This window comes from Burkholderia sp. WP9, from assembly GCF_900104795.1.
GTDB lineage: Bacteria > Pseudomonadota > Gammaproteobacteria > Burkholderiales > Burkholderiaceae > Paraburkholderia.
In genome coordinates this window covers 457,520-570,496 of sequence record NZ_FNTG01000002.1, presented here as the reverse complement: position 1 = coordinate 570,496, position 112,977 = coordinate 457,520, and the positions used below count along the sequence as shown (strand labels likewise).

Below are 112,977 nucleotides of genomic sequence, written 5' to 3'. Positions count from 1 at the left end.
CTGGTTAAGCTCGACGGCGAACTGATTCGCGCGACGAGCCACGGCACCGAGCAGCCGATTCTGCCGAAGCTGGTGTCGCTGCTGCATCAGGCGGGCATGCTGGTGGTTGTCGAAGGCGTGGAGACCACCGAGGAACTGATTCTCGCCGTGGAATCGAATGTGGATTTCGCGCAGGGTTATCTGCTGGGCCGGCCGGCTGCGGAAATTGCGCGGCCGGAGTCGGTGCATCGGCGCATCGACGAGGCTTTCAATGTCATCGCGCATGGCCGCGCGCATCAGCATGCGTTGTTCGAATCCGAAGTGGAGCCTTACCGGGCCGCCTTGAGCGTCGCCGCCGACGCGTTGCTGGCCGGCGTGGCCATGGAAGAAGCGTTCGCCTCGCTGGCCAGGTTCGACCGGTGCATCAGCTGTTTCATTCTCGACGACTCGGGCAGGCAGGTCGGTCTGGAAGTGCCGGGGCCAGCCTCGCGCAGTGACGGCGCCTCGCTGCACCCCGTGGCGAATCCGCGCGATGCACGCTGGGACCATCGCCCGTATTTCCGCAATGCGGTGCTGTTGCCGGGCGTGGCGGTTGCGAGTAATCCTTATCTTTCGCTCGCGAGCGGCAGGCCGTGTATCGCGGTGACGCTGGCGTTGCAGTTCGCTGCCGGGCGCTCCGTGATCGGCGTGGAGCTGGATTGGTCGGCGCTGGGGTTGCCGTGGCCTGCGAGGGAGTAGCGCGTATTCTCCCGCCGCGGGCCAGCGCGTTTGCGACCCGCGGATTCGCTCAATACCCGCCCTTTGGCGATGCCGGCGTCGCCGTCGTCTTTTTATACGACGCCGCCAGATCCGCCGCGGCGCGGCTCAGCAAACCCGTGTCGGTGCCAACGGCGACGAAGGTGGCGCCCGCGGCGAGATAATCGGCGGCAATCGCCGGATCGGGGGCGAGCACGCCTGCCGCCTTGCCCGCGTTTCGCGCGATATGGATGCCGTGGCGAATCGCTTCGCGCACGCTGGCATCGCCGGGCTGGCCCAGCAGCCCCATCGACGCGCTCAGGTCCGCCGGACCAAAGAACACGCCGTCGATACCATCCACGGCCGCAATCGCCGGCAAATTCTCCATGCCCCGCACGGTTTCCACCTGCACCAGCACGCACAATTCGTCTGCCGCAGTGTTCAGGTAATCCGGTATCCGGTTCCAGCGCGATGCGCGCGCCAACGCACTGCCCACGCCGCGAATGCCTTGCGGTGGATAGCGGGTGGCCGCGACTGCTTCGGTGGCCTGCCCGGCCGTGTCGATCATCGGCAGCAGGAGCGTTTGGGCGCCGATGTCGAGCAACTGCTTGATCAACGCCGTGTCGCTGCGCACCGGACGCACCACCGGATGGGAGGCATACGCGGCCACCGCCTGCAATTGGGCCAGCGTGCTGCGCACGTCGTTCGGCGCATGCTCGTTGTCGATCAGCAGCCAGTCGAAACCGGCGGTGGCCAGCAGCTCGGTGACGTAGGCGTCTGCGAGCGCGGCCCACAGGCCGAATTGCGGTTTGCCTTCGGCGAGGGCGCGCTTGAAAGGGTTTTGCGGTGTGGGCATGTCGTTACCAACTCAAACGAAACTCGAACGAAACACAAACGAACTCAAATGAAGTTCAGGCCGATTCCGCCCAACGGGCCGTAGTCGACGTGAAACGTGTCGCCCGCGCGCGCGGCGATCGGGCTGGTGAACGAACCGCTCAGGATCACGTCGTTTGCGTTGAGCATTTCGTCGTATGGGGCAATCTTGTTGGCGAGCCACGCCACGCCGGTGGCCGGATGATTCAAAACCGCGGCCGCCAATCCGCTTTCTTCCACCGCGCCGTTCCTGTAAAGCAACGCGCCGACCCAACGCAGATCGACATCCATTGGACGCACGGGGCGGCCGCCCAACACGATGCCCGCATTCGCCGCGAAGTCCGAGATCGTGTCGTAGACCTTGCGCGGCGCTTTGGTGTCGCGGTCGAACTGTTCGATGCGCGCGTCGATGATCTCGACGGCCGGCGTTACGTAAGCGGTCGCGTCCAGCACATCGAACAGCGTCACACCAGGGCCCTTCAACGGCTTGCTCAATACGAACGCCAGTTCCACTTCCACGCGCGGCGCGATGAAGCGGTCCGCGCGAATATCCTGGCCATTCTCGATGAACATGCTGTCGAGCAGCGGCGCGTAGTCCGGTTCGTCGATCTGCGAGGAACGCTGCATGGCGCGTGAAGTGAGGCCGATTTTGCGGCCTTTGATCACGTGGCCTTCCGCGAGTTTGAGTTTCACCCACTCGCGCTGGATCGCGTAACCGTCCTGCACCGTCATCTGCGGATAAGCGGCGGAGAAGTGACGCAGTTGAGTACGCGTTTTCTCGGCGTAGTCGAGTTGCGCCGCGAGGTCGCGGATAGTCTGTTCGTCTAGCATGGTGGAGTCTCGATGAGCCGCTATTCAGCCTTCAGGCGTGCGTGCAGGTTGTTGTGTTTCCACGTACCGGCTTCGCTGAACTCATTGATCTCCAGCGACAGCGCGAGGCCGTGCTGTTCGAATTCAGCGGCGAAGTGCTGTTTGATGAGCGCGAACAAAGCGTCGCCGGTGGCCTTTTTCACGGCTTCGGAGCGGCCCGCGCCGATCTTCAGGTTCGCATGCAGGAAGGCCGCGTCGGCGCGCCCGTCGGCGATGCAGTACTGCTCGCAGCGCAAGGCGCGCACGCGGATGCCGCCGAGCGGATAGACCCGCTGTTCGTTCTCGCGCTGCGTGTCGAGGCTATGCGCGAGCGCGTTGCACAGTTGGCCGATGCTTGCGTGATCGGCGAGATTGGCGCTGTATTCGAGTGTGAGATGCGGCATGGCGGGCTCCTTCTTTGCAACTCAGGCGGGTAGCGGCGTAACCGGGAAGATCGCGTTGATCTGGCCAGTGCCCGAACTGCCGAAGTACGGCGTGACGACTTCCACTTTGCCGTCGTAGCGATCCCAGCCGAGCGCGCCGAGCAGCATGGCGGTGTCGTGCATGCCGCCTTCGCCCCAGCATTTCTCGTTGTAGAGCGGCAACATCTCGCAGAAGGTCTTCCAGTCGCCGGCTTCCCACAACTCGACCACCTTGCGGTCCATCAGTTCGAGAAACGGATTCCACACCTTGTGCATGAACTGCTCGGCCGTACCGTTGTTGGCGAAGTGGTGGCTGAGCGACCCGCTTGCCAGAATCGCGACGGTGCCGTCGTAACGCTCCTCGATCGCCTTGCGCACCGCGAGACCGAAACGCGCGCTCGTGGCGAGGTCGTGCCACACGCACCAGCCCGCTACCGATACGGCCTTGAAATGCTGATCCGCATTCATGTAGCGCATCGGCACCAGCGTGCCGTATTCGAGTCCGAGTGTGGTTTCGCTATGCGCGCGGCTCTTCACGCCCATTTCATTGGCGACTTCTACGATCAGATTGCCGAGTTCGACGTTGCCCGGGCACGCATACGGCATGTTCTTGATGAAATGCGGCAGTTCATTGCTCGTGTACACGCCCTCGAACTTCGGCGCGCAATTGATGTGGTATTCGCTGTTCACCAGCCAATGCACGTCGAACACGACGAAGGTATCCACACCCAGTTCGCGGCAACGCCGGCCGATTTCATGATGGCCGTCGATCGCAGGCTGCCGGCAGCCCTTATGGGGACCGTCGAGTTCGGACAGATATAACGACGGGACGTGCGTCACTTTTGCTGCCAATGCGAGCTTGCCCATCAAACCCCCCAGCGCGGAATGTGATGCGAGCCGAGCGATACGCAGACGTTCTTCGGTTCGAGGAACACTTCGTAGCTCCAGGTGCCGCCTTCGCGACCCACGCCGGATGCCTTGGTGCCGCCGAACGGCTGGCGCAGATCACGCACGTTCTGGCTATTGACAAAGCACATGCCGGCTTCGACAGCGGCTGCGACGCGCAGCGCGCGGCCCGTGTTCTCGGTCCAGATGTAGCTCGACAGGCCGTAGGAGATGTCGTTGGCGAGCTTGATCGCGTCGGCTTCGTCGTCGAATGGAATCAGGCAGGCGACCGGGCCGAAGATTTCTTCCTGCGCGATGCGCATGCGGTTGTCGACATCGACGAACACGGTGGGTTGCACGAAATTGCCTTTGCGCATCGCGTCGGGCAACTCAGGCATGGCTAGGCCGCCGCAGGCGAGCGTCGCGCCTTCTTTCGGACCCAGTTCGATATAGCTGCGCACCTTCGCCAGATGGCCCTGGCTGATCATGGGGCCGACAATGGTGCTCTCGGATAGCGGATCGCCCACGGTCAAACGCTTCGCCCGCTCGATGAAACGCTCGGCAAAACGTGCATAGATGGAGCGCTGCACGAGAATGCGCGAACCCGCCGTGCAGCGTTCGCCGTTGTTCGAGAAGATCATGAACACGGCGGCGTCCAGCGCGCGCTCGAAATCGGCGTCGTCGAAAATCACGAACGGCGACTTGCCGCCGAGTTCCATGGAGAACTTTTTCAGCCCCGCGGTTTGCACGATGCGGTTGCCGGTCGCCGTCGATCCGGTGAACGACACGGCATGCACGTCCGGATGCGCCACGAGCGGCTCGCCGGTTTCCTTGCCGAAGCCGTGCACTACGTTCAGCACGCCGGCCGGAATGCCGGCTTCGAGTGCGAGGTTGCCGAGCATCGAGGCCGTGAGCGGCGACAGTTCGCTCATCTTCAACACCGCCGTATTGCCGAACGCGAGGCAGGGCGCGACTTTCCATGTCGCGGTCATGAACGGCACGTTCCACGGCGAGATCAGCGCGCAGACGCCGACCGGATGAAACAGCGTGTAGTTCAGATGCGTATCGGTCGGATACGTATGGCCGTCCACGCGCGTGCACATCTCGGCGAAGTAGCTGAAGTTGTCTGCGGCGCGTGGCACGAGTTGCTTGCGCGTCTGCGAGATGGTCTGGCCGGTGTCTTTGGTTTCCGTTTCCGAGATCTCCGGCACATGCTTCGCGATCAGTTCTCCGAGCTTGCGGACCAGCTTCGCGCGTTCCGCGGCGGGCTTGCCGGCCCATGCGGGAAACGCGCTCTTCGCGGCGCGCACGGCGGCGTCGATTTCTTCCGCACCGCCTCGGGCCACCTCTGCGAGCACGTCTTGCGTGGCCGGGTTGACGGTCTCGAAGTAGTCTTTTGCGGCGCTGGCTTTACCGTCGATCAGGTGTTCGATTCGCATTGGCTTGTCCCATGTAAAGCATGTCGATCATGCGCGGTTGAAGTCCGCGTCGGATGCGATCGTATTGACGAGACGGCCAAGGCCGTCGATTTCGCAGGCCACTTCGTCGCCCGCATTGACGTTGACAATGCCTTCCGGCGTGCCGGTCAGGATCACGTCGCCGGGCGCGAGGGTCATGAAGCTGCTCAGGTATTCGATCAGCGCCGGAATATCGGTGACGAGATCGCGCGTGTTGCCGTGTTGCTGGCGCGTGCCGTTCACGAACGTGCGCAACTCCAGTTGCGTGACGTCCTCGACATCCGCGGCGTCGACGAACCAGGGGCCCAGCACCGTGCCGCCGTCGCGATTTTTCACGCGCAGGTTGGGGCGGTAGTAGTTTTCCAGGTAGTCGCGAATTGCGTAGTCGTTGGCGATCATGTAGCCGGCCACATGCTGCATGGCGTGCTCGCGCGTGACGTTGCTCGCGGTTTGCCCGATGACGACAGCGAGTTCGCACTCGTAGTGCATGAAGGTGACGTCTGCAGGGCGGCGCGTCGTGCCGCGATGACCGAGCACCGTGCCCGGTCCCTTGAGAAACACGAGCGGCTCCTCCTGTTTGCTGAACTGCAACTCCTTTGCATGCTCGGCGTAGTTCAAACCGAGCGCGAAGATCGTGCCGACTTCGATCGGCGCAAGCCAGACCACTTCATCCTCGCGACGCACACGGCCATCGGCGAGACGCACGCCATGAGCATCAGGATAAGCTTCGTGAATCGCGCCTGCATACGCAACGCGGCCGCGCATCATGGCTGTTCTCCCCGTTGTGCTTCGGCGGCGACGAACGACACCGTGAGCGGCGGCATTGCGCCGATCGACATGGTGGCCGTGTTGCCGATATGCGCGACAGGCGAGCCGTGCGGCACGCCGAGCGTGATGACGTCGCCCGCGCTGAGTGTCATGAAGTCGGTCACGTCCGCGAGTAATTGCGCCACGTTGCGCACCGACGACGCAGTGTTCGCACTGAAACTCGCGCCATGGTTAAGCGAAACGTTGATCGGCAGCGCGTCGGGCGCCGGTATATGACGCGCTGCAACCACGGCCGGTCCGACGACGCAGAAGCCGTCGCGCGCCCGGAATCGCACCGACGGCCGGTACACGCTCATATGCGGCACGCTGAGATCGGCGACCAGCGTGTAGCCGGCAATGTAGTGCCATGCCTGTTCCGCACTAACGCGTGTTGCAGTGCGGCCGATCACGACGCCGAGCGACGCGCCGACTTCCACGCCCAACGCATTGTCCGGCACGACGACATGCGCGCGATGCCCGGCAAGCGTGTTGCGCGGCTTCAGATAGAGTACCGGCGCTTTGGGCGGCGCTTTATAGGGGGCGGCGTGCATCGCATCGCCCAAGGCCGCGAGCGCGGCACGGTCGTTGAGCAAGGTTGCGTAGACAGCGCCGCCAACCGGCGCGCGGCACGCCATGCCGCGTGCGAGCAGCGCGGCCGCGGCGCTTGCATCCACATCGCGGGGCAGCGCCTCGCCTTCGGGATGCAGCAGGTGATCGGCAAGTGCAAACATATTCGACCTGTCTCTTGGCAAAAACACTAACATGTTAGTAGTATTGCGCTTGATATGATCCACGGTCAATAGCCTGTCGGCTGATCGCGGGTTTTCCCTTAAGTTTCGACGGCTGTTCTTTATCCTCTTTCACTATGTCCGCTTCCGCCTCGACCCGAGTGCTGCACCGCAACCTGCCAATGTTGCTGCTGCGCGCCAGAGAAAAAATGATGGAGCGTTTTCGCCCATTGATTACCGCGCATGGATTGACCGAACAGCAGTGGCGCGTGATTCGCGCGCTGAATGAACACGGTCCGATGGAACCGCGCCACATTTCCGATATCTGCACGATTTCGAGCCCAAGCATGGCCGGCGTGCTCGCGCGCATGGAGAGCATGGAACTGGTGACCAAGGAGCGCTTCGCGGAAGATCAGCGGCGCGTGCTGGTCTCGCTGACGGATACGAGCCGGGAACTGGTGCGCGTGATTTCCAGGGATCTCGAGGCGCATTACCGCGAGCTGGAGCGCAAGGTGGGACCGGAGATCGTCGAGCGCGTGTATCGCGCCGTGGACGATCTGCTGGCCGGTCTGGAGGAAGAGGAGGAGTGAAGTAGCGGTTCAGCGGCTCAGCGGCTCGGCGGGCGAGCCGCGTGCGGGTTTTACCAGCCCTGAAAGCGTCTCCATTCCACGCTGTCGCCGTCCGGTGTAACCGCGTGGTACTCGGGATACTGCGCGCCGGTCGCACACGCGTGATTCGGCAGGATGCGCAGTTTCATGCCGATCGGAAAGCGTTGCGTGATGTCGCCTGCGGCGTGAGGGTTGTCTCCAGTCGGGGAAAGAATGCCGTGTTCCTGATTGGCGCCGCTGATCAGATAGCCGGGCAGCGGCGTGCCGTTCAAGAGACACGGCTGGCCGTAACCGAAATCGTGCGATTGCTTCGACGTGCCGCGATCGCGGCTCATCGCCATCCAGCCCGCGTCGAGAATGGCCCAGCCCTTGTCCTCCTGATGACCGATCACGGTGGCGAGCACGCTGAGCGCGATGTCGTCGAGCGCGCACACGCCGACGTTGTGCATGACCAGATCGAACAGTACGTACACGCCGGCGCGCACTTCCGTGACGCCTTCCAGTTTTTCGGCGGCAAGCGCGGTCGGCGTCGAGCCGACACTGACCGCCGGGCATGCAATGCCGGCCTCGCGCAGCCGTTGCGAGGCGCGCACGCAGCCCGCGCGCTCCTGTTCCGCCAGTGCCGCTAGCGCCTCGGGCGTGTCGAGTTCGTAGCTGGAGCCGGCATGGGTCATCACGCCGCCTACCTTGACGCCGTTCTCATGGAGAATGCGGCCAACCTCAAGCAAGCTGTCCTGTTCCGGCGTGATGCCTGAGCGGTGCCCGTCCGTGTCCACTTCGATCCAGACCTCGAAGGTTTCGCCGTGCTGGTCGCCGAAGGCGGCAATGGCGGCAGCCGCGGTCGGGTTGTCCACCACGAGCTTCAGATCGCACCCCTGGCGGCGCAGCGCGAGCGCTCGCGGCAACTTGGAAGGCGCCATGCTGATGGCGTAAAGAATGTCGCTGACACCCGCGGCAAAGAAGGCCTCCGCCTCCTTCAAGGTTGAAACGGTGATGCCGCGCGCACCCGCGGCGATCTGCGCACGGACCACGTCGATGCATTTGGTGGTCTTCACGTGCGGACGAAACGCAACGCCGAGCGTGTTCATATGCCCCTGCATCCGCGCGATGTTCTTCTGCATCCGCGCAATGTCGATCAACGCGGCTGGGGTTTCGATCTGGTCGAGTTTCATGCTTTCACCGGGAAAATGGAGTCATGCAAGGTCATGCTGGTTCGCGCCGAAGCGCGCGAGCCACGGGACGAGCGAGTCGAGCGTCGGCGCTTCGATCTCGGGCGGCTGCGCACCGCTGACGAGCGGCAGGCCGACGCGGTTGTGCCAGTACGTGCGCAAGCCGACGGCGGCCGTGCCGAACATGTCGTAGCTGGAACCGGCTACGAATGCGGCTTCGTGCGCCGCTACGCCCAGTTTTTTGAGCGCGAGGCGGTAGGGCAGCGGGTCGGGTTTATACATGCCGGCTTCTTCGGCGGTGACGATGGCGTCCCAGCGAACCGGCAACAGGTTGGCGGCTTGCGTGCCGAGGCGCGCGGAACAGTTGGTGACGATGGCCAGCTTGCAGTGCGGCTCAAGCGTTTGCAACGCGTCGAGGGCGCCGCTCCACGGCGTAAGCGTCAGCCAGTCCGCCTCGAGCGCGAGCGCGGCGGATTCGGGCAGGCCGACTTGTGCGGCGGCTTCGCGCACCAGTTGTTCATACGCAATGTAGCGGCCGCAGCCGTAGGTCAGGCGCAGATACGCGGCACGCCATGCGCGGCCCGCCTGTTCGGAGCCGGCGGCGCGATTCCATGAGCTCCATGAGTCGAGCAGGGCGGTCAGGAGGTCGAACAGGACCGCTTTGGGATAGGCGGCGGGCGCGGAAGCGAGAGTCATGATCTAACCGGCAAGAAACGGTGAGCTGATTATAAAGTTTGATCCGCGTGACGACGTTCAAATGGGCTAACTCATAGATTCAGTCAGACTGAATGCTTCATGCGTGACTTCGCTCGATCGGAGCGCGACACTCATCGCCGCCAGGGCGGCTGCGGCCTGAACCTGCTCTGCAAATACTGCATGAAATGGCGGGTGCGCGCCGGCAGCCCCGTTCGCTGATGCGTGAGCGCGATGACGTCGGCGGCGGGCGCTTTCCATTCCGGCAGCAAACGGATGAGCCTGCCCTTGGCAAGGTCGTCGGCCACGTCCCATTCGGAACGCAGGATCACGCCGCGGCCTTCGCATGCCCATTGGCGGATCACGTCGCCGTCGTTGCAACTCAGGTGGGCGGATACGCGCACGCTGCGACGCGTGCGGCCTTTGCTGAACTGCCACAGCGAGACGTCTTCGTTATTCTCGCGCAGCACGATGCAGGGCAGTTTGCTCAAATCGTCCGGAGAGTCCGGCGTGCCCATTCGCTTGATCAATGCCGGCGCGGCGCAGACGAAACGCGCATTCGGCGCAATCGTGTAGCCGACCAGGTTCGACACCGGCAACTCGCCGATATGCACGACGATATCGAAACGGTCGGTTGTCTCGGTCAACGGGCGGTCGGAGAGCGTGAGCGCAATGTCGACATCCGGATGTTGCTGTTGAAACTCGGCAATCGCGGGTGCGAGGTGCCGCCGCCCGAACCCCAGCGGCGCGTTGATTCTCAGCGTGCCGACGAGCCCGCCGCGGCGCATCTGCAAATCCTCGAACAGCGCGTCGAATTGCTGGACGAGCTCGGCGCCGCGTTCGCACAGCAACGTGCCTTCTTCCGTGAATTGCAGGCGGCGCGCGGAGCGGTTCACCAGTTGCGCGCCCAGTTTCTTTTCGAGTTGCTGAAGGCGCTGGGTGACCGCGGAGGGCGACAACCCCAGCTTTCGCGCCGCGGCGATCAGGCTGCCGTTTTCGCGCAGTGTCAACAGGAAGCGGATATCGGCCGAGTCGTTCATGGCAGCAACGTTTGAGTTCGCAAATCTGGCAGCTTAAAGTGTTTGAATGCGCGCTTCCAGTTGGACTTGCGCATGCGCCGAAGAAGGCAGCCTGGTTTGCAAGGTAAAGTGACGCTTCTGTCACCCAGTAGGCGGCACGAGCCGCTAAAGTGCGCGTTTGCGCCGATTTCCGGTTACTTTCATTTGAAGAGAAGTCCAAATGCCGTTGTCCAATGGGCCGTCGAATGGCCTGTCAAACGATGCCGCGCAGAACAGCGCCTTGAAACAGGCGGTGTTTCTGCACACGGGCTGGCGTAGTGCGGGAACGTGGGTCTGGTCGCGTCTGCGCGAACTCGAGACCGTGACTGCCTTCTATGAACCGCTCAGCAATGTGCTCGCGGATCTGAGCCTCGCCGACGTTTCCGCGTCGCGTCCCACGCTGACCTCCGGGCACCCGCCGCTCGCCGCGCCGTACTTTGAAGAATACCGGCCATTTTTGCAGGAGAGTACTCGCGGTGTGGCCGGATACCGGAGAGGCTTCAGTCTCGATCGCTTTGCAAGCGAGCCGGACGCGGCGTTTGCCCCGATGCAAGCCTATTTGCGCAATCTGTGCGAGCGCACCACCGAACAGGGCCGTGTGCCGGTTTTCAAGTTTTGCCGTTCGTCAGGCCGTCTGCCCTGGCTGAAGCAGGCTTTTCCGCGGGCCATGCACGTGGGCGTGTTGCGCAATCCGGCGTCGCAGTTCGCATCGGGATGGTTACTCAGCCGGCAATGGAGCAATGCGTTTTTCGTGGCTGCGCCGTTTCGTGTGCTGGGGCTGAATCAGACGGATCCGCTGGTAAAGCAGGCTATCGAAATCTGCGGCGTGAGTTTGCCGCCTGCCGCGCCCACGTCGGAAGACGCTTATGCAGCGGCGTGCGAGCACTATGCGCGCACGGCGGAAGGCAATAACGCGTATCGGGCATTCGTCGCGTTGTGGATTCTTTGTGCGTTGCGCATGGCAGACGGGGTCGATCTGCTGCTCGACATCGACCGGCTTGGGGCCTCGCGCGACTACGCGCTGGAATTGAGCGCGGGGTTCGAAACGCAAAGCGCTTTGTCGCCCGACTTCGGCAACGCACGCGACCTGGTTGAAGAGACGCGTCGCAGCGTCGCACGCATGAACGGAATCGACGGACGGTCCATGCGCACGGTGCATTCCGCCGCGCTCAAATTTCTCAAGGCGCATGCCGGGGCAAACGCCGCCTTCGTGGAAGTGATCCGCGAGAAGATGGTGCTCGCCAACGAGTTGACCGACGCATGGCGCTAAGCATTCGCCGCGCGCGGTGACGGGCACTGAACGCGGCGAGGCGAACTCGCCGCCTGCCGCCTAGGCCGCCGCCGAAACGGCCGCGCGCAAACCCAGCAGGTAACTGTCGACCCCAAAGCCGCAAATCTGCCCTTTGACGATTTCCGCAAAGACGGATTGATGCCTGAACGCTTCGCGCGCGTGGATGTTCGACATGTGGACTTCCACCACCGGCACCGTCAAAATCGCCAGCGCATCACGAATGCCGTAGCTGTAATGCGTCCATGCGCCGGCGTTGATCATGACGCCGTCGGCGTTGTCCGTGAAGGCCCGATGGATGCGCTCGCACATGGCCGCCTCGCTGTTGGTCTGAAAGCTCTCGACCTGGACGCCCAGTTCCTTACCCAATGCCTGCAAGCTGCTATCGATTTCGGCCAGTGTCACCGTGCCGTATTGCACGGGGTCACGCTTGCCGAACATGTTGTGATTGATGCCGTGGAGCATCACGAACGTTTTCATGGGGCTTCCCTCGCGTGACGGAATTAGTGGTGTGGGCGGCGCGACGTCAATGGGCCGCGGCGACTGCGGGCGTCGTATCGATCGCGAGGCCCGTGTCGGCCGCTGCGGCGATCGCCTCGGTAATGCGCAGGTTCTGCAGGCCGTCGCTGGCGCTGACGAGCGGAACTGCTTCTCTTCGAATGACACGCCCGAAATGGTCGAGTTGAAGCTTGAGCGGATCGTCGCGGGTCATGTCGGCGACGCCGGTTTCGAAGGGTTTCCACCACGAACGATCCGCGGCTTCCCGATAGGTCTTCAGCCGCATGGTGGGCACGGCGAGCGAGCCGAAAGTGCCCGCGATCACATAGCAGTCTTCATCCGGATACGAAGGGTAAGCCTTGTTTTCCTGCGAGGTCTGCTCCCAACTGCGAGCGCTTGCCGCCGTGTCCGACAGCATGAAGCTGCCGAGCGCGCCGCTCGCGAAGCGCAGGTTGATCGCCACCGTGTCTTCGACTGGAAAGCCGCGTGTCGCGTGCGAGGAAAACGCCTGCACGGCGACGATGTCGCCGCATAGCATTCGCAGGTTGTGCACCTCGTGGATCATGTTGAGCAGAATCGGCCCACCGCCCGGCTGGCGCCGCCATGGTGCGTCGGAGAAGTACTGGTCCGGTTTGAAAAAGACCGCGCTGCCCATCACCGCCACCAGTTTGCCGAGCCGGCCTTCGTCGATCAGTTGCCTTGCGCGGGCCATGATCGGACTGTGCGCGCGATGATGCCCGATCAGCAACGGCACGCCGCAGCGCTCGACCTCGCGGACCAGCGCCTCGGCGGCGTCGACCGTGGGCGCTATCGGCTTTTCTAGGAGCGTCGGCACGCCGGCCGCGAGGCAGGTCAAGGCGTGCTCTACGTGCAACTGGTTCGGTGTGGCCAGAATCACGCCGTCTGGACGATCCCGTTCGAGCAGTTCCTCGAGCGTCCGGTAAAGCGGAACGCCGGCCTGGACGGCGAGCGCTTGCGCCGCCGACGACGGATCGACGATCGCCGACAGCGTGCATGTGTCGCTCTGCTGGGCGACAGCCATGTGCGCGCGGCCGATGTAACCCGCGCCCGCTACGGCGATCCGGATCCGGTTCATGGGCGAATTCCTCCGAGGGTCGGGAGCGCGCGATTACGCGAGTGCTTTCTTCGCTTCAGCCATGGTCTCGGCGCGCATGCGCTCATAGCTGAGCTTGTCGATCGGCACCGCATTGGGCTCGCCCAGATCGCTCAGCTTGACGCGGTAGTTCTCGCGTGCGCTCCATGCGGTCACCGCTGCAATGATGGTGATGCCGAAGGTGATCGCGCCGATGATGAGCGGCACGTTATGCGATCCGGGCGGCGCGACATAGGCAAACAGCGCGGGCAGCAGGGCGGTGATCGTCGTGCCGATGTTCTGGCCGATGGCCATGGCGGAGACCCGTGAGCGGGTCGGGAACAGTTCCGGATAGAAGCTCGGAAAGGTGGCGTTATACCCCTGATAGATGATGCCCCACATGAGGATCGACATGACCATGGCGAGCGGCACGTTGCGGATGCTGATCGCGTAGAGGTAGCCGAACGAGAGCAGACCCGCGCCGAGCGCGCCGACGATGATCGGCAGGCGCCGGCCGATCCGGTCGGACAGATTGCCCACATAGGGAATCACCAGCACGGCGACGATGTTGCCGATCACCGGAATCCACAGATAGACGCTCTTGGAAAAACCGATGCCGTACGAAGCCTGCACCGCGTAGGCCGCGCCGAAGATCGTGGCAACGACCGGGATCACGTTCATCAGCGAGCAGCCGACCACGCGCAGCATATCGCCCCAGTTGTAGCGGAAGGCTTCGACAATCGGCGATTTGGGCACGTTGCCGCTCTCGTCTTCCTTGGCGAAGGCGGGCGTTTCGTGGACCTCGCGGCGAATGATGTAGCCGGCAATCAGCACCACCGCGCTCAACAGGAAGGGAATACGCCAGCCCCACGAATTGAACGAGCTTTCTTCCATGTAGTACGCGAGCGGCAGGAATACCGCGGCGGCGAGAATCTGGCCCGCCTGCACGCCTTGCAGCGTAAAGCTCGCGTAATAGCCGCGCCGTCCGAATGGTGCGTGTTCGAGAATCATCGAGCTCGCGCCCGAGATTTCACCGGCGACCGCGAAGCCCTGAATCAGGCGAAACACCACCAGCAGGGCGGGGGCGAGCAGCCCCACCTGGTGGTACGTGGGCAGGAAGCCGACCGCCATCGTCGAGAAGCCCATCAGGAACATGCAGACGAGCAGGACGTTCTTGCGGCCGTGGGTGTCGCCCCAATGCCCAAGCACCAGCGCACCGATCGGCCGCGCGACGTAACCGACCCCATACGTGGCGAGCGAAGCCACGATCGCGATCTTCGGATTGCCCGAGGGAAAGAACAGTTGCGGAAAGATCAGCGCCGCCGCCTGCGCGTAGATGAAGAAATCGTAGTACTCGAGCGCCGAGCCGATCCAGCCGCTGGCGGTTGCCTTGCGAGCCTGCGAGCGGTGCTCGTGGCCTCCCGCCGATGTATTCGTTTCCATGTCGTCTCCTGAACAGAAATGTTTAATCAGCTTCTACGGCTGGATTCATTTGCGCCCTGAAAGTGAAACTATGCAAGCCAGGATTTCCCGGGGCACGGTCTGCGCGCGGTGCTCGAATGCTGCGATGCAGCGGGTGAATCCGCGCTCATAGGGTTAACCAGTGCCTGGTTGTCCGGAGTATTTGTCAGACCCACCTGGCTTGCCCGATCGGCCCGTTGAAGCTAGGGTAATGTGCTTCTGTACCGACACAATGCGGCCAAATGGAAAATCAGAATGCGCTCACAGCCAGCAATGAATCTTTCCTGCGCGACCTCCAGTTGTTCTGCAACATTGCCCGCCGGGGCAGCTTCGTGGCGGCATCGACTGACATGGGGCTGTCGCCCTCCCATGTGAGCAAGCGCCTTGCCATGCTGGAAGCAAGCCTCGGTGTGAAGCTCTTTCAGCGCACCACGCGCCGCGTCAGCATGACGAGCGACGGCGAAGCCGCTTTGCAGTGGGCGCAGAAAATACTCGAGGACGTGCAGGGCATGGCCGACGCGTTCGCCGACCGGCGCACCGAGTTGCGTGGTTTGCTGCGCATCAGCACGAGCTTGAGGCTCGGCCGCAAACACGTTTCGCCGATTCTGGCCATGTTGCGCAAGCGTCATCCGAACCTCGAGATCTGGCTGGAATTGCTGGACCGGCGCGCGGACCTCGTCGGCGAGAACTTCGATATCGACATTCGGGTGGGCGCAGTGCAGGAGCCTCACCTGATTGCGCACAAGATCGTGGAGAGTGCGCGAATACTCTGCGCATCGCCCGAATATCTGGAACGGCGCGGCGCGCCGGTCGAACTGGCCGAGCTGGCGCAGCACGATTGCCTCCTGTTTCGCGGGCGCGACGACCGCTTCGGCGTGTGGCGCCTGAGTGGACCGGACGGCGAAAAGAGCGTGAAGGTGACGGGCAGCGTTGCGTCCAACCTCAGCGATATCGTGGTGCAGTGGGCGAGGGATGGCTTCGGCGTGGTGATGGTATCGATCTGGGATGTCGCCGAGAGCCTGCGTGCAGGCGAACTGGTGCGTGTGTTGCCTGACTACATGCAATCCGCCGACGTATGGGCGGTGACGGCGGAGCGGTTGTCGTCGTCGGCGAAGGTCCAGGTGTGCATCGAGTTCCTCAGGGAGCAGCTGACGAGTGGGCCGCATGCGCTGGTGACGCGCGGCGTGGGCGGGTTTTGACCGGATTGGTCGTGACGCCGCGCGAGGGTGGGCGAGATCCACGTTCCAATACAGTTGTCACACAGAAAACAATACAGTGAGGCGCGGTTTTATTTGGCTGTATCGGGAGTATGACCGGCACCGTCGATACAGTTGGCAAGTCTCAATGGAGCCTGCCGGCGAGCGGATGGCCGCTCAGGGTGGTGCGACGTAGCCCGATTTTTTGCCTATGACCCGGCGCTGGCATGCCGCGGTTGATCCCGAACACGAGGTAAGACATGAATGCAGTGAATGAACAAGCAAAGCTGTCGGTGCAGCAGTTGGGCCATTACATCGGCGGTGCGCCGGCCGCGCCGGCCAGCGGCCGTTTCAAGGACGTGTTCAATCCCGCCACCGGCAAGGTGACCGGCTCGGTCGCCCTCGCGTCGGTCGAGGAAGTGGATGCGGCGGTCCAGGCCGCCAAGGCCGCTTTTCCCGCTTGGAGCGAGACCGCGCCGCTCAAGCGCGCGCGCATTCTGTTCAAGTTCAAGGAACTGCTCAACCAGCATCACGACGAACTGGCCATGCTGATTACACGCGAACACGGCAAGGTGTTCACGGACGCGCAGGGCGAAGTGGTGCGCGGCATCGAAGTGGTCGAGTTCGCGTGCGGCATTCCGAACCTGCTCAAGACCGATTTCACCGACCAGATCGGCGGCGGCATCGACAACTGGAATCTGCGTCAGGCCCTCGGTGTGGTCGCCGGCATCACGCCGTTCAATTTCCCGGTCATGGTGCCGATGTGGATGTTCCCGGTCGCGCTCGCCTGCGGCAACACGTTCGTGCTGAAACCCTCGGAGCGTGATCCGTCGGCGTCGCTGCGGATTGCCGAATTGCTGAAGGAAGCCGGTTTGCCCGACGGCGTGTTCAACGTCGTCAACGGCGACAAGGTGGCGGTGGATGCGCTGATCGATCACCCGGACGTGGCGGCGCTGTCGTTCGTGGGCTCCACGCCGATCGCCGAATACATTCACACGGAAGCGTCGAAGCGCGGCAAGCGCGTGCAGGCGCTCGGCGGCGCGAAGAATCATCTGGTGGTCATGCCCGACGCCGATCTCGACCAGGCGGTCGACGCGCTGATCGGCGCGGCCTACGGATCGGCAGGCGAGCGCTGCATGGCGATCTCGGTCGCGGTGGCGGTCGGCAACGTGGCCGACAAGCTGATCGAAAAGCTGGTGCCGCGCGTCAAATCGCTCGTCATCAAGAACGGCGAAAATCTCGACGCCGAAATGGGTCCGCTGGTTACCGCCGAACATAAGGCCAAGGTGGCCGGTTATATCGCCTCGGGCGAAGCGGAAGGCGCGAAGCTGATCGTCGACGGCCGCGCGCACGCGGTGGCGAGCGAAGACGGCTTCTTTATCGGCGGCACGCTGTTCGACCACGTCGGCACGGAAATGAAGATCTACAAGGAAGAGATCTTCGGCCCGGTGCTGGCGGTGGTGCGTGTACCCGATTTCGCGAGCGCCGTTGAGTTGATCGTAAGCGGTAATTTCGGCTCATCTGGAACATGCGGGTGAGAGGGAACAAGATTGCGTCCGCAGCTTACACATTGCGGACGCAACTTATGACTGACCTACAAACTGACTTTGACTTCCTGCCCCTGCGGGTGATCGGCAAATCGGCCGACGGCAAGAACCGGTACGACCGTGAGGGCAAGCGCAAGCTGATCGAGGCGTGCCAAAAGCCTGGGGCCTCCGTGGCCGGGCTGGCGCTGAAGGCTGGAGTGAACGCCAACCAGCTTCGCAAATGGATTAGCCTGGCGCGCCAAAAGACACGTCCCCGACGTGCACGGCAGTCGGCGCCAGCCATGGCACCGGCATTCGTTCCTGTTCTGGAAGTGGTTGGTGCTGAGGCGATGCACTTGCCATCCAGGCCGGCGCTGCCCGACGCTGAGCCAGTTGCGGCACGGCGCGAGCCGATGCGGGCCTCACAACGCCCGCCGTTGCCTTCACGGCTGGTGGCGCAATTGCCCAACGGGGTAAGTCTTGAACTTGAATGTGCGCAACAGGACACGGCACTGCTCAGGGCGATGATCGACGCATTGAGGAGTCGCTGATGCTGCGCTTCGCCGATGACCTGCACGTCTACCTGTACCGCGAGCCGATCGATTTCCGTTGCGGCATCAACACCCTTGCCGCCCTGGTTGAGGAATCGATGCAGTTGGACCCGCTCGCCCGTGCCGTCTATGCATTCCACAACCGCAAATGCGATCGCATCAAGCTTCTGCTGTACGAGCGCACCGGTTTCTGGCTGCTGCTGCGTCGGCTCGAGGAAGACCGTTTCGTGTGGCCCCGGCGGAATCAGGAGGTGATCGAACTGACAACGCAGCAGCTTCACTGGTTGCTCGACGGCATCGACATCGACGGCATCGACATCGACGCGCTTCGTCGTCATCCCGTGCGCCATTACCAGCACGTCAGCTAGCCCGATGCGTTGCACGTAAACAACGGCAGGCGCGCCATTTACGAATTGACGTAAACCCACGGCGCACTGCGTTTCGCTATCCTGGAGTGCATGAAGAATGCACCCGACCTCAAACGCGTACCCAGGGCGGTCCAGGGCTATATCCACGCTCTCCAGGCACGTGTAGCCGGCGACGCGAAACATATCGGCGAACTGAACCAGCGCGTCGAGCAACTCGAGGAGCAGCTCCGCCTGCTGCAGGCCGAGCGTTTCGCACCGAAAAGCGAAAAACGCAAAGATCGCGTGTTCGACGAAGCCGAGCAGATTGCACGGACCGAACCGGGCGACGAAGACGATGACGGTGTCCAGCCTGAGCTGCCCGACACCGGATTGCCACCGGCCAGCCAGCCTGAACGACGCAAGGCCGGACGCAAGCCATTGCCGGCGTACCTGACGCGTGAACCAGTCGAATACGACCTGCCGGAGGACCAGCGCGGCTGCCCCTGTTGCGGCAATCAGCTGCATCGCATCGGCGAGGACGTCAGCGAACAGTTGCACGTCGAGGTCAAGTGGACAGTCCGCAAGAACGTGCGTTCCAAGTGGGCGTGCCGGCACTGCGAGCGGCACGCCGAACATACCCCGGTCGTGCTTGCGCCGATGCCGGTTCAGCCGATCCCGGGCAGCCATGCGGACGCATCGGTGATCGCGACGGTCGCGAGCGCGAAGTACGTCGACGGCATGCCGCTGTACCGGATGCAGGAGGCACTCGCGCGCTGGCAGATCCCGGTGAGTCGCGGCACGCTCGCCCACTGGATCATTCGCCCCAGCGAACTGCACTACAGCCGCCTGTATGATGCGCTGCATAAAACGTTGCTGTTGCAGCCGCTGATCCACGGCGATGAAACGACGGTTCAGGTACTCAAGGAACCCGGCAGATCCGCGCAGAGCAAGAGTTACATGTGGTGCTACCGCAGCGCCCAGGACTGCGCCGAGCCCGTGGTGCTGTTCGAGTACCAGCCGGGGCGTGGCCAGGAGCATCCGAAGAAGTTCCTCGGCGACTACAGCGGCATGCTGATGAGCGACGGCTACAGCGCCTGGCGCACCTTGAAAAAGGCAAAGCACTTCGGCTGCATGGCTCACGCCCGCAGGCTGTTCGTCAAGGCGGACAAGGCCGCCGCGAAAAAGACGGACTCCGGCAAGCAGAAGATGCCGAACGCTCGCGTGGCGAAGGCGCTTGAGTACTTCCAGGCCCTGTACCGTGTCGAGGCGCTGGCCAAAGGCGATCTGCCTACTGGCCTGACGCGAGCCGACTACACGTACGACCTGCGGCAAAAGCACAGTGTGCCGCTGCTTGAGTCCTTCAAGGCATGGCTCGATGAACTGGCGCCGAAGGTGGCGCCCCAGAGCCTGCTCGGCAAGGCGATTGCCTACACGCGCAACCAATGGGAATATCTCAGCCGCTACGTCACTGACGGTTGCGCCGCAATCGATAACAACGTGATCGAGCGCGATATCAGGCCGTTTGCTACTTCAAGAAAATCGTGGCTGTTCAGCGACACAGTTGATGGCGCAAAGGCCAGCGCCACGATCTACAGCCTGGTCCTCACATGCCGGGCCTGCGGCGTCGAGCCGTACGACTATCTGCTGCATGTACTCACGGAGCTGCCGCAGCGTGCGCCGGATGCCGACGTGACCGACCTGCTGCCGTTCAATTATGCGCGGCAACAACAGGCCAAGGCACAGACCGGCTGACGCACCGAACGCGCGCCGGTCATCATGACTGCGCGCGCTCCCATCACCCCGATGCAGACATCGCCGGTTGATTTTAACCGCCGAGGTGCGGCTACGCTCGGCCGTCACTTGCAAATGATTCTCGATTCGGCGTGCTAAATTCACCGCTTACAGTTGATCAACGCGCACGAGTTCGGCAACGGCGTGTCGCTCTTCACGTCGGATGGCGGTGTGGCGCGTGCGTTCGGCCGGCAGATTCAGGTAGGCATGGTGGGCATCAACGTGCCGATTCCGGTGCCGATGGCATGGCATTCGTTCGGCGGCTGGAAGCGTTCGCTGTTCGGCGACCATCACGCCTATGGTGAAGAGGGCGTGCGCTTCTATACGCGCTACAAGAGCATCATGCAACGCTGGCCGGACAGCATCGCCAAGGGGGCTGAATTCACGATGCCGGTGGCGAAGTAAGTCTTCTGGCGAGTCTGCCGGAATGAGAAAGCCGCGCCTGGTCAGGCGCGGCTTTTTTGCATCAGGCCTTCACAACGGCTTGTTAAACGCCCGAAGACGAATCTTCTTCCACTTCGCTCAACACGGCGTTCTGCACGGCGACCGCGGGGCTCACATACGCGGGCGCCTGGCGTGGATCGTCGACGCTATAGCGCAACCGCCCGCCCTCGACATACACACGCAACTGGCGGTACTTCACCAGATAGAGCAAGCCGACCACCGCCGCCGCGAATCCCGATGCCGCGCCCACGCCGAGCGCCCAGCGCGGGCCGAAACGGTCGGCGACCCAACCGACCACCGGCGCGCCGAGCGGCGTGCCACCCAACGCGATGGCCAGCAGAATCGCGATGACCCGGCCGCGCATGGCGGGCTCGGTGGAGAGTTGCACGAGACTGTTGGTCGAGGTCGTGAAGGTTTGCGTCGATACGCCGATCACGATCAGCACAAGGCCGAACAACACATAGTTCGGCATGAGCGAGGCCACGGTACAGCCCACGCCAAACACGCCCGCCGCGCCGAGCAGCAGCGCCATGCGCGGTTTCGCCCGGCGCGCGGCAAGCAGCGCGCCGGTCACGGAGCCGATCGCCATGGTCGAACTCAATACGCCGTATTCGCCGGCACCCGCATGAAAGGCGGTGACCGACATCGTCGAGATGAAGATCGGGAAATTCAGGCCGAACGTGCCGATCAGGAACAGCATCAGCAAAGCGGCCTTCAGGTCGGGACGCTTCCACACGTATTTGAAGCCTTCCACGAAACTGCCGCGTGAGCGCACCGCGCGCGGCTTCAGATGTAGTTCGCTCACCCGCAGCATGCGCAGCGAACCGAGTACCGCGACGAATGACAGCGCGTTGATGAGAAACACCCAGCCGGTGCCCACGGAAGCAATCAGCAGCCCCGCGATGGCAGGGCCGATCATGCGCGCCGCGTTGAACGAGGTGGAGTTCAGCGCGACCGCGTTCGACAGATCGTGTTCGCCGACCAGATCCGACACGAAGGTCTGCCGTGCCGGCGAATCGAACGCGGTGACGCAGCCGAGCAGCCCCGCGAAGACATAGACCTGCCACAGTTGTACGAGCCCGGTGACGGTGAGGATGCCGAGGCCCAGCGCGAGAGACCCCATGGCCGCCTGGGTCGCGAACAGCAGCTTTCGACGATCGAAGTGATCGGCGGCATAACCGGTCAGCGGCAACAGCAGCATTTGCGGGCCGAATTGCAGCGACATGACGATACCCACGGCGGTCGCGTTGTGCTGCGTGAGTTCCGTGAGGACGAGCCAATCCTGCGCCGTGCGTTGCATCCACGTGCCGACGTTGGAGACGATCGCACCGCTTGCCCAGACCCGGTAGTTGAAATTGCTCAGCGAACGGAAAGTGCCATTCACCGGGCTGTTCCCTGATGAAGGATGCGGGCGGCGTTCACGCTACGGCGCGGGTTCGAACTCAAGTTCATGCGTGCGATTGTTCGAGCAGATCGAGCACGTCTTGCGTCGTGCCGGTTTCGCCGACGCGCGGGAAGATGCGCGTGATGCTGTTGGCATGAGCGTCCGCATGGAGGTCGGTCATGGCGTCGACGACGAGCGTGACGTTCAGGCCAATTTCGTGTGCGTAGCGCGCGGTGGATTCGACGCCGATGCTGGTCGCCACGCCCACGAGTACCACCTGCGTGACGCCTTGCTCGCGCAGGTACGCTTCGAGATCGGTGTTCGTGAACGCGCCCCAGGTGCGCTTGGTGACCCGATGATCCGACGGCTGCGCGTTCAGTTCGGGCACCAGTTCGGCGAAATCCGCGGGGAACTCGCCCGTGTTGCGCGCCTGTTCCGCGCGGCCCGGCGCGCCGCCGGCCACGTTGACGAGCACCACGGGCAGGCCGTGGCGGCGAAATGCCTGCGCAAGGGCGGCCGCGCGTTCGACGACTGCGCCGGTGGGGTGCGCGGTGGGTAGCGCGACGATGCCGCGCTGCAAATCGATGACGATCAGTGCGGTCTTTGCATCCAGCGTGGTGATTGGCATGAAGGGCTCCTGGAGTTACGAGTCGATGAGGCGTTTGAGCAACTCGACGCCGACAGCGAGTTGTTGTTGCTCGGCCGCCGAGAAGCGTGTCTGGATGGTGCGAAACAGCCAGTCTTCGCGCGCCGCGCGGCTGGCCTTGATCTTCTTGCGGAACGCGGGTGTGAGGGAGAGAACCGTTTGCCGGCCGTCGTTCGGATCAGGCGCGCCGCTGACCAGCCCGGCTGCTTTAAGCACCGACAGCGTCTCGCCCATGGACTGCGGACGCATGCCATGAGCACGCGCCAGCGCGGTGACCGTTGCCGGACCTTCGCGCTCCAGCAAGCCGAGAACCTGCACCTGCGAAGGGGTGAAATCGCCCACGTGCGACTCTTCGCGCAAGCGGCGGCGCAGTTTGCCGGCCAGCACGCGTAAGTTTTCCGCCATGCTGTGCACGGCTTCGGAATCGATTAGTGGATCTTGCTGGGTCATGCTGCGATAGATATGAAGGCTACCTGTGAAGGTTACCTTCGTATCTGTCTGGCGTCAAGTTGAGCTAGTCGATCTGCTTGGCTGTTAGCCGATGCGCGCCGGGTGATCGGGTGTTCGGTGTCATGAAGGGGCGCTCACTTGCCCACTGCCCGGCGGCGATGTCAATATCGGGGCAAGTTGTCCAGAACGACCACCCTCACCAACCTGAGTGACGTCTCATGCAACACGCTCCTGCCATCACTTTCCGGTTCGCCGGGCAGCACGACGCGAACGCGATCCGCACCATTGAATTCGAAGCGGGGCAGCGCTTTTTCAGCGTCGATATGGCGGGGATCGCGGATGCGCCGCCTATGGATCTCGAACTCGTCGCCCGCAAGATAGCGGCACGGGAGATCATCGTCGCCGTCGGTGCCGACGCAACGTGCGTGGGTTTCGTGATGTTCGAGCCGCAACCCACGCGCATCTACGTGCAGGAACTCGACGTGCTCACCTCGCACGCCGGGCAGCGTATCGGCGCGGCGCTGATCGAGCAGGTCGCGCAACTCGCGCGTGCGCAACGACTCCCGCAACTCATCCTGTCGACGTTTCGCGAAGTGCCGTGGAATGCGCCGTACTATCGCCGGGTCGGGTTTCGCGATATCGAAGAAGCCGAACTCGACGCGGCGCTGATCGAACGGCGCGATGCGCACATTGCGCGAGGACTCGATGAATCGAAGCGCGTTTTCATGCTGCGTGATCTTGCCTGACGAGTCGTATGGCCGCGCTATGTTCGCGCATAAAAAGAGCGCGGCGGATGTGACCGGAACAGCTCATTCCTGTCGCACCTGCCGCGCCTTTTTTTCAACATACTGCCTTACATTGGACGCTTTGAACCAGCCGTCCGACCTCCGCCGACTCAGCCTATAGCTTCGCCTTTTTCAGCTTGTTTTTCTGACGCTTATTCCACGGTTTCCAGCGCCGGGTAATCCACGTAGCCGGTTTCGCCGCGTGCGTAGTACGTCGCCGGATTCGGCTTGTTCAGCGGCGCATTCGTGGCGAAGCGGCGCACCAGATCCGGATTCGCAATGAACAGCTGACCCCACGCCACCGCGTCTGCCTCGCCGGCGTCGAGCACCTGTTGCGCGGTTTCCTTGGTGAACTTTTCGTTCGCGATATAGGGGCCGCCGAATGCTTTCTTCAGTTGCGGGCCGAGACGGTCGTCGCCGAGCGCTTCACGTGCGGCAATGAACGCGATCTTGCGCTTGCCGAGTTCGCGGGCCACATAACCGAAGGTGCCGGCCGGATCCGAATCGCCCATGGTGTGCGCGTCGCGGCGCGGCGCGAGGTGCACGCCGACACGATTCGCACCCCACACGCCGATGCAGGCGTCGGTGACTTCGAGCAGCAGGCGGGCGCGGTTTTCGACCGGGCCGCCGTAAGCGTCGGTACGCTTGTTGGTGCTGTCCTGCAGGAACTGGTCAAGCAGATAGCCGTTCGCGCCGTGCACTTCGACGCCGTCGAAGCCGGCTGCCTTGGCGTTCTCCGCGCCTTTGCGGAATGCTTCGACCACGCCGGCGATTTCATCGAGTTCCAGTGCGCGCGGCGTCACATAGGCACGCTCCGGACGCACCAGGCTCACGTTGCCCTGGGCGGCGATCGCGCTCGGCGCGACCGGCAGTTCGCCGTTCAGGAACAGCGGGTCGGAAATGCGGCCCACGTGCCACAGTTGCAGAAAGATCTTGCCGCCGGCGGCATGCACGGCGCTCGTGACGAGCTTCCAGCCTTCAACCTGCTCCTGCGACCAGATGCCCGGCGTGTCGGCATAGCCCACGCCTTGCGGTGTGACGGAAGTCGCTTCGCTGATGATCAGGCCGGCCGTTGCGCGCTCGGCATAGTACTTCGCCATCAGCGCGTTCGGCACGCGGATTTCTTCGGCGCGTTGGCGCGTGAGCGGCGCCATGATGATGCGGTTCGACAGCGTGATATCGCCAATTTGCAGCGGATCGAAAAGAGTCGGCATATGAGTTCACCTTTGACGGCGGGCATGTGGCCCGAGCGTGACAAAAATACTGCGTGATGAAAGAAGTGCGGAAAGGAGTGCGGCGATGCGGATCCGGCGCCTAGAGCCTCGTGTTCATGTGCTCGAGGAACGCCTGGATGACCGGCTCGTTGCGTTTGAAAAACACCCATTGACCGACTCGCTTCGACGTGACGAGCCCCGCGCGTTGCAAAGCCGCGAGGTGCGCCGACACGGTGGACTGCGACAGGCCGCAGGCCGCGTCGATCTTGCCGGCGCATACGCCGTGATCGAGCGGCAGTTCCTGGTCGGCGAAATGCGCGTACGGCTCGCGCAGCCAGCCGAGAATCTCCCGGCGAACCGGGTTGGCAAGCGCTTTGTGAATCGCGTCGATATCGAGCGTCATTGGGGTGGGTTTCATGGTCTTCAACAACAGGCAGGCGCGGCGCCGGCTAGTGCGCAAACGCCTGCATCGTTACGTGACGAATTATATATCGTGTTTTTACGATATGCATGAAGACACTACAGGCTATGGGGTGATAGGTGCGCCCATACGTGCCGCACTCCAGCAGCGCTTCACGGCGTGACAGCGTTGGACCGTCGCGGCTATATGCGAGAACGCTATTTGATCAGGATGCCTGCGCTTTATCCGTGCGGGCCTCCCTACATAAACAAGTCACTGCGCGCGGCGTCCATGATCATCGCGACAGCCGGATGGCTGATTCGGCGCTCGATCGAAATTGCAAAGAATTCTTCGACGATCGAGTTGATCTGCCCGACCATCTTCAGATTGTGCTCCGCCTGTAGCTGACGCTCCAGCACGGTGGGTGCGAAAAGCAGGCCGCGGCCTTCACGACCGAACGCCATGGTCATCGCTCCGTCGTCGAACTCGCCGACGATGCGCGGCGAAATGGCATGCGAAGCGAGCCAGTGATCCAGCTTGCGGCGCACTGCGGATTCCGTGCCCGGCAGCAACACCGGCAACTGACTGAGCGACAGCGGAAAGCGCTTGCTGCCGCTTTGAATCAGCGCCTCTGCGCCAAAACAGCTGAGCGTCGAGCGGCCGAGCGGGTGATTGAACGCCTTGATGTTGACGTCGGCGGGAATGGGGGCGTCCGCGATGATCAGATCGAGACGGTGTACGGCCAGTTGGGCAAGCAGCGCGTGCAGTTTGCCTTCGTGACAGATCATACGCAGCGACGTGGAGGCGCTCAGCGCCGGTTCCAGCAGCCGGTAGGCGATCGCCTTGGGTACCGAATCCGCGATGCCGACGCGAAACCGTGTTTGCGCGCCGGATTCGCTCTCGCGCCGCACGGCGCTCTCGAGTTCCGAGCCCAACGAGAATATTTCGTCCGCGTAGTCGAGCGCAAGACGGCCCGCGTCGGTCAGTTCGATCGTTCGCCCGTTTTTCCTGAACAGCTTCTTATCCAGCGCTTCTTCGAGCAGCTTGATCTGCCCGCTGAGCGTTTGCGGCGAGATGTGCAACTGCTCCCCGGCGCGGACGATGCCACCCGCGTGCGCCGCGACCCAGAAGTAATGCAGATGCTTGAAGTTCACGCGTCCTCCGCCAAATTCATGACATTACGGTTTATTCGAAGTATTCGCATTAAAAATACGCATTTTTCGCTCAATCATGTTCAGTTACATTGAGGCCTCGTACTTAGGCGCCAGCGGGCGGCTAACGACAACTCACAGAGGTGACATATGGCATCGGTTGCGCAGCTCCTTCGCTCAAAAGCGTCACAGACAGTGTGGTCGACTCAGGCATCCGCTTCGGTTTACGACGCAATAGCGGTGATGGCTCACCGGAAGGTGGGCGCGCTGATCGTCGCACACCACGGTCGTATCGCCGGCATCGTGACAGAGCGTGACTACGCAAGAAAAATCGTTCTGATGGACCGCTCGTCGCGGCATACACCTGTGCGCGACATCATGTCGACGACTGTGCGCTACGTCAGTCCGGACCAGACAACCGAAGAATGCATGGCGCTCATGACGGCGGACCGGATCCGCTATCTGCCTGTCATTGCCGCAGCGCAGGTGATCGGCATGGTGTCGATCGGTGACCTCATCCAGAACCTGATTGTCGAGCAGGAACAGACCATCCAGCAGCTCGAGCACTATATCCACGGCAACAGCCTTCAGGCTGCCCAAAGTGGATTGCAGGCGCGACGGGCTGCGAGTTTGACCAGTCAATAATATTACTGTTCGTAATGTTTTTGCGCTGCCCGAGTGGCGCGCCATGCGGGCAGTTCCCTGACTTACCGAAAGAGGCTTCATATGTACACGCAGATCATCAATCGTCTTCGAAGTGCTGCCGGCGCGGTGACGCGCGGAACAGCGGCGCTCGGTCTGGCCGGACTTCTTGCTCTTGGAGCCGTGGCCTCGAACGACGCCGAGGCGAAGCGCGTCGGCGGCAGCCAAAGCATTGGGCGACAGTCGCAGGCGGCGTCGCCGTCCGGCCAGGGGCAACGCAGCCAGCAGGCGCAACCCGCGCAGCAGGCAGGGCAGACACCAGCGGCCACCGGTGCCGGCCGCTGGATGGGCCCGCTCGCTGGTCTCGCCGCCGGCCTGGGCATTGCGGCGTTGCTCTCATCGTTTGGTCTGGCTGAAGGGCTGGCGCAAATGCTCTCGAATGCTTTGTTGATCGGCCTGGTGGTGCTTGCCGGCGTGATGCTGTTCCGCTTTATCGCCAATCGGCGTCGACCGAATCTGGCTTATTCAGGGAACCGGCAGCAATCGAACAACTCACCGTTTCTGAATCAGGTTGGACAATCGCGGCCTGACACGAACTTGCGCGACTGGCAACGAGCCGCGATGGGATCGACTGGCGCGGCGGGTAGCGTGAACGCACGGGAGCCCGCGCTCGCGGACCAGGCTGCATTGCTGGTAACGGCGAAGGCTATGTTCATGCGTCTTCAGGGCGCGTGGGACCGCAATGAGCAAGGCGATCTGTTCGAACTGACCACGCCGGAGATGTTCATGCGGCTCAAACAGGACCTGGAGGCACGGGGTCACGAGCCGAGCCGTACGGACGTGACGCAACTCGAAGCCGAAGTGCTGGGCACGGAAGACACCGTTAATGAAACGCTCGTCAGCGTCCGCTTTTACGGTCAGATGCGGGAAGACGACGCACAGACCGCCCAGCCGTTCCAGGAGATCTGGAACATCGTCAGGAGCACACAGGGCGACCAGGCATGGCGACTGGCGGGCATCCAGCAGATGGACCGCTAAAGGAACACAGTTGGAACGCGGTTGAAACCGGCAGCGGCTTGCTGCCGGTTATTCCCTATCTACGCCTCATTCTTGTCAGCCGATACTCACGCGGCCGGACACTGTCAAAGAAGCCCACATCGAAGCCCTGGTTGCGTGATGTCTGGACAATGAATGTCTGGAGCGCTGCCGACAGGCGAACTGTGCGAGCCACAGACTCATTTTCGGAATGAAGCCAGGTGAACACGCAGGCGTTGACCTGCGTCAATTGGCTGGCGTCTGGGTGAAATAGCCTGAGGTCAGTTATCCGCTGCCGCGATGCGGCGCGCTCGGCGATCTGACTGTCGGATACCCGGAGGTGGATGATGATCGATGCTGCATTCGCTAGACCACGCCGGTAAAAACCCTGCACGACATTCGAGGTTGCCGGAAATTACCTCGTTTACGCCTAAAACCGGAGACACGAAAAATGGAAGAAGATCTTGTTCAAAGGATAGAGTCGAATCCCAAGTACCGACAACTGGTGGCAACGCGTTCATCGTACGGTTGGCTCCTGGCGGCCATGATGATGGTCGTCTACTACGGCTACATCCTGCTGGTTGCATTTGGCAAGAATCTGCTTTCCGCCAGGATTGGCTCGGGCGTGATGACCTGGGGCATCCCGATCGGGCTGTTCGTGATCGTTTTTACTGTGGCCATTACGGGCATCTACGTTCGGCGCGCCAACCGGGAATTCGATGACCTCACCGCTCAAATTCGCAGTGAGGTGCTGTGATGACTAAATTCCAACGTGGTTTGTGCGCATTGACGCTGTGTGCCGTGGCCGGCACGGTCTGGGCTGCAGGGGGTGACCTCGGCCAGTTGCAGAAGCAGCCGACCAACTGGACAGCGATATCGATGTTCGCTGTTTTTGTTGTGTTCACGCTGTTCATCACGAAGTGGGCCGCGAGCAAGACAAAATCGGCTGCAGAGTTCTACACGGCGGGTGGCGGAATTACGGGCTTCCAGAACGGGCTTGCCATCGCCGGTGACTATATGTCCGCTGCGTCGTTTCTCGGCATTTCGGCGGCGGTCTATTTGAATGGCTACGACGGACTGATCTATTCGATCGGCTTTCTGGTCGGATGGCCGGTCATTACCTTTCTGATGGCGGAGCGCCTGCGTAATCTTGGCCGCTTCACTTTCGCCGACGTTGCCGCATATCGTTTCCAACAGACGCCAATCCGCGTGTTCGCGGCATCCGGTACGCTGGTTGTGGTGGCGTTTTACCTGATCGCGCAGATGGTCGGCGCAGGCCAGTTGATCAAGCTGCTGTTCGGTCTGGAATACTGGGTCGCGGTCGTGATCGTCGGCAGTTTGATGATGGTCTATGTTCTGTTCGGTGGCATGACGGCGACCACATGGGTTCAGATCATCAAAGCGGGCTTGCTGCTGGCGGGCGCGAGCTTCATGGCGTTCATGGTGCTGGCGCAGTTTCACTTCAATCCGGAAGCGCTGTTCGCCAAGGCGGTGGAGGTTCATGCGAAGAAGGACGCAATCATGGGTCCGGGCGCCTTTATCAAGGATCCGATTTCAGCGATCTCCTTCGGCATGGCGCTGATGTTCGGCACAGCAGGCCTGCCGCATATTCTGATGCGCTTCTTCACCGTGCCGAGCGCCAAGGAGGCGCGCAAGTCCGTGTTCTGGGCAACCACATGGATCGCCTACTTCTACCTGCTGACATTCATCATCGGCTTCGGCGCCATCGTTCTCGTCAGCACCAATCCGGTGTACAAGGATGCGCTCGGCGGGCTGCTGGGCGGCAACAACATGGCAGCCATCCATCTTGCGAACGCAGTGGGCGGCAACGTGTTCCTCGGCTTCATCTCCGCCGTGGCCTTCGCAACGATCCTCGCCGTTGTCGCCGGACTGACGCTATCCGGCGCTTCGGCGGTATCGCACGATCTCTACGCGACGGTGTTCAAGAAGGGCAAGGCCGCCAGCGAAAAGGAACTCGCTGTTTCGCGGATCACGACGGTAGCGCTGGGCATCGTGGCGGTGATCCTTGGCATTGCGTTCGAGAAGCAGAACATCGCCTTCATGGTCTCGCTGGCCTTTGCGATCGCGGCATCGGCAACGTTTCCGGTGCTGTTCATGTCGGTGTTGTGGAAGGATTGCACGACACGCGGTGCTACCATCGGTGGCTTTCTCGGGCTGGTGACAGCGGTTGGGCTGACGCTCGTCTCCAAGTCGGTGTGGGTGGATGTGCTCGGTCACAAGGATGCGATTTTCCCCTACACGTCGCCCGCTCTGTTTTCCATGACCGCGGGTTTTGTGGGGATCTGGCTGTTCTCGATTCTGGACAGGAGCGAGCGCGCACGCATCGACCGTGCGGGGTATCCGGCCCAGAAAGTCCGTTCGGAAACCGGTATCGGTGCGTCGGGCGCATCCGGCCATTGACCTGGGCGGACGCGGCACGAGAAGCCTCGAAACCATCCGGAGCTTCTCGTAACGCAACCGGGCGTTCATGGCGCGCAGCCGTCGTGACGCTATTGTTCAGGTACCCGCAATATCGCCGCTGCTGAAAGATGGTTCGCAAATCCTTTTGCGGGAGATGCCCATGTCGCATCGCACCCTTGCCGGCCAGCGCCTGATCGCTTTGTTCGTGCTGGGCTGGCTGGTGTTCAACTATCCTTTGCTGGCGTTGTTCAACGACACGCGAACCTGGTTGGGCCTTCCGCTCCTGTACGGATATCTGTTCGCCGCGTGGGCGCTTTTCATCGTTTTGCTTGCCGTCATCGTCGAACAGGGGGCTTCGCGTAAAACATCCACGCGGGCCGTCGGATCCGAACCGGCATCGAAGGACTGAGATGCTGGACGGCTGGGTCATTGCACTGGCGTCGCTCGTCTATCTGGGTGTGCTGTTTGCAATCGCGTTTTATGGCGACCGGCGCGCGGATGCGGGCACGAGCATCATCAACAGCCCCTACGTCTACGCGCTGTCTCTCGCGGTCTACGCGAGTTCCTGGACGTACTATGGCAGCGTTGGTCGCGCGGCCAGAAGCGGCGTCGGCTTCATGCCGATTTATCTCGGCCCCACCCTGGTGGCGGCGCTGTGGTGGACCGTGTTGCGCAAGATGATCCGCATCAGCAAGAACAATCACATCACGTCGATTGCGGATTTCATGGCTTCGCGCTACGGCAAGAGCGCGCTGCTCGGCGGGCTCGTCACGCTGGTCGCGGTGGTCGGACTCGTGCCTTACATCGCGCTGCAACTGAAGGCCGTATCCGCCAGCGTCGCCGTCCTGACGCATGCCACCGGCATTGCCAGCGGGCGTGCCGAAGCAGGGCCCTGGTGGTCGGATCCAAGCCTATACATCGCGCTCCTTCTGGCGACGTTCACCATTGTGTTCGGAACGCGCCACCTCGATGCTTCCGAACGCCACGAAGGCATGGTCGCCGCGATCGCCTTCGAGTCTCTCGTGAAGCTCGTCGCGTTTCTAGCCGTAGGGGCGTTCGTCACGTTCGGAATCTACGATGGCTTTGGAGATCTGTTTGCGCGTGCGCAGGCGGTCCCCGCATTGAACGCCTTGCTGACGCTGCATGGCGGAGAGGCAGGCGCAGGCGGTGCGGCGTTTGGCAGTTGGGCGTCACTGATCGTGTTGTCGATGCTGTCGATCATGCTGCTGCCCCGCCAGTTCCAGATTGCCGTAGTGGAGAACATGGACGAAAACCACGTCGCGAAAGCCGTCTGGGTGCTGCCGCTGTATCTCCTCGCGATCAACGTCTTCGTGTTGCCGATTGCGTTCGGCGGAACGATGCATTTTCCCGGCGGTGCCGTGGACCCGGACATGTTCGTGCTGGCGCTGCCCATGCGTGCGCATCAACTGGCGCTCACGCTTTTCGTGTTCATCGGCGGGTTGTCGGCTGCGACCGGCATGGTGATCGTCGAAAGCATCGCGCTCAGCACGATGGTCTGCAATGACATTGTGATGCCTGTGCTGTTACGCCTGCAATCACTGCAATCCGAGCGGCGCGCGAACTTCCCCGGACTGCTGCTCACGATCAGGCGCGCCGCGATCGTGCTGCTGATGATGCTTGGCTATGCCTATTTCCGGCTTGCCGGCGAAGCGTACGCGCTGGTCTCGATCGGCTTGATTTCGTTTGCGGCGGTAGCGCAGTTCGCGCCTGCGATGCTCGGGGCGATCTACTGGAAAAACGGCACCCGGCCCGGCGCGCTGACCGGCTTGAGCGCGGGATTCCTGCTATGGGCCTACACGCTCTTGCTACCTTCGTTTGCCGAATCCGGCTGGTTGCCGCGTGGCTTTCTCGCGCACGGACCGCTCGGCATCGAGTGGCTCAGGCCGCGGCAACTGTTCGGTCTGCAGGGACTGGACGAAGTCTCGCATGCGCTTTTCTGGAGCATGCTGGCGAACGTCGCGGGCTTTGTCGGCGTGTCGCTCGCAAGCGGGCAGAGCGTGTTGGAAAAGACCCAGGCTGCCTTGTTCGTCGACGCCTATGCGCACACCGGCGACGTGCTCCGCCCGGACATCTGGCGCGGCAGCGCCTCGACCGAAGCGGTGCTTGAGCTGTTGCGGCGATTCCTCGGTTCAGCTGCTGCCGACGACGCATACGCGCGCTTCCACTACGAACGTGGTGGCACGAACTCGCCCACCGCGGACGCCGACCTCGTGCGCTTCGCGGAGAGGCAACTTGCCGGGGCGATCGGCGCGGCGTCGGCGCGGGCGATGATAGCGACGGTCGTCGACGAGGAGCCGCTCGGGTTGAACGAAGTGATGGCGATACTGGATGAAACCTCTCAGGTAGTCGCCTACAGCCACCAGCTCGAGCAGAAGTCGCGCGAGCTGGAGAGTGCATCGGCGGAACTCAAGGCAGCCAACGCGCGGCTCAGCGAGCTCGACCGTATGAAGGACGATTTCATTTCGACGGTCACCCACGAATTGCGCACACCGCTCACGTCGATCCGCGCGTTCTCGGAAATCCTGCGCGAGCATCCCGATCTGCCGGCCGCGAAGCGCGGCGAATACCTCGATATCGTGATCAAGGAGAGCGAGCGGCTCACCCGGCTCATCAACAATGTGCTCGACCTCGCCAAGATGGAATCGGGCAGCGCGCAATGGCATGCCGAGCCGCTCGACCTGAAGCAGGTCATCGAAGACGCGGTGAACGCTACCCGCCAGATGTTCGCCGAACAACGCATCGAGCTCGAACTGGACCTGCCGGCCGCGGTGCCGCAGGTATTGGGCGATCATGACCGTCTGATGCAGGTGATGCTCAATCTGCTGTCGAATGCGGCGAAGTTCTGCGACCGTGCCGGCGGGCGCGTCGCGGTGCGGCTCGTCCGGGTGGGTGCAGCGCTACGCGTCGAGGTGCGCGACAACGGTCCCGGCGTGCGTGCGCAGGATAGGGAACTCATCTTCGAGAAGTTCCGGCAGGGAGGCGACACGATCAGCGGCAAGCCGCAGGGCACCGGCCTCGGACTGCCGATCAGCCGGGAAATCGTCCGCCATTTCGGTGGTACGCTGAGGCTGGAAAGTGCGCCGGGAGAGCCGGGAGAAGGAGAGGGCGCCGTGTTCGTGTTCACGCTACCTCTCGCGAGCGCGAAGGAGACAACGTCATGACCTATAAAGTCCTCATCGTCGACGACGAACCGAACATCGTCATCTCGCTGGAATTCCTGATGACCGAGTGTGGCTACGATGTGGCGATTGCGCGGGACGGCGCGCAAGCCCTTGAGCAGATGGCCGCGTTCCAACCCGACCTCGTGCTGCTCGATGTCATGCTGCCGTTGCGCAACGGCTTCGAGGTCTGTCAGACGATTCGCGAAAACAGCGCATGGAATCGAACGAAGGTGGTGATGTTGTCGGCGAAGAGCCGCGACCTTGAGGTGAGCAAGGGCCTCGCGCTCGGTGCCGACGCGTACATCACCAAGCCGTTCTCCACGAGGGAACTGGTCGAGCAGGTGCGCTCGCTGCTCGCGCGACATGACCGAAGCGACGAATGATCGTCACGATGATCGCCAGACGTCGGTTTGGCATTGCACTGGCACTGCTGTTCGCAGTGCAGGTGCTTATTGGCGCCGCGATTCTTGCGTCTCTCGCGCTCGACGTCCCCAACGCGCAGCGCGCATGGTTGCGCGAGATGCTGCTGCAACGGGCCGCGGTCTGGATCGCCCTCTCAACGCTGCTGCTGTTCGCACTGGGCTTCGGCCTGAAAGCGCTGTTCGACGCCTATATCACACCGGTCGCGCGACTGGCTGAAGACGCCGTGCTGCTCGCGGCCAACCCTGGGCACCGCATCACGGTGCGGGGCGCGCGCGACGTGCGCGTTCTGGTCGAGAAGCTGAACGCGCTTGCCGCCGCACATCAAACGCTGCACAACGACGTACAGGAAAAAATCGAACTCGCGAACCGTGCGCTCGCCGAAGAAAAGAACCGGCTCGCTGCGCTCATGGCGGAACTCGCGCTGAGCGTACTGGTGTGCAATATCGACGGGCGTATCCTGCTTTTCAACACTCGCGCGAGGCAGTTGCTGCGAACCGGCCATCAGGGCGTCTCGGCCATCGGGCTTGGGCGCTCGGTTTTCGGCGTGATCGAGAGCGGTCTCGTCCTGCACGCGCTGGAACAAATCCAGCACCAGTTGCAGGACCCACGCGACGACATGGCGCCACCCGTATGCGCCTTCGTTGCCACGCTCGCGGACGGGCAAATCGTGCGCGCGCACATGGCGCCCGTGTTCGATAGCGCCCGCGCACTCAATGGCTTCGTGCTCACGCTGGAAGACATTACGCGCCACGTCGAGGCGGATAACCGGCGCGACGCACTGGTGCAGTCGCTGACGCAAGACACGCGGGCAACGCTCGCGAATATCCGCGCGGCGGTCGAGACCATCCAGACCTTTCCGGACATGAGCGGCGCGAAGCGGACTCAGTTTACCGCCATCATCGGCGACGAATCGATGCGCCTCGCCGCTCAGATCGAGCGCGCGGTGCAACAGGGCAGCAACGCTACGGACAGCCGTCGGGAACTCGAAGACATGCGTGGCACCGACCTGATCGCTTTACTGCTGCGGCGCATCGGGAGCGCATCACTGCGCGTCACGGCCGGCGACACCATTGACGCCACCTTGTGGCTCAGGGTCGACAGTTACGCATTGACGCAGGCGCTCGCCTATCTATCGCGGCGGCTCGCGGCTGACGCGGGCGTGACCGAACTGCGCTTCGATTTGCAGCGCGCCGATCGGCTGGCGCATCTGGATCTCGTCTGGAGCGGCGCGCCGTTGGCCGCGGACACGTTAAGGGCGTGGGAGCACGCACCGCTTCCGGTCAGTGCTGGGGGCCTGGCGCTTACGCTGAATTCGGTGATCGCGCGCCACGGCGGCGAATCGGTATATCGTTGCGAGCCGGCCGAGGGCAGGGCGCGCTACCGCGTGATGCTGCACGCCGCCGAGCCCCGGAGTGCGCTCGATATTGCACCGCCGCCGACAGGCCGGCCCGAATTCTACGATTTCGATCTTTTTCATCAGCCGGGACAGAGCGCCGAGATCGATCAGTGCCTGCTCTCGCAACTCAGCTATACGGTGTTCGACACCGAGACCACCGGGCTCGATCCCGCCGCGGGCGACGAAATCATCTCTATCGGCGCCTTGCGAATCGTCAATGGACGATTGCTCCAGCAGGAAACGTTCGACCGGCTGATCGAGCCGAGAGGCTCGCTGAGCGCCGAATCGACCAGTATTCACGGCCTGACTCACGCAATGCTCAATGGACAGCCGCGGGTCGAAGCAGTGCTGCCGCAGTTCCACGATTTTGCGGCGGACACCGTGCTCGTCGCGCACAACGCCGCGTTCGACATGCGATTTCTGCAAATGCTCGAAGCTACGACCGGCGTGGCGTTCAGGCAGCCGGTCCTCGATACGCTGCTCCTGTCGCAGGTGATCCACCCTCATCAGCCTGGGCACTCGCTCGAGGCGATCGCCGCGCGCCTCGGCGTGCCGGTGATCGGCCGGCACACCGCGCTCGGCGACGCCATCGTCACCGGCGAGGTGTTCCTGCGGATGATCCCCTTGCTGGCGGAGAAAGGCATAGTCACGCTAAAAGATGCCCGCGATGCCGCGCAGCAGACCCTTTACGCGCGAATCCGCTACTGAGGAGTGCACACCCGATGGATGATTCCGCCACCTCCGGGCCCGATGCTGTTTTCGACCCGCAAACCGTCGCGGGTCGCGCGCTCGCGCACGACCTGCGACACGCTCATCGCAGCATAGCCGACGCGAACGATGCCGCGTCTTTGCAACTGGCCGCTGCGACGGTGCGCAGGCTCGTGCATTGCGCGGTGGGCGAGGCGGCTCCGGCACCGCTCACCGGACTTTTCTCCACGCTGAACGACCAGATCACGCGCCGCGCAATCGAGTTGACCTGCGCCGGGACACGCATGCAGGAAGCGCGCTGGTGCTGGATCGCGCTGGGCAGCGAAGGGCGTCAGGAACAGACGCTGTCGAGCGACCAGGACAACGGCATCATTTTCGCTGGCAGCGGTGGCGCCACGGCCCTGCGCAAACAACTGTTGCCGCTTGCGCTGCGCATCAATGAAGCGCTCGATGCCTGCGGCTTTCCCTTGTGCACCGGGCAGATCATGGCGAGCAATCCGCAGTGGTGTCTCGACCTGCACGAATGGCGGGAGCGCTTCGCGACATGGATCAGCGAGGGCGACCCGCAGGCGCTCCTCAACGCGAGCATTTTCTTCGACCTGCGCCCCCTCTATGGCGCCTTCGATCTGGCCGAGGCGCTCGCCGACTGGCTCGAAGAGATCGCGCCAGACAATCCGCGCTTTCTTTACCAGATGACGGAGAACGCATTGCGGCGCAAGGCGCCGCTCGGCGTGGTGCGTGATTTCGTGGTCGAGAAGGGGGGCGAATTCGCCGGCACGCTCGATCTTAAACTGCACGCCGCGACGCTGTTCGTCGACGCGGCCCGGATCTACGGCCTCGCCCTTGGCGCTCGCACGAGCAATACGGCGGATCGCTTTCGACGGGCTGGAGAGGCGCAACGCCTGGATCAGCGCGATGTGGATTCGTGGATACAGGCGTTTTATTTCATCCAGAAGCTTCGGCTGGAAAATCAGCAGCGCTGTTATGAGCGTGGCTTGCCTATGCACAATCACGTCAATCCAGACGAACTGGGCCCGCTGACACGGCACGCTCTGCTCGACACGCTTCGCCAGGCGCGTGCCCTACAAAAGCGCCTCGCGTTGGACTACCTCGACACGGGTCGAGGGCTTTGAGCAAACCCAGCGAATTGACGCGCAGATAGAACGCAATCCGGCGCGTCCCGAGCACATCATCACCGAGTCGGGCGTGGAATACCGGCTGGTCGGCGTGCGTTGACTTTCACGGGATTTTTATGCGGTCTGCTGCAATCGTTTCGCGCTCTTTACGAGGTCCTCCGTATAGTGAGTGACTGGTTTTTCGACGTGGAAAAACCGCGAAATTGGCAGGGGTTCATATGGCATTCAAACAAACCAAGGGCGGCGTGACTGTCGAGGCTTGCGTGTTTCCCGCTCCGGGTCACATGTTCAAAGGCGCCTTGCGCGTAACGACCATCCGGCACGACAAACAAATACAGCAGATCACCGGGCGCGGCTGCGGACGGCCGATGCCCAGTTCCGCGCAAGCGCTGGAATTGGCCGAACTCGAAGCGCGCCGCGTGCTCGGCGTCTGACAAGCCATGACACCGTCAAGACAGGCCATGATGTTCAGGGGGCTGTGCAAGCTCATCGCCATCGTTTTCGTCACCAACCAGGTTCTCACGACGCTTTTCACGTACGCCACCCAGCAACTCGACGCCGCGCTGCCGTCCGACTCCATGTGGATTTTCAGCTGTCTGACCTGCGGGCTGGTGACGCTGTGGCTACAGTCCGACGCGCGACGTGCTTTCGGTTTCGCGCGGGAAAAGGGTTTCGTGAAGAAGGGCGCCGACGGCAAGCAGGATCTGCAGATCGCCGCGGACTGCCCGAAACGCTGGCTCGTGATCCTGCATGTCGAACTCAATCCGGCGGCGATCCAGGCATAACGGCGGACTGGCCGTATCTCGGCGGGCCGCGTAAAAAGGCTGATACTTTTTACGCGGCGTTAATGCGGCGTTGGCTAAGCTCGAGTTACACACTGATCGACCCCCAGGATTTCTCGATGATACGAATGCTGATTCCCGTCCTCGACCATAGCGGCGCCGTCGAGGCTGCGCGCTACGCCGCGTTCATGTTCCTCGAGCGTGGCGTCACGGAGGTCGAGCTGCTGGAAGTCCTCGAACCGGTCGGGGAGGGGCGGGCGGCAGCCTTCCACTCGCGTAGCTCCCTGTTGCGTCACGAGAAGCAGGTCATGCTGAAAGCGTTGATCGACGCCCGCACGATTCTCGAAGAAGCCGGTGTGCCCTACCGCTGGAAACGCGTCTTCGGCCACCGCACGAAAGCGGTTGCGGATTACGCGGCCACGACCCGGCCCGACGTGATGGTGATCGACGCGAGCCATATGGGCTTCTTTCGCAGGCTGGCCGTGCTCGCGTCGCTGTCGAGGCGCACGGTCACGCCGGTCACGATGGTTCATTGAATGGCAACAAAACCGGCCTAGTGCGACACCTGCTGTTGTCCCGGTTTCCGAGGGTCGGCAAGCTCACTGTCGGACCATCCGCCGCCCAGATCGCCGATCAACGACGCCGCGTCGAGCAGCCGTGTTTGCTGCACGTTCAATGCGGTCTGCTGAAGGTTCAACTGCGTGGCCTGCGCGGTCGCGACGGTTGTAAAGTCCACCGTGCCCGCCTGGTATTCATTGCGCGCGATCTCGGTGCCGCGCGTCGCGTCGCGTACCGCGCGCTCCAGCACCTCGGCTTGCTGCGCGAGGATACGCAAGCCGGCGAGGTCGTTCTCCACGCCCTGGAACGCCGTCAACACCGTGCCGCGATAATTGGCCAGCGCCGCGTCGTAAGACGCTTTGGCCGCGTCGACCTGCGCGCTGCGTTGCCCACCGTCGAACAGCGTCTCGCTCGCCTGGCCGCCCAACGACCAGACATAGTTGGCGATATGCAGCAGGCCGTTCAACGGCGACTGCGTGAAACCATCCAGCGCGGATAGCGAAATCGTCGGGTAATAGGCGGCGACGGCCACCCCGATCGCGGCGTTCTGTGCCGCCATTTGCCGCTCGGCGGCGGCAATGTCGGGCCGGCGCTCCAGGAGCGTGGATGGCACGCTGACCGGAATGGACGGCAGCGTCGGCAGCGTGGTGTTCGTGGGCACGTCCAGTTCTTCCGGATTCCTGCCGACCAGCACGGCGATCGCATGAACGTATTGAGCGCGCGCGACACCCAGCGCAATCAGACTCGATTGGGCCGACTCCAGTTGCGTTTGCGCGCTCACCAGATCGGAGGGCGGCACGGTGCCGGCCCTGTCCTGCTCCGCGACCACGCGCAACGATTGCTCGAACGCCTCGACGGTGTGCTTGAGCAAGTCGATATTGACATCCGTCACGCGCAGATCGATCACCGCGTTGGCGAGCGCGATCTGTTCGGAAAGTGTCGCGTTGGCGAGCGTTGCCTGGCTTGCCTGCGCGGTCGCGGCGCTTTCCTCGATATTGCGGCGCACGAGGCCCCATAGGTCGGGCGCCCAACTCGCGTTGGCTTCGAGCGAGCCGGCGTTGTTGATGCGCTGGAAGCTGCTCGCGCCCGCTCGGCCCAGCAGACTGCTGCTCAGATTGCCCGTCGAAGAACGTTCGCGGGTCGCGGATCCGGTAATGCCGATGGTGGGGAACAGGGCGCTGCGCGCGAGCCGCACTTCGGCCAGCGCCTGCTGGTAGTTCGCATAGCTCTGGCGCACGGTCTGGTTCGACACCGACACGAGCGGTTCGAGTTCGTTGATGAGCGGGTCGTTGAAGGCGGTCCACCAGTCTCCCTTCGGGCGTTCGGCGGCAGGCTGCGCCTCGGTCCAGCCGGGCAGTTCTTTCCACGCGGCGGGCGTCGCGACGGGCGGCCGATGGTAATCCGGGCCGACCATGCAGCCGCCCGTCAACACGGTCGATAACGCCAGTAATGCGCCGGCGAGTCTGGTGGGGGAGATCGTCTTCATCATGCGCTCGTATCTGGTGCTTCTCCGCGGCGATTCCATGGCAGGCGCGCCGACCATTTCGCGAGTCGCGCGCGTAGCCGGTCGAGGTACAGGTAGATCACCGGCGTCGTGTACAACGTGAACACCTGGCTCACGAGCAGGCCGCCCATGACCGTCACCCCGAGCGGCTGGCGCAACGACGCACCTTGGCCGATGCCGATCGCAAGCGGCACCGCGCCCAGCACGGCGGCCGCGGTCGTCATCATGATCGGGCGCAGCCGCACTACGGCGGCCTGGTGAATCGCATCGCGCGCATTCATGCCTTCATGGCGTTGCAGCTGGATCGCGACGTCGACCATCATGATGCCGTTTTTCTTGACGATGCCGATCAGAAGGATGATGCCGATCATCGCGATCACCGAAAACGGCGTGCCGAAAATCAGCAGCGCGAGTGTCGCACCGATGCCGGCCGACGGCAGCGTCGACAGGATCGTGAGCGGGTGAACCGTATTCTCGTACAGTACTCCGAGCACGAGGTAGACCACCACCAGTGCGGCGAGAATCAGCAGCGGGACGGCGCCCATGGACTGCGCGTAGGCCTGCGCGGCGCCCGCGAACGCGCCGTGCACCGACGCGGGCATGCCGATGTCGCGCTCGGCCTGCGCAATGAGCTGGCCGGCTTCGCTCAAGGATCCGCCAGCCGGCAGATTGAACGAGATGGTGCCGGCCACGAGGCCGCTCTGGTGATTCACCTGGGTGGCGGTGTGGCTGTTCGAGAAGGTCATCATGGCGGCGAGCGGGACCATGGTTTCGGCCGCGGTGCTGTCGGCGCTGCCGCTGGAATTGCCGCCCTTGCTGTTAGAGATGCTGTTGGTCTGCTGGTTCGCTTCGGCGTCGGCGTTCTGCGAGTTGGTATTGGCACTGGCGCTTGACGCGCTGCTGACGGCCGTCGACTGCTGCATGGCTTTGACGGTGGCGCGGGACATCTGCGTTTGCTGCGTGCCGTTCGCGTTGCCGGCGGCCGTGCTGAGGAAGATCTGGTTGAGCGCCTGCGGATACTGCCAGTAGGCCGGCGCGACCTCCATCACCACGAAGTACTGGTTCAGCGCGTTGTAGATGGTGGACACGGTGCGCTGGCCGAAGGCGTCGTACAACACGTTGTCGATCTGATTCGGCTGGAAGCCGTAACGCGCGGCGCTCGCGCGGCTGAAGTTCACGTAGGTCTGCAAGCCGTTCTGCTGGAGGTCCGAGTTCACGTCTTCCAGTTTCCCGCGATATTTGCCGAGTTCGGTGACGAGTTTAGGCACCCACGTGAAGAGCGCGTTCGCATCGTCGCTGGTCAGGGTGTACTGATATTCGGCCGCGGCCTGGCGCCCGCCGATCTGCAGATCCTGCTGCGCCTGCAGGAAAAGCCGCGCGCCCGACACGGCATTGAGCCTGGGGCGCAGCCGGTTGACCACTTCCGTCGCCGACAGATGGCGTTGCGCGAGCGGCTTGAGTTCGATGAAGACGTTGGCCGTGTTCAGCGCGCGCCCGCCGGTGAAGCCCGCCACCGATGCCACCGCAGGGTCCTGCTTCACGATCGCCTGCAATTGCGCGAGCTTCTTTTCCATGGCGTTGAACGACACGCTCTGATCGGCAATGATCTGGCCGATCAGGATGCCGGTGTCCTGTTCCGGAAAGAACGTCCCGGATAGCAGCCGGACCAGGAACACGTTGAGCACGAGCAGGCCGATCAACAGCAGGACGACCGCGAGCGCATGATCGAGCGCCGCCGCGAGCGAGCGGGCGTAGGCGTTCTTGAAGCGCTCGAACTGCGCCTCGGCCCAGCGCGCCCAGCGCGCCTCTACATGCATCGTGCGGTCGCGGCTGAGCAGGTAGGCGCACATGACCGGCGTGATGGTCAGCGAAATCAGCAGCGAGAGCAGGATCGCAATCGAGAGCGTGACGGCGAACTCATGAAACAGCAGCCCGACAATGCCGGGCATCAACAGGATCGGCAGAAACACCGCGATCAGCGAGAGGCTCATCGAGATCACCGTGAAGCCGACCTCGGCGCTGCCGCGCAGCGCGGCTTCCTTTGGATCGAGCCCGGCTTCGAGGTGACGCACGATGTTCTCCAGCACCACCACGGCGTCGTCGACCACGAAGCCGGTGCCGATCGTCAACGCCATTAGCGAGAGGTTGTCGATGCTATAGCCGAGCAGATACATCGGTCCGAACGAGCCGACGATCGACAGCGGCAGCGCGACCGCCGGAATCAGCGTGGCGCGCGGCGACAGCAGGAACACGAAGACCACGCCCACTACCAGCAGCACGGCGATGAACAGCGTGCGCTCGGTGTCGGCCACCGAGGCCCGCACCGACTCCGAGCGGTCGATGGCGACGTTCACGTGGATCGCGCTCGGCAACGCGGCTTCGATGATCGGCAGGCGCGACTGGATCTGCTGGACCGTCTGCACCACGTTGCTGCCCGGCGTCGGATAGACGATCACGAGCACGGCCGACTTGCCGTTGTAGAGCCCGGCGTTGCGGATGTTCTCATTCGAATCGCGCACCTGAGCGACGTCGCGCAGCAGGACGGGCGCGCCGTCGCGATACGCGATCACCACGTCGCGATAGGGCGCGGCCTTGCTGATCTGGTCGTTCGACGTGACCACATAGCGCTGCTCGCCCTGGTCGATATGGCCTTTCGCGCTATTCGCGTTGGCCGCGCCGATCGCGGCGCGCACGTCTTCCAGGCCGATGCCGTAGCTGTTCAGCTTGCCGGGTTCCAGTTCGACGCGCACCGAGGGCAATGCGCCGCCACCGAGCGTGATCTGCCCGACGCCATCCACCTGCGATAGCTGCTGCTGGATCACCGAATCGGCGGAGTCATAGAGCTGGGCTTTGGTGAGCGTGTCCGAAGTCAGTGCGAGCACCATGATCGGTGCGCCGGCCGGATTGTACTGGCGGTACGTGGGATTGCTGCGCAGCGTGGTGGGCAGGTCGGCGCGCGCGGCCTGAATGGCGGCCTGCACGTCGCGCGCCGCGCCGTTGATATCGCGGTTCAGACCGAACACGACGATGATCATCGACGAGCCCACGTAACTGATCGAGGTGAGCTGGTTCACGTCGGCGATGGTGGCAAGGCGCCGCTCCAGCGGCTCGGCGACCGTGGCGGCCATGATCTCGGGACTCGCGCCCGCCATGTTCGCCTGCAGTGCGATCACCGGGAACGCAATGTTCGGCAGCGGCGCGACCGGCAGGCGGAAATAGGCGAGCGCGCCGGATATCAGGATCGCGACCGCCAGCAGCGCGGTCGCCACCGGGCGCCGGATGAAGAGCGCCGAGAGGTTCACTGCGTATTCTCCGGCGGCGCGGCCGCGCCTTCGCTGGCCGCGCGGCGCCGGCTGTTCACGCGCTGCGCGAGGCGGTCGAAGAACAGATAGATCACCGGCGTCGTGAACAGCGTCAGCACCTGGCTGAGCATGAGCCCACCGATGATCGCGAGGCCGAGCGGCCGGCGCAGTTCGGAGCCGGTGCCGGTGCCGAGCAGCATGGGCAGCGCGCCGAGCATGGCCGCGAGCGTGGTCATCAGGATCGGCCGGAAGCGCAGCAGCGACGCTTCGAAAATCGCTTCATGCGCCGGCTTGCCATGCACGCGCTCCGCTTCGAGCGCGAAGTCCACCATCATGATCGCGTTCTTCTTGACGATGCCGATCAGCAGCACGATCCCGATGATGCCGATCACGTCGAGATCGTTGCCCGCGATCATCAACGCGAGCAGGGCGCCGATGCCGGCCGACGGCAGCGTCGAGAGAATCGTCACCGGGTGGATATAGCTTTCGTACAGCACGCCGAGCACGATATACACGGCGACGAGCGCGGCGATCAGCAGATACACCTCGCTCGTGAGGGAATCTTCGAATGCCTGCGCCGCGCCCTGAAAAGACGACGTGATCGACGGCGGCAGGTTCACCGCGCGCTCGGCGTCGCGGATCTGCGCGACCGCGGCGCTCAGCGACGCGTCCTGCGCGAGGTTGAACGAGATCGTCACCGCCGGGAACTGGGCGAGATGGCTGATCATCAGCGGCGATTGCGTGATGCTGATCTTCGCGATGCCCGACAGCGGCACCTGGCCGCTGCTGCTCGTCTGGCTCGGCAGATACAGGTTGCCGATCGACTGCACGGTGGGCAGCGTTTCGGGCTTCGCCACGAGAATCACGCGATATTGGTTGGACTGCTGAAAGATGGTCGAGACGATGCGCTGGCCGAGCGCGTCGTACAGTGCGTTGTCGATCGTGGCCGCGGTGATGCCATAGCGCGCGGCGAGTTGCCGGTTCACTTCGACGTTCACGCTCAGACCGTTGGTGTTCAGGTCGCTCGTGACGTCCGTGATCGCGGGAATCTGCTTCATGCGCGCGATCAGCGCGGGCACGTACTGATTGAAGGCCTGCTGGTTCGGCCCGCGCAGCACGAAGTTGTACTGGTTGCGCGAGATCGAGGTGTCGAGCGTCAGGTCCTGTTCCGGTTGCAGATACAGCCGAATGCCGGGCACCTCGGCGACTTCCTGCTGGATCCGGCGGCCGATTTCCGCGGCGCTCGCGGAGCGGTCGTCGCGCGGGCGCAGATTGATCAGGAAGCGGCCGTTGTTGAGCGTCGGATTGGTCCCGTCGATGCCGACATAGGAGGTGAGCGACACCACGTCGGGGTCCTTCAGGATCGCATCGGCGAGAGCGCTCTGACGCCGGACCATCGACGTGTACGACACCGAGTTGTCGGCCACGCTGATGCCCTGGATCACGCCCACGTCCTGCACCGGGAACAGGCCCTTCGGAATCACGATGTACAGGATCGCAGTGAGCGCGACGGTGACGAGTGCGACCACCAGCGTGAGCGTCTGGTGATCGAGCACCCAGCGCAGGCCGCGTTCGTACGCCGCGAGCGTCTTGTCGAATAGGCCTTCGCTGAACCGCTCGAAGCGGCTTGGGTGGCGCTGCGCCTGCGCGCGCAGGAGGCGCGCGCATAGCATCGGCACGACGGTCAGCGAGACCACCGCCGAAATCACGATCGTCACCGCCAGTGTGATCGCGAATTCGCTGAACAGCCGGCCGATCACGCCGCCCATGAACAGCAGCGGGATCAGCACCGCGATCAGCGAGACCGTCAGCGAGAGAATCGTGAAGCCGATCTGTCCGGCGCCTTCGAGCGCGGCTTCGAGCGGCGTCTTGCCTTCCTCCAGATAGCGCACGATGTTCTCGATCATCACGATCGAATCGTCGACGACGAAACCGGTCGCGATGATCAGCGCCATCAGCGAGAGGTTGTCGATCGAATAGTTGAGCTGGTACATCACGGCGAGCGTGCCGATCAGCGACACCGGCACGGAGATGCTCGGAATGATCGTGGCGGGCACGTTGCGCAGGAACACGAAAATCACCAGCACGACCAGCACCACGGCGAGCACCAGTTCGAACGCGGCGTCCGAGACCGACGAGCGGATCACGCCCGTGGTGTTCGCCACCACCGTGACTTGCAGGCCGGCGGGCAGCGTCGATTCGAGCGCCGGCAACTGCTTCATGATCTGGTTCACCGTAGCGATCACGTTCGCGCCCGGCTGGCGCTGCACGTTCAGCACGATGGCCGGCGTGCGGTTGTACCACGCTCCACGCTCGACGTCCTGCGCGGCCTGGCTCACGCGCGCAACATCGCGCAGATACACCGGCGCGCCGTTCTGATAGGCGATCACGGTGGCCAGGTAGTCTTGCGGGTCGACGATCTGATCGTTCGCGTTGATCGTGTAGTCGAGTTCCGGTCCGTCGAAATTCCCTTTTGGCTGGCTCACATTGACGTTGGCGAGCAAGGTGCGCAGATCGTCGAGATTCAGGCCGTAGGCGGCGAGCTTCTGCGGGTCCGCTTCGACGCGCACGGCCGGCACGTTGCCGCCGGCGGTCGTGACGAGACCGACGCCGGAGACTTCGGAGATCTTCGTGGCAAGACGATTGTTGGCGGTGTCCTGCAACTGCGTCAGCGACATGGACTTCGACGTGACCGCGAGCGTGAGGATCGGCTGATCGGCCGGGTTGACCTTCGCGTAGGTGGGCGGCGCGGGCAGCCCGGTCGGCAAAAAACTGTTGGCGGCGTTGATGGCCTGCTGCACGTTCTGTTCGGCAATGTCGAGACTCAGCGAGAGATCGAATTGCAGCGTGATTACCGACGCGCCTTCCGAACTGTACGAGACCATCTGCTGCAAGCCCGGAATCTCGCCGAGCTGCACTTCGAGCGGCGCCGTGACAGTGGTCGCCATCACGTTCGGGCTGGCGCCCGGGTAGAAGGTCTGGACCTGGATGGTCGGATAGTCGACGTCGGGCAGCGAGGAAACCGGCAGGAAGCGCACCGCGACCAGGCCGACGAGCACGAGCGCGACCATCAGCAGCGACGTCGCCACGGGCCGGAGGATGAACAGGCGGGAGAAGTTCATCGGCGGGTCGGCGGACTACGAAGCCATGGACGCCGCGCCGGGCGCTGCCGCCGCCGGCGTGCCGCTCGCGGCGGACGCGGGCGCCGCAGCCGGCGTCGCGCCTGAAGCGGCTGGCGGGCCCGAAGCGGCTAGCGGGCCCGAAGCCGGCGTTGCGCCTGAAGCGCCCGAAGCACCCGCAGCCGTCCGGGCCGCGGATGCCTTGATCTTCACGCCGTCGCTCAAGCGGTCCATGCCATCGGTCACGACCACGTTGCCGGCTGCGAGCCCTGACGTAATCACCGTGTGCTGGCCATCGCCCGGTCCGAGCGTGACCTTGCGCACCGATACCGTGTTGTCGGCGTTGACCAGATACACGTAGTCGCCCGGCGCGCCGTTCTGCACCGCGGGCGTCGGCACCAGCACCACGTCTTGCAGCGTGTCGACCAGCAGCTTGACGTTGACGAACTCGTTGGGGAACAGCGCCTCATCGTCATTGGCGAACGACGCGCGCAGCGTGACCGTGCCGGTCGCCGTCGCCATCTGGTTGTTGATCGCGTACAGCGTGCCGGTCGCGAGCTGACGGGAGTTGTCGCTGCTGAACACCGTGACGGGGAGCTGCGCGCCTGCGTTGGTGCGGCGCAGCACCTTGTCGAGCGCGGTTTGCGGCACGGTGAACTGGACCGTGGTCGGCTTCATCGTCGTGATGACGGCAATGCCCGGCTGGCTCGACGCGGTGACGTAGTTGCCCGGATCGACGAGGCGCAGTCCGACCCGGCCCGACACCGGCGCGGTGATATGGCAGTAGATCAGGTCGAGCGCGAATTGGGCGATGTTGGCTTCGTCGGCCTTGATCGCCGCTTCGTCCTGCTGGACGAGAAACTTCTGATCCGCATAGGTCTGCTCGGCGATCGACTTGCGCTCGTTCAGTTGCGTATAGCGCGCGAGATCGGCACGCGCCTGGGCGAGCGCCGCCTTGTCCTTGGCGAGTTGCGCCTCGGCCTGGCGCTTGCTGATTTCGTATTGGCGCGGATCGATTTGCGCGAGGAACTGACCTTTCTGCACGTCCTGCCCTTCGCGGTAACCGACGGCGGTCAAGTAGCCGCTCAGTTGCGGCAAGACGGTGACGGTGGCAACGGGCGTGACCGTGCCCAGCTCGCTCAGGATTTCCGGCATCGATCCGGTGGTTGCGGCGGCGACCGTCACGACCTGGGGCGCAACAGTGGGTTTGGGCGCCTTCGAGCGCAGCAGATGGAAGGCCACCAGTGCGATCAGCGCCAGCAGCACGACCGCGAGTACGAGGCGGCCTCTTCGGGGACGCCTCGCCTGGATTGACGGCGCTTCGCTCATGACGGCCTCCCGCGGGACTCGTGGCACCCGGCGAACACCGCCCATGGACGGCCAGGCCAATTGCTGTCGAAGCGCGTCATACGAACTCCCAGGATGGGTATCGCCGTTGCCGGCGACAGGAATCCAGACAATCAGTAGCAGAGTCTATCCGACTGTGGAGCTATTTCTCGCGGCATCGCCTGGACGGGGGTTTTGGTTTGTTACGGTAAGTCGACGAGACCCAGGTGTGACGGGGCCGTTCCTGAAGCGTCATGCAAGAAGGGCCAAGGAAGGATTAAGGGGATAAGGGCCCCGCATGGACGGAAAAGTTACCCACAGAAAATGTTCATATCCTTGTGGACAAGTCCTGGCCAAGCGGGCTAACTGATTGAGCCCAGAGCGATTTCTTCGGCATGACAGGGAATGCGCTTACTCCACCGGCGAGGCGAGCAGCGACACCGGCACGCCATGGCAACTCACCCTGCCGACGATCGCCGCGCCGAGACTCGCACTGGATTTGGCGTGCGCGTCCAACGACGTGATCCCTCTGTCGACCCGCAGAATGTTGATGGGCCATGACGGCCGGGACAGCCGCTCGTGCGCGAAAGCGCCGACCCACAACGGTGTGGCGGACGTGCCGTTCTCCACGGCGTAACCACTGGGCCAGAAGCGCAGCACGTCACGTTCGTCGCGCGTGTTGCCCGGACGCATGAAGACCACCGAGGACGGCACGCCATTGTTCAGCTTCGGCAAGACCGGCAGCGACACGGCCGCCACATTGGGCGAGGCGAGCGAGAGCAGGCTGTGCGCCGACACGTCCGTGCCCTCCACCCAACCGTGGGCGCGCAACTGCCCGCGGATCGAATCGAGGTTCGAGGCCCACTGCAGTGTGAGCGGCTCCATGCTGTCGCCGCCCATATCCGAGCGGTAACACGGCAGACGTTTCCACACGGAGAGCGTCCACTGCGCCTGGGTGACCAGCACGGGCGGCGGCCGCAACGCCGTATCCGGCGGCGGCGCGGGCATGGCCACGCCGAGTTGCACGCCCACGCTGACCAGCATGACCAGCAGCACGACCACCGGCATGAAGGTGCGCTCGGGCGGTGTTTCCGGGTGCCGCCACATTGCGGTCAACGCAACGATCGCGACCCAGATGTAGGCGAGCGCTGCGCCGCCGATCGCATCGGATACCCAATATTTGCCGAAGTACAGTCCCGCGAGCGCGACCACGATCACGACGATCGCGCTCGCGGCCGCCACCATGACGCCTTCGAGCATGCCGACCCGGCGCGCCAGCAGGAACGCGAGGAAGCCGTACACGATAACGGTCGCGGCGACGTGATCGCTCGGAAAGACATACGCGCCGACCATCAGATCATTCGGCGGCGCGCGGTGCATCGCGAACTGCAGCGCGAAGATCAGCAATTGGGAAAACACTACGGCCGCGAGCCAGTAGCCCATGGTGCGCCAGCGCCGTTCCAGCAGCATCCAGATCACGACCGTCACGATCAGCGCCGCGAGCGTGATGCTGCTGCCGAGCGTCGAGAGTCCCGCGAGAACGGTGTCGCTCCAGGGCGTGCGTACCGATTGCAGGAAGTGATAGACCGAGAGGTCTACTTGCGTGAGCGGATCGCCGCTGAGAACGTCTTCCAGCACGCCGAAGAACAGTGCGCCGGACACGATTACGACCAGCGACGTCAGCAGGATGCTGCTGGCGTCCGGTGTCGCCGGGTCGAGCATCTTGCGCGCGAAACGGCCGAACGGCCCGGGGTGCCGGCAAGCCCAGGCGCCCACCTGAAGCCCGGCCGCGTTCGACCATGCATTGGCATGCGAGAGCAGCACACGCGCGGCGCGAAAGCTCAGCCAGACGATACCCGCCAGCAACGCAATGATCACCACGAGCCGGAACGACACCGCGCCGGCCAGCAGCACCGAAGCGCCGAAGATCATGCCGGGGAGGATGTGAGCGGGTGCCCAGATTAGCGCCGAGAGCACGTTCATGCCGTAGAAAAGCAGTGGCGGCATGCGCAGCATGCCCGCCACCACCGGCACGATCGCCCGCAACGGGCCGATGAAGCGCGCCAGCACGACGCTCTTCGCGCCATGTTTGCGAAAGAAGCGGTGGCCAGCCTCGAGCACTTCGGGATGTTTGCGGAACGGCCAGAACTGGACGATCCGGTCTTTATAGCGGCTGCCGAGCCAGAAGCTCATGCCGTCGCCGGCGATGGCTCCCGCGATGGCCCACACGAAAACCCAGCCGAGGCTGAGCGACCCGGTGCCCGCCAGCGCCCCGGCGAGAAACATCGCGGTGCTGCCCGGAATGAAGGTGCCGATAACGGCGACGGCCTCCAGAAACGCCGCAAGGAAGATGACCGTGAGTGTCCAGCCCGGGTGGCCGGCCAGCAGATGCAGGAGGTGAACGTAAGCGTGCTCCATCGTGTGCGATCAGCCGTTTCTGGCATAACGATTGATCATAACGCGCACGGCGGCCGTCTTATTCCTTTTTAGAAACCGGCCTCCAGTGAAGCAGGCCAGGGTTCGCGAAGCGCGCAGTCAATCGCTCGATCTGGCGCCGCGAACGTGAAGGCGTGTGGCGATCCGCATGGCGGTTGCGTTTGGCAGCGCGAGTCGGACGTTCAGATTTCGTCGCTGAATTCGTCGAGGAAACGTTGCAGGCGGGCATGGCGGATGCCGGCCAGACGCGCGCCCGTGGCCGTCTGAAAACCCTCGGACAGTTTCAGCAGCTTGGTATGGAAATGGTCCAGCGTGAAGCGCGTGTCATCCAGCGGGCGCTGTGTTGCGTGCGGATCGGCTGGGTCGTACAAGGCGCGGCCCATCCGCCCGGCGACGTAGAAGCAGCGCGCCACGCCCAGCACGCCGATCGCGTCGAGCCGGTCGGCGTCTTGCAGCGTTTTCGCTTCAAGCGTGGTCGGCATGATGGCTGCCGAAAAACTGTGCGCTTCGATGGCGTGCGCGGTCGCCTGAACCTGCGCTTGTGCCCAGCCGAGCGACGTCAGCACGCGCGCCGCTTTTTCCGCCGATAGTCGCGAGGCCTGCGCGCGCAGCGGCGAATTCTTTTCGACCGCTACGCAGTCGTGTAGCAGCGTGGCGGCGAACAGGACCTGCGCATCGCCGCCTTCTTCCGCGTGGATCGACGCTGCGTTTTTCCAGACGCGTTGCAGATGCGAGGTGTCGTGCGAGCCGTCGCCGTTGTCGTCGCCCGCATGCGGCAGCAGGGTTCGGGCCAGTTCCTGGAACGGGGCGAACGGGGCGAAGGGGTCGAACGAGGCGGGTGTTATCGAAGGCATCGAAGCGGTCTGCGAAGAAAACCGTCGATTATCGCGTATCGTCCGTCGCGCCCCGATTTTCACTTCTGAACGAAGCGGGCTCGGCGTCGTCATACTGTTCGAGTGGTCCGCCATGCTGACACCGCGGCCGCGCAAATCGACGATGTAACGGAGTGGCCATGAAGACAGTATGGGGCGGTATCGTAGCGTCGGCGCTTATGATCGGCTGCACCGCGACGGCTTACGCGCAGCTTGTCGCTCGACCGGCCAACGCGGGCGGCTTCGGCTTGAATGGCGTGCAGTCCAACGGGCTCAACAACACGGGCGGCGCGGCGGCGACGGGGCTGGGGGCGGGCGCCGGCACGAGCGGGGCGCCGGCCGTGGGAAGGACAAGCGGCGCGGGGGCAGGCCACGCACTCAGCAACATGCGGGCAAACGGCACGAACCTGAACGAAAGCCCGGACCCACGTGCGCCGCCTCTCGCCGGAAGGCCATTACCGCCAAGTTCGCCGAATTAGTCAGCAAGCGGCGCGCGGCCGTCGCGTGATGCCCGCGTATAAAATGCACGCCTCTGCGACCGGATCCGATTCAAATCAAAGGGAGGTTGGCATGGCGTACGGCGAGCACAAATACAAGGTGTCGGTGCAGTGGACCGGCAATCGCGGAAGCGGCACGTCGGGCTACCGTGACTACGGGCGCGATCATGTGATTGCCGCTGGCGACAAACCCGAGCTTCCCGGGTCATCGGACGCGGCCTTTCTCGGCGACGCCAAACGCTGGAATCCGGAGGATCTGCTGGTCGCCTCGGCGAGCGCCTGCCATCAACTCTGGTATCTGCATCTATGCGCGGACGCCGGCATCGCCGTCACCGCGTATCGCGACCATGCCGAAGGCACCATGCTCGACGATCCGAAGCAGGGCCGTTTTTCACAAATCGTTCTGCGCCCGCACGTCGTGATTCGGGCGGGCGGCGATACCGAACTCGCCGCGCACTTGCATCACGTCGCGCACGAGAAGTGCTATATCGCGAACTCGGTCAATTTTCCGATTCTCTGCGAGCCGGTCGTCGAAATCGAAGGGCATTGAGAGCGTCTTGCCCGGCTGCGCTCTGAAGCAGTCGTGCCCGGCCGCTCTTTCAGAGGCGGCATGCCTTGACGGCTTCTCAACGATTGCCGTCGAGCAGATCGCCAAGCAGTTCGTCGAACGCGGCTTGCGCGTCTTCGAGTTCCTGCAGCGCCGCGTCGAATGTTTGCAGCGCGAACTGCGAAGGCGTGCCGCTGCCGGCGGGCGGGAATTGCGATTGCAGCGATGCAAAGGCCGACTGCACCCGCTGCGTGGCGGTCAATACGCGCGTCATCGCGGCGGTTTCTTCGGCTCGTGCCTGTTCGTGATCCATGAGAACTCCAGATTCGTCGGGTCGGCTCGCGCCGTTTCAAAGGCGTGACTATGCCACGTCCGCGTTCAGGATAGCGGCAAGCCGCCGTTGGCTTTTACCTCTCGCAACGACAGCGCCGATTCCACCGATGTCACGCCCGGCAGGCTGCGCATCTCGTCGCGCATGAAGGTGCCGTAGTCGTCGAGGTCGCGCGCCACCACCTGCAGGATGTAATCCGCGCTGCCCGACACGTTGTGACACGCCAGAATGCGTGGGATCGCCTGCACCTCGCGCTCGAAGCGCGTCGCCACCGCGCGATCGTGCACGGCAAAACGGACATAGACGAAGGCCACCACGCCAAAGCCAAGCGCGGAGCGCGACAGCATGGCGCGGTACTGGTCGATATACCCGTCGTTTTCGAGGCGCTTGAGACGGCGCGCGCACGGCGTTTCGCTCAGGCCGACCGTTTCGGCCAGCCGCGCGTTCGACATGCGCCCGTCTTTCTGCAGCGCGGCGAGGATTGCGCGATCTGTTTTGTCGAGGTCGGTTGTCATGGCTCGGCGATGTCAATAGCGGTTTGGAGGAAAACACAAGCCTAAGCCGTAATGTTAGCGCATTCCTCCAAATCCAAAGATACCGGGCCAGTAATTCGCCAACAAACCCTCCGCCGGCAATTGCAAGATAGAGCCCTGAAAAACAGGAGTCTCTGATGATTTCCGCACACCTGCTGGCCGTCTATATCGCAGCGCTTTTCGTCGTTTATGCCGTGCCGGGCCCGGACATGGCGCTGGTGCTGCAAACCAGTATCGGACGCGGTGCGCGTAGCGGTTTCGCGGCTGCCGGCGGACTGGGTCTCGCGCGCGCCGCGCACGTGACGCTCTCGGCGTGCGGCGTGGCCGCGCTGTTGCGCAACGCGCCGTGGTTATACGACGTGGTGCGCTATGGCGGCGCGGTTTATCTCGCGTGGGTGGGCATCCAGATTTTTCGTTCGCCGGTGTTCGCGCTGCCTGACGGCGGCACGGCGAACGCCGCGGCGGGCGCTGCCGCAAGCGGCGAGTCGCGCCCGCTTCGGGCTGCTTTCGTCAAAGGTCTGCTGACCAACTTGCTGAATCCGAAAGCGCTGTTGTTCTGTTCGGTGCTGCTGCCGCAGTTCGTGCGCCCGGAAGCGGGGCCGGTGGCTTTGCAAATGGTCGAGCTAGGCTTGGTATTGCTCGCCATAGGCGCGTGTTTCGACGTGATGTACGCGATCGGCGCTGCGCGGATCGCCAATTGGATGCGCGCTCATCCGCTGGCGCAAACGCTGCAGCGCTGGACCTTCTCGGCGGCGTTGATCGGATTTGCGCTGCGGCTTTCGTTGGACTGACGCGGCGCGAAGGCACGACGAGAAGCGCCGCGCTACGCATGGCGTTGGCGGATCGCTTACTTGTTCAGCTTATGCTCGCGCCGCGAACGGTCCTCGATGATTTTCCTGCGATGCTTGTCTTTCATCTTCTTCCAGCTTTTGCATTCGTCGCGAGTGCGCAAACAGCCAATGCAGAAACCGGTTTTGCCGTCGAATTTGCAGATGTCGATGCAGGGTGAAGCGATGCTCATGGCGAAGGGCAATTAAAGAAAGGACTCGAAGACTCTCGCACGCGCCGTGCCCGCGCGCCAAGTGATTGTGTTAATAAAGCCGATAGAGCGCCATACCTCATTCGTGGCATCACAATCACCTGCTTACTCATCGTTAATGAAGACTTTTCTGCTTTATGCCGTGACCGCCGTTGCTGAAATTGTCGGCTGCTATTTGCCGTGGCGGTGGCTGAAAGAGGGCGGTTCGATCTGGCTGCTCGTGCCGGGCGCGCTCAGCCTTGCGTTGTTCGCCTGGCTGTTGACCCTGCACGGTACCGCCGCAGGCCGCGTTTATGCGGCTTACGGCGGTGTGTACGTGGCGGTGGCGATTGCCTGGCTGTGGTGCGTGGACAAGGTGCGGCCCACGCTGTGGGACGCGGCCGGCGTCGCCTTTACGCTGGCCGGCATGGCGATCATCGCGTTCCAGCCGCGCGTTTGAGCTGACACCGGGGGCGCGGCCCGCACGTGTTTGCCGCGTCCTTCAAACGTCTCTCACCAACACTCATTCCGCGATTGCACAGACCCGGAAACCGTGCGGAACGCGCGCCTTACTTGATGCCGCCGAGATAGTCGAGCTTGCCGAGGTCGACGCCGTTGTGACGCAGAATGTCGTACGCCGTCGTGACGTGAAAATAGAAATTCGGCAGCACGAAACCGAGCAGATACGACAGGCCCGTGAACTCGATCGGGCCCGTGCGCATTTTCAACGTGATCTCGCGCGTTTCCGAACCGTCGATCTGTTCCGGCTTGAATTCCTTCAGGTAATCGATCGTCTTTTGAAGGCGGGCAGTCAGTTCTTCAAAAGTCTGTTCGACGTCGTCGAACTTCGGCGCCTCGACGCCGGCCAGCCGCGCGGCGCAGCCCTTCGCGGTGTCGCTCGCGATATAGACCTGGCGCGTGAGCGGCAGCATGTCCGGTGCGAGCCGGGCGGTCGTGAACACCGTAGGCTCGATCTGCTTTTCGGCAGCGTGCGCTTCGGCCTTGCCCAGAATGACCTGCAGGTTTGTCAGGCCGCGGATCAACACGGGCAGTGATGCTTGATACATCGAAATTGACATGGGGCTTCCTCTGATTCTTTGATCGTGCGCGCGGATGGCGCGCGAGGCAACGTAACGGCTGGATTGCCGCTGCAGCATCATAGCGCGAGCGGTGGCGCAAGCGTGTCGATGCGGCGCGGCGTTAGCCATCCGGACAACTGCCGCGCACGCCGGAACTGTGTTTGAATGGATTGGTCGGACGGTTTGACGAGGTCCCTGAAACAGTAACTTGCCGCCGGCTTCAGGCAATGAGGTCGTGCAGGCGCGTGGCGTGCTGGGTCCACTGTGTGGATTGCGCCGTCACGCTAACTGGAGAGTCGACACCATGGTCAACAAGCACCCGCTGCCAGGCAGTGAACGAACAGTGGAACAGGGTTCGAAAGTCGTGGGGCAATGCGATCCGGCGCAGCGGATCGAGGTGTTCGTCATGTTGCGCCGTCAGCAGCAGGCGCAGTTCGACGCGCTGATGAGCAAGATCGAAGCAGGCGATCCGGGCGTCAAGCCGCTCTCGCGCGAGGCGCTTGCCACAGACTACGGCGCCGCGCCGGACGATATCGCCAAGGTCAAGGCCTTCGCCGCCGAACACGGGCTGACCGTGGTGCGCGAAGATCCGGCCGCGCGCTCGGTCGTGCTGGGCGGCACGATTGCCCAGTTCCAGGATGCGTTTTCCGTCAAGCTGGAACATTACGAACATCACACGGCGGGGCAGTTCCGTGGCCGCACCGGCCCGATCAGCGTGCCGGACGATCTGCGCGGCGTGGTGGAGGCCGTGATGGGCCTCGACAACCGCCCGCAGGCGCGGCCGCACTTTCGCATCCGGCCGCCGTTCCAGCCGGCCCGGGCCCACCAGGCTTCCTTTACGCCGCCGCAACTCGCGTCGCTCTACCATTTTCCGCAAGGCGATGGCGGCGGCCAGTGCGTGGGCATCATCGAACTGGGCGGCGGGTACAACACGGCCGACCTCAAGTCCTACTTCGCGAGCCTCGGCGTCGCGTCGCCCACGGTGAAATCGGTCGGCGTCGATCAGGGCAGCAATCAGCCGAGCGGCGATCCGAACGGACCGGACGGCGAGGTGACGCTCGATATCGAGATCGTCGGCGCGATCGCGCCCGGCGCGAAGATCGCGGTGTATTTCACGCAGAACAGCGACTCCGGTTTCATCGACGCGGTGAGCCGCGCGGTACACGACACGACCAACAAGCCGTCGGTCATTTCGATCAGTTGGGGCGGCCCGGAGTCGAACTGGACCAGCCAGTCGATGCAGGCCTTCAACAGCGTGCTGCAGTCGGCCGCGGCCCTCGGTGTCACGGTATGCGCGGCGTCGGGCGACAGCGGTTCGAGCGACGGCGTGAGTGGCGGCGACCAGGTCGACTTCCCGGCTTCGAGCCCGTATGTACTGGCCTGCGGCGGCACGAACCTCACCGCGTCGGGCACTTCGATCTCGCACGAGGTAGTGTGGAACGACGGCGCGCAGGGCGGCGCGACCGGCGGCGGCGTGAGCCATGCCTTTGCGGCGCCGACGTGGCAAAAGGGCTTGTCCGCCACGTCGTCGAGCGGCGGCAAGAAGGCGCTCAGCGGGCGCGGCGTGCCGGACGTGGCAGGCGACGCTTCTCCGGTGACTGGCTACAACGTATTGATCGACGGTACGCAGACGGTGGTCGGCGGCACCAGTGCGGTCGCGCCCCTGTGGGCCGCGCTGATCGCGCGTATCAATGCGGCAAAAGGACAGCCGGCCGGGTTCATCAATCCCAAGCTGTACAAGACGCCGGGCGTGTGTAACGACATCACGCAAGGCAACAACGGTAGCTTCGCGGCAGCCACGGGCTGGGACGCCTGCACGGGGCTCGGCAGTCCCAATGGTCAGAAGGTGGCGGCCGCACTATAGTCTGCAACACACGCCCCGAAGCAGGTCTGCTTTGGGGGCGACGTACAAGACGTGAACGAACCCATGGAGCGATCATGACGAACACAGAGTCAGCTTCCGTTAGTCCGCAGTCGTCGCACAATGCTCATGCTTCGGCTGCACCGGCAGCGGCCAGCTCGCCGCACAAAGCCGGCGATCAGCCGTTCTTCGATCCGGTCGCATACGGTAACGGGCCGGACGATTCCGTCACCGATACGGCGGAGACCGCTGCGATCACGCATCATTCGGTCACCATCGGCGGGCGCAAGATCAACTACACGGCGACGGCGGGACACCTCGTGATCGTCGACCCGAGCAGTTCGCAACCGGAAGCCCGGATGTTCTACGTGGCCTTCACGCAGGACAAGCAGAAAGAAGAAGCGCGGCCGCTCACGTTTTTCTATAACGGCGGGCCGGGATCGTCGTCGGTGTTCGTGCTGCTGGGCTCGTTCGCGCCGCGCCGCATCAAGACGTCGATGCCGAGCTTCACGCCGCCCGCGCCTTATTCGATGGAAGACAATCCGGACAGTCTGCTCGACAAAAGCGACCTCGTCTTCATCAATCCGGTCGGCACGGGCTACTCGGCGGCGATTGCCCCGAAGAAGAACCGCGACTTCTGGGGCGTCGATCAGGATGCCGACTCGATCAAGCAATTCATCAAACGCTTTCTGACCAAGAACAACCGCTGGAACTCGCCCAAATACCTGTTTGGCGAGTCGTACGGCACGGCGCGTAGTTGCGTGCTCGCTTACCGATTACACGAAGACGGCGTCGATCTGAACGGCATTACGCTGCAATCGTCGATTCTCGATTACACGCAATCCGGCAACCCGGTCGGCACGCTGCCCACGGCGGCAGCGGACGCGTGGTATCACAAGAAGCTCGGCATCGCGCCGCGGCCAACCGATCTCGGCACGTTCGCCGAAGAAGTCGCGCAATTCGCGCGCACCGACTATCTGGCCGCGCTGCGTAAATTTCCGACCACCGATTCGGCAACGGTCGAAAAACTTAGCGAATACACCGGGATAGATAAAACAACCTTGCTTGCCTGGAGTCTGGATATCGCGTCGTACGACAGCCGGGGTAATTCGCTATTCCTGACTACGCTGCTGAAATCCAAAGGTCTCGCGCTCGGCGAATACGACGGCCGCGTGACGGCGATCGGCACGGGCATTGCCGGCAAGATCGACCCGAACTCCGGCGGCAACGATCCGACCATGACGGCGGTCACCGGCGTCTATACGACGATGTGGAACGTGTATCTGAACGAGCAGTTGAAATACACATCGAATTCGTCATTCACCGACCTGAACGATCAGGCCTTCCAGTACTGGGACTTCAGTCACATCGATCCGACAGGCGCGCAGAAGGGGGTGGACGCGAAGGGCAACATCATTCTGTACACCGCCGGCGACCTTGCCGCCGTCATGGCGCTCAATCCCGATCTGAAGGTGCTGTCGGCCAACGGCTTCTTCGATTACGTGACGCCGTTTTATCAAACCGTGCTCGATCTGCAGCAGATGCCGCTGCTCAGTCAGCAGGTCCGGCAGAATTTGTCGGCGCGCTTTTATCCGTCGGGGCATATGGTCTATCTCGACGGCGGATCGCGCACCGCGCTGAAGGCGGACCTCGCAGAGATGTACGAAACCACCGTGTCCGACACGCAGGCCATGTTCCGTATTCGTGCGCTGCAGGCGCGTGTGCCGAGGTAGCGTCACATTGACACGGAGCGTGGCGGACGCCTCCCGTGTGGAACGTGCGGTGTTGCGCGCGATCCGCGAGCGGCGTCCGTAAGCGGGAAGGGGGATTGGCGGCGCGCGCGGGGCGCCGCCGCCGGTTGCTGCCGTCTATGAAACCCGCAGATTGCGATCTATGCACGCAGCGCGCACACGTAGGCTTTCTTACATAAGCGTTTTGAATGTGTTTTAATTAGTCTGCGAATTGAACTATTGCGTGCCGTTCCCGGCGCGCCGACGAATGAACGCAGGCATTGCAGACAGGCGTCGCACTCAACACCTCAGCGACCCGACCGGTAGTACGTATGAAACGGCCGCGCCGGCGCTCGCACGCCGATGCCGCGCTGCGCGTCCTTCGCTCGGCGCGCGCATCGTGCTCGCACTCGGCTCGGCGGCGCTACTCGCTCTGTGCACGGGCGAAGCTCGCGCACAGAGCACCGGCATGCTCGACGAACGTGTCACGCAGCAATCGGTGGGCGAGACGATTTGCCGTCCTGGCTATGCGGACACGGTCGCGCCGCCGTTCGACGAACTGATGGCGCACAAAGACCGCATGCTCGCCGCGCGCGGCATCGACGCGGACAATGGCGCTGCCTTCGCGCTCGACCGGCGCGTGCCGATCGTGCTCGGCGGCTCGCCGGACGCTCCCGCCAATCTCGATCTGTTACCGTGGGCGGGCCACCAGGGCGAGCGCCGCAAGGCGCGCGCCGCGGTCATGCTCAAGCGCTGCGTCTGCGAAGGCAAAATGAGTCTCGCCGAAGCGCAGGCCGCGATTGTCGGCAACTGGTCGGTCGTTTATTCGGGCTTCAGCCAGACGTCTTGCGACGTGAGCCGGCTCGACGTCGCCACGGGCGGCGATATTGGCCGCGGCGCCGGGCACGACAACGCGCCATGAGGGCGGCCGATTCGCCTGCGTCGCCAGTTTCGTTCATTCGCCCCGCTTGCGGTTCGCAAGCGCGCCCCCATCTTGTTTTCGGAGAATCTTCATGATCCATTCACGTGTTGCCGTCATGGCGCTTTCGTTTGGCTGCCTGTTCGGTAGCAGCGCGGTGTTCGCCGCTGAGCCGGTTCGTTGCGGTCAAGCCGGCGCGCTGCAGATTCGCGGCGATGTGCCGGCGGCGATCAGCTTCGACGTGTACCGCCAGTTGCGGCCGTTGAGCGCGCAACGTGTTGCGCTGTTCCAGTCCGCAGGCGAGGTGAAGCGCCTGCCTGACGGTCTCGCGGTATGCGAAGTTGCCGACGACGGCGTCGACGATCCGTCCGCGGTGCTGGTGCAGTTGCCGCAGGGTAAGAATACGTGGTGGGTCAGCGCGGCCAACGTGCAAGCGGCGGACTGATCGCGACGATCAGCCCGCCTTTTGCGCACGTCCCCCGCAGGATGCCGTGGCGATGCGTGGCCGCGGTCCGGTTTTCGCGCCCACGCATTGCGTTCGACGCGTTTGCCGGGTCTGTACCGGAAAATGAAGCGCTGTTTTGCTATTTTTGACGCCGCTTATTCAGGTACAGTGCATTAACGGAGATTTGAGTTCCGTTTTACTACGCCGTGTCACATCGCTTTTGCTGTGATTTATGGCTATCCTGAACACAGGACGAAATTCGCAGGGGAGAATTAAATGCTTGCCTTCTACTTGTCATTGGCTGCCTTGGGCGCTGCCGGCGCCGCATTGATCCGCCAACTTGCTGCCGCGCAGGCGAAACAGCGTGCTGCATTGCGCCCCGTGCGCGTTGAGGGCACAGGGCGCAACGCGCGCCGAGGGTAGGCTGCATGAACCTGATCGTTCGCAACATCGCCCAGTCGTGTAGCGAGCAGGAAGTGCGGGAATTCCTCAAGCACGAACTCGGGCATTACGCGAAAAACATTGAAGTGGTCGACGCCGGCAAGCCTGGCGCCTACGCCACGGTCGAACTTGACGCCGAAGTGCCCTATGTGGGCGAGGTCATCGCGCGGCAGATTCAGGGCAAGCAGCTAGGTGGTCTGGCGCTGGAGGCCAGCGCCGATCTGTTCACCGACGAACCGCCGAAAGCTGAGTGAGCTGACGCGATCGAGCGAGCCTGAATCTGGCGAGCAAGACGACCGCGCTTCGGCTGACGCATAGCCGACATGCCAACGCCGCTGCATTGCGCGCGTCAGCTGCACACCCATCACTTTTTCAATCTTCGCTTGCCTGTACCGGCCAGTCGAACGGCGTGTACGGCAACGCCCGCTTATGACGCGTGGCGTCGTAATAGCGCAGGATGGTCGCGCGCGCCGTGTCGTTCACCGGTTTGCCTTCCAGAAAATCGTCGATCGCATCGTATGGGATGCCATAGGCATCTTCATCGGGTCGTTGCGGACGCAACATCTCGAGGTCGGCGGTCGGCACCTTGTGCGCCAATTCTTCCGGTGCGCCTAACGCCTTCGCGACCGCGCGCACACGACGCTTGTTGAGCCCCGCGAGCGGCAGCACGTCGGCGCCACCGTCGCCGAACTTGGTGAAGAAGCCCATGACCGACTCGGCCGCGTGATCCGTGCCGATCACCACACCGGCCCGCGCGCCGGCCACCGCGTATTGCGCAATCATGCGTTGCCGCGCCTTGATGTTGCCATGCACGAAGTCCTGTTGCGATTCGTCCTTGAATAGCACGCCGCTCTTGTCCAGCGCGGCGAGCATCGCGTCGGCAGCGGGCTTGATGTCGATGGCGAGATTTTCGTCCGCTCGAATGAAGCGCAATGCCTGTTGGGCGTCGGCTTCGTCTTTCTGTTCACCGTAAGGTAGACGTATTGCGACGAAGTGTGCGTCGTACTCCTCGGAGCGCAATCGTTCGACCGCGAGTTGCGCAAGCCGGCCGGCCGTTGTCGAGTCCACGCCGCCACTGATTCCGAGCACGTATGTTTTCAGGCCGCTGCTGCGCAGATAATTCGCGAGAAAAGCGACTCGCCGCTCGATTTCTGATTCGGCGTCGAAGCCGGCGCTAATGTGCATTTCTTGAGAAATGTCCGCCTGGCGTGCGACTGGATCGTGTTGCGTCATGATTCCTTTTGCTCCTTGCGCGCTCGGGCATGTGTCGAACGATTAACGTTGCGCGCGCAACGGCCGTAAGAGGCACAGCCGCGCGCCGGTACGACGGCAGTTTTTGGTTGATACGCTGCGCCGCATCCGTTTTACAGAGTTTATTCGCCGTCGATCAGCTTTAAATCACCTTCGCGTCGCTTTCAATTTGTCGCGTGGAACAGCAAATGTGTCCGGGTATTACAGCGATATATTCGAATCGTCGAAACTTTATCGACAGATTGCCATGTGCTTAGTAACATCCTCGGTCTGAGAGCGCCGCATAAGCCGGCGGGCAGTCAATAATAATCAGGTTTGCTCCAATAAGCGATGAACTACTCCAATCGGCCTGGCCAGCCTGTAGTGGACCGCCTGACCTTCGCGTCGGTAGATTGTCCGCGAAACGCGTCGCGTCATTCGTATCGACTCACCGTGCGGAACATCGCGCGCAGATTGCCTTCTTTTCACCGCCTGATGCAAGCGCTGGGCGCCGCCCTTTGCGGGTTGTCCTGCGGCGCGGCGATCGCCGCCTCGGCACCCGCCGCGGCGTCGGCGGCGCACGTGGCGAGTCGTCCGCAGGCGAGCGTCAGCGCGTCCGCTGTCGCCGCGCCCGATGCCGCCGGCGTGGTCGATCCGCGCCGCGCATTCATCCTGCGGGACGTGTTCGCGCAAAGCGTCACACGTAAGCTGGTGGTGCCGGCGGCGGATCAGCAAGCCTATGCGGATCGCATGCAAGCAGTGCTCGACGCGCACATGCTGGGCGATTTATCGGGCGAGTATGTCGTGCTGGTCGATCGAAACGCCAATGTCCAGGCGCTCTTCATCTATTTTCGCGCCGCGCCGGCGGATGTCTGGCAGATGATCGGCGCGTCGCCGGTCTCGACCGGGCGGCCGGGCGAGTATGACCACTTCGTCACGCCGCTCGGCGTGTTCGAACATACGCCCGCCAACATGGATTTCCGCTCGGAAGGCACGCAGAACGAAAACCATATTCGTGGTTACGGCAAACGTGACATGCGGATCTTCGACCTCGGCTGGGCAGAGGGCGAGCGTGGCTGGGGCAAGGGCGGGATGTCGCAGATGCGCTTCCAGATGCATGCCACCGACCCTGACCGACTCGAACCGCTGCTCGGCATTCGTCACTCGAAAGGTTGCGTGAGGATTCCCGCGTCGCTCAATACGTTTCTCGATCACTACGGCATTCTCGACGCCGAGTATGCGGCGCTCGTCGAGTCGGGTAGATCGCTGTGGGTGTTGAAGAGCGATCGTCAGGTGACGCCGTGGGCAGGGCGATACATCGTCGTGCTGGATTCGGAACGCAAGAGCCGCCCGGCATGGGCGCCCGCGCCGGGCGGCAAGGCGCGCGCCAATGTGCCGGCCGGGGCGGACACGGCGGATTGATGCGCGGTCGCGGCGCTGAATGTGGGCGTGCCAGCCCGTTTGGTGCGGGCGCGTCACCTCGTTCAGCGAGAGTACGCCAGCCCCGTTTGGCGTGATCGCGTCGGATCGTTCAGCGAGAGCACGTTAGCCCGTTTGGCGTGATCACGTCAGCTCGTTCGGCGAGAGTGCGCCAGCCCGTTTGGCGCGATCACGTCAGCCCGCTCAGCGCGAGCGCGCCAGCACCACGCCCACCAGCGCCACGGCGAAACCGGCGACCTGCAGCGGCAGCAAGGTCTCGCCGAAGCCCGCATACCCTTCGAGCGCGGCGAGCGGTGGAGCGAGAAACATCAGCGCGGTGGCGCGGGCCGCGTCTCCACGTCTGACCATCCACACGAGCAACGTGACGCTGATGCCCGAGAGCATCACGATGCCCCACGCCAGCGACGCCCACAGCGTAGGCGACGCAATCCAGCGATGCTCACCGAGCGCCAGCACGAGCACGCCCGCGACGAGCGCCGCGCCGAGGTTCTGCACCGCGCTCGCGCTGCGAATATCGGCCTTGGCAAGCGAAGTCTTCTGAAACAGCGTGCCCGCGGTAATCGCGCCGATCGCGGCGATCGAGATCGCTACGACCAGCCAGGCGGGCGCGCTGCCGTGCGGTGTCGCCGGGGCGGCCGCCGTCAGCTTCGGTTCGAGCACCAGCACGACGCCGGCGAGGCCGAGCGCCATGCCGCTCCAGCCACGCCGCGACAACCGCTCGCCGAAGAGCGGCGCGGCGACGGCAGCCGTTGCCAGCGGTTGAAGCGCGCCGAGCAAAGCCATCACACCCGCGCTCAAGCCTTGGGCGACGGCCCAGTAGCCGGCGCCGAGATACACGCCTTGCAGCAGCGCGCCCGCCACCAGATGTTTGACGAAGTCGCGCCTGCCAGGCCACGCGGCGCGTGCCGCCAGCGCGGCCAGCGCGAAGATCAGCGCCGTGCCGCCGAAGCGCGCGAGCAGGAAAAGATTGGGATCGGCATAGGGCGTGATCGCGCGGGCGACCACGAAACCGGTCGACCACAATACGACGAAGACGGCGGCGATTAAGGAAGCGAGCATCGGAAAGGATGGTGTAAAAAGCCGCCATCTTGTCGGGATAGGAGATGCGTGTCTTGTTCGAAGCTGCAATCGGCGAGGCAGTGCAACGCAACGCAACGCGTAACGCAACGCGTAACGCAAAGCAATGCGTAACGCAAAGCAATGCGTAAGGCAAAGCAATGCGTAAGGCAAGGCAATGCGTAAGGCAAGGCAACGCGCAAGGCAAGGCAACGCGTAAGGCAACGCAACGCGGCAAGGCACCGCAACGCGCAAGGCACCGCACCGCACCGCGGGTTGACACCCCGCCGCATGCCCCCACCAACGCCATCACCACATCAGCAGCACAGTCCCCGCACCGAGCACGCCACCGCACACGGCGCACGCCCACAGCAGCGCGCGCGTGCGCCGGTATTCCCGGCCGATCTCCAGCATGAGCTGCGCATTCTGCTGCGGCTTGCGCGCACGATCATGCTCATGCTGCAGATACCGAACCGCCAGTTGCGGCACGCGCGGCAGCATATGCGCGAGGTGCGGCAACTCGCGCGTGATCCGCTTGATCCAGCCGCGATGGTCGATGTCGCGCCGCGCGATATCCGCCAGCACGCCGCGTGTGATATTCCACGTGTCGACGCCTGGATGCAGCGCACGCGCCAGCATTTCCGCTTGATGAAACGAGCGTTGCGCGCTCGCGAGCCGCCCGGGCACCGCGCCGTCGAACGGATGCACCGCGTGCAGCAGATGATGAAACAGCGAACCCGCCGAGCGGTCTTCCGGCTCGGCCGCGAAATGCGCTTCCGCGCGCGTGCGCAACTCGGCTTCGAGCACCTCGGCGCGCGTGTCGTGCGGCACGTGCCCGGCATCGCGATGCATTTCGGCGAGCCGCCCGTAGTCCTGGTCGAACAGCGCGGTTGCGCCATGCACGAAGAACTCACGCTCGCCGGTCGAGAGGCTCGACATGATCGAAAACTCCGCCAGCACGAGACGCCCGAGCGTGTCGGGTTCGATGCTCACCCGCACGCGGCGCGCGTCGAGTGTGGCGTGAAAGAAGCCATGTTCGAACGCCTGCTCGGTCACCACTTCGACGATATGCGCGGCGAGCGGCGCGAGTTTGATGTGATGCGCGTGCAGACCGGGCAGATCGTTGGCCGGCAAGGTGCTGACGCGTTGCATTGTTAGCGTGTGGTGGGTGCAGAGATCCCAGATCACGCCCGGCACGACGATGCGCGCGTCGCCGTCGAAATGATGGCCGGTCTGGCTCAGATTGGCGGCTTCCGCGCGCAGATCGAAACGGCGCAGGATGTCGTCCGTGAAGGTCTGCGCCTGCGCGCGCAGTTGCAGGCGGCGCGCGGTGCCGGAGAGCTTCTCCAGCCAGCGCGCGACCCAGCGCAGCAGCGCGAGTTCGTCGCCGATCTGCTGCAACTGGTCGGCGCGCACGAGCTTGATCGCCACTTCGTAGTGACCGTTCACCGGCGCGAGCAGCCGTGCAAAATGCGTCTGTTCGGCGAAGCCGCCGCGTACCGGCACCAGATCCACGGCACTGAAAAGCGTGGCGAGCGGCTTGCCGAAGGCGCGCGCGAGTGCCTGTTCCGCCTCGCGCGGCGGCAGCGGAGCTTCCATGTGATCGATCGCGTCGAGCGCGTCGTGCAGAGTGCCGGTCGCGAGTTCGGGCCGTTCGACCAGGGTTTGCGCGAACCGCTCCGCCAGCGGCCCGAGTGCGGGCAGCACGCCGTTCAGGCTCTGGCCGCCGCGGCCTGCCGCGTGCACGCGGCCGACCAGCCCGATCATCCAGTGCAGCTTGTGATCTTGCGGAGCGGCAAGCCAGATCAGGCGCGCGCCGTAACGCAGCGCGTGGAACAGCAACAGTAGACGGCGAAACAGTGGCGGCATCGGCAGTTCGGTTGACGGGGCACGCGTGCGTTCAAAGCTATCGAAGGACGATCGCGCGCGGCCTGGGCGTTCAGGTTAGCAGGTAAGCGCGCCGAGGGGAGCATCGCCGCGCGTCGCGTAATACAATACGCCGGCCTTCTCAAACCGTGGCGAAACCCAAGCGTGCCGGCTTCCGGCCTTTTATCGATGCTCGCAGAACAACGTCACCAATACATCCTGGCGCAAGTCGCCAAAACGGGCGCGCTTTCAGTCGCGGAACTGGTACGCGAATTGAACGTGTCGCGCGAAACCATTCGCCGTGACCTGAACGCGCTGGCCGGGCGCGGCCTGCTGGTCACGACGCACGGCGGCGCGCTGTCGAGCGACCGGCGCGAGCCCGACCTCGACACACGCGAAGCGGCGAACGCCGGCGCGAAGCGCGCCATCGGCGAGCGCGCGGCGGAGTTCGTGCCGGACGGCGCGTCGCTGATCATCGATTCGGGCAGCACCACGCAAGCGGTGGCGCGGGCGCTGCTCGACCGGCATCGGCTGTCGGTGTACACGAACGACTGGCGCATCGCGCTGCTGCTCGGCCGGCGTAACGACAACCGCGTCACGCTGCTGGGCGGCGAACTGTCGGATATCGAAGACGCCACCTTCGGGCTCGATACGGTTCATCAACTCACGCAGTACCACGCGGACTTTGCCTTCATCGGCGCGGGCGGGATTTCGCCGGACGGCTATCTGACCGACTACAGCCGCATGGCCGCGGAGGTACGCAGCCGCATGATCGCCGCTGCGGACATGGTGGTGATCGTCGCCGATCATTCGAAGTTCGGCCGCGTGACGCCGGTGCGCATCAACGGTATCGAGTCGGCGCGTTACCTCGTGACCGAATTGGCTCCGGAGCGCGCTCTCGGCAAGGCGATCACGGCGCATGGCCCGGAAATCCTGATCGCCTGAGCGTGCGTGCCACGGCGAGCCTGTCTATTTCACAGGGATGTCGAACCGTTCGAGCGTGCGGCCGATCGCGGCCGCCGTGTCGAGCAGTTCGCTCGCATCGATCGCGCCGATGCAACCCACGCGAAACGATTCCACCTGAGTCAGTTTGACCGGAACCAGCAGGGAGCCCTGGCGCGGCACGAGCGGGCCGGGCGCCGCTTCGACTGTGATCGTCCCACTGCCTTGAAGCGGTGCGCATGTATAGTCATTTTCGCCATGTACGATCTTCCCCGGGTTTGCGCGTGCGCCGTCAGTCATGTGGTTGAACGCGGCGTCCCGCGAACCCCAGCCGCGCGGGATCGCCTCGCGCGTCCGCGTGGAAGTGGTGGGCGGGCCGGGTCGTTTCCACGAGGGCGCGCAAGCCTCCGCAATCATCTGAAAAGAGCCGCCGCCGGGACCCGATGACGAAAAGATTCATTTGGATATTATTGGCGAATTGTGTCATTTTTTGGAATTGAGCAGAATCGTCATGGCGCTGTCATGGAAACCTGTGATCCTTGCCGTGCCCGTTCAGGCATGGCTGGCAGCGCGAGCGTCGTAGGCGGGCTGTAAGTCGGGCAGGAAAAGAGGGTACAAGAAGCAGCAAAGTTGTTGGCAATCTGCAATCCGCATGATCCGCACACGGCTTGATGCGGGCAACACGCAAGCGGCGCGGCGCTACCGCCGTTCAATCACAACAGGTATCGGGATATCCCGACCGTCTGGTTTTTTGCCTTTCGGAGAAAGCGACATGACAAAGACGAATTCCCTTCACGCTACGGCCGGCCTCGCACGCAAACTGTTGCCGGCGCTGATCGCCGCTGCAGCCTTCGGCGCCACGGCCATGCAGGCGCACGCGGCCGACGCCGTGGTGCTCTACACCGCCGACGGCCTCGAGAACCTCTACAAGGACGTGCTGCCGGCCTTCGAAAAGAAGGAAGGCGTGAAGGTCAACATCGTCACGGCGGGTAGCGGCGAAGTGGTGAACCGCGCCACCATCGAAAAAGATCAGCCGAAGGCGGACGTGCTCGTCACGCTGCCGCCGTTCATCCAGCAAGCCGACCAGAGCGGCCTGCTGCAGGCTTACCAGAGCGCCAACTACAAGAACGTGCCGGCGATCGCCAAGGCGTCGAACGGCGCGTGGGCGACTTTCGTGAACAACTACTTCTCGTTCGCGATCAACCCGGAAGTCACCAAGACGGCGCCGAAGACCTTCGCCGACCTGCTGCACCCGGACTTCAGCGGCAAGGTTGCGTACTCGAACCCGGCCACGGCGGGCGACGGTATGGCGGTGATCATCCTGACGTCGTCGCTGATGGGCGAAGACAAGGCGTTCGACTATCTGAAGAAGCTCGAAAACAGCGCCAAGTTCCACACCAAGGGCACGGGCTATCTCGACGTGCTGCTCTCGCGTAACGAAATCGCGGTTGCCAACGGCGACCTGCAAATGGATCTCGACGACGCGGCCAACGGCGGCCTGTCGCTCAAGCCGATTTTCCTCGCACACGAAGGCGGCCAGCCGACCACGTTCCAGCTGCCGTACGCAATCGGCCTGATCAAGAACGGTCCGAACCAGGCGGAAGGCAAGAAGCTGATCGACTACCTGATGTCGACGGAAGTGCAGGCGAAGGTGCCGGACATCTTCGGTATTCCGGGCCGTACCGACGTGCCGCTGGCAGGCAAGAACGGCGAAACCGTCAAGCAGGCGATCGCCGGCGTGAAGCTGATTCCGGTGGACTGGACTCAGGTGATGGCGAAGAAGGCCGACTGGACCGCACGCTGGAAGAATGAAGTGATCGGTTCGTCGGGCAAGCAGATCGAAGTGGTCAAGCCGAAGTAAGCCGTCGTTCGTCACGCAATCGACCTCACTCGGGACTTAACCGGGTGACGTCACAGAGTCAGGCGGCGCTTTCGGGACTCGCTCCCGGGCGCTGCATCAGCATTAATCCAGTTGGAGGATGAACCCGGTGAATACGGCCAGTCTTGCTCACCCAGGCGCGCTCGGCGCCTCACAGGACGCGCTCGACGCCGCGCGTTCGAACACGCCGGGCGGCGTGCAGATCGACCATCTGACGGTGCGCTTCGGTTCGCGCACGGTACTCGACGATCTGTCGCTGACCATCCAGCGCGGCGAATTGCTCACCGTGCTCGGCCGCAGCGGTTGCGGCAAGACTACCTTGTTGCGTTTCATCGCCGGGTTTATCGAAGCAGACGGTCTGTCCGGCACGCTGACCGTGGCCGGTCACGACCTCACGCACGTGCCGCCGCACAAGCGCAATCTCGGCCTGCTGTTTCAGAGCTATGCGCTGTTTCCCCATTTGTCGGTATTCGAGAACGTCGCCTTCGGCTTGCGTGCGCGCCGCACGCCGGCCAAAGACGTGGCCCGGCGAGTCGCCGATGCGCTGAAGCTGGTGCAACTCGGCGACGCCGGTCACGTGATGCCCGCGCAGCTGTCGGGCGGCATGCAGCAGCGCGTGGCGCTCGCGCGCGCGCTGGTGATCGAACCCGACGTACTGTTGCTCGACGAACCGCTTTCCGCACTCGACGCCAACCTGCGCGCGTCGGTGCGTTCCGAACTCAAGGCGCTGCATGAGCGGCTGCCGAATCTGACGATCGTCTGCGTGACGCACGATCAGGACGACGCGCTGGTGCTGTCCGACCGCACGCTGCTGATGCGCGAAGGCCGCATCGCGCAACTCGGCACGCCGCAACAGTTGTACGACACGCCGGCCGACGGGTTCGTCGCGCGTTATCTGGGCGCGGCCAATCTGCTGCCGCCGCAGATCGCGTTCAGCATGAGCGACGCGCGCTATAACGAGCGCGAGCGCGTGGCCTGTCTGCGTCCCGAGGCGTTGCGTATCGTGCCGCTCGGCGAAGGGCACTTGCACGGCACGATCGCCTCGGTCGAATGGTACGGCGCGGTGTTGTCGATATCCGTTGCACTGGACGCCATGCCCAACGAGCCGGTGCTCGTCACCATGCAGCGCGGCCACGGCATGATGCCGGAGAAGGGCGCGCGTGTTTCCCTGCGTTACGAGGCTGACGATGTCGTCCTTATCAACCCCTGATACGCCCAACCCGCTCGGCACGGCCGCCGCCGACGCCGCCGCCGCGCGCCGCAGCGCCAGCGCCGCCTCGCATAGCGCCGCGGTGAAGCGCCGCGAACGCGTCGCGCAATGGCATTTGCTGTTCATCGCCGTGGTCGTGCTCGGGCCGTTGGTCATCTATCCGCTCGTGCGTCTGGTGCTGCTCAGTCTGACCGGCCCGCATGGCTTGAGCGTGCATGCGTATTCGGCCTTTTTCGGCAATCCGGAAACGAGCGGCGTGATCGGCACGACGTTGTGGATCCTGTTCGCCAGTGCCGGGCTCGCGTCGCTCCTCGGCGTCGCGCTGGCGTCGATCCTGTTCTTCAAGCCGTTCCCCGGCGCGCGGATGATCACGCGTTTTCTCGAACTGTTCGTCGCGTTCCCGTCGTTTCTGGTCGCGTTCACGTTGATCTTTCTGTACGGCTCGCAAGGTTCCGTCAGCATCGGCTTGCAGCGGCTCTTTCATCTGCAGGCGCCGCCGCTCGATTTCCTGTTCGGCGTAGGCGGCGTGATTCTCGCGGAAGTCGTGTTCTACGCGCCGTTCGTGGTGCGTCCCACGCTGGCTTCGTTCGCCACGCTCGACATGCGTCTGATCGAAGCCGCCCGCAGCCTCGGCGCGAACGGCTGGATGGTTGCGTTCAAGGTGATCCTGCCGCTCGCATGGCCGGGCATCGCCGCGGGCACGATCCTGTGCTTTCTGCTCACGCTCAACGAGTTCGGCATTCTGCTCGTGCTCGGCAGCGCGCATCTGATCACGCTGCCGGTGGCGATCTACAGCTCCGCCACGGTCGATCTCGATCTGCCGACCGCCGCCGCCGGCGCGGTCGTGATGCTGATCATGTCTTTGTCGCTGTACGCGTTGTACCGCCAGGTCAACCGTCGCAAGGTGAAAGGAGCGGGCCATGGCCGTTGAACTCGACCCGACCGTTTTGCCGGTCATGCACAAGAAAGCCCGGCCGGTGCGTCGCAGCCTGGTGGTGCGCATGCTCGGCGGCCTGTTTCTCGGCTTTGCCGCGTTGCTGTGCTTCTGGCTGTTCGTGTTGCCCGTGCTGGTCGTCGCGCTATCGAGCGTGGCGGCGCACTGGTCCGGCACGATCCTGCCCGATGGCTTCAGCATGCGCTGGTTCGAGCGTCTCGGTTCGAGCGATTTCGACGCGCTCACCACCAGCCTCGAAATCGGCATGGGCGTCGCGGTGCTCGGCACGATTCTCGGCCTGTGGCTCGCGCTCGCGCTCGAAGGACGAGACCGCCGCGGCCTCGGCGCCTTCGTCGACACTATTGCGATGATGCCCAACGGCGTACCGAGCGTGGTGCTCGGGCTCGCGGTTCTGATCGCGTATCACAAGCGTCCGTTCGATCTGTCGAGCTCCGCGGCGATCGTCGTGTTCGTGCAGCTCGCGCTAGTGCTGCCGTTCTGCTACCGCTGCGCCGCCGCCGCGTTGCGCCCGGAGCTGACGATTCTGCGCGAAGCGGCGGCAAGCCTCGGTGCGCCGCCTTCGATGGTGTTGCGCCGGGTCGTGCTGCCGCAACTGGTGCCGGCGATCCGCGCGAGTCTCGCGCTGGGTTTCGCACTCTCGCTCGGCGAACTCGGCGCCACGCTCACCGTATACCCGCCGGGCTTCGCGACGGTGCCGATCGTGGTCGTCGGGCAGGTGGAGCGCGGCTATTACCTGCCGGCCTCCGCGCTGTCGCTGATTCTTCTGCTGGTCTCGCTGGCTGCGCTGTTGTTGATCGCGGCGCGTGTTCCGCGCCGTCGGGCGGACTGACGGGCAACTTCTGATGCGTCAGCAGGCGCACCTCGACGGCGGGCCCGCACTTATCGATGTGGCAAAAATTGTCAAAATGACCGAATATATGCAAACTGCTTCTGTCGATCCGATCGAGGTTGTGCGCAGGCATTCGCTGACCACGCTGGTTCGCGACGAAATCGAACGGCACATCATCGAGGGGGCGCTCGCGCCCGGCGACAAGCTCAACGAAGCCGACTGGGCGACGCGGCTGCAGGTGTCGCGCGGTCCGGTGCGCGAGGCGTTTCGCGCGCTGGAGCAGGCCGGCCTCGTCCGTACGGAGAAGAACCGCGGCGTGTTCGTGCGGACGGTGTCGCTGGCGGAAGCCGACGAGATTTACGCGGTGCGCGCGGTGCTGGAAGAGGCGGCGTGCCGGATGCTGGCGGTGAGTATCGATGCGCGCAAGCTCGCGGTGTTGCGCGATTGGCTCGACGCCATGCGCGCGGCGCTCGACGCCCAGGATCACGATGCGTACGCGCGCGCGAATGTGGCGTTTCACGATGCGCTGGTAGCGGCGTCGGGCAATCTGAAGCTGTATGAGACGTATCGAAGGCTGGTGTGCGAGTTGAGTCTGTTTCGGCGTGCCGCGCTGGTCGTGCATGCCGATGCGATGGAGCGCTCGCTGGCCGAGCATCGCGCGATCCTGACGGCGCTGGCGTCGCGCGAGCCCGAGCAGGCCGCGGCGTTGATGCATGCGCACGTGAACGGCGGCTTGCAGCGCGCTCATGCCGCATGCGAACCGGAAGGAACGTTGGGCGTGGTGAGGATGCCGCCGGCATCGAACGAATAAAAGACGGGCAACGGACTGACTACAACACGCGTGCCCTGCACGCATGGAAGGCAACGATGGCAAATACGAGCACAGGCACGAACGAACGCACGATCGAAGTCAACGGCCGCCGCTACCGGCTACCTTCGCAACCGACGGTCGTGGTGTGCGTCGACGGTTGCGAGTTCGACTATCTCGAAGCCGCGGTCGCGGCGGGCGTCGCGCCGTTCATCGGCAAGATGCTCAAAGGCGGCGGCGCGTTCAAGGGCGACTGCGTGATCCCGTCGTTCACCAACCCGAACAATCTCTCGATCGTGTGCGGCGTGCCGCCTTCGGTGCACGGCATCTGCGGCAATTACTTCTGGGATCCGGACGCGAACGGCGGCGAGGGCGCGGAAGTGATGATGAACGATCCCGCGTATTTGCGCGCCGGCACGTTGCTGGCCGCTGCCGCCGAAGCCGGCGCCGCGGTGGCCGTGGTCACCGCGAAAGACAAACTGCGCCGGCTGCTCGGCTGGCAGTTGAAGGGCATCTGCTTCTCGGCGGAAAAAGCCGACAAGGTCACGCTGGAAGAAAACGGCATCGACGAAGTCCTTGATCTGGTCGGCTTGCCGGTACCCGACGTGTACAGCGCGGGGTTGTCCGAGTTCGTGTTCGCCGCCGGCGTGCGGCTCGCGCAAACGCGCAAGCTCGACCTGATGTATCTGTCGACGACTGATTACATCCAGCACAAGTTCGCGCCCGGCACCGAGGGCGCGAACGCGTTCTACGCGATGATGGACGGCTACCTTGCAAAGCTCGACGCGCTCGGCTGGGTGATCGGCCTGACCGCCGACCATGGCATGAACGCGAAGTACGATCCGCAGACCGGCGAGCCGAATGTGATCTATCTGCAAGACGTGCTGGACGAGTGGCTCGGCGCCGGCCGCGCGCGTGTGATTTTGCCGATCACGGATCCGTACGTGGTGCATCACGGCGCGCTCGGCTCGTTCGCAACGATTTATCTTCCGCGCGATGTCAGCGTCGCGCAGGTGATCGAACGGATCGGCGGCATGCAAGGGATCGAAACCGTGCTCGACAACCGCGCCGCGTGCGAGCGCTTCGAACTGCCGAATGACCGCGTCGGCGATATCGTCGTGGTCAGCACGAAGCATGTCGTGCTCGGCACGCGGCGCGATGAGCACGACCTGTCGGGCCTGACCGTGCCGTTGCGCTCGCACGGCGGTATCTCCGAGCAGGAAGTGCCGCTGCTGTTCAACCGGCGTGTCGAAGCGTTGCCGTCCAGCAGTGCCGGCAATGGCGCCAAGCGACTGCGTAACTTCGATATCTTCGACATCGCCCTGAATCGCGTGTCGGCACCATGAACGCCACGCTGCGGGACCATCCGGCTTTTCGGGCGGAAGCGCTGCGGCTCAAAGGCGAACGCGTGACGCGCTCGCGCACGCTCGACGTGTTCGATCCTTATACGGGAACACGCGTGGGTACGGTCCCGTTGGCGAGCGTCGACGACGTGCGCGCTGCGTTCGAATATGCGGCAGCCTATCAGGCTCAGCTCACGCGTTACGAACGCTCGCAGATTCTCGAACGCGCGGCGGCGCTCATGCGTGAGCGCACCGAAGAGGCATCGGATCTGATTTCGCTCGAATCCGGTTTGTCGAAGCAGGACTCGCGTTACGAGATCGGCCGCGTGGCCGATGTGTTCAAGTTCGCCTCGATCGAAGCGTTGCGTGACGATGGGCAGAGCTTTTCCTGCGATCTGACGCCGCATGGCAAGAAGCGGCGCGTGTTCTCACAGCGCGAGCCGCTGGCGGGCGTGATCGTCGCGATTACCCCGTTCAACCATCCGATGAACCAGGTTGCGCACAAGATCGCGCCGGCCATCGCGACCAATAATCGGGTGGTGCTGAAACCGTCGGAAAAGGTGCCGCTGTCGGCGCTCTATCTCGCCGACGTTCTATACGAAGCTGGTTTGCCCGCGCCGATGCTGCAGGTGCTGACCGGCGACCCGCGCGAAATCGCCGATGAATTGATCACGCATCCGTTGGCGGAGCTCGTCACGTTCACGGGCGGTGTGGCGATCGGCAAATACATCGCGGGCAAGGCGGCATACCGGCGCGTAGTGCTGGAGTTGGGCGGCAACGATCCGCTGATCGTGCTCGAAGACGCCGATCTCGACCGCGCGGCGACGCTTGCCGTGCAGGGCTCGTACAAGAACTCCGGGCAGCGGTGCACTGCGGTCAAGCGGATGCTGGTTCAAAAGAGCGTGGCTGCGGACTTCACCGATCTGGTCGTCGAGAAGACGCGGGCCTGGTCTTTCGGCGATCCGTTCGATGGGTCGAACCAGATGGGCACCGTGATCGACGTCGCCGCGGCGCAGCTCTTCGAGACCCGCGTGAACGAGGCGGTGGCGAGCGGGGCGCGTCTGCTGAGTGGCAACCAGCGCAACGGCGCGCTGTACGCGCCGACGGTGCTGGACCGCGTCGACCCTTCCATGACGCTGGTGCGCGAGGAAACCTTCGGACCGGTGTCGCCGATCATCACCTTCGACACGCTCGACGACGCCATCCGCATCAGCAACGGCACGCCGTTCGGGTTGTCGTCAGGCGTGTGCACGAACCGGCAGGATGCGATCACGCGGTTCATCAACGAATTGCGCGTGGGGACGGTCAACGTGTGGGAAGTGCCCGGCTACCGGATCGAGCTGACGCCGTTCGGCGGCATCAAGGACTCCGGGCTTGGCTATAAGGAAGGTGTTCAGGAAGCCATGAAGAGCTTCACCAATCTAAAGACCTTTTCATTACCGTGGGAGTGATAGCGTGGCATTGAGTGTGAAGGACATCCGTTCCCTGTTTGAACAGTACGGCAATCTGGCTTATAGCGGCGAGCCGGTGACGCAACTCGAACATGCCTTGCAGAGCGGCTTGTTGGCGGAAGAGGCTGGCGCTGACGAGGAACTGGTCGCCGCGGCGTTTCTACACGACCTCGGCCACCTGCTCAATCTGCAGGGTGAGACGCCGACGGAGCGGGGCATCGACGATCTGCACCAGTATTTCGCGCTGCCGTTCCTGCGGCCGGTGTTGTCGGAGGCGGTGTTGGAGCCGATTCGGCTGCACGTCGACGCCAAGCGCTGCCTGTGCGCCATCGACAATACCTATTTCGGCCAGCTTTCCGCCGATTCCGTGCGAAGCCTGGAATTGCAGGGCGGCATCTTCAGCAAGGAGGAGGCGGAGGCGTTTCTGCAGAAGCCTCACGCGGAAGACGCGTTGCGCCTGCGCAGATGGGACGATCTCGCCAAGGAAGAGAACCGCGCGACCCCGGATCTCGCGCACTATCTGGGCGTTGTCGAGCGAGCGATGCTTAAACACGCGGCTGTTTGAACTGCTTGAGGGTGGTTTGATTGAGGCGGCTTCGGCCCTACGCGCGCTTCCTCGTCTTCTGATTCGTTCGTCGTTTCCGCATCGTTTCTGGCGCAATCCATGCATATCAAAATAACGCTTGCAAGGCGCTGGGCGGCTCGCTAGAATCTCGCTCTTTCGTGCTTCGGACAACGGAGCGCGGGGGCGGGAGAGCCAGTAGTGGCAAGGCTTTCAGCGAAGTGGGCGGGTTGGGAAAGTTAGAAAAACCTGTTGACGACGTAGTGAAAGTTCTTCATAATCTCGTTTCTCTGCTGCTGATGCAGCGACGCAGAACGAAGCGGTGCCGGGTAGCTGGAAGTACGGTGCTGGTTCGGTAGTGGATGCGGACTCGATCTTTAAAAATTAACAGCCGATAAGTGTGGGCGCTTGATGCGCGATGCGAGGTGGATCTTTCGGGATCTGCCGGCAAGCAAAAGTATCAAGTCTCACACAGTAATGAAAGGAAGGTTTGACTGTCGCAAGATGGTTGGATCATTCGTCAGTACGTTGAGTGAGCGACCGGTTCCTAACGGAACCGAAAAACAGTAACAGGTTTGAACTGAAGAGTTTGATCCTGGCTCAGATTGAACGCTGGCGGCATGCCTTACACATGCAAGTCGAACGGCAGCACGGGGGCAACCCTGGTGGCGAGTGGCGAACGGGTGAGTAATACATCGGAACGTGTCCTGTAGTGGGGGATAGCCCGGCGAAAGCCGGATTAATACCGCATACGATCTGTGGATGAAAGCGGGGGATCCTTCGGGACCTCGCGCTACAGGGGCGGCCGATGGCAGATTAGCTAGTTGGTGGGGTAAAGGCCTACCAAGGCGACGATCTGTAGCTGGTCTGAGAGGACGACCAGCCACACTGGGACTGAGACACGGCCCAGACTCCTACGGGAGGCAGCAGTGGGGAATTTTGGACAATGGGCGAAAGCCTGATCCAGCAATGCCGCGTGTGTGAAGAAGGCCTTCGGGTTGTAAAGCACTTTTGTCCGGAAAGAAAACCTCGTGGTTAATACCCGTGGGGGATGACGGTACCGGAAGAATAAGCACCGGCTAACTACGTGCCAGCAGCCGCGGTAATACGTAGGGTGCAAGCGTTAATCGGAATTACTGGGCGTAAAGCGTGCGCAGGCGGTCCGCTAAGACAGATGTGAAATCCCCGGGCTTAACCTGGGAACTGCATTTGTGACTGGCGGGCTAGAGTATGGCAGAGGGGGGTAGAATTCCACGTGTAGCAGTGAAATGCGTAGAGATGTGGAGGAATACCGATGGCGAAGGCAGCCCCCTGGGCCAATACTGACGCTCATGCACGAAAGCGTGGGGAGCAAACAGGATTAGATACCCTGGTAGTCCACGCCCTAAACGATGTCAACTAGTTGTTGGGGATTCATTTCCTTAGTAACGTAGCTAACGCGTGAAGTTGACCGCCTGGGGAGTACGGTCGCAAGATTAAAACTCAAAGGAATTGACGGGGACCCGCACAAGCGGTGGATGATGTGGATTAATTCGATGCAACGCGAAAAACCTTACCTACCCTTGACATGTATGGAACCTGGCTGAGAGGTCGGGGTGCCCGAAAGGGAGCCATAACACAGGTGCTGCATGGCTGTCGTCAGCTCGTGTCGTGAGATGTTGGGTTAAGTCCCGCAACGAGCGCAACCCTTGTCCCTAGTTGCTACGCAAGAGCACTCTAGGGAGACTGCCGGTGACAAACCGGAGGAAGGTGGGGATGACGTCAAGTCCTCATGGCCCTTATGGGTAGGGCTTCACACGTCATACAATGGTCGGAACAGAGGGTCGCCAACCCGCGAGGGGGAGCCAATCCCAGAAAACCGATCGTAGTCCGGATCGCACTCTGCAACTCGAGTGCGTGAAGCTGGAATCGCTAGTAATCGCGGATCAGCATGCCGCGGTGAATACGTTCCCGGGTCTTGTACACACCGCCCGTCACACCATGGGAGTGGGTTTTACCAGAAGTGGCTAGTCTAACCGCAAGGAGGACGGTCACCACGGTAGGATTCATGACTGGGGTGAAGTCGTAACAAGGTAGCCGTATCGGAAGGTGCGGCTGGATCACCTCCTTTCTCGAGCTAACGCGTCAATGTGTTGAGCGCTCACGCTTATCGGCTGTGAAATTTAGACAGACTCAGGGGTCTGTAGCTCAGTCGGTTAGAGCACCGTCTTGATAAGGCGGGGGTCGATGGTTCGAATCCATCCAGACCCACCAAAGTCTTGTCTGGTGTGCTGATCGATAACCTCTGGGTATCAACAGGTAGAGATTATCTGTGCATGACTGGGGGATTAGCTCAGCTGGGAGAGCACCTGCTTTGCAAGCAGGGGGTCGTCGGTTCGATCCCGTCATCCTCCACCAATCCTCAATGCGTAGCGTTCTGTGAGAAGCAGAGCGTTGTGCATTGGCGATTGAGCCAGTCAGAGTGATACGCGGTTATAGCAACTGCGATATCGGCTGTCGTTCTTTAACAATCAGGAAGAAGTAGTAAAGAGATTCACGAAAGATCACTTAGAGATGGGTGGTTGAGTAGGTGAATCAGGGTTGTGATTGTATCAATGTATGAAAAGGTGATCGAAAGATTGCCTTGGAATACGGCGCAACACGAATACTCAACCTGTAGCGGCATGTGAATCGAGAGAGACACACCCGTTATAGGGTCAAGCGAACAAGTGCATGTGGTGGATGCCTTGGCGATCACAGGCGATGAAGGACGCGGTAGCCTGCGAAAAGCGGTGGGGAGCTGGCAAACGAGCTTTGATCCACCGATATCCGAATGGGGAAACCCGGCCCGTATGGGTCATCCGTAGCTGAATACATAGGCTACGTGAAGCGAACGCGGTGAACTGAAACATCTAAGTAACCGCAGGAAAAGAAATCAACCGAGATTCCCAGAGTAGTGGCGAGCGAAATGGGACCAGCCTGTACTCTTTATCTTCATTGTTAGTCGAAGGCTCTGGAAAGTGCCGCCATAGCAGGTGATAGCCCTGTAGACGAAAACAGCGAGGAAGAACTGGGTGTACGACAAGTAGGGCGGGACACGTGAAATCCTGTCTGAAGATGGGGGGACCATCCTCCAAGGCTAAATACTCGTGATCGACCGATAGTGAACCAGTACCGTGAGGGAAAGGCGAAAAGAACCCCGGGAGGGGAGTGAAATAGATCCTGAAACCGCATGCATACAAACAGTCGGAGCCTCGCAAGGGGTGACGGCGTACCTTTTGTATAATGGGTCAGCGACTTACATTCAGTGGCAAGCTTAACCGATTAGGGCAGGCGTAGCGAAAGCGAGTCCGAACAGGGCGTTCAGTCGCTGGGTGTAGACCCGAAACCAGGTGATCTATCCATGGCCAGGATGAAGGTGCGGTAACACGTACTGGAGGTCCGAACCCACTAACGTTGAAAAGTTAGGGGATGAGCTGTGGATAGGGGTGAAAGGCTAAACAAACCTGGAAATAGCTGGTTCTCTCCGAAAACTATTTAGGTAGTGCCTCGTGTATCACCTTCGGGGGTAGAGCACTGTCATGGTTGTGGGGTCCATTGCGGATTACTACGCCATAGCAAACTCCGAATACCGAAGAGTGCAATCACGGGAGACAGACATCGGGTGCTAACGTCCGGTGTCAAGAGGGAAACAACCCAGACCGCCAGCTAAGGTCCCCAAATATTGCTAAGTGGGAAACGAAGTGGGAAGGCTAAAACAGTCAGGAGGTTGGCTTAGAAGCAGCCATCCTTTAAAGAAAGCGTAATAGCTCACTGATCGAGTCGTCCTGCGCGGAAGATGTAACGGGGCTAAGCAATATACCGAAGCTGCGGATGCATATTTATATGCATGGTAGGAGAGCGTTCCGTAAGCCTGCGAAGGTGCATTGAAAAGTGCGCTGGAGGTATCGGAAGTGCGAATGCTGACATGAGTAGCGATAAAGGGGGTGAAAGGCCCCCTCGCCGTAAGCCCAAGGTTTCCTACGCAACGTTCATCGGCGTAGGGTGAGTCGGCCCCTAAGGCGAGGCAGAAATGCGTAGCTGATGGGAAGCAGGTTAATATTCCTGCACCATTGTTAAATGCGATGGGGGGACGGATCGCGGAAGGTTGTCCGGGTGTTGGAAGTCCCGGTCCTTGCATTGGAGAAGGCGCTTAGGCAAATCCGGGCGCGGAATTCAAGGGTGTGAGGCCATTCACTTCGGTGAAGAAGCAACTGGAAGTGGTTCCAAGAAAAGCCTCTAAGCTTCAGTTTAACAAGACCGTACCGCAAACCGACACAGGTGGGCGAGATGAGTATTCTAAGGCGCTTGAGAGAACTCGGGAGAAGGAACTCGGCAAATTGGTACCGTAACTTCGGGATAAGGTACGCCCCTGTAGCTTGACTGGCCTGCGCCAGAAGGGTGAAGGGGTTGCAATAAACTGGTGGCTGCGACTGTTTAATAAAAACACAGCACTCTGCAAACACGAAAGTGGACGTATAGGGTGTGACGCCTGCCCGGTGCCGGAAGATTAAATGATGGGGTGCAAGCTCTTGATTGAAGTCCCGGTAAACGGCGGCCGTAACTATAACGGTCCTAAGGTAGCGAAATTCCTTGTCGGGTAAGTTCCGACCTGCACGAATGGCGTAACGATGGCCACACTGTCTCCTCCCGAGACTCAGCGAAGTTGAAGTGTTTGTGATGATGCAATCTCCCCGCGGCTAGACGGAAAGACCCCATGAACCTTTACTGTAGCTTTGCATTGGACTTTGAACCGGTCTGTGTAGGATAGGTGGGAGGCTTTGAAGCGTGGACGCCAGTCTGCGTGGAGCCGACCTTGAAATACCACCCTGGTTTGTTTGAGGTTCTAACCTTGGTCCGTTATCCGGACTGGGGACAGTGCATGGTAGGCAGTTTGACTGGGGCGGTCTCCTCCCAAAGTGTAACGGAGGAGTACGAAGGTACGCTAGGTACGGTCGGAAATCGTGCTGATAGTGCAATGGCATAAGCGTGCTTAACTGCGAGACCGACAAGTCGAGCAGGTGCGAAAGCAGGTCATAGTGATCCGGTGGTTCTGTATGGAAGGGCCATCGCTCAACGGATAAAAGGTACTCTGGGGATAACAGGCTGATACCGCCCAAGAGTTCATATCGACGGCGGTGTTTGGCACCTCGATGTCGGCTCATCTCATCCTGGGGCTGTAGCCGGTCCCAAGGGTATGGCTGTTCGCCATTTAAAGAGGTACGTGAGCTGGGTTTAAAACGTCGTGAGACAGTTTGGTCCCTATCTGCCGTGGGCGCTGGATATTTGAAGGGGGCTGCTCCTAGTACGAGAGGACCGGAGTGGACGAACCTCTGGTGTACCGGTTGTCACGCCAGTGGCATCGCCGGGTAGCTATGTTCGGAAGAGATAACCGCTGAAAGCATCTAAGCGGGAAACTCGCCTTAAGATGAGATATCCCCGGGGCTTCGAGCCCCTTGAAGGGTCGTTCAAGACCAGGACGTTGATAGGTCAGGTGTGGAAGCGCAGTAATGCGTTAAGCTAACTGATACTAATTGCCCGTAAGGCTTGATCCTATAACAGGTGTGTCTTGCGATGATCGTTAGTGCTTCAGCACTTACGAGCATCCCACCCCCGAAGGGGGCAGGGACGCCACACACGGTTGAGTGATCAGTGTTGTGCCAGAAACAACACAACCCCAAGCTTGCCTGGTGAGCATCACCAGAAACTACTTCTTCCAGATTGGTTGGGCTGTCCCCAAAGACAGCGCAACAACAAGTCATGCCTGATGACCATAGCGAGTCGGTCCCACCCCTTCCCATCCCGAACAGGACCGTGAAACGACTCCACGCCGATGATAGTGCGGATTCCCGTGTGAAAGTAGGTAATCGTCAGGCTCCCCAGCAGCATCAGAAACCCCACCCCATAAAGGTGGGGTTTCTGCGTTTATGGCCGCCCGCCGCCCGCCGGCAAACGGCAAACGCCCGCGGGCGCGGACGAACACGAACAGACACAAACGAACACGTGGAAAACGGCCCGGAATACGCGCGAAACTATCCACGCGAACCCGCGCCTTCACTCCCTGCCCGGCCGCACCGCCTTCGCATAGCCCGTCAGTATCCAGATACGCCTGTCCCACCTCCACACCTGCGCGACTCACCCGCACCGCAGCCGCCCCCGGCACAGCCAGCGGCGCTCCCAACATCACCGCTGCTTCACTGCGGCACGACATCCCCGCCGCTGCTCGCACCCACAGGCACCGTGCCATCGCTCATCTGTGCTTTGTCGACTTCTGCAAGCAACGCCTCATCGCGTGCAATGACTTTGGGCAGATGCGTACGCAAGAATTCGACCCAAGTCCGTGTCTTCGCGTCGATGAACTTACGTGACGGGTACAGTGCGTAAATATTCATCTTCTGCGCTGTATATTCCGGCAACACGCGCACCAACGTTCCGTCACGCAAACCTGAAATCGCAGCGTACAGCGGCACCATGCCAATGCCCATCCCTTCACGAATCGCGACAATCAGCGACTCGGCGATGTTCACGTGCACCGGCCCATTCACCTCCATCGTTTCGCAGCCATTCGGCCCGTCGAGCACCCAATCGTGCGGCGGAAACGCCGGAGTGTGCAGAATCAAACACTCATGATGCGCCAGCTCAGCTGGTTTCTGCGGCGCGCCGTGAGTGCGCACGTACGCCGGCGAAGCGCACAAGATGCTGAAGGTCGTTCCCAACGGAAGCGACACGAGATCTGAATTAGGCAACGTGGAAGCGAGGATCACCGCGACATCCGCACTGCCTTCGAAAAGATCGGGCATGCGCTGCGACATCGTCAGTTCGACAGTCACCTCGGGATACAGCGCGCGATAGCGCGAAATAGCCGGCAGCACATAATGCTGACCAATGCTGGCAAAGCTATGCATCCGCAAAGCGCCGGTGGGGCGCTCGTGCGCGCAACTGGCTTCTTCTTCCGCGGTGCCGACATCTGCAAGTATCTGCTGACATCGTTTCAGATAACGTTCGCCTGCGGTCGTAAGCGCAAGCCGTCGCGTGGAACGATTCAGCAACCGAGTCCGCAGATGAGCTTCGAGTTCCGAAACCGCGCGGGACATCGCGCCAGTCGTTGAGTTGAGCGACTGCGCGGCGCCGGTGAAACTACCGGCTTCGACCACGCGCACGAACACTCGCATATTTTGTAACGTATCCATCGATCCTTCTATTTCACGGCAGAGGCCATATTGTCCGCCTGTCTCGGATGCGCATTGTTGTTCGTTTTGGAAGGAACGTTCCGCCTCGGTCCCCTTAATGCGCGCGTAGCATGCTCCTACAATCGGCGCCTTGCGTGCCGGAGTGAGCAACAGTGTTCTCCGGTGCGTCTTTCCGCGACCAACCGAGGTGTATTGCTTTCAAATGAAACGCGAACATGCGATCAGGCCGACGGCCGATTCCGTCCGGCAGTGGAGCGTCATGTTGCGATCGCTCAGTCCAGTCGTTCTGGATTGGGCTAATAGCGATGGCCTCGTCTGGCTGCATCTGCTGAAAACGGTCACCGCTGGTCTGCTGGCGCTGGGCATTGCGATGCTGCTGGATCTGCCGCAACCGCGCATTGCGATGACTACGGTGTTCGTGCTGATGCAGCCGTTCAGCGGAATGGTACTCGCCAAGAGTTTCTACCGAATTCTCGGGACTGCGGTGGGCACAGCCGCTGCGCTCGTGCTTGGTGCATTGTTCGTCCAGCAGCCCGAGTTGTACATGATCGGCATGATTTGCTGGGTCAGCGCCTGCATTGCGGCAGCGGTCCGGTTTCGGCATTTCAGGTGGTACGGCTTTGTGCTTGCAGGTTACACCGCTGCGCTGATCGGCATCCCGAATGTCACGGCGCCTCATGACCTGTTTCTGGCGGCGCTTACGCGCGCGGCGGAAGTGGCGGTCGGCATCGTGTCTTCGAGCGCGGTGAGCGCGCTGATCGTGCCACAACGATCGAGCCTTGCGCTGCGGCACACACTACAGTCTCGATACAGAAATTTTACTGCGTTCGCCGCCGACGTGCTGGTTCGCGGCCTTGAGCGTGGTCAATTCGAGCGACGCTTTGCGAATCTCGTCGATGAGATCGTCGGTTTCGAGGCGACGCGCACGTTTGCCGCCTTCGAAGATCCGGCCATGCGTTCCCGCAGCCAGCATCTCGGCCGTCTAAACAGCGAGTTTATGGATGCCTGCGCGCGGTTGCATGCGCTGCATCAGCTGCTCAAGCGTCTGCGTGTAAATGGTTCGATGGCGATCGCCACGGCGATCAAGCCGTACTTCCACGAATTGGCTGCGCTCATGGCGCAGCCGCCCGAGGCGACCGTCGACGCATCGCGCATGGCAGCCCGTTTGCAGCACTTTCAGGCGAGCTTGCCGCGGCGCGTGCGCGAAACGAGAAGGCCGCTGGAAGCTTCGCCTGCGGAATCGCTTGCGGACTTCGATACTGCTGCGGAACTGCTGTACCGGTTCGTCGACGAATGGATCCGCTACTCGGGGACCTACGCGTCGCTGACGCTGCGTAAGCAGGCAGGTCAGCCGCAAGCCACCAGCCGTTACGTGAGCAAAACCAACAGCTTTGTCGTCGCGATGACATTTATCCGCTCGGCCGTGGTCATGGCGATCGCAGGCTGGTTCTGGATCGCGACAGACTGGCCGAGCGGAGGCCTGGCCGTGATCGGTGCGGCACTGGTTTGCGCGCTGACATCGACCGCGCCGAACCCCTCGAAGATGGCCGTACAGATGGCCGTCGGCGCCGTGCTGGCGACCATGACCGGTTATCTGTTCACCTGCTACGTGTATCCCAACATCGACGGCTTTCCGCTCCTGTGCATCACGCTTGCGCCGGTGCTCGCGCTCGGTGCATTCGTCGCCACGCGCAAACTCGCGGCGGGATATGGGATCGGTTTCTCGGTGTTTTTTTGCCTGCTCGCCGGGCCCGACAACGTCGTCGCTTACGCGCCGGATCTGCTGATCAACAATGGCATTGCGCTTACCGCGTCGCTGTTGCTGGCGGCGCTTGTGTTCGCGATCGTTTTCCCGGCTGACATGCCCTGGCTCATCGGGAAAATCATGGGCGACCTGCGCGCGCAAGTCGTGTCTGCATGCAAGGACGAATTGCCGGGACTCAATCAACGCTTTCAGTCGAGCACACACGATCTGACTTCCCAGTTGCGCGTGCTATTGGCGCGACGCTCCCGGCGTCGCCGCGATGCTTTGCGCTGGATGCTCGCGACGCTTGAAGTGGGCCACGCCGTGATCGATCTGCGCAACGAAGCGGTCCGCGCGGAGTATGCGCACGCACTGCATCCGCGTTGGGGCAGCGCCGTCGAGCACACGCGCGACGACCTCGCGCGGCTCTTCGAGCGGCCCGGTGCGCGGAGTCTCGAACGCGCGCTGGCGTCCGTGAACTCGGCCGCGCGGATTGCGCAGGATGTGCTGCAAACGGTTCATGCCGAGCGCGACAAGCGTCACGACCTGCAGCGCATTTTGAGTTGCCTGCACTTTATCCGCACTGCGTTGCTCGACAAGGACGCACCGTTCAATGTGCGTTGAGTGATGGGCGCGGAGTCATGTGGCTTCAGTTATGTCGACATGAAGCATGTGACCTGAACCAGGTGGCCCGAATCAAGCGGCTTGAATCCAGTGGCCAAAATCCTGTCGCCCGAATCCTGTCGCTCAACTCATAAGCCTCGATTCACCGCCGTCACTCGCACACGCCACGATCCACCCTATACGCCGATCCTTCTTCAGGATGGAAAGATCACTTCCGGGCGGCCCCGTTTATCTGCGTGGATGGTAACCATATAGTTTCATCACTGCCTCGCAGTAATCGTAAGTCCTGGAGAGAGAAATGAAAGTGTTGAAAATCGCCCTGATCGCCTGCTCTTTGTCTGCTGTCGTCGCTCAGGCTCAAACGGCTCCCGCCGCCCCGCAACAGACCGCGCAAGCCACTGCGCAGCGCGACGCGAACGCGGATACGCGCGGCCGTGCCGCTGCGCCGGCAGCCAAAGCTGAAGAGTGCGTCGGGCCTGTGAGCTTCTGCAACATCTACTTCGGCAGCTAAGGCAGCGTCGCGCATCGCCCTTGAAATACGTGCAAGACCTGTCGCGAACATCTGACGCGCGACGAACTCCCCGGCCGCGACGCCGTCCTGTCGTGACGCCGCGGCGGGGGTGACAATCCGGCTATTGAGTGAAGCACACCGCAGACGTGCGCATCGGTAGGCCGGACTGGTGATTATGGAGAGACTGAGTTTTATGTACCAAGACCGGATTCGCTGCGCCTCGCTGCGCGGAAAAATCACTTCAGCCGCCGAAGCGGCGCTCCTGATTCAGGACGGCATGCGCGTCGGCGCGAGCGGTTTTACCCGCGCGGGCGATGCCAAAGCCGTTCCTGTTGCGCTTGCCGAGCGCGCGCGTCAGGAAGGCAAGCCGCTGCGCATTACGTTGATGACCGGTGCCTCGCTCGGTCACGATGTGGATCGCATGCTCACCGAGGCGCACGTGCTGGCTCGGCGCTTGCCGTTCCAGGTGGACAAGACGCTTCGTGACGCCATCAATCGCGGCGAGGTCATGTTCGTCGATCAGCATCTGTCTGAAACCGTCGAGATGCTGCGCGCGAACCAGCTCGGAAAACTCGACATCGCCATTATCGAAGCCGTCGCGATCACCGAGACCGGCGGCATTGTGCCGACCACGTCGGTAGGCAATTCGGCCAGCTTTGCGATTCTTGCCGACAAGGTCATCGTCGAAATCAATCTGGCTCAGTCGCTCGCGCTCGAGGGACTGCACGACATCTGGATTCCTGGCCGCAGGCCGCACCGTGAGCCGCTGCCGATCGTCCGTCCGCAAGATCGCGTCGGCACCAAAGCGATCGAGATCCCGCCTGAGAAGATCGCGGCGATCGTCATCACCGATATGCCTGACAGTTCGTCCACGGTGCTGCCGGCGGATGCCGAAACACAGTTGATCGCCGGTCATCTGATCGAGTTTTTCCAGCACGAAGTGGCGCACGGGCGCATGCCCCGGCAGTTGCCGCCGTTGCAGGCGGGCATCGGCACGATCGCCAATGCCGTGCTGGCCGGCTTTGTCGATTCGCCTTTCGAAGCCTTCGAAATTTACTCAGAAGTGCTGCAGGATTCGACCTTCGACCTGATGGACGCGGGTAAGGTAACGTTCGCCTCCGGCGCGTCGATTACGTTGTCGGCCACGCGCCAGGCGCAGGTGTTCGGCGAACTCGAACGCTATCGCGATCGTCTGGTGTTGCGTCCGCAAGAAGTCAGCAACCATCCGGAAGTGATTCGCCGGCTCGGTCTGATTGCGTTGAATACCGCGCTGGAATTCGACATTTACGGCAACGTGAATTCGACCCACGTGGGCGGCACGCACATGATGAACGGTATCGGCGGGTCCGGCGATTTCGCGCGCAACGCGTCGTGCGCGATCTTCGCGACCAAGTCGATGGCCAAGGGCGGTCGCATTTCGAGCATCGTGCCGATGGTGCCGCATTGCGATCACAACGAGCACGACGTGGACGTGGTCGTGACGGAGCAGGGACTCGCCGATTTGCGCGGGCTCGCCCCGCGGGAACGCGCCACGTTGATCATCGAAAATTGCGTGCATCCGCTGTATCGCGATGTATTGCGCGACTACTATCGGGAAGCATTGAAGGGCGGTGGGCAAACGCCGCATCAGTTGGATCAGGCCTTCGCCTTGCACACGCGGCTGCGTGATACCGGTTCGATGTTGCCGGCGCAGGAAGCGGGGCTTTAAAGTCGGACGGGTTTAACGTCAAACCGGCGTCAGGTGGCTTTCGCCCCTGACGCCGTGAGACTTCTCATGCGGCGCTCAGGTACCTCGCCGGATGAGGCGGATAAGAAACAATAGAATGACCGCGCCGATGACCGCGGTGATGATCGAGCCGATCCAGCCGCCGCCGAGCGAAATATGCAGCACGCCGGCGAGCCAGCCGCCGATGAACGCGCCGACAATCCCGACAATGATGTCGACGATCAGGCCGAAGCCGCCGCCCTTGACGAGCACACCTGCCAGCCAGCCGGCGATCGCGCCGATGATGAGCCATGCAATGATGCCGTGTTCCATAATCGAGACTCCATGGTTGAATGTGAAAAATTCACGGTGTCAGAGCTTAGTCGAAGGTTATGGGACAGTCCATATTCAGGACGCGGAATTAACATTGTCTAAATCTATTGCAAGCTAAGTGTAGACGATGCACGCGAATATGGGGAACTTACGCCCTATGCTTACTCAGGCGTCGGCTCCGCTTCTCTGGCCGTCCAGCTCACGCTGGAGACACTCTTTTCCATGCTGATGCGGCTGGCCATCTGTTCGAGCTTCGACTGATCTTTGGGATGCATTTTTAGCGTTGCCGTCACACGAATGCGTCCAGGGTCGTTTTCGACGTCTTCGCTCGTCAGGCTTTGAAACGACAACGGCGTCGAATACATGGAGTTGGAGACCGCGGTACGAATATGAATTTCGTCGGCCTCGCGGCAGACGATCGTCAGCACGTATTCGCGCACCAGGTCGGCGTTCGATACAGGCGTCGCGTTGATCATACGGCTGACTTCACGCAGCACGGTGTTGGTCAGCAGTACGACCACGGTGCCGGCCAGCGCCGGCCCGTAATGACCGGCGCCGCACAATACACCCACCGCCGCCGAGCACCACAAGGTCGCCGCGGTGTTGATTCCCTGAATGGAACCCTTGTCGCGCATGATCACGCCGCCGCCGAGAAAGCCGACGCCGGAGACCACGTATGCGGCGATCTGGGTGATGCCGGTCGTGCCGTTGCCGGTCAGCACGCCGAGCGTAACGAACAGGCACGCGCCGCTTGCGACCAGCGTGATGGTGCGCAAGCCGGCATTGCGCTGACGCATCTGCCGTTCAAGGCCGATCGCCACGCCACAGGCGAAGGCGGCGAGAAGCCGTAAGAGAAATTCGATTGTCATCGGTCTGCAAGGGTGAGGCGCGAGTTCGCACAGTGTGAACCTTGCGCGTGACACCGGCGCGTCCGTCCCGATGGGACAGGCGCGAGCAGTCGTGACGCAGCGCGCGAGCAAAGCGTCGCGACGCTCAAAGGCAAGGATGGCCGGCACGGCGTTCAGCCATGCGGATCTCACTGCAACTTGACTGGCAACAAGTGGGTAAGGGAATCAACGACGTGCACCGTCAGCCCGTAGGCAAGACGGCGACAGGCAAAGGCTGGCGCGGAAATCTTGCCGATCAGGCGATCGGGCGAATCGAAGCTCGACGGGTACTACTGCTACTGTCCAAGATCGTATTTCCGGATAAGTGAACTGGGCGGATTTTAGGCGCCTCTGCAAAATTAAGTCAAGCCACGATGAGGCGGGGCGACGAATGAGTTGCCCTGAATGTTTTGGGAAGTTTCCGTGCAAATCGGAGACCTATTCCCACACAAATACGGACTCCGAATGTTGACGGTATCCATCCCGGAAAACACACTGTCTGCATAACGCGGGCACTTGGTGCGGGCCTTGGCGCGTGATCCGCAGTTTTTTCCGGCGGTTCCGCTTACGCATTGTCCAGATGCCGTTGCGCCAGGATGCGCACTACGTGGCCGGTTCTTGGCGCTGCCTACCGCTTCTTTCCGTTTCCGCCGCCCATCCGAATTGAGGAATGTATGAAAGTTAAAGCTCTTGGTGTCATTGCCGGCGTGTTGATCGCAGCTGCTCCGCTCGTATCGTTCGCCGCGGCTTTGCCGGCGCCGTTTGAAGGTAGCAGCACGCTGCAGGCAGATGGCATCGTGAAGGCGGTCGATCAGGCAAACCATTCGGTCACGGTACTCGACGCGCAGGGCGGCGAAGCGTCGTTCAACGTTACCGATACGCGCAGTCTTGGGCAGATCAAGCAAGGCGGCAAGGTTCACATCCGCATGATGCGCAGTGCGGTGATAAGCGTCACGCGCAGTGCGGACGGGCAAAGCACGGCGGCCCAGTTTGGGCAGTCGAACGCGATTCAGAGCGTGACAGCCCGAGTCGAGGCCATTGACCATGCTTCCGGCATCATGGCGCTGAAAGGCGCGGACGGGTCGGTGTTCCATATACAGGGCCGCGACCCGGCAAAGACCGCGGGTGTGACGCCCGGCATGCAAGTGGTCGTGGCGTTCGCGCCGCAAGTCAGCGTGGCTGTGGCGCCCACGCAGTAACGGTGCCTCAATCGGGCTCGCCGGGCACGAGGCGCAGGCGCGTGATTTCGGAAGGCGCGCCCAAACGCTTCGGCGGCCCCCAGTAGCCGGTGCCCCGGCTCGTGTATACCCAGAGTCCGTTCAGCCGTGCCAGACCGGCGGTGAACGGCTGCTGAAACCGCACGAAGAAGTTCCACGGGAAGAACTGGCCACCGTGCGTGTGCCCGGAGAGTTGCAACGTGAAACCGGCTGCTGCTGCGGCCTCGGCAGAGCGCGGCTGGTGGGCGAGCAGTACCTTGATCAGCACGTCGCCAGGCGCACCGGCGAGCGCCGCGACCGGATCGCTGCGGTGCGACGGGTCGTGATGGCCCGCTGAAAAATCGGTCACGCCGGCGATCACGGCGCGTGCGCCGTCGTGGTCCACGATCACGTGCTCGTTCAGCAGGACATTCAGTCCCAGGCGCCGGAATTCGTCGATCCAGGCGTTGGCGCCGGCGTAATACTCGTGATTGCCGGTCACGAGAAAAGCGCCGTGGCGCGCGCTCAACCGTGACAACGGCTGCGTGTGTCGGGTCAGTTGCGGTACGCTGCCGTCCACGATATCGCCGGTGACTGCGATCAGATCCGGCTTGAGGCGATTCACCGCGTCGACGATTGCGTCCACATAGCGGCCTTTGATGGTCGGACCAACGTGAATGTCGCTGATCTGCACGATCGTGAAGCCGTCGAGCGCGGCGGGTAAATCGTCGATCGGCACTTCGATCGTTACGACCTTGGCGCGACGGCGAGCGTTGAACAGGCCGACAAGCGTGGAGAGCAGCGCGAGCACCGGCACAGCCGCTGCTGAACCGGTACGCCAGTGAGCGATCGCGATGGTGCTCGGCCAGATTGCGTCGACGGTCAGCAGTGAGGCGAGCACGAGGTCCCGCACGAAAGTCAGAACCAGCAGTGACGAGAAGAAGCCCATGGCCAGCAGACCGACCCACGCGAGCCGGTCGCTGAGCGGCTGTTGTTTGATGGTGCGCGCCAGCATGCCGAGCGGAATGATAAAGATCGACAGCACGAGCCACAGCGCACACAGCCAACGGCCGGCGGTATCGATCGGCATGTCCGGAATCAGACGCAAGCCGACGTAGATGTGCAGCAGGATGCCAATCAGAATGATGCGAACAAGAAACGATGAGCGGCGCATAGAGAGGATCAAGGCGGGAAGGGGCCGGCACGAGCAGAGGAGCGGCGGCTACTCGTCCGCTGCGGCAATGCAGTAATGGAACGAGCCGACCCATTCTACCGAGATGTGCAATCGCGTGCCGAGGGCGCCAAATTTGGTCGCGGGGTGACCAGCCGCCCACCGCCTGAAGTGCCCGAAAGGTACTGCAATGCACCATTAACGCGGCGTGCTTGACCCGTCCAGCCGGCTAATGCGGCGCAATTAAATGGGCTTTGAATTGTGCTCGGGCGTGAGCTATCCTGAAATAGAACCGGCTTGGATCAAAGCTAAAGCAAGGGCCACCGCGAAGGCCCCGCAGACCAGTAGCGGTTCTTTTTATCGCCGGCAGAAGGCGAGGCAGGAGGCGCAAATGAAGCTGCTCAGATCAGGCAACCCGTTCCGCCATGCGCACCACGCGCATCACGTCGGACGCGAGGGCAGCCATGTCATGCTGCCGCTCGTGGTCATATCGGTGATGGCGATCGGCTTGTACTTCGGCGTGCGCGATATCGACTTTTCCGAGTTGGGCAAAAGTGCGCTATTCGATGTCGTCATGCTCTGCGTTGCCCTCGGTATCGCTGGATTGTTTGGCGTCGTCGGGGCATGGGTCAGGTCAAGCGGTGACGACGCCGAAGAGGGCTTCTGTTTCATCGGCGCGCTGATCGGCGCCGTGGTGTTTTACGTGGCGCTCCTCCGTTGACCCTGCTCAACGGCGCCCGGGCGCCGTATGTCAGACGATCCGCGCGGCTTCGTCGAAAGCGAAGCGCGGGCTGCGCGGAAACAGCTTCGACGCGTCGCCGTAGCCCAGATTGATCAGGAAGTTCGACTTTACGGTCGTGCCGGCGAAGAAAGCTTCGTCGACCTTGGCGGCGTCGAAACCCGACATGGGACCCGTGTCCAGGCCTAGCGCGCGGGCGGCGAGAATCAGATAGCCACCCTGCAGCGTCGAATTACGAAATGCCGTGTCGGCGATCGCCTTGTCGTTACCCGCGAACCAGCTGCGCGCGTCGGCGTGCGGAAACAGCTTCGGCAGATGCTCGTAAAACGCCATATCCATCCCGACGATCACCGTGACCGGCGCTGCCATCGTCTTCTCGAGATTGCCTGCAGACAAAGCCGGACGCAGCTTCTCCTTGCCTTCCTCCGTTTTGACGAAGACAAAGCGGCCCGGGCTCGAATTGGCCGAGGTCGGGCCGAGCAGGACGAGTTCGATGAGTTGTTCGAGCACGGCGTCCTCGACGGGTTTCGCCTGCCAGCCGTTATGCGTGCGCGCTTCGCGAAAAAGCTGATCGAGCGCCTGGTCGGAGAGAATCATGTTGGGGATCCTTTGAAGGTTGCGTGTGGGGAATGAATACGACGGTCACGAATGGAAGCGCAAGTGGCGCGCGTGAGCGTCGTCCTGGTTGTCGCCATAATAGCCAGGGTTTTCAACCGCTCGCGCTTTGAGCGCGCGATCATACCAGGCAATCTCATGACGGATCTTTTCGCGCATTCTTCCGATGCTTTGCCGACGCCCGACGTCGACTGGTATCCCGATTGGCTGCCGCCCGCGGAGGCGGCGCACGCCTTGACGCAACTCGTCGAAGAAGTCGAATGGCGTCAGGACATGATGGGCACGCCCGCCGGCCGCGTGCCGCTGCCGCGGCTGACTGCGTGGCAGGGCGAACCCGACGCCGTCTACGTTTACTCGGGAATTCGCAACGTGCCGCAACCATGGACGCCGACGGTTGCCGAACTGAAGGCCGCCGCGGAGTCGGTTTGCGACGCGCGTTTTAATAGCGTGTTGATCAACCGCTATCGCAGCGGCACCGACAGCATGGGCTGGCATGCCGACCGCGAGCCCGAACTCGGCGCTCAGCCGGTGATTGCGTCGGTGAGCCTGGGCGTCGCGCGCACGTTCGACCTGCGGCATAACAAGACCGGCGTCGTGCAGTCTTTTTCGCTCAAGGGCGGCAGCTTGCTGGTGATGAAAGGCAACACGCAGGCGGATTGGCGGCACCGGGTGCCGAAGGAGCCGCGCGTAGCGGGCGAGCGGATCAATCTGACTTTCCGATGGGTGACGCCGCGCAGGGAGGGGCGGTAAATCGCCGGTCGATGGGGCGCCAATCTGAACCAGCGGCAGTTTGGGACAGGCGCCAGCCCCAAAGAAGCATCACCCACGTAAGCACATAAAAAAGCACAGAGCGGATTCCACGCCAGCCGCCATCAGCCAAACGACGCCCAAATCTCGCCCAAGCGCCGCGCTCCCACCGACATCGCGGTCTATACCAAAATCGATATCACTGACGCGAATCATTTGATTGGACGGTTAACGCCCCGCACACTACGCTACATCACGATCCACGCACCGTGAGGGCCGCAATGGCTGGACGGGTGAGATGGATCGCTTGAATAACAACGATCAGGAGACAGTCATGGCGAATTCACGACGCGCAGCATGTCGTGCGTTGAGCGCACTCGCACTCTGCGCGGGTTTTGGCGCGCTGACGCTGGCCGCGCCGGGCGCTTACGCGCAAGACAAACAGATTACCCTCGGCTTTGCCCAGGTCGGCGCGGAAAGCGCGTGGCGAACCGCCAATACCGAGTCGGTCAAGTCCGCGGCGGCGGACGCGAAGATCAAGCTCAAATTCTCCGACGCGCAGCAAAAGCAGGAAAACCAGATCAAGGCGATTCGCTCCTACATCGCGCAGAAAGTCGACGTGATCGCCTTTTCACCGGTGGTCGAGTCGGGCTGGGAGCCGGTTCTGCGCGAGGCTAAAGCCGCAAAGATTCCGGTGATCCTCACCGACCGCAACGTCGACGTGAAAGACACCTCGCTGTACGTCACGATGATCGGATCCGACTTCCTGGAAGAAGGGCGGCGCGGCGGTCACTGGCTCGCGGATCACTATAAGAGCGAGCAAGGCCCCATCAACATCGCCGAACTCCAGGGCACCGTCGGATCGGCGCCAGCCAACGATCGGCACTCCGGTCTGCTGGAAGTCATCAAGAACGATCCCAAGTTCAAGATCATCGCCTCGCAAAGCGGAGACTTCACGCTCGCTGGCGGCAAGCAGGTCATGGAGGCGTTCATCAAGACCTATGGAAATAAAATCAATGTGGTCTATGCGCATAACGACGATATGGCGCTAGGCGCCATCCAGGCGATGGAAGAGGCCGGCATGCATCCGGGCAAGGACATCACCATCGTTTCGTTCGACGCCACCAAAGGCGGCTTCCAGGCTATGGCTGCCGGCAAGATGAACGTGGACGTGGAGTGCAGTCCGTTGCTGGGACCGCAATTGATGTCGGCGGTGAAGGATGTGGTGGCCGGCAAGCCGCTGCCCAAGCGTATCCTGACAGAAGAGACAGTGTTCCCGATGAGCGTCGCTGCGCAAACGCTGCCAACACGTAAATACTGACATTAAGTAAATCAGGCTTCCTGATTGTGACAAGCGTGCCCGGCCGCGTAGACGAAAGAGTAGACGAAGGCGCAGCCGGGAAGCGCCGTACCGACAGATCGAAAAAGGTTTCTCCAGCGGTGCCTGGCCGTCCGACTGCTTGGGCAGCGGACGGCCTCTTTTGCGCGCAGCCCCGCTGGAGGCCGCCGAACCACGCACCGCCGATCGAGCGAGGCCTATGACGCATCACCCTTCCAGTTCAAAGCCGCTGGCTGGCGCCGCCGCAATCCTGCCCGGCGGCGCCGCGAGCGCACTCGAACCCGTTCTCGCCACTGCCGGCGTCAGCAAGACATTCCCGGGCGTGAAGGCGTTGCAGCGCGTCGATTTCCGCCTGTTCCCCGGCGAGATTCACACATTGATGGGACAGAACGGCGCCGGCAAATCTACTTTGATCAACGTGCTCACGGGCGTGGTCGCGCCCGAGGCCGGCACTATTCGCCTCGGTGGCAAGGTGGTGGCGTTTGCCTCGCCGCAGGAGGCCGAAGCGGCCGGCATCCGCACGCTGTATCAGGAAGTGAACCTGTGCTCGAACCTCTCGGTGGCGGAGAACATATTTGCGGGCCGGCAGCCGAAGCGCTTTGGCGCGATCGACTGGAACGACATCAAGCGGCGGGCTCAAGCCGCGCTGGCGCGCCTCGACGTGACGCTCGACGTCACCCGTTCGCTCGACGCCTATCCGATCGCCGTACAGCAGATGGTCGCCATCGCGCGGGCGCTCTCGGTCGATGCACGCGTGCTGATCCTCGACGAGCCGACCTCGAGCCTCGATGACAGCGAAGTTGCGCAGCTGTTCAAAATACTTCGGCATCTTAAGCAGTCTGGCATTGCGATTCTGTTCGTTACGCATTTTATCGAGCAGACGTATGCCATTTCCGATCGCATTACGGTAATGCGCAATGGCGAGCGCGAAGGCGAATATCTCGCACGCGATCTGCCAGCCGATCAGCTTGTGTCCAGGATGGTCGGCCACGAGCGCATGAGCGCGCGATTGCGCGAAGCGGCGCACGCAAGCCACGACGGCCACAACGGCCATGCAGGGCCGCAGGGTGCGCAGGCCGGCCAGCCGTTCATGGCGTTGCGCGGCGTCGGACGGCGCGGCTCGATGCAGCCGATCGACCTCGACGTGCAGCCGGGGCAGATTCTCGGCCTTGCCGGTTTGCTCGGCTCGGGCCGCACGGAAACCGCGCGGCTCCTGTTTGGAGCCGATCGCGCCGACAGCGGCACGATGCTGGTGGAAGGCCGGCCCGTGCGGCTGCGTTCGCCACGCGACGCGGTGCGCCACGGCATCGGCTATTGCGCGGAGGACCGCAAGAAAGAAGGCATCGTCGCCGAGCTGTCGATCCGCGAGAACATCCTGCTGGCGTTGCAGGCAAGGCGCGGATGGTGGCGCAAGATCAGCCGGCAACGCGCGCGCGAACTGGCTGATCTATGGATCGAGCGGCTCGGCATCAAGGCGTCGGACGCGGAACAGCCGATCGGCTTGCTGTCCGGCGGCAATCAGCAGAAAGCGCTACTGGCGCGCTGGCTCGCCACCGATCCCAGGCTGCTGATACTCGATGAACCCACGCGCGGCATCGACATCGCGGCCAAGTTCGACATCATGGATCGTCTGCTGGCGCTGTGCGCGAGCGGCCTGAGCATCCTGTTCATTTCGTCGGAAATCAGCGAGGTGCTGCGCGTCAGTCATCGCGTAGCCGTGTTGCGCGACCGCCGCAAAATCGCCGAAGTGAGCGGCCAGGCCTCCAACGAAGACAATATCTATCGACTTATCGCGGGGAGCGGCGAATGAAGCTATCGAACTGGATCGCGCGCGACGGCGCCGAGCGTCCGTTGATCTGGCCGTGCGTGACGTTGCTGTTGCTGTGCGGCCTGAACCTGTGGGTCAATCCGCATTTTCTGTCGCTGCGCATGCTCGACGGCCATCTGTTTGGGGCTCCGGTCGATGTGCTGAATCGCGCAGCGCCGCTGGTGCTCGTCGCAACCGGCATGACACTGGTGATCGCGACGCGCGGCATCGACATTTCGGTGGGCGCGGTGGTGGCGATCGCGGGCGCCGCCGCGGCCACCATTCTGGCGACCCAGCCGGTGGCGTCCGCCGGACTGATTGCGCAGGCGCTGCTGGCTGCGTTGATCACGGGTTTGCTGAGCGGCATGTGGAACGGCTTGCTGGTGTCCTTCGTCGGCATGCAGCCGATCATCGCCACCTTGATACTGATGGTCGCCGGCCGTGGCGTCGCGCAATTGCTGACAGCAGGGCAGATCATTCCGATCGGCGCGCCGGGCTATCTGTTCGTGGGCGGTGGTTACTGGCTCGGCGTGCCGTGTTCGGTCTGGATCGCCGCGGTGGCGGTGCTGGCCACCGCCGCGCTCGTCGAAGGCACGGCGCTCGGGCTTTTCATCCGCGCGATCGGCGTCAATCCGGTCGCCACGCGTCTGGTGGGTCTGCGGTCCAAGGCGCTCGTCTTCGCGGTGTACGGTTTCTCGGGGTTGACCGCGGCAATGGCGGGCATTCTCATCAGCTCGAACGTGCGTAGCGCCGATGGCAACAATGCCGGTCTGCTGCTCGAACTGGACGCGATTCTCGCGGTGACGCTCGGCGGCACCTCGCTGCTAGGCGGCCGCTTCAGTCTGGTGGGCACGGTGCTGGGCGCGCTGATCATTCAGACGCTGACTTACACCACCTATTCGATCGGCGTGCCGCCCGAGGCCACGCTCGTCGTCAAGGCGGCCGTGGTGCTGGCGGTGAGCCTGATCCAGTCGCCGGCGGCGCGCTCGCTCGCCATGTCGTTCGGCGTGTCGGTCCGCCGGTCGCTCGTCAAGCAACATGGAGCGGCGCAATGAGACGAATCCTCGAAGCATGGGCTCATATCGTCGATCCGCGCACGCTGCCGATTGCCGTCACGATCCTGCTGTTCTGCGCGCTGTTCGGCTTCGGCTCGGTGATGTACACCGGCTTCTTCTCGTGGCAAGTGCTGCTCGATCTGCTGGTCGACAACGCGTTCCTGCTGATCGTGGCGATCGGCATGACGTTCGTGATCGTGTCCGGCGGCATCGACCTGTCGGTGGGCTCGGTCGTCGCGCTGACGACCATCGTCGAGGCGGTGCTCTCCGAGCACATGCATTGGCCCGTGTGGGCGATCCTGCCGATCGTGTTGCTGATGGGCACCGTGTTCGGCGCGGTGCAGGGCGCGTTGATCCACTTCTTCCGCTTGCAGGCTTTCATCGTCACGCTGGCCGGCATGTTCTTCGCGCGCGGCCTGTGCTTTCTGATCACGACGCAGTCGATCACCATCACCGACGCGACGTTCCAGAAGATTTCGGCGTTTCGTCTCGACATCGGCGTCGGCTCGGTCACCGCCAACGTGCTGATTGCGTTCGTCACGCTGCTGGCAGCAATCTACGTCGCACATTTCACGCGCTTTGGCCGCAACGTGTACGCGATCGGTGGCAATGCGCGCTCGGCCTTGCTGATGGGCTTGCCGGTCGCGCGCACACGCGTCGGCGTGTATGCGCTGAGCGGCTTCTGTTCGGCGCTCGGCGGCGCGGTCTTCACGTTCTACGTATTGTCGGGCTACGGTTTGCAAGGGCAGGGCATGGAACTCGATGCGATCGCGGCGACCGTGATCGGCGGCACACTGCTGACTGGCGGGGTGGGCTATGTGATCGGCTCGCTGTTCGGCGTCGGCATTCTCGGCACGATCCAGACGCTGATCACTTTCGACGGCACGCTCAGTTCGTGGTGGACCCGCATCGTGATCGGCGCGTTGCTCTGCGCATTCTGCCTGTTGCAACGCCTGATCGAGCGTCACGCGAAATCAGTGGGGCGCCCTGGCGGCACCGGCGCAGTCGTGACCGCGGGACGCGAACGCGGGCACGCGGACGGATCGGCGCCGCCGGACTCGCATGTGATTGGACGCGCGCCCGAACAGGCGTGAGCAGTGCGGTGGTGCCTCACGCGCTGAGCTGCCGTCCTCGGGTTTCGGGCAGCGTCAACGCAGCGAGGATCACGACACCGTACGCCGCCGCCGCGAACACGCCGATCGCGTGGCCGAGCGTCATCGTTTGCGAGACGTAGCCGATCAGGAACGGAAACGTTGCGCCGATTGCCCGCCCGAAGTTGTAGCAAAAGCCCTGGCCGGAGCCGCGCATGCGGGTGGGAAACAGCTCGGTGAGGAACGCGCCCATGCCCGAGAAAATGCCGGACGCGCAGAAGCCGAGCGGGAAGCCGAGCACCAGCATCGACAGATTGTCGAGAGGCAGTTGCGTGTAGATCAGCGCAATCGCGCACGACGCCAGCGCGAACGCGATGAAGGCACGCTTACGCCCGATCCTGTCGCTGACATAGGCGCCGGTGAGATAGCCGCAGTACGAGCCGACGATCACCACGCCCAGATAGCTGCCGGTGCCGATCACGCTCAGATGCCGTTCGGTTTTCAGATACGTCGGCAGCCAGGTCGTCACTGCGTAGTAGCCGCCTTGTACGCCGGTTGCCAGCACCGATGCGCGCAGCGTCGTCCACAGAATCTCGCCACGGAAAATGTCGAGCAGCGAGGTGCGCGTTTGCGAGGCGGCCTGCGCCGCTTTCTGCTGCCGATGCACCTCGGGCTCGTCGACGAAGCGTCGGATCCAGATCACGAACGGCGCCGGCGCGATACCGATGGCGAACAGCACACGCCACGCGTAATCGGGCGGCACGAGCGAGAACACGGCCATGAAGAGCAGCGTGGAAATGCCCCAGCCGATCGCCCAGCCCGCCTGCACGAGGCCCACCGCTTTGCCGCGATCGCGTGCACGGATCACTTCGCCGATCAACACCGCGCCTGCCGTCCACTCGCCGCCGAAGCCGAGGCCCATCAGCCCGCGCGCCCATAGCAATTGCGCGAAATTCTGCGCCAGCGCGCAGGCCAGCGTGAAGACGGCAAACCAGAGAATCGTGATCTGCAAGGTTTTGACGCGGCCGATGCGATCCGACAGCACGCCGGCGGCCCAGCCGCCGAGCGCCGAACTCAGCAGCGTGACGGTGCCGATCAGGCCGGCATCCCCGCGCGTGATGCCCCATGTCGCGATCAACGTCGGAATGACGAAGCTCAGGAATTGCGTGTCCATCGCGTCGAGCACGTAGCCGATCTTGCAACTCCAGAAGGCGCGCTTCTCACTGCCGGAGATCTGCCGATACCACGCGAACGGGCCTTTCCCTGTGCCGGATGCGCCGTAAGTTTCAGCGTCGGCGGTCAACTGCGCTTCGGTTTCCATGCTTGCACTCCGGTCGTCTTGGGCCGCGGCTCGTCGCGCGGCAGGTGAGGGAAAAACGCGTTGGCTACAGCACCGCGAGCGTGGTGTTGGGAATGTCGGTCACGAGCATGTGTCCCGGCTTGTGAGCGATCGCGAACGGCAGACGCGCGCTTTCGATGGCGGCTTGCGGTGTGACACCGCAAGCCCAGAACACGGGCAGTTCGTCGCTGCGCACTTCGACGGCGTCGCCGAAATCGGGACGCGCCAGATCGCGAATGCCGATCAGCGACGGATCGCCGATATGGACCGGCGCGCCGTGCACGGCGGGAAAGCGGCTGGTGATCTGGATCGCGCGGATGGCGTCGGCGGCCTTCATGGGCCGCATCGACACGACGCGGTTGCCGCCGAATACGCCGGCCGCCACGTTGCGCTCGCGCGTGCGATACATCGGCACGTTGACCTGCTGTTCGATATGACGTAACGCGATGCCTTCGCGCCGCAACATTTCTTCGAAGGAAAACGAGCAGCCGATCGCGAACACCACCAGGTCGTCGCGCCACAGCTCGTCGAGACTGCGCACTTCCTCGGCGCGCTCGCCATGCCGGTACACGTAAAACGCCGGCACGTCGTTGCGGATGTCGAGATCGGCGCCGAGCGCGGGCACGCGCCAGTCGCCCGGTTCGCCGATGCCCAGCAGCGGACACGCTTTCGGGTTGAGCGTGCAGAAGCGCAGAAAATCGTCGGCGTATTGATGGGGCAGGATGGCGAGGTTGGCTTGCGCATAATCTCCGCAGTAGCCGGCGGTGGGACCGGACAATCGGCGAGCGCGAATCTGCTGACGAAACTCGGATGGCGTGTAGGACATGAACTGCTCGGCTCCAGGTAGACCGGTGTGGCTGAAAACACTACAGCGTTGCGACCCAGATTAGTAACGTCAAAAATATCCATCCAGCGAGTTTTTATTGCGTTTCGTTAAATTAAACTTAACAGCGCCGCAGCCGGTTTGCGGCGATGATCGCGTGCATTCCGCCGCTGTTGAGAGAGCTCCGCAATGAATACCCGCTTTGTCGAAACCTTTCTGACGCTCGCCCGCCTAGGCAGTTTTCGCGCGACCGCCACCGCCATGCACGCGACGCCCGCCGCGATTTCGTTGCGCATCAAAACGCTCGAAGCCGAGTTGGGCGTCGAGTTGATCGAGCGCGATGCCGCTGACTTTCAGCTCACCGCCAATGGCGAGCGGCTGCTCGCGCATGCGCGCTCGGTGGTGCAGGCCACGCGCTCGCTGCAACTGGCCGCGCAGGACGAGACGCAAGTGGCGACGCGATTGCGCCTCGGCGTGATCGAGACGGTGGTGCATAGCTGGCTGCCGGACTACATCCGGATGCTGAACCTCGAATACAACCGCATCGTCGTGGACCTCACGGTCGATTCGAGCGCGATACTCGGACCGCGTTTGCGGGCGGGCGAACTGGATCTGGTGATTCAGGTGGAGGAAACCGCGGAGCACGAGGCGTCGATCGTCTCGACCTTGCTGGCGAGCTATCCCGTGCGCTGGATCGCGCGCAGCGATCTGATACCGGCCAGCCGCGCGAAACATGTGCAGACGGTATTGAGCAAGCCCGTGCTGACGTTCGGCCGTGGCACCGCGCCTCAAATCGCGGTCGAAGGGATCGTGCAGGCGCTCGCAAAGCGCGCCGGCGTGCCGCTCGCGCAGACGCAGGTGACCTGCATGCCGTCGGTCGCTGTGATCGTGAAACTGCTGCGCGACGGTTATGGGGTGGCGGCCGTGCCCGCGTTATTCGTCGAGCCTTATCTGACCCGTGGCGAACTGGGCCAATTGCAGGTACGGCCATTGCCGCCACCGATCGACGTCGCGATGTACTACCGCGACGATGCCGACGTCGGTGTGCTCGCGGCATCCCGTGTCGCGCGCAACGCTTGCGATCAGTATGCGAAGGCGATGGGGCGGCAGTTGATCGGGAAACGCTGAGGCATGCTGACGAAAACGGCGTGGCTCATTCAGTGCGCCTCCAGACGCCGTCGCACAGTGGCCACGAGCCGATCGAACGGGAACGTGCTGGCCGCAAGCGCGGCGGTATCCGGAAAGTACTCGCGCGCAATGTCGGTCAATACCTGTCCCGGCGGCGCTTCGATCAGCACACGCGCGCCCATCTCCTGCATCACGGTGAGCGCGTCGAACCAGCGCACGGTGTAGCGCATGTTGGTCGCGAGATCGTCGCGGATCGCGTCCGCCGTGTACAAAGGACGTCCACCGCGATTGCCGACATACGTACTGTGCGGCGCGTGAAAAGGCACGTCCTTTGCGTAGGCGGCCAACTCGCCCGTGGCCTGCGCGAGCAGTTCGCAATGCGACGGCACGCTCACCGCGAGGCGCGTGGCCTTGCGCGCGCCGGCGGCCAGCGCGCGTGCGATGAAGGCGTCGAGCGCTTCGTTCGCGCCCGCTATCACGATCTGGCGCGGCGCATTCACGTTGCCGATGTAGACATGCTGGTGGTCTTCATCGGCATGCCGTACGGCGAGTGTTTCCACTTGATATTCGGTCAAACCGGATATGGCGGCGAGACCGTAGCCGGATGGGTAGGCCGTTTCCATCAGCTCGGCACGGCGGCGAACCATCTTCAGCGCATCGTCGAAATGAATCGCGCCGCAGCTTATCGCCGCTGCATAGGCGCCGACCGATAAGCCCGCGCTGATCTCCGGCACGAGCTGTTCATCGGCCAGCGCGCGCGTGAGCGCCACGCCTGCCACCGTCAAGCCGATCTGCACGGCGACGGTCGAGCGCAGAGCGTCCGGCGTGTCCAGTGTGAGCACATCGACGCCGAGCACCTGCGAGGCTTCCTCGAGTGTGTCGCGCACTGCATGATGCCGAGGCAGGCGATGCAGGAACCCATCGGTCTGCGCGCCTTGTCCGGGGAAAAGCAGGGCGAGCATCAGGCGTGGCTACCGTGGGTCGCGGTGGCCCACGGATCGGTAATCAGGCACGGGCCGCTCGCATGGCGTGCCATCACGCGCGATTTTCCCGCGGCCCATTCGGCCAGCGCCACGCCACCCGCGGGCGTTTCGAGTTGCGCGTCCACGCGAACGCCCACACGTTGCGCCAGTACCTGCAGGTGATCCAGCAATTCAATCGCGTGGTTTCGCGCGAGCGGTTTTTCGTCCATTCGGATGAGCAGATCGAGATCGCTCGACGCCGTCACCGTCGCCACGCGTGTGGCCAGTTCAAAGCCGGCGCTGCCGCTCGGGCCCCACGTCAACGCGGCTAACGGGCCGGCCGCGTCGTCCTGCAACGCGGCGAGCGCGGCGAGCGCGGCGAACGCGGGCAATGCGCCGCGCCCTTCGAGCGGGGTGCATGACGCCAGCGCTTCCGGCGACACGGCGCTCACTACATCCGCCGACGACGCCCACGTCCCGTAGCGTTGCGAGCGCCCGGCACCGCGCATACCGATTGCAACGAACCCTTCAGCCGCCAGTGCGCGTCTGACGACCGCATACGGCGCGCGTCCGAAAGCCTCGCGCACCCACGCCGGTTCGCCCTCGAAAGCCTGCAAATGTCGCAAGCGCAGCAAGTCATGCGGCCGCCACCGCGCACTGCACGACAACGCGTGGTCGATTGCAAACGGCGGCGCGGCGCACACCTGCATCACGCGGCATCCCATTGTTCGGCGAGACGGCGGCGCACTTCGATCGACGCCGCGCGGTTCTTCTGCGCCGCCGCCGATTCCAGCCGATGCGCGAGGTTGCGGCGACCATCGTCGCGCACGCTGCGAATCTGTTCGCTCAGAACTTCGCGCACGCGCTCGATCTGCGCGGCGTCGGGCGCGTCGGCATCGATGCCGTCGATCAACTGGTCCAGCAGGCCGAGCTTGGCGAACGACGCCATCGAGTACGACATCGGCACGATGGTTTCGCCGAGTGCGTCGAGTGCTTCGACCGTGCGGCGCGTGACGCGCGCGGCGGCTTCCTTGCCCATGGCGTGAACCATGGTGCCGGGCGCGTCGAGCGCGACGATGCGGTTGGCCTGATAACCGTGCGCGAGGAAGGCGCCCGACATCGCCGGTCCGACGATCAGCGCGATCACGGGATGACCCGCGTTGCGCGCGGCCGCGTAGGCGTCGACGGCCGCCGCACAGGCGAGGTGAATGCCGAGCATTTCCTCGCGATAGCCGTAAGCCTGACTTTTCACGTCGACGATCGCGACGATCGGGCGGCGTGTGCCGCTCGCTTCGTCTCGTGCAATGACGTCGCGCACGGCGCGAGCGAGCCGCCAGCCCTGTTCGAGGCCGACCACGTTGTCGGTGGCGCGAGGAAAGCGGTTTGATGGATCGGGCACCACCGAGAAGAAGTGGACGGTTTCGCCGCCGAGTTGCGCGTCGCCGCTCCACACGGGCGCCTGGCTGGCCGATTCGCCGGCGAGCGCCTGGAACCAGCGCGCGCCGCGGCTGAGTTGTACGTCGCTCATGCTTGCTCCTTGCGCAATGCGTTCTGCTCGTTCTGCGCCTGACGGTTGAACACGTCGCGCATGGTTTCCGGCGTGACGCTGGCGGGATCGATCCGCGCGAGCCGGTTCAGAAAAAGGTCGACCTGTTCGGTGCGATGCGCGGCCGGCACACCTTGCGTGAACGCGGAACGCACGGCGGCGCGCACCGCGTCGGCATCGTCGTCGACCAGTTGATCGGCGAGCGCGGTTGCCGTTCGCTGTTCGCCGCCGATCAGTTGCCACACGCGGCGGCGATCGCTGGCGTCGAGTTCTTCGATGCCGGCTTCCTGTTCGATCACTTCGGGGCCGTTCATGCCAAGCCGCCCCTGCTTCGTGACGACCAGATACGAGCACAGCGCAGCCGCCAGCGACATGCCGCCAAAGCAGCCGACCATGCCCGCGATCACGCCGACCACCGGCACATGCCGGCGCAGCGCGACGATCGCGGCCTGAATCTCGGAGATCACCGCGAGGCCGAGGTTGGCTTCCTGAAGCCGCACGCCACCGGTTTCGAACAGCACGACCGGCCGCACGATCTTGCCGTGTTCGCAGTCGCGCAGGGCCAGTTCGAGCGCCGCGGCGATCTTGCTGCCCGACACTTCGCCGATGCTGCCGCCCTGGAACGCGGATTCGATCGCGGCGACCACGGCGGGCTCGCCGTCGATGGTGCCGCGCGCGATCACGCAACCGTCATCCGCCTGGCAGACGACGCCTTGCAGCGGCAGCCACGGCGACTCGATCCGGTCGAACGGGCCGAGCAGTTCGCGGAAGGTGCCCGCATCCAGCAGCGAGCGGGCGCGTTCGCGCGCCGGCAGTTCGATGAAACTTTCGCGCAGCATCGGCGCGGGTTGAGTGCTCGCAACCGTGTTCATGCGTCGTCTCCCTGTTCGGCGGCTTCGACGGCTTCCGCTAGCCGCAATGCGACCACGCCGGGCGTCGCGCCGAAGTCGTTGATTTCGATTTGCGCGGCGCCGTCGTAGCGGGTGAAGAAGCGGTCGAGCACGCTTTTCCAGATGTGGCTGTAGCCGTCCACGCTGGTGCGCACGACCACATGCGCGCTCAGCGCGCCGGACGGATCGGCGGGCGAGAGCAATACTTCCAGGTCGCCCGAACCCACCACGCCGACATGCGCGCGGGTCGTGACGGCGCGTTGCGCCGGATAGTCGAAGGTCAGATGTTCCATGAGTCCTGGCTCCCGCTGGCGTCGTGATGCGCCAGCATGTCGAGAAAGAGAGTGGCGGCGAGCAGATCGGCTGCGCCGCCGGGCGATGCGTTGAGCGACAGCAATTCGCGTTCGAGCACGGCGAGGGCGGCGCGGCCCGCGGGCGTCGAGCTGCCTCCCGCGTCCAGTACGCGTTGCGCGCCGTGCTGTCCGGCGTGCAGGCCGGGCAACCCCGCGCGATGCAACAGGCAGGTGTCGTCCAGCAACGCCATGATCGAGAGCAGGGCGTCGACGCGCGCTTCGTTTTCGTCGATGCCTCGCGCGCGTGCCGCGAGCAACGCAGGCAAGCCCACGTCGACGACGTGCGGGAAGCCGTCTTGCGCTTCGCGGCGCGCGCCACCGACGTGGTAGCGCTGACGCGCGCGTTCGCCATGACTGTCTGACGGTGCGGCAAAGCGATCCGGGAAGCACGCGATCTGCGCGGCCCCCGTGCAGATTCGCGATGCGTTCAGACCCATGGCGCCTTCAGGCAGCGACGCGCCCGCGACCAGCAGCCCGACGATCCAGATCGCGCCGCGATGCGCGTTGCTGCCGCCCGTGGCGTGCAGCATGTCCAGTTCGCCGGCGCGGCCGATCTGCGCGAGCTCGGTGCGCAGCAACGCGGACGGTTCGCCCCGGCGGCGCGCTGCGCGTGCGAGTGCGGCAAAGGTCGGCTCGAGTGCGTTGGCCGAACGCAGCATGGTGGCGAGATCGAGGTCGCGATGCGCGCCGCTGCCGCGCCGGTCGACCAGCGCGGGCTTTGGCGTGAGTTGCGCTTCGTCGATCAGCGCGGAGACTGCGTAACGGGCGAGTTGCGCGTCGGAGGGCGTGGGCGCGAGGCGGGCGGTGCGCGGAGCGGTGTGCAGATCGGTCGTACCGTCAGCGGCGCCGGCAACTGCGGCCACTCCGGCCACTCCGGCCACTCCGGCAGGTCCGGCGCAAAGATCGGCCTGCGTCGCGCGTACTGCGCGAGCGCTCGGAGTCGAGGCTTGCGCCGTACGCGCGAGCAAAGCAGCGGGCGCCATGCTTACCAGCTCCTGAAGCGCGCCGGCGGTTCGTACAACCCACCCGACCACGTCACCAGATCGTCGATGCTACGTGCCGCCAGCAGCGAGCGCTTGGCCTCGCCGCGACGAATGCCGAGATCCTCGGGATACGCGACGATGCCGCGCCGGCGCAGCTCCGCGGTCTTCTCCGGTTTGGCGCGCAGCCCGATCGGCGTCACGCCGGCCACGGCGGCGATCGCCGCGCGCCGCTCGTCGATACCTTCGGCCTTATGCAGATGCGCGATGCCTTCCTCGGTGACGACATGGCTGACGTCGTCGCCGTAGATCATCACGGGCGCGATCGGCATGCCGCTTTTCGCGCCGACCGCGACGGCGTCGAGTTCATCGACGAAGGTCGGCTCGCCGCCTTTCTTGTAGGTCTCGGCCATTTGCACGACGAGCTTGTGGCCACGCGACACCGGGCCCTGATCGCGCAGCAGCTTGAGCCACGCTTCGGTCGAATGACGCCGGCCGCGCGGATCGTGGCCCATGTTCGGCGCGCCGCCGAACCCGGCCAGACGCCCCCGCGTGACGGTGGACGAATTCGCGTCCGCATCGATTTGCAAGGTCGAGCCGATGAACAGATCGACACCGTATTGCCCGGCGAGCTGGCAAAGCACGCGGTTCGAACGCAGGCTGCCGTCGTTACCGGTAAAGAAAACGTCGGGACGCGCCTCGATATACGCCTCCATGCCGACTTCGCTGCCGAAACAATGAATGCTGTCGACCCAGCCCGATTCGATCGCGGGAATCATGGTGGGATGTGGATTGAGCGTCCAGTTACGGCAGATCTTGCCTTTCAGGCCGAGCGACTCGCCGTAAGTGGGCAGCAGCAATTCGATCGCGGCCGTGTCGAAACCAATACCGTGATTCAGCGATGTCACACCGTACGGTTCGTAGATGCCGCGAATCACCATCATTGCGGTGAGCACCTGCAGGTCGCCGATATGGCGAGGATCGCGCGTGAACAGCGGCTCGACGGCGAACGGCCGGTCCGCCTGCACGACCACGTCGACCCATGAGCCCGGAATGTCGACGCGCGGCAATTCGTCGACGATCTCGTTGACCTGAACGATCACGATGCCATGACGGAAGGCGGCTGCCTCGGCAATGGTCGGCGTGTCTTCGGTATTCGCGCCGGTGTACAGATTGCCGTGACGATCGGCCTTTTCCGCGCACAGCAGCGCGACGTGCGGCGTCAGATCCACGAACATGCGCGCGTACAACTCGACATACGTATAGATCGCGCCGATTTCCAGCTGGCCGTCTTCGAGCAGTTGCGCGACCCGCAGGCTTTGCGGCCCGGCGAACGAGAAGTCGACTTTATGCGCGATGCCGCGCTCAAACAGCGTCAGATGCTCAGGACGGCCAATGCTCGAAATCAGCAGATGCACGTCGTGGATCTTTTGCGGATCGACCTTGGCGAACGAGCGCGACAGGAAATCGGCCTGCTTCTGGTTGTCGCCTTCGAGGGCGACGCGGTCACCTGGCTGAATCAGCGTTTCGAGGGCATCGACGATACGGTTCGACGGCAGCACGCCGTCTTCCAGCCAGGGTGCGATGGCGGCGAGGCGGCGGTTCTTTTCATCCCGGCGCGTGGTCCACGAACGGGCGGCGGTGGGGGGCGACACTGCGGACGCAGCGGCTTGGGCGGGTCGGTTCATCGGCTTCTCTCAGCTCCCGGTGGCGGCGCGCGGGCGTCTGCCGCGCGGCTTGGGTTGATTCGCTAGCGCGGCTTCAGCCTGCGCGCGCTCGGTCAAAAAACGATAAAGCAGGTCGCCCGTGCCCAGCAGATGCGCGACAACCAACGCCTGCGCGGTGGGCACGTCGCGGCGTTGCACGGCGTCGAGCAGGGCGGCATGTTCATTGTCGGACTCGCCCTTGTACGACGGCAAGCCGAACTTCAGGCGTAGATATCGTTCGCCGCGCCGGTGCAGCGTACCGATCATGTCGGCAAGCTGCGGACGCGCTGCGGGCGCATACAGGCTCATGTGAAACGCCACATTGCGCTCGACATACAGCGAAGGGTCGGCTTCGCGTTCGGCGGCGCGGCACAGACCGGCGCTTTCGCGCAGCGTGGCGGCGGTGTGATGGGGAATCGCAAGACCGATCGCAAGGCTTTCCAGCGCCGAGCGGATCTCGTAGATCTCGCGCGCTTCTTCCGCCGACAAAGGGGCGACGGTCGCGCCTTTGTGTACAGCGGCTTTGGCCCAACCCTCGCTTTCCAACTGCCGCAAGGCCTCGCGCACGGGAATTGCGCTGACTGAGAAATGCCGCGCGATCGCGTCTTGCCGCAGCGGCGCGCCAGGCGCCAGCGTGCCGTTGACGATCGCCGCACGCAGCGCCTCCGCGATCAGGTGGGACGTGCTCTCACGCGGCGCGGCCGCGGGTAAAAGCGGGCTTTGCGCCGGGGCGTCCAGGGGAAAACCATCTATTGCATCGCTCATAATATTAAATATTATATATGAAAAGACGCGAATTACAGGTGGGCAAACCCGCAAAACATTTTTGCCGCTCTGCTCGCCAATGCTCCTGACCCGTCGTGCATGGACGCCGTCAGGTCATCACAACCGCGCCATCTCTCGTCATTGCCGTTACGTACATTAACCGTTGGGCCGGAGGAGCATGATGAATTCACTAACCGACCGCACGTCGGTCACGCGGCGTCGCACGCCGCTCAACCGTTCGCAGATCGCAGGCTTCTGGGGAGCGTGGGCAGGCTGGACGCTCGACGGGATGGACTCGTTCATCTATGCGCTCGTGCTAACGCCGGCGTTGACCGAACTGCTGCCGCGCTCGGGTTATGCTGCGACGCCGGCGAACGTCGGCCTCGCCGGTTCAATCCTGTTCGCGCTGTTTCTGGTCGGCTGGGGGCTGTCGTTCATCTGGGGGCCGCTCGCCGACCGCTACGGCCGCACCAAGGTATTAGCCGGCACGATCTTCACGTTCGCGATTTTTACGGGCCTCGCGGCGACCTCGCACAACGTGTGGGAACTCGGCATCTATCGTTTCATTGCCGGCGTCGGCATTGGCGGCGAGTGGGCGCTGGCCGGGACGTATGTGGCGGAGGCGTGGCCGGAAGATCGCCGCAAGATGGGCGCCGGTTATCTGCAGACGGGTTACTACGCCGGCTTCTTCCTCGCTGCGGCGCTGAATTACACGGTCGGCGTGCATTACGGCTGGCGCGCGATGTTCCTGACCGGCGCGGTGCCCGTGGTGGTCGCGATTCTGATCCTGCTGCGCGTGAAAGAGTCGGAGAAGTGGCAGAAGGCCGAGGCGCGCACGGTGCGCACCAAACCGCTGCGCGAGATCATGGGACCGGCGTATCGGCGCCGCACCTGGGTGGCCTGCATTCTGCTGACGATCGCCATCATCGGGTTGTGGGCCGGCGCGGTGTACGAGCCGTCCGCCGTGATTCAACTGGCGACCAAGGCCGGCATGGCCAAGAACGACGCGATCAGAACGGCCTCGCTGGCCACGGGCTTGTTGTCCATCGCGACGATCCTCGGCTGTCTCGCGTTGCCGCCGCTAGCCGAGCGCATCGGCCGCAAGAAGACGCTGGCGATCTACTTCCTCGGCATGGCGATCGCGATCGTCGGCAGTTTCGGCTGGGCGTTTTATTTGCCTAACGGTCTCGCGCCGTTCATTGCGTGGCTGTTCGTGCTGGGATTCTTTGGCGGCAATTTCGCGCTGTTCAGCTTGTGGCTGCCGGAGCAGTTCGAAACACGGGTGCGAGCGACGGCGTTTGCGTTCTGCACGTCGTTCGGGCGGTTCGTCGGCGCGGGCGTCAATTTTCTGCTCGGCGCGGCAGTGCTGCATATGCATACGCTCGGCGTGCCGGTGGCGCTGACGGCGCTGGCATTTATCGTCGGTCTGTTCGTGATTCCGTTTGCGCCGGAGACGAAGGGCGAGGTGTTGCCGCAGTGAGCTGGCGGCTTGGCTGAGCAGGGTGAGGCTGGCTTCGCGCATGATTGCGTGCGGTCAGCCTCCGCCACGCGCGGTTCAATCAATTGATTGTCGGCATGCATCTCATTTCGTGAAACTAATTCGGTATCCAGATGAAGTTGGTCGAGAACTTCTGCCCGGTTACCGGCGATTAATCGCACGAATGCCGTCGCGCCCGTCCACCCGGCCGCAGCAACGAAAGCAGCGGCCACCCGAGATTGACCCCCAGGCTTGCGACCACGATCAACGCCATGCCGGCAAGCTGCGGCATCGATAACGCCCGCCCGTACACAACGGCATCCACCAGGATCGCCGTCAACGGGTACACGAACAGCAACACGGCAATGATCGGCGTGCTCAGCTTGGGCAACGCGCCGTAAATCAGCACATACGACAGTCCCGTATGCAGCACGCCCATGCCGACCAGCCAGAACCACTGCATCGGGCCGATATGCTCAGCGGTGAGCGGCGCAATGAACGGCAGGCACACGACGCCCACGGCACACTGCGCGAGCGTCAGCAGATGCGGCCGTAAATCGCCGAGTCCCTTGGCGATCAACGTAACGCTCGCATACAGCACCGAACCCGCGAGCGCTTCCCGAATGCCGATCAGATAGCTCGTGTGGCCTTGCAGATGCTCAGTGGCCGCAACGCCCGACGCGAGCACGAGTCCCACGAAGGCAGTCGCAATCCATCCGAGCCGGTCCACGCCGAGCCGCTCGTTGAACAACGCCGCGCCCATCAGCACGACCCAGAACGGCTGCACGTGAAACACCACGGTAGCGACCGCGATGCTGGTGCGATGAATCGCATCGAAGAACCCGACCCACTGCGTGACCATCAGCACGCCCGAGATCAGCGCGAGCGCGACGGTGCGTCGTGTGAAATGCGCGTGCGTGAAGAAGCCTTTCCAGGCGCAATACGCGGCGAGCGCGAGAAAGCCGAACAGGCAGCGAAAGAACACCAGCGTCAGCGCGCCGAGCCGCGCTTCCTCGACGAAGATCCCGATGGTGCCCATCAACAGCCCGCCGCTGGCCAGCGTGATGGCGCCTTGTTGACGTTGGGTGAGGGACATGCGCAGCGGTCTCCGTGATGGGATGTCGCGAGTATTGCGCGGCTTGCACGGCACCGACAAACGAATTAAATTGAGCAATTCCATAAGCTGAATTGATAAATCATGCACCCGGAATTCGACGTCGATCTGTTGCGCACTTTCGTCGCGGTGGTGGAAACGGGCAGCTTCACGAAGGCGTCGGCGACCGTGCATCGTTCGCAGGCGGCCGTCAGCATGCAGATCAAGCGGCTCGAAACCATGCTCGGCACGACGCTGTTCGCCCGCAATACGCGCAATCTGTCGCTCACGCGGCCGGGCAATACGCTGCTCGAATACGCGCGGCGCGTGCTGGCGCTGCATGAGGAGGCGTGGTCGGCGATCGTGCGGCCCGAGGTCACCGGGCGCGTGGTGCTCGGTGCGCCGGACGATTACGTGTCCTCGTTGCTGTCGCCCGTATTGCGGCGTTTTTCGAATCTGTATCCGCATGTGGAGATCGAAATCGTCTGCGCGCAGAGCACCTCGCTCGCGCCGATGCTGGCCGACAACAAGATCGACCTCGCCTTCGTCACGCGCGACCGCAAGTTGCGCGGCGAATTCGTGCGCAGCGAGCCGATGGTGTGGGTGGGGGCGTCGGTGGATACACCGGTGCTGGCGGCGTCGCCGCTACCGGTGGGACTTTACGAGCCGGGCTGCGTGGCGCGCCAGCATACGCTGGCCGCGCTGGACGGCGCGCGTATCCGCTATCGCGCGGCGTTCAGCAGCGCGAGCCTGATGGGGCTGGTGGCGACCGTGGATGCGGGGTTGTCGGTGATTGCGCTCACGCGTTGCAGCGTGCCGCCGCGCTTCGCGATTCTCGGTG

102 protein-coding genes, 2 tRNA genes, 3 rRNA genes and 2 pseudogenes (2 of these 109 only partly in view) are annotated in these 112,977 nt (G+C 63.0%); 60 read left to right on the top strand and 49 right to left on the bottom strand.

What is annotated here, in order from left to right:
- On the top strand, positions 1–717 hold the end of the coding sequence (locus BLW71_RS23865; RefSeq protein ID WP_091802448.1) for a bifunctional diguanylate cyclase/phosphodiesterase. 1,629 nt of this gene lie to the left of the window's left edge; 717 of the gene's 2,346 nt are visible here — the last part of the coding sequence; its start codon lies beyond the left edge, outside the window; the stop codon is at positions 715–717.
- A 49-nt stretch (positions 718–766) separates the two neighbouring features.
- Here the strand turns inward: BLW71_RS23865 and hpaI are convergent, their stop codons facing one another.
- Genes hpaI through BLW71_RS23830 form a run of 7 tightly spaced genes read right to left on the bottom strand, consistent with a single transcriptional unit; the run spans position 767 to position 6,738 of the window.
- On the bottom strand, positions 767–1,570 hold the full coding sequence (hpaI, locus tag BLW71_RS23860; RefSeq protein ID WP_091802445.1) for a 4-hydroxy-2-oxoheptanedioate aldolase: 804 nt from the start codon (positions 1,568–1,570) through the stop codon (positions 767–769).
- Positions 1,571–1,614: 44 nt separating this feature from the next.
- Positions 1,615–2,418: a 2-oxo-hept-4-ene-1,7-dioate hydratase gene (gene hpaH, locus BLW71_RS23855; protein ID WP_091802441.1), complete on the bottom strand. Its 804-nt coding sequence runs from the start codon at positions 2,416–2,418 to the stop codon at positions 1,615–1,617.
- 20 nt (positions 2,419–2,438) lie between these two features.
- A complete protein-coding gene (locus tag BLW71_RS23850; RefSeq protein WP_091802438.1) occupies positions 2,439–2,840 on the bottom strand; it encodes a 5-carboxymethyl-2-hydroxymuconate Delta-isomerase in 402 nt (133 codons plus the stop codon).
- A 21-nt stretch (positions 2,841–2,861) separates the two neighbouring features.
- A complete protein-coding gene (gene hpaD, locus BLW71_RS23845; RefSeq protein ID WP_091802435.1) occupies positions 2,862–3,725 on the bottom strand; it encodes a 3,4-dihydroxyphenylacetate 2,3-dioxygenase in 864 nt (287 codons plus the stop codon).
- Positions 3,725–5,182 carry a 5-carboxymethyl-2-hydroxymuconate semialdehyde dehydrogenase gene (gene hpaE / locus BLW71_RS23840; RefSeq protein WP_091802432.1) on the bottom strand — a complete coding sequence of 486 codons (1,458 nt, stop codon included), beginning with the start codon at positions 5,180–5,182 and terminating at the stop codon, positions 3,725–3,727. The genes hpaD and hpaE overlap by 1 nt, the downstream gene beginning before the upstream one ends.
- A gap of 27 nt (positions 5,183–5,209) precedes the next feature.
- Positions 5,210–5,968, bottom strand: a complete 759-nt coding sequence (locus tag BLW71_RS23835) for a fumarylacetoacetate hydrolase family protein (protein WP_091802429.1) — start codon at positions 5,966–5,968, stop codon at positions 5,210–5,212.
- Positions 5,965–6,738 carry a fumarylacetoacetate hydrolase family protein gene (locus BLW71_RS23830; RefSeq protein WP_091802426.1) on the bottom strand — a complete coding sequence of 258 codons (774 nt, stop codon included), beginning with the start codon at positions 6,736–6,738 and terminating at the stop codon, positions 5,965–5,967. Before BLW71_RS23830 ends, BLW71_RS23835 begins: the two co-directional genes overlap by 4 nt.
- A gap of 179 nt (positions 6,739–6,917) precedes the next feature.
- Here BLW71_RS23830 and hpaR point away from each other — a divergent pair, with 179 nt between their 5' ends.
- Entirely contained in the window at positions 6,918–7,325 is a 408-nt protein-coding gene (hpaR, locus tag BLW71_RS23825; RefSeq protein ID WP_091802423.1) for a homoprotocatechuate degradation operon regulator HpaR, read from the top strand.
- Between the two features lie 50 nt (positions 7,326–7,375).
- Here hpaR and BLW71_RS23820 read toward each other — a convergent pair whose 3' ends face one another.
- From BLW71_RS23820 to BLW71_RS23810, 3 genes are all read right to left on the bottom strand, one after another.
- A complete protein-coding gene (locus BLW71_RS23820) occupies positions 7,376–8,515 on the bottom strand; it encodes a DSD1 family PLP-dependent enzyme (protein ID WP_091802420.1) in 1,140 nt (379 codons plus the stop codon).
- 21 nt (positions 8,516–8,536) lie between these two features.
- Positions 8,537–9,208, bottom strand: coding sequence for an HAD family hydrolase (locus BLW71_RS23815; RefSeq protein WP_091802417.1), 672 nt, complete (start codon positions 9,206–9,208; stop codon positions 8,537–8,539).
- Positions 9,209–9,339: 131 nt separating this feature from the next.
- Positions 9,340–10,245: a LysR family transcriptional regulator gene (locus BLW71_RS23810; RefSeq protein ID WP_091802414.1), complete on the bottom strand. Its 906-nt coding sequence runs from the start codon at positions 10,243–10,245 to the stop codon at positions 9,340–9,342.
- A gap of 199 nt (positions 10,246–10,444) precedes the next feature.
- Here BLW71_RS23810 and BLW71_RS23805 point away from each other — a divergent pair, with 199 nt between their 5' ends.
- Complete coding sequence (locus tag BLW71_RS23805) at positions 10,445–11,533, top strand: hypothetical protein (protein ID WP_091802411.1); 1,089 nt, start codon at positions 10,445–10,447, stop codon at positions 11,531–11,533.
- A 60-nt stretch (positions 11,534–11,593) separates the two neighbouring features.
- On the opposite strand, the gene aroQ is transcribed toward BLW71_RS23805, so the two are convergent.
- Genes aroQ through BLW71_RS23790 form a run of 3 tightly spaced genes read right to left on the bottom strand, consistent with a single transcriptional unit; the run spans position 11,594 to position 14,585 of the window.
- Entirely contained in the window at positions 11,594–12,031 is a 438-nt protein-coding gene (aroQ, locus tag BLW71_RS23800; RefSeq protein ID WP_091802408.1) for a type II 3-dehydroquinate dehydratase, read from the bottom strand.
- Between the two features lie 46 nt (positions 12,032–12,077).
- Positions 12,078–13,145: a Gfo/Idh/MocA family protein gene (locus tag BLW71_RS23795; RefSeq protein WP_091802405.1), complete on the bottom strand. Its 1,068-nt coding sequence runs from the start codon at positions 13,143–13,145 to the stop codon at positions 12,078–12,080.
- Positions 13,146–13,178: 33 nt separating this feature from the next.
- The gene (locus BLW71_RS23790; protein WP_091802402.1) at positions 13,179–14,585 is read right to left on the bottom strand and encodes an MFS transporter; all 1,407 of its coding nucleotides are present in this window, start codon (positions 14,583–14,585) and stop codon (positions 13,179–13,181) included.
- Positions 14,586–14,845: 260 nt separating this feature from the next.
- Between BLW71_RS23790 and BLW71_RS23785 the strand changes: the two genes are divergently transcribed.
- The 6 genes and pseudogenes from BLW71_RS23785 to BLW71_RS23760 form a co-directional block, all read left to right on the top strand.
- Entirely contained in the window at positions 14,846–15,802 is a 957-nt protein-coding gene (locus tag BLW71_RS23785; RefSeq protein WP_091802399.1) for a LysR family transcriptional regulator, read from the top strand.
- A gap of 257 nt (positions 15,803–16,059) precedes the next feature.
- Positions 16,060–17,319, top strand: a pseudogene (mmsA, locus tag BLW71_RS23780) (CoA-acylating methylmalonate-semialdehyde dehydrogenase); the annotation flags it as partial.
- 65 nt (positions 17,320–17,384) lie between these two features.
- A complete protein-coding gene (tnpA, locus tag BLW71_RS23775) occupies positions 17,385–17,876 on the top strand; it encodes an IS66-like element accessory protein TnpA (RefSeq protein WP_091800339.1) in 492 nt (163 codons plus the stop codon).
- Positions 17,876–18,244 carry an IS66 family insertion sequence element accessory protein TnpB gene (gene tnpB / locus BLW71_RS23770; RefSeq protein WP_177204968.1) on the top strand — a complete coding sequence of 123 codons (369 nt, stop codon included), beginning with the start codon at positions 17,876–17,878 and terminating at the stop codon, positions 18,242–18,244. The genes tnpA and tnpB overlap by 1 nt, the downstream gene beginning before the upstream one ends.
- A 90-nt stretch (positions 18,245–18,334) precedes the next feature.
- Positions 18,335–19,975, top strand: coding sequence for an IS66 family transposase (tnpC, locus tag BLW71_RS23765; protein WP_091793202.1), 1,641 nt, complete (start codon positions 18,335–18,337; stop codon positions 19,973–19,975).
- A 147-nt stretch (positions 19,976–20,122) separates the two neighbouring features.
- A pseudogene (locus BLW71_RS23760) lies at positions 20,123–20,419 on the top strand (aldehyde dehydrogenase family protein); the annotation flags it as partial.
- A gap of 82 nt (positions 20,420–20,501) precedes the next feature.
- On the opposite strand, the gene BLW71_RS23755 reads toward BLW71_RS23760, so the two are convergent.
- The 3 genes from BLW71_RS23755 to BLW71_RS23745 all read right to left on the bottom strand — a co-directional run bounded on the left by BLW71_RS23755 (position 20,502) and on the right by BLW71_RS23745 (position 22,938).
- Entirely contained in the window at positions 20,502–21,842 is a 1,341-nt protein-coding gene (locus BLW71_RS23755; RefSeq protein WP_091802397.1) for an MFS transporter, read from the bottom strand.
- 64 nt (positions 21,843–21,906) lie between these two features.
- The gene (locus BLW71_RS23750) at positions 21,907–22,470 is read right to left on the bottom strand and encodes an isochorismatase family protein (protein WP_091802394.1); all 564 of its coding nucleotides are present in this window, start codon (positions 22,468–22,470) and stop codon (positions 21,907–21,909) included.
- 15 nt (positions 22,471–22,485) lie between these two features.
- Entirely contained in the window at positions 22,486–22,938 is a 453-nt protein-coding gene (locus tag BLW71_RS23745) for a MarR family winged helix-turn-helix transcriptional regulator (protein ID WP_091802393.1), read from the bottom strand.
- A 218-nt stretch (positions 22,939–23,156) separates the two neighbouring features.
- On the opposite strand from BLW71_RS23745, the gene BLW71_RS23740 reads away from it, so the two are divergent.
- Positions 23,157–23,684 (top strand): GNAT family N-acetyltransferase, encoded by a 528-nt coding sequence (locus tag BLW71_RS23740; protein WP_091802390.1) that lies wholly within the window; start codon positions 23,157–23,159, stop codon positions 23,682–23,684.
- Positions 23,685–23,875: 191 nt separating this feature from the next.
- Here the strand turns inward: BLW71_RS23740 and BLW71_RS23735 are convergent, their stop codons facing one another.
- From BLW71_RS23735 to nhaR, 3 genes are all read right to left on the bottom strand, one after another.
- Positions 23,876–24,937: an alkene reductase gene (locus BLW71_RS23735; RefSeq protein ID WP_091802386.1), complete on the bottom strand. Its 1,062-nt coding sequence runs from the start codon at positions 24,935–24,937 to the stop codon at positions 23,876–23,878.
- A 100-nt stretch (positions 24,938–25,037) separates the two neighbouring features.
- Positions 25,038–25,340, bottom strand: coding sequence for an ArsR/SmtB family transcription factor (locus BLW71_RS23730; RefSeq protein ID WP_091802383.1), 303 nt, complete (start codon positions 25,338–25,340; stop codon positions 25,038–25,040).
- A 257-nt stretch (positions 25,341–25,597) separates the two neighbouring features.
- Positions 25,598–26,491 (bottom strand): transcriptional activator NhaR, encoded by an 894-nt coding sequence (gene nhaR / locus BLW71_RS23725; RefSeq protein WP_091802380.1) that lies wholly within the window; start codon positions 26,489–26,491, stop codon positions 25,598–25,600.
- A gap of 147 nt (positions 26,492–26,638) precedes the next feature.
- Between nhaR and BLW71_RS23720 the strand changes: the two genes are divergently transcribed.
- The 12 genes from BLW71_RS23720 to BLW71_RS23660 all read left to right on the top strand — a co-directional run bounded on the left by BLW71_RS23720 (position 26,639) and on the right by BLW71_RS23660 (position 38,749).
- Positions 26,639–27,133 carry a CBS domain-containing protein gene (locus BLW71_RS23720; protein ID WP_091802377.1) on the top strand — a complete coding sequence of 165 codons (495 nt, stop codon included), beginning with the start codon at positions 26,639–26,641 and terminating at the stop codon, positions 27,131–27,133.
- 81 nt (positions 27,134–27,214) lie between these two features.
- A complete protein-coding gene (locus BLW71_RS23715; RefSeq protein ID WP_091802374.1) occupies positions 27,215–28,168 on the top strand; it encodes a Tim44 domain-containing protein in 954 nt (317 codons plus the stop codon).
- 448 nt (positions 28,169–28,616) lie between these two features.
- Complete coding sequence (locus BLW71_RS23705; RefSeq protein WP_091802368.1) at positions 28,617–28,922, top strand: DUF485 domain-containing protein; 306 nt, start codon at positions 28,617–28,619, stop codon at positions 28,920–28,922.
- Positions 28,922–30,586: a cation acetate symporter gene (locus BLW71_RS23700; RefSeq protein WP_177205110.1), complete on the top strand. Its 1,665-nt coding sequence runs from the start codon at positions 28,922–28,924 to the stop codon at positions 30,584–30,586. The genes BLW71_RS23705 and BLW71_RS23700 overlap by 1 nt, the downstream gene beginning before the upstream one ends.
- Before the next feature lie 67 nt (positions 30,587–30,653).
- Positions 30,654–30,995, top strand: coding sequence for a hypothetical protein (locus tag BLW71_RS23695; RefSeq protein WP_286162080.1), 342 nt, complete (start codon positions 30,654–30,656; stop codon positions 30,993–30,995).
- A gap of 1 nt (position 30,996) precedes the next feature.
- The gene (locus BLW71_RS23690; RefSeq protein WP_091802365.1) at positions 30,997–33,768 is read left to right on the top strand and encodes a sensor histidine kinase; all 2,772 of its coding nucleotides are present in this window, start codon (positions 30,997–30,999) and stop codon (positions 33,766–33,768) included.
- Positions 33,765–34,151 (top strand): response regulator transcription factor, encoded by a 387-nt coding sequence (locus BLW71_RS23685; protein ID WP_091802362.1) that lies wholly within the window; start codon positions 33,765–33,767, stop codon positions 34,149–34,151. The genes BLW71_RS23690 and BLW71_RS23685 overlap by 4 nt, the downstream gene beginning before the upstream one ends.
- 8 nt (positions 34,152–34,159) lie before the next feature.
- Positions 34,160–36,295 carry a 3'-5' exonuclease gene (locus BLW71_RS23680; protein ID WP_286162079.1) on the top strand — a complete coding sequence of 712 codons (2,136 nt, stop codon included), beginning with the start codon at positions 34,160–34,162 and terminating at the stop codon, positions 36,293–36,295.
- A gap of 14 nt (positions 36,296–36,309) precedes the next feature.
- Positions 36,310–37,428 carry a DUF294 nucleotidyltransferase-like domain-containing protein gene (locus BLW71_RS23675; RefSeq protein ID WP_091802356.1) on the top strand — a complete coding sequence of 373 codons (1,119 nt, stop codon included), beginning with the start codon at positions 36,310–36,312 and terminating at the stop codon, positions 37,426–37,428.
- A 221-nt stretch (positions 37,429–37,649) separates the two neighbouring features.
- Entirely contained in the window at positions 37,650–37,865 is a 216-nt protein-coding gene (locus tag BLW71_RS23670; protein WP_091802353.1) for a hypothetical protein, read from the top strand.
- A gap of 6 nt (positions 37,866–37,871) precedes the next feature.
- Positions 37,872–38,216, top strand: coding sequence for a hypothetical protein (locus BLW71_RS23665; protein WP_091802350.1), 345 nt, complete (start codon positions 37,872–37,874; stop codon positions 38,214–38,216).
- Positions 38,217–38,341: 125 nt separating this feature from the next.
- Entirely contained in the window at positions 38,342–38,749 is a 408-nt protein-coding gene (locus BLW71_RS23660) for a universal stress protein (protein ID WP_408181913.1), read from the top strand.
- A 17-nt stretch (positions 38,750–38,766) separates the two neighbouring features.
- Here BLW71_RS23660 and BLW71_RS23655 read toward each other — a convergent pair whose 3' ends face one another.
- The 6 genes from BLW71_RS23655 to BLW71_RS23630 all read right to left on the bottom strand — a co-directional run bounded on the left by BLW71_RS23655 (position 38,767) and on the right by BLW71_RS23630 (position 51,312).
- Positions 38,767–40,260, bottom strand: coding sequence for an efflux transporter outer membrane subunit (locus tag BLW71_RS23655; RefSeq protein ID WP_091802345.1), 1,494 nt, complete (start codon positions 40,258–40,260; stop codon positions 38,767–38,769).
- Positions 40,257–43,577: an efflux RND transporter permease subunit gene (locus tag BLW71_RS23650; protein ID WP_091802342.1), complete on the bottom strand. Its 3,321-nt coding sequence runs from the start codon at positions 43,575–43,577 to the stop codon at positions 40,257–40,259. Before BLW71_RS23650 ends, BLW71_RS23655 begins: the two co-directional genes overlap by 4 nt.
- Positions 43,574–46,699, bottom strand: a complete 3,126-nt coding sequence (locus BLW71_RS23645; RefSeq protein WP_091802339.1) for an efflux RND transporter permease subunit — start codon at positions 46,697–46,699, stop codon at positions 43,574–43,576. The genes BLW71_RS23650 and BLW71_RS23645 overlap by 4 nt, the downstream gene beginning before the upstream one ends.
- Positions 46,700–46,714: 15 nt before the next feature.
- Complete coding sequence (locus tag BLW71_RS23640; protein ID WP_091802336.1) at positions 46,715–48,025, bottom strand: efflux RND transporter periplasmic adaptor subunit; 1,311 nt, start codon at positions 48,023–48,025, stop codon at positions 46,715–46,717.
- A 408-nt stretch (positions 48,026–48,433) separates the two neighbouring features.
- Positions 48,434–50,440 carry a bifunctional DedA family/phosphatase PAP2 family protein gene (locus BLW71_RS23635; protein ID WP_091802333.1) on the bottom strand — a complete coding sequence of 669 codons (2,007 nt, stop codon included), beginning with the start codon at positions 50,438–50,440 and terminating at the stop codon, positions 48,434–48,436.
- A 200-nt stretch (positions 50,441–50,640) separates the two neighbouring features.
- Positions 50,641–51,312 carry an HD domain-containing protein gene (locus BLW71_RS23630; RefSeq protein WP_091808765.1) on the bottom strand — a complete coding sequence of 224 codons (672 nt, stop codon included), beginning with the start codon at positions 51,310–51,312 and terminating at the stop codon, positions 50,641–50,643.
- Positions 51,313–51,470: 158 nt separating this feature from the next.
- Between BLW71_RS23630 and BLW71_RS23625 the strand changes: the two genes are divergently transcribed.
- Both BLW71_RS23625 and BLW71_RS23620 read left to right on the top strand, forming a co-directional pair.
- Positions 51,471–51,809, top strand: coding sequence for a hypothetical protein (locus tag BLW71_RS23625; protein WP_091802330.1), 339 nt, complete (start codon positions 51,471–51,473; stop codon positions 51,807–51,809).
- 91 nt (positions 51,810–51,900) lie between these two features.
- A complete protein-coding gene (locus BLW71_RS23620) occupies positions 51,901–52,377 on the top strand; it encodes an OsmC family protein (RefSeq protein WP_091802327.1) in 477 nt (158 codons plus the stop codon).
- Positions 52,378–52,453: 76 nt separating this feature from the next.
- Here BLW71_RS23620 and BLW71_RS23615 read toward each other — a convergent pair whose 3' ends face one another.
- Both BLW71_RS23615 and BLW71_RS23610 read right to left on the bottom strand, forming a co-directional pair.
- The gene (locus BLW71_RS23615; protein ID WP_091802324.1) at positions 52,454–52,687 is read right to left on the bottom strand and encodes a hypothetical protein; all 234 of its coding nucleotides are present in this window, start codon (positions 52,685–52,687) and stop codon (positions 52,454–52,456) included.
- A gap of 65 nt (positions 52,688–52,752) precedes the next feature.
- Positions 52,753–53,220, bottom strand: coding sequence for an Lrp/AsnC family transcriptional regulator (locus tag BLW71_RS23610; RefSeq protein ID WP_012426651.1), 468 nt, complete (start codon positions 53,218–53,220; stop codon positions 52,753–52,755).
- A gap of 155 nt (positions 53,221–53,375) precedes the next feature.
- Here BLW71_RS23610 and BLW71_RS23605 point away from each other — a divergent pair, with 155 nt between their 5' ends.
- Positions 53,376–54,029: a LysE family translocator gene (locus tag BLW71_RS23605; protein ID WP_091802321.1), complete on the top strand. Its 654-nt coding sequence runs from the start codon at positions 53,376–53,378 to the stop codon at positions 54,027–54,029.
- 56 nt (positions 54,030–54,085) lie between these two features.
- On the opposite strand, the gene BLW71_RS23600 is transcribed toward BLW71_RS23605, so the two are convergent.
- Positions 54,086–54,259, bottom strand: coding sequence for a DUF1289 domain-containing protein (locus tag BLW71_RS23600; protein WP_091802317.1), 174 nt, complete (start codon positions 54,257–54,259; stop codon positions 54,086–54,088).
- Between the two features lie 136 nt (positions 54,260–54,395).
- Here BLW71_RS23600 and BLW71_RS23595 point away from each other — a divergent pair, with 136 nt between their 5' ends.
- Positions 54,396–54,716, top strand: a complete 321-nt coding sequence (locus BLW71_RS23595) for a YnfA family protein (protein ID WP_091802314.1) — start codon at positions 54,396–54,398, stop codon at positions 54,714–54,716.
- Positions 54,717–54,825: 109 nt separating this feature from the next.
- Here the strand turns inward: BLW71_RS23595 and BLW71_RS23590 are convergent, their stop codons facing one another.
- The gene (locus tag BLW71_RS23590; protein ID WP_091802311.1) at positions 54,826–55,335 is read right to left on the bottom strand and encodes a DUF1993 domain-containing protein; all 510 of its coding nucleotides are present in this window, start codon (positions 55,333–55,335) and stop codon (positions 54,826–54,828) included.
- 304 nt (positions 55,336–55,639) lie between these two features.
- Between BLW71_RS23590 and BLW71_RS23585 the strand changes: the two genes are divergently transcribed.
- The 5 genes from BLW71_RS23585 to BLW71_RS23565 all read left to right on the top strand — a co-directional run bounded on the left by BLW71_RS23585 (position 55,640) and on the right by BLW71_RS23565 (position 60,985).
- Positions 55,640–57,199 carry a S53 family peptidase gene (locus tag BLW71_RS23585; RefSeq protein ID WP_091802308.1) on the top strand — a complete coding sequence of 520 codons (1,560 nt, stop codon included), beginning with the start codon at positions 55,640–55,642 and terminating at the stop codon, positions 57,197–57,199.
- Between the two features lie 74 nt (positions 57,200–57,273).
- Positions 57,274–58,929: a S10 family peptidase gene (locus BLW71_RS23580; protein WP_091802305.1), complete on the top strand. Its 1,656-nt coding sequence runs from the start codon at positions 57,274–57,276 to the stop codon at positions 58,927–58,929.
- A 265-nt stretch (positions 58,930–59,194) separates the two neighbouring features.
- Positions 59,195–59,848 (top strand): hypothetical protein, encoded by a 654-nt coding sequence (locus BLW71_RS23575; RefSeq protein ID WP_091802302.1) that lies wholly within the window; start codon positions 59,195–59,197, stop codon positions 59,846–59,848.
- Between the two features lie 91 nt (positions 59,849–59,939).
- Positions 59,940–60,290, top strand: coding sequence for a hypothetical protein (locus BLW71_RS23570; RefSeq protein ID WP_091802299.1), 351 nt, complete (start codon positions 59,940–59,942; stop codon positions 60,288–60,290).
- Between the two features lie 428 nt (positions 60,291–60,718).
- Positions 60,719–60,985, top strand: a complete 267-nt coding sequence (locus BLW71_RS23565; protein WP_091802295.1) for a hypothetical protein — start codon at positions 60,719–60,721, stop codon at positions 60,983–60,985.
- A gap of 118 nt (positions 60,986–61,103) precedes the next feature.
- Here BLW71_RS23565 and nadE read toward each other — a convergent pair whose 3' ends face one another.
- A complete protein-coding gene (nadE, locus tag BLW71_RS23560) occupies positions 61,104–61,964 on the bottom strand; it encodes an NAD(+) synthase (protein WP_091802291.1) in 861 nt (286 codons plus the stop codon).
- A gap of 492 nt (positions 61,965–62,456) precedes the next feature.
- Here nadE and BLW71_RS23555 point away from each other — a divergent pair, with 492 nt between their 5' ends.
- Positions 62,457–63,383, top strand: coding sequence for a L,D-transpeptidase (locus tag BLW71_RS23555; protein ID WP_502686855.1), 927 nt, complete (start codon positions 62,457–62,459; stop codon positions 63,381–63,383).
- A gap of 201 nt (positions 63,384–63,584) precedes the next feature.
- On the opposite strand, the gene BLW71_RS23550 is transcribed toward BLW71_RS23555, so the two are convergent.
- The gene (locus tag BLW71_RS23550; protein WP_091802285.1) at positions 63,585–64,460 is read right to left on the bottom strand and encodes a DMT family transporter; all 876 of its coding nucleotides are present in this window, start codon (positions 64,458–64,460) and stop codon (positions 63,585–63,587) included.
- Positions 64,461–64,766: 306 nt separating this feature from the next.
- Complete coding sequence (locus BLW71_RS23545; RefSeq protein ID WP_091802281.1) at positions 64,767–66,326, bottom strand: ABC1 kinase family protein; 1,560 nt, start codon at positions 66,324–66,326, stop codon at positions 64,767–64,769.
- Positions 66,327–66,512: 186 nt separating this feature from the next.
- On the opposite strand from BLW71_RS23545, the gene BLW71_RS23540 reads away from it, so the two are divergent.
- Entirely contained in the window at positions 66,513–67,268 is a 756-nt protein-coding gene (locus BLW71_RS23540) for a DeoR/GlpR family DNA-binding transcription regulator (protein ID WP_091802278.1), read from the top strand.
- A 24-nt stretch (positions 67,269–67,292) separates the two neighbouring features.
- Here BLW71_RS23540 and BLW71_RS41745 read toward each other — a convergent pair whose 3' ends face one another.
- Entirely contained in the window at positions 67,293–67,565 is a 273-nt protein-coding gene (locus BLW71_RS41745; protein ID WP_177205109.1) for a hypothetical protein, read from the bottom strand.
- A gap of 472 nt (positions 67,566–68,037) precedes the next feature.
- On the opposite strand from BLW71_RS41745, the gene phnS reads away from it, so the two are divergent.
- From phnS to rrf, 13 genes are all read left to right on the top strand, one after another.
- Entirely contained in the window at positions 68,038–69,126 is a 1,089-nt protein-coding gene (gene phnS, locus BLW71_RS23530; protein WP_091802275.1) for a 2-aminoethylphosphonate ABC transporter substrate-binding protein, read from the top strand.
- Positions 69,127–69,253: 127 nt separating this feature from the next.
- Complete coding sequence (phnT, locus tag BLW71_RS23525; RefSeq protein ID WP_091808763.1) at positions 69,254–70,354, top strand: 2-aminoethylphosphonate ABC transport system ATP-binding subunit PhnT; 1,101 nt, start codon at positions 69,254–69,256, stop codon at positions 70,352–70,354.
- A complete protein-coding gene (locus BLW71_RS23520; RefSeq protein ID WP_091802272.1) occupies positions 70,332–71,285 on the top strand; it encodes a 2-aminoethylphosphonate ABC transporter permease subunit in 954 nt (317 codons plus the stop codon). The genes phnT and BLW71_RS23520 overlap by 23 nt, the downstream gene beginning before the upstream one ends.
- Positions 71,275–72,138, top strand: a complete 864-nt coding sequence (gene phnV / locus BLW71_RS23515; RefSeq protein WP_091802269.1) for a 2-aminoethylphosphonate ABC transport system, membrane component PhnV — start codon at positions 71,275–71,277, stop codon at positions 72,136–72,138. Before BLW71_RS23520 ends, phnV begins: the two co-directional genes overlap by 11 nt.
- Before the next feature lie 76 nt (positions 72,139–72,214).
- The gene (locus BLW71_RS23510; protein ID WP_091808760.1) at positions 72,215–72,949 is read left to right on the top strand and encodes a phosphonate utilization associated transcriptional regulator; all 735 of its coding nucleotides are present in this window, start codon (positions 72,215–72,217) and stop codon (positions 72,947–72,949) included.
- Between the two features lie 56 nt (positions 72,950–73,005).
- Positions 73,006–74,292: a phosphonoacetate hydrolase gene (phnA, locus tag BLW71_RS23505; protein WP_091802266.1), complete on the top strand. Its 1,287-nt coding sequence runs from the start codon at positions 73,006–73,008 to the stop codon at positions 74,290–74,292.
- Positions 74,289–75,740, top strand: coding sequence for a phosphonoacetaldehyde dehydrogenase (gene phnY, locus BLW71_RS23500; protein WP_091802264.1), 1,452 nt, complete (start codon positions 74,289–74,291; stop codon positions 75,738–75,740). The genes phnA and phnY overlap by 4 nt, the downstream gene beginning before the upstream one ends.
- A 4-nt stretch (positions 75,741–75,744) precedes the next feature.
- A complete protein-coding gene (locus BLW71_RS23495; protein WP_091802261.1) occupies positions 75,745–76,305 on the top strand; it encodes a phosphonate degradation HD-domain oxygenase in 561 nt (186 codons plus the stop codon).
- 574 nt (positions 76,306–76,879) lie between these two features.
- Positions 76,880–78,412, top strand: a 16S ribosomal RNA gene (locus tag BLW71_RS23490).
- 66 nt (positions 78,413–78,478) lie between these two features.
- A tRNA-Ile gene (locus tag BLW71_RS23485) sits at positions 78,479–78,555 on the top strand.
- 68 nt (positions 78,556–78,623) lie between these two features.
- A tRNA-Ala gene (locus BLW71_RS23480) sits at positions 78,624–78,699 on the top strand.
- 297 nt (positions 78,700–78,996) lie between these two features.
- Positions 78,997–81,875 (top strand): 23S ribosomal RNA (locus BLW71_RS23475).
- A gap of 208 nt (positions 81,876–82,083) precedes the next feature.
- Positions 82,084–82,196 (top strand): 5S ribosomal RNA (gene rrf, locus BLW71_RS23470).
- Together the 16S, 23S and 5S rRNA genes with 2 tRNA genes alongside form the textbook arrangement of a ribosomal RNA operon.
- 318 nt (positions 82,197–82,514) lie before the next feature.
- On the opposite strand, the gene BLW71_RS23465 is transcribed toward rrf, so the two are convergent.
- Complete coding sequence (locus tag BLW71_RS23465; RefSeq protein ID WP_091802258.1) at positions 82,515–83,510, bottom strand: LysR family transcriptional regulator; 996 nt, start codon at positions 83,508–83,510, stop codon at positions 82,515–82,517.
- Between the two features lie 202 nt (positions 83,511–83,712).
- On the opposite strand from BLW71_RS23465, the gene BLW71_RS23460 reads away from it, so the two are divergent.
- The 3 genes from BLW71_RS23460 to scpC all read left to right on the top strand — a co-directional run bounded on the left by BLW71_RS23460 (position 83,713) and on the right by scpC (position 88,097).
- A complete protein-coding gene (locus BLW71_RS23460) occupies positions 83,713–85,878 on the top strand; it encodes an FUSC family protein (RefSeq protein WP_091802255.1) in 2,166 nt (721 codons plus the stop codon).
- A gap of 298 nt (positions 85,879–86,176) precedes the next feature.
- The gene (locus BLW71_RS23455; RefSeq protein ID WP_091802252.1) at positions 86,177–86,389 is read left to right on the top strand and encodes a hypothetical protein; all 213 of its coding nucleotides are present in this window, start codon (positions 86,177–86,179) and stop codon (positions 86,387–86,389) included.
- A gap of 193 nt (positions 86,390–86,582) precedes the next feature.
- A complete protein-coding gene (gene scpC, locus BLW71_RS23450) occupies positions 86,583–88,097 on the top strand; it encodes a succinyl-CoA:acetate CoA-transferase ScpC (protein WP_091802249.1) in 1,515 nt (504 codons plus the stop codon).
- A gap of 75 nt (positions 88,098–88,172) precedes the next feature.
- On the opposite strand, the gene BLW71_RS23445 is transcribed toward scpC, so the two are convergent.
- Both BLW71_RS23445 and BLW71_RS23440 read right to left on the bottom strand, forming a co-directional pair.
- Positions 88,173–88,427 carry a GlsB/YeaQ/YmgE family stress response membrane protein gene (locus BLW71_RS23445; RefSeq protein ID WP_007176844.1) on the bottom strand — a complete coding sequence of 85 codons (255 nt, stop codon included), beginning with the start codon at positions 88,425–88,427 and terminating at the stop codon, positions 88,173–88,175.
- A gap of 161 nt (positions 88,428–88,588) precedes the next feature.
- On the bottom strand, positions 88,589–89,296 hold the full coding sequence (locus BLW71_RS23440) for an MgtC/SapB family protein (protein WP_091802245.1): 708 nt from the start codon (positions 89,294–89,296) through the stop codon (positions 88,589–88,591).
- 158 nt (positions 89,297–89,454) lie between these two features.
- Between BLW71_RS23440 and BLW71_RS23435 the strand changes: the two genes are divergently transcribed.
- Both BLW71_RS23435 and BLW71_RS23430 read left to right on the top strand, forming a co-directional pair.
- Positions 89,455–89,643: a hypothetical protein gene (locus tag BLW71_RS23435; protein WP_091802241.1), complete on the top strand. Its 189-nt coding sequence runs from the start codon at positions 89,455–89,457 to the stop codon at positions 89,641–89,643.
- A 345-nt stretch (positions 89,644–89,988) separates the two neighbouring features.
- The gene (locus BLW71_RS23430) at positions 89,989–90,513 is read left to right on the top strand and encodes a hypothetical protein (protein WP_091802238.1); all 525 of its coding nucleotides are present in this window, start codon (positions 89,989–89,991) and stop codon (positions 90,511–90,513) included.
- A gap of 7 nt (positions 90,514–90,520) precedes the next feature.
- Here the strand turns inward: BLW71_RS23430 and BLW71_RS23425 are convergent, their stop codons facing one another.
- Entirely contained in the window at positions 90,521–91,684 is a 1,164-nt protein-coding gene (locus tag BLW71_RS23425) for a metallophosphoesterase (protein ID WP_091802235.1), read from the bottom strand.
- A 388-nt stretch (positions 91,685–92,072) separates the two neighbouring features.
- Between BLW71_RS23425 and BLW71_RS23420 the strand changes: the two genes are divergently transcribed.
- Positions 92,073–92,402: a hypothetical protein gene (locus BLW71_RS23420; protein ID WP_091802232.1), complete on the top strand. Its 330-nt coding sequence runs from the start codon at positions 92,073–92,075 to the stop codon at positions 92,400–92,402.
- A 30-nt stretch (positions 92,403–92,432) separates the two neighbouring features.
- Here the strand turns inward: BLW71_RS23420 and BLW71_RS23415 are convergent, their stop codons facing one another.
- Positions 92,433–93,017 carry a malonic semialdehyde reductase gene (locus tag BLW71_RS23415; protein ID WP_091802229.1) on the bottom strand — a complete coding sequence of 195 codons (585 nt, stop codon included), beginning with the start codon at positions 93,015–93,017 and terminating at the stop codon, positions 92,433–92,435.
- Positions 93,018–93,173: 156 nt separating this feature from the next.
- On the opposite strand from BLW71_RS23415, the gene BLW71_RS23410 reads away from it, so the two are divergent.
- The 5 genes from BLW71_RS23410 (at position 93,174) to yjfF (ending at position 99,077) form a co-directional block, all read left to right on the top strand.
- The gene (locus BLW71_RS23410; protein ID WP_091808758.1) at positions 93,174–93,785 is read left to right on the top strand and encodes an alpha-ketoglutarate-dependent dioxygenase AlkB family protein; all 612 of its coding nucleotides are present in this window, start codon (positions 93,174–93,176) and stop codon (positions 93,783–93,785) included.
- A gap of 331 nt (positions 93,786–94,116) precedes the next feature.
- The gene (locus BLW71_RS23405; protein ID WP_091808755.1) at positions 94,117–95,103 is read left to right on the top strand and encodes an ABC transporter substrate-binding protein; all 987 of its coding nucleotides are present in this window, start codon (positions 94,117–94,119) and stop codon (positions 95,101–95,103) included.
- Between the two features lie 217 nt (positions 95,104–95,320).
- Positions 95,321–96,931, top strand: a complete 1,611-nt coding sequence (locus BLW71_RS23400; RefSeq protein ID WP_286162078.1) for a sugar ABC transporter ATP-binding protein — start codon at positions 95,321–95,323, stop codon at positions 96,929–96,931.
- Positions 96,928–97,983 (top strand): ABC transporter permease, encoded by a 1,056-nt coding sequence (locus BLW71_RS23395; RefSeq protein WP_091802227.1) that lies wholly within the window; start codon positions 96,928–96,930, stop codon positions 97,981–97,983. Before BLW71_RS23400 ends, BLW71_RS23395 begins: the two co-directional genes overlap by 4 nt.
- The gene (gene yjfF, locus BLW71_RS23390) at positions 97,980–99,077 is read left to right on the top strand and encodes a galactofuranose ABC transporter, permease protein YjfF (RefSeq protein WP_091802224.1); all 1,098 of its coding nucleotides are present in this window, start codon (positions 97,980–97,982) and stop codon (positions 99,075–99,077) included. The genes BLW71_RS23395 and yjfF overlap by 4 nt, the downstream gene beginning before the upstream one ends.
- A 16-nt stretch (positions 99,078–99,093) precedes the next feature.
- On the opposite strand, the gene BLW71_RS23385 is transcribed toward yjfF, so the two are convergent.
- Both BLW71_RS23385 and BLW71_RS23380 read right to left on the bottom strand, forming a co-directional pair.
- Positions 99,094–100,395 carry an MFS transporter gene (locus BLW71_RS23385; RefSeq protein ID WP_177205108.1) on the bottom strand — a complete coding sequence of 434 codons (1,302 nt, stop codon included), beginning with the start codon at positions 100,393–100,395 and terminating at the stop codon, positions 99,094–99,096.
- Between the two features lie 64 nt (positions 100,396–100,459).
- On the bottom strand, positions 100,460–101,239 hold the full coding sequence (locus BLW71_RS23380) for a putative hydro-lyase (protein ID WP_091802221.1): 780 nt from the start codon (positions 101,237–101,239) through the stop codon (positions 100,460–100,462).
- A gap of 186 nt (positions 101,240–101,425) precedes the next feature.
- Here BLW71_RS23380 and BLW71_RS23375 point away from each other — a divergent pair, with 186 nt between their 5' ends.
- A complete protein-coding gene (locus BLW71_RS23375; protein WP_091802218.1) occupies positions 101,426–102,364 on the top strand; it encodes a LysR family transcriptional regulator in 939 nt (312 codons plus the stop codon).
- Positions 102,365–102,393: 29 nt separating this feature from the next.
- Here BLW71_RS23375 and mdcH read toward each other — a convergent pair whose 3' ends face one another.
- The 8 genes from mdcH to BLW71_RS23335 form a co-directional block, all read right to left on the bottom strand.
- Complete coding sequence (gene mdcH, locus BLW71_RS23370) at positions 102,394–103,326, bottom strand: malonate decarboxylase subunit epsilon (RefSeq protein ID WP_091802215.1); 933 nt, start codon at positions 103,324–103,326, stop codon at positions 102,394–102,396.
- Entirely contained in the window at positions 103,326–104,036 is a 711-nt protein-coding gene (locus BLW71_RS23365) for a malonate decarboxylase holo-ACP synthase (protein WP_091808747.1), read from the bottom strand. The genes mdcH and BLW71_RS23365 overlap by 1 nt, the downstream gene beginning before the upstream one ends.
- Complete coding sequence (gene mdcE, locus BLW71_RS23360) at positions 104,036–104,854, bottom strand: biotin-independent malonate decarboxylase subunit gamma (protein ID WP_091802212.1); 819 nt, start codon at positions 104,852–104,854, stop codon at positions 104,036–104,038. The genes BLW71_RS23365 and mdcE overlap by 1 nt, the downstream gene beginning before the upstream one ends.
- Positions 104,851–105,744 (bottom strand): biotin-independent malonate decarboxylase subunit beta, encoded by an 894-nt coding sequence (locus BLW71_RS23355; protein WP_091802210.1) that lies wholly within the window; start codon positions 105,742–105,744, stop codon positions 104,851–104,853. Before BLW71_RS23355 ends, mdcE begins: the two co-directional genes overlap by 4 nt.
- Entirely contained in the window at positions 105,741–106,055 is a 315-nt protein-coding gene (locus BLW71_RS23350) for a malonate decarboxylase subunit delta (RefSeq protein WP_091802207.1), read from the bottom strand. The genes BLW71_RS23355 and BLW71_RS23350 overlap by 4 nt, the downstream gene beginning before the upstream one ends.
- Positions 106,043–106,987, bottom strand: coding sequence for a triphosphoribosyl-dephospho-CoA synthase (locus BLW71_RS23345; RefSeq protein WP_502686854.1), 945 nt, complete (start codon positions 106,985–106,987; stop codon positions 106,043–106,045). The genes BLW71_RS23350 and BLW71_RS23345 overlap by 13 nt, the downstream gene beginning before the upstream one ends.
- A 113-nt stretch (positions 106,988–107,100) precedes the next feature.
- On the bottom strand, positions 107,101–108,783 hold the full coding sequence (gene mdcA, locus BLW71_RS23340) for a malonate decarboxylase subunit alpha (RefSeq protein ID WP_091802201.1): 1,683 nt from the start codon (positions 108,781–108,783) through the stop codon (positions 107,101–107,103).
- A gap of 9 nt (positions 108,784–108,792) precedes the next feature.
- Positions 108,793–109,566 carry a GntR family transcriptional regulator gene (locus BLW71_RS23335; protein WP_091802197.1) on the bottom strand — a complete coding sequence of 258 codons (774 nt, stop codon included), beginning with the start codon at positions 109,564–109,566 and terminating at the stop codon, positions 108,793–108,795.
- Between the two features lie 181 nt (positions 109,567–109,747).
- On the opposite strand from BLW71_RS23335, the gene BLW71_RS23330 reads away from it, so the two are divergent.
- Complete coding sequence (locus tag BLW71_RS23330; protein WP_177205183.1) at positions 109,748–111,046, top strand: MFS transporter; 1,299 nt, start codon at positions 109,748–109,750, stop codon at positions 111,044–111,046.
- A 169-nt stretch (positions 111,047–111,215) separates the two neighbouring features.
- Here the strand turns inward: BLW71_RS23330 and BLW71_RS23325 are convergent, their stop codons facing one another.
- Positions 111,216–112,139 carry a DMT family transporter gene (locus tag BLW71_RS23325; RefSeq protein WP_091802191.1) on the bottom strand — a complete coding sequence of 308 codons (924 nt, stop codon included), beginning with the start codon at positions 112,137–112,139 and terminating at the stop codon, positions 111,216–111,218.
- Positions 112,140–112,241: 102 nt separating this feature from the next.
- Between BLW71_RS23325 and BLW71_RS23320 the strand changes: the two genes are divergently transcribed.
- On the top strand, positions 112,242–112,977 hold the 5' portion of the coding sequence (locus BLW71_RS23320; RefSeq protein WP_091802188.1) for a LysR family transcriptional regulator. The gene runs 146 nt beyond the window's last position; the window shows 736 of its 882 coding nt (coding positions 1–736); the start codon lies at positions 112,242–112,244; the stop codon falls past the right edge of the window.

What these genes read in the sequence shown, in the direction of transcription:
- hpaI (WP_091802445.1), bottom strand. Translation starts at nt 1,570, where the DNA reads ATGCCCACACCGCAAAACCCTTTCAAGCGCGCCCTCGCCGAAGGCAAA.
- hpaH (WP_091802441.1), bottom strand. Translation starts at nt 2,418, where the DNA reads ATGCTAGACGAACAGACTATCCGCGACCTCGCGGCGCAACTCGACTAC.
- BLW71_RS23850 (WP_091802438.1), bottom strand. Translation starts at nt 2,840, where the DNA reads ATGCCGCATCTCACACTCGAATACAGCGCCAATCTCGCCGATCACGCA.
- hpaD (WP_091802435.1), bottom strand. Translation starts at nt 3,725, where the DNA reads ATGGGCAAGCTCGCATTGGCAGCAAAAGTGACGCACGTCCCGTCGTTA.
- hpaE (WP_091802432.1), bottom strand. Translation starts at nt 5,182, where the DNA reads ATGCGAATCGAACACCTGATCGACGGTAAAGCCAGCGCCGCAAAAGAC.
- BLW71_RS23835 (WP_091802429.1), bottom strand. Translation starts at nt 5,968, where the DNA reads ATGATGCGCGGCCGCGTTGCGTATGCAGGCGCGATTCACGAAGCTTAT.
- BLW71_RS23830 (WP_091802426.1), bottom strand. Translation starts at nt 6,738, where the DNA reads ATGTTTGCACTTGCCGATCACCTGCTGCATCCCGAAGGCGAGGCGCTG.
- hpaR (WP_091802423.1), top strand. Translation starts at nt 6,918, where the DNA reads ATGTTGCTGCTGCGCGCCAGAGAAAAAATGATGGAGCGTTTTCGCCCA.
- BLW71_RS23820 (WP_091802420.1), bottom strand. Translation starts at nt 8,515, where the DNA reads ATGAAACTCGACCAGATCGAAACCCCAGCCGCGTTGATCGACATTGCG.
- BLW71_RS23815 (WP_091802417.1), bottom strand. Translation starts at nt 9,208, where the DNA reads ATGACTCTCGCTTCCGCGCCCGCCGCCTATCCCAAAGCGGTCCTGTTC.
- BLW71_RS23810 (WP_091802414.1), bottom strand. Translation starts at nt 10,245, where the DNA reads ATGAACGACTCGGCCGATATCCGCTTCCTGTTGACACTGCGCGAAAAC.
- BLW71_RS23805 (WP_091802411.1), top strand. Translation starts at nt 10,445, where the DNA reads ATGCCGTTGTCCAATGGGCCGTCGAATGGCCTGTCAAACGATGCCGCG.
- aroQ (WP_091802408.1), bottom strand. Translation starts at nt 12,031, where the DNA reads ATGAAAACGTTCGTGATGCTCCACGGCATCAATCACAACATGTTCGGC.
- BLW71_RS23795 (WP_091802405.1), bottom strand. Translation starts at nt 13,145, where the DNA reads ATGAACCGGATCCGGATCGCCGTAGCGGGCGCGGGTTACATCGGCCGC.
- BLW71_RS23790 (WP_091802402.1), bottom strand. Translation starts at nt 14,585, where the DNA reads ATGGAAACGAATACATCGGCGGGAGGCCACGAGCACCGCTCGCAGGCT.
- BLW71_RS23785 (WP_091802399.1), top strand. Translation starts at nt 14,846, where the DNA reads ATGGAAAATCAGAATGCGCTCACAGCCAGCAATGAATCTTTCCTGCGC.
- tnpA (WP_091800339.1), top strand. Translation starts at nt 17,385, where the DNA reads ATGACTGACCTACAAACTGACTTTGACTTCCTGCCCCTGCGGGTGATC.
- tnpB (WP_177204968.1), top strand. Translation starts at nt 17,876, where the DNA reads ATGCTGCGCTTCGCCGATGACCTGCACGTCTACCTGTACCGCGAGCCG.
- tnpC (WP_091793202.1), top strand. Translation starts at nt 18,335, where the DNA reads ATGAAGAATGCACCCGACCTCAAACGCGTACCCAGGGCGGTCCAGGGC.
- BLW71_RS23750 (WP_091802394.1), bottom strand. Translation starts at nt 22,470, where the DNA reads ATGCCAATCACCACGCTGGATGCAAAGACCGCACTGATCGTCATCGAT.
- BLW71_RS23745 (WP_091802393.1), bottom strand. Translation starts at nt 22,938, where the DNA reads ATGACCCAGCAAGATCCACTAATCGATTCCGAAGCCGTGCACAGCATG.
- BLW71_RS23740 (WP_091802390.1), top strand. Translation starts at nt 23,157, where the DNA reads ATGCAACACGCTCCTGCCATCACTTTCCGGTTCGCCGGGCAGCACGAC.
- BLW71_RS23735 (WP_091802386.1), bottom strand. Translation starts at nt 24,937, where the DNA reads ATGCCGACTCTTTTCGATCCGCTGCAAATTGGCGATATCACGCTGTCG.
- BLW71_RS23730 (WP_091802383.1), bottom strand. Translation starts at nt 25,340, where the DNA reads ATGACGCTCGATATCGACGCGATTCACAAAGCGCTTGCCAACCCGGTT.
- BLW71_RS23720 (WP_091802377.1), top strand. Translation starts at nt 26,639, where the DNA reads ATGGCATCGGTTGCGCAGCTCCTTCGCTCAAAAGCGTCACAGACAGTG.
- BLW71_RS23715 (WP_091802374.1), top strand. Translation starts at nt 27,215, where the DNA reads ATGTACACGCAGATCATCAATCGTCTTCGAAGTGCTGCCGGCGCGGTG.
- BLW71_RS23705 (WP_091802368.1), top strand. Translation starts at nt 28,617, where the DNA reads ATGGAAGAAGATCTTGTTCAAAGGATAGAGTCGAATCCCAAGTACCGA.
- BLW71_RS23700 (WP_177205110.1), top strand. Translation starts at nt 28,922, where the DNA reads ATGACTAAATTCCAACGTGGTTTGTGCGCATTGACGCTGTGTGCCGTG.
- BLW71_RS23695 (WP_286162080.1), top strand. Translation starts at nt 30,654, where the DNA reads ATGGCGCGCAGCCGTCGTGACGCTATTGTTCAGGTACCCGCAATATCG.
- BLW71_RS23690 (WP_091802365.1), top strand. Translation starts at nt 30,997, where the DNA reads ATGCTGGACGGCTGGGTCATTGCACTGGCGTCGCTCGTCTATCTGGGT.
- BLW71_RS23685 (WP_091802362.1), top strand. Translation starts at nt 33,765, where the DNA reads ATGACCTATAAAGTCCTCATCGTCGACGACGAACCGAACATCGTCATC.
- BLW71_RS23680 (WP_286162079.1), top strand. Translation starts at nt 34,160, where the DNA reads ATGATCGCCAGACGTCGGTTTGGCATTGCACTGGCACTGCTGTTCGCA.
- BLW71_RS23675 (WP_091802356.1), top strand. Translation starts at nt 36,310, where the DNA reads ATGGATGATTCCGCCACCTCCGGGCCCGATGCTGTTTTCGACCCGCAA.
- BLW71_RS23670 (WP_091802353.1), top strand. Translation starts at nt 37,650, where the DNA reads ATGGCATTCAAACAAACCAAGGGCGGCGTGACTGTCGAGGCTTGCGTG.
- BLW71_RS23665 (WP_091802350.1), top strand. Translation starts at nt 37,872, where the DNA reads ATGACACCGTCAAGACAGGCCATGATGTTCAGGGGGCTGTGCAAGCTC.
- BLW71_RS23660 (WP_408181913.1), top strand. Translation starts at nt 38,342, where the DNA reads ATGCTGATTCCCGTCCTCGACCATAGCGGCGCCGTCGAGGCTGCGCGC.
- BLW71_RS23655 (WP_091802345.1), bottom strand. Translation starts at nt 40,260, where the DNA reads ATGATGAAGACGATCTCCCCCACCAGACTCGCCGGCGCATTACTGGCG.
- BLW71_RS23645 (WP_091802339.1), bottom strand. Translation starts at nt 46,699, where the DNA reads ATGAACTTCTCCCGCCTGTTCATCCTCCGGCCCGTGGCGACGTCGCTG.
- BLW71_RS23640 (WP_091802336.1), bottom strand. Translation starts at nt 48,025, where the DNA reads ATGAGCGAAGCGCCGTCAATCCAGGCGAGGCGTCCCCGAAGAGGCCGC.
- BLW71_RS23635 (WP_091802333.1), bottom strand. Translation starts at nt 50,440, where the DNA reads ATGGAGCACGCTTACGTTCACCTCCTGCATCTGCTGGCCGGCCACCCG.
- BLW71_RS23630 (WP_091808765.1), bottom strand. Translation starts at nt 51,312, where the DNA reads ATGCCTTCGATAACACCCGCCTCGTTCGACCCCTTCGCCCCGTTCGCC.
- BLW71_RS23625 (WP_091802330.1), top strand. Translation starts at nt 51,471, where the DNA reads ATGAAGACAGTATGGGGCGGTATCGTAGCGTCGGCGCTTATGATCGGC.
- BLW71_RS23620 (WP_091802327.1), top strand. Translation starts at nt 51,901, where the DNA reads ATGGCGTACGGCGAGCACAAATACAAGGTGTCGGTGCAGTGGACCGGC.
- BLW71_RS23615 (WP_091802324.1), bottom strand. Translation starts at nt 52,687, where the DNA reads ATGGATCACGAACAGGCACGAGCCGAAGAAACCGCCGCGATGACGCGC.
- BLW71_RS23610 (WP_012426651.1), bottom strand. Translation starts at nt 53,220, where the DNA reads ATGACAACCGACCTCGACAAAACAGATCGCGCAATCCTCGCCGCGCTG.
- BLW71_RS23605 (WP_091802321.1), top strand. Translation starts at nt 53,376, where the DNA reads ATGATTTCCGCACACCTGCTGGCCGTCTATATCGCAGCGCTTTTCGTC.
- BLW71_RS23600 (WP_091802317.1), bottom strand. Translation starts at nt 54,259, where the DNA reads ATGAGCATCGCTTCACCCTGCATCGACATCTGCAAATTCGACGGCAAA.
- BLW71_RS23595 (WP_091802314.1), top strand. Translation starts at nt 54,396, where the DNA reads ATGAAGACTTTTCTGCTTTATGCCGTGACCGCCGTTGCTGAAATTGTC.
- BLW71_RS23590 (WP_091802311.1), bottom strand. Translation starts at nt 55,335, where the DNA reads ATGTCAATTTCGATGTATCAAGCATCACTGCCCGTGTTGATCCGCGGC.
- BLW71_RS23585 (WP_091802308.1), top strand. Translation starts at nt 55,640, where the DNA reads ATGGTCAACAAGCACCCGCTGCCAGGCAGTGAACGAACAGTGGAACAG.
- BLW71_RS23580 (WP_091802305.1), top strand. Translation starts at nt 57,274, where the DNA reads ATGACGAACACAGAGTCAGCTTCCGTTAGTCCGCAGTCGTCGCACAAT.
- BLW71_RS23575 (WP_091802302.1), top strand. Translation starts at nt 59,195, where the DNA reads ATGAACGCAGGCATTGCAGACAGGCGTCGCACTCAACACCTCAGCGAC.
- BLW71_RS23570 (WP_091802299.1), top strand. Translation starts at nt 59,940, where the DNA reads ATGATCCATTCACGTGTTGCCGTCATGGCGCTTTCGTTTGGCTGCCTG.
- BLW71_RS23565 (WP_091802295.1), top strand. Translation starts at nt 60,719, where the DNA reads ATGAACCTGATCGTTCGCAACATCGCCCAGTCGTGTAGCGAGCAGGAA.
- nadE (WP_091802291.1), bottom strand. Translation starts at nt 61,964, where the DNA reads ATGACGCAACACGATCCAGTCGCACGCCAGGCGGACATTTCTCAAGAA.
- BLW71_RS23555 (WP_502686855.1), top strand. Translation starts at nt 62,457, where the DNA reads ATGCAAGCGCTGGGCGCCGCCCTTTGCGGGTTGTCCTGCGGCGCGGCG.
- BLW71_RS23550 (WP_091802285.1), bottom strand. Translation starts at nt 64,460, where the DNA reads ATGCTCGCTTCCTTAATCGCCGCCGTCTTCGTCGTATTGTGGTCGACC.
- BLW71_RS23545 (WP_091802281.1), bottom strand. Translation starts at nt 66,326, where the DNA reads ATGCCGCCACTGTTTCGCCGTCTACTGTTGCTGTTCCACGCGCTGCGT.
- BLW71_RS23540 (WP_091802278.1), top strand. Translation starts at nt 66,513, where the DNA reads ATGCTCGCAGAACAACGTCACCAATACATCCTGGCGCAAGTCGCCAAA.
- BLW71_RS41745 (WP_177205109.1), bottom strand. Translation starts at nt 67,565, where the DNA reads ATGACTGACGGCGCACGCGCAAACCCGGGGAAGATCGTACATGGCGAA.
- phnS (WP_091802275.1), top strand. Translation starts at nt 68,038, where the DNA reads ATGACAAAGACGAATTCCCTTCACGCTACGGCCGGCCTCGCACGCAAA.
- BLW71_RS23520 (WP_091802272.1), top strand. Translation starts at nt 70,332, where the DNA reads ATGTCGTCCTTATCAACCCCTGATACGCCCAACCCGCTCGGCACGGCC.
- phnV (WP_091802269.1), top strand. Translation starts at nt 71,275, where the DNA reads ATGGCCGTTGAACTCGACCCGACCGTTTTGCCGGTCATGCACAAGAAA.
- BLW71_RS23510 (WP_091808760.1), top strand. Translation starts at nt 72,215, where the DNA reads ATGACCGAATATATGCAAACTGCTTCTGTCGATCCGATCGAGGTTGTG.
- phnA (WP_091802266.1), top strand. Translation starts at nt 73,006, where the DNA reads ATGGCAAATACGAGCACAGGCACGAACGAACGCACGATCGAAGTCAAC.
- phnY (WP_091802264.1), top strand. Translation starts at nt 74,289, where the DNA reads ATGAACGCCACGCTGCGGGACCATCCGGCTTTTCGGGCGGAAGCGCTG.
- BLW71_RS23465 (WP_091802258.1), bottom strand. Translation starts at nt 83,510, where the DNA reads ATGGATACGTTACAAAATATGCGAGTGTTCGTGCGCGTGGTCGAAGCC.
- BLW71_RS23460 (WP_091802255.1), top strand. Translation starts at nt 83,713, where the DNA reads ATGAAACGCGAACATGCGATCAGGCCGACGGCCGATTCCGTCCGGCAG.
- BLW71_RS23455 (WP_091802252.1), top strand. Translation starts at nt 86,177, where the DNA reads ATGAAAGTGTTGAAAATCGCCCTGATCGCCTGCTCTTTGTCTGCTGTC.
- scpC (WP_091802249.1), top strand. Translation starts at nt 86,583, where the DNA reads ATGTACCAAGACCGGATTCGCTGCGCCTCGCTGCGCGGAAAAATCACT.
- BLW71_RS23445 (WP_007176844.1), bottom strand. Translation starts at nt 88,427, where the DNA reads ATGGAACACGGCATCATTGCATGGCTCATCATCGGCGCGATCGCCGGC.
- BLW71_RS23440 (WP_091802245.1), bottom strand. Translation starts at nt 89,296, where the DNA reads ATGACAATCGAATTTCTCTTACGGCTTCTCGCCGCCTTCGCCTGTGGC.
- BLW71_RS23435 (WP_091802241.1), top strand. Translation starts at nt 89,455, where the DNA reads ATGCGGATCTCACTGCAACTTGACTGGCAACAAGTGGGTAAGGGAATC.
- BLW71_RS23430 (WP_091802238.1), top strand. Translation starts at nt 89,989, where the DNA reads ATGAAAGTTAAAGCTCTTGGTGTCATTGCCGGCGTGTTGATCGCAGCT.
- BLW71_RS23425 (WP_091802235.1), bottom strand. Translation starts at nt 91,684, where the DNA reads ATGCGCCGCTCATCGTTTCTTGTTCGCATCATTCTGATTGGCATCCTG.
- BLW71_RS23420 (WP_091802232.1), top strand. Translation starts at nt 92,073, where the DNA reads ATGAAGCTGCTCAGATCAGGCAACCCGTTCCGCCATGCGCACCACGCG.
- BLW71_RS23415 (WP_091802229.1), bottom strand. Translation starts at nt 93,017, where the DNA reads ATGATTCTCTCCGACCAGGCGCTCGATCAGCTTTTTCGCGAAGCGCGC.
- BLW71_RS23410 (WP_091808758.1), top strand. Translation starts at nt 93,174, where the DNA reads ATGACGGATCTTTTCGCGCATTCTTCCGATGCTTTGCCGACGCCCGAC.
- BLW71_RS23405 (WP_091808755.1), top strand. Translation starts at nt 94,117, where the DNA reads ATGGCGAATTCACGACGCGCAGCATGTCGTGCGTTGAGCGCACTCGCA.
- BLW71_RS23400 (WP_286162078.1), top strand. Translation starts at nt 95,321, where the DNA reads ATGACGCATCACCCTTCCAGTTCAAAGCCGCTGGCTGGCGCCGCCGCA.
- BLW71_RS23395 (WP_091802227.1), top strand. Translation starts at nt 96,928, where the DNA reads ATGAAGCTATCGAACTGGATCGCGCGCGACGGCGCCGAGCGTCCGTTG.
- yjfF (WP_091802224.1), top strand. Translation starts at nt 97,980, where the DNA reads ATGAGACGAATCCTCGAAGCATGGGCTCATATCGTCGATCCGCGCACG.
- BLW71_RS23385 (WP_177205108.1), bottom strand. Translation starts at nt 100,395, where the DNA reads ATGGAAACCGAAGCGCAGTTGACCGCCGACGCTGAAACTTACGGCGCA.
- BLW71_RS23380 (WP_091802221.1), bottom strand. Translation starts at nt 101,239, where the DNA reads ATGTCCTACACGCCATCCGAGTTTCGTCAGCAGATTCGCGCTCGCCGA.
- BLW71_RS23375 (WP_091802218.1), top strand. Translation starts at nt 101,426, where the DNA reads ATGAATACCCGCTTTGTCGAAACCTTTCTGACGCTCGCCCGCCTAGGC.
- mdcH (WP_091802215.1), bottom strand. Translation starts at nt 103,326, where the DNA reads ATGCTCGCCCTGCTTTTCCCCGGACAAGGCGCGCAGACCGATGGGTTC.
- BLW71_RS23365 (WP_091808747.1), bottom strand. Translation starts at nt 104,036, where the DNA reads ATGCAGGTGTGCGCCGCGCCGCCGTTTGCAATCGACCACGCGTTGTCG.
- mdcE (WP_091802212.1), bottom strand. Translation starts at nt 104,854, where the DNA reads ATGAGCGACGTACAACTCAGCCGCGGCGCGCGCTGGTTCCAGGCGCTC.
- BLW71_RS23355 (WP_091802210.1), bottom strand. Translation starts at nt 105,744, where the DNA reads ATGAACACGGTTGCGAGCACTCAACCCGCGCCGATGCTGCGCGAAAGT.
- BLW71_RS23350 (WP_091802207.1), bottom strand. Translation starts at nt 106,055, where the DNA reads ATGGAACATCTGACCTTCGACTATCCGGCGCAACGCGCCGTCACGACC.
- mdcA (WP_091802201.1), bottom strand. Translation starts at nt 108,783, where the DNA reads ATGAACCGACCCGCCCAAGCCGCTGCGTCCGCAGTGTCGCCCCCCACC.
- BLW71_RS23335 (WP_091802197.1), bottom strand. Translation starts at nt 109,566, where the DNA reads ATGAGCGATGCAATAGATGGTTTTCCCCTGGACGCCCCGGCGCAAAGC.
- BLW71_RS23330 (WP_177205183.1), top strand. Translation starts at nt 109,748, where the DNA reads ATGAATTCACTAACCGACCGCACGTCGGTCACGCGGCGTCGCACGCCG.
- BLW71_RS23325 (WP_091802191.1), bottom strand. Translation starts at nt 112,139, where the DNA reads ATGTCCCTCACCCAACGTCAACAAGGCGCCATCACGCTGGCCAGCGGC.